Here is a 114,148-nt window from a genome sequence, read left to right as displayed (position 1 = left end):
CGCGCCGCCATCGGCAAGACATGCGCCGATGCTGTGGCGCGGATCAACTACACCGGCGCGGGCACCATCGAGTTCCTTTACGAGAACGGCGAGTTCTATTTCATCGAGATGAACACCCGCCTGCAGGTGGAACATCCGGTGACCGAAGCCATCTTTGACGTCGATCTGGTGCGTGAGCAGATCCGCGTGGCCGCTGGCATGGAGATGTCGTTCCAGCAGGAGGATCTGCAGATCAACGGCCACGCCATCGAGGTGCGCATCAACGCCGAGAAGCTGCCGAACTTCGCGCCCTGCCCCGGGCGCATCACCCAGTATCACGCGCCTGGTGGCCTTGGCGTGCGGATGGATTCGGCGCTCTATGACGGCTATTCCATCCCGCCCTATTACGACAGCCTGATCGGCAAGCTCATTGTACACGGGCGTGACCGGCCCGAAGCGCTGGCGCGCCTGAATCGCGCGTTGGGTGAGCTGATCGTTGATGGGGTGGACACCACGGTACCGCTCTTCCATGCGCTCTTGCAGGAAGAGGACGTGCTGACAGGCGGCTACAACATCCACTGGCTGGAGCATTGGCTGGAGACCAATCTCGGCGGCAGCTGAGCGCATGCGGCTGACCCCGGATGTGCTGATGCAAGGCTACGCCACGGGGATCTTTCCCATGGCCGAACACCGCGACGATCCGGATATCTTCTGGGTCGACCCACAGCGGCGGGGGGTCCTGCCACTGAACGGGTTTCACGCCTCACGCTCCCTGCGCCGGACGATGCGCAAGACCACATTCGACATCAGCATCGATCGCGACTTTGAAGGCGTGGTTGATGGCTGCGCCGACCGCGTCGATACCTGGATCAACGCGGAAATCCGCAGTCTTTACATCACGTTACACCGTAACCACAAAGCCCATTCGCTGGAGGTCTGGGACGGTCCTATGCTGGTTGGCGGCGTCTACGGTGTGGTGCTGGGGGCGGCGTTTTTCGGGGAAAGCATGTTCTCGCGCCGGCCCAACGCCTCAAAAATAGCTCTGGCCTGTCTGGTGGACCGTTTGGCCGATGGCGGCTTCAAGCTCTTTGACACCCAGTTCCTGACCGAGCATCTCGCATCGCTCGGGGGCGTCGAGGTCTCTCGCGCCACGTACCATCAAGCGCTGGACGCCGCACAGCAGCTGCCCGCCAGTTTCACCGCGCCGCCGCTGCGCAGCCCTCAGGAGGTGGTGCAGCGCATGACCCAGAGGTCATAGCGCGCGTGATCCATGGCCGAAAGCGCAGGCGCCGAGGCGACCATCCAGCCCGAGAACACCGTGCCGCCGCGCAGAGCATCCGCGACCTCAAGCGCCGCAAAGGCATCGCCAGAGGGGTTGCCCACGGGAAACCGGCAGGAGGTCAGCGTGATCCGCAGTTGCTCAAAAGCCGCCGTTTGGCCGGACCGCAGTTCAATATCATAGACCTGACCGCTGATCTTATCGAGGCCGCGCAAGATCGCCCCGTCCGCCTCGCTGACCTGCTGCGCGCCAGCGGCGCCCGCCACCAGACCCGACGCCAGCGCCAGCCGCAGCATCATTCGGACGATCCGCTCACGAATTTCAGCAGCAAGGAGACGAGGCTCACAGCGCCCTGCGTGTCCTCGATGGTGTCGCCCGCCTCGAAAAAGAACGGCGAGCCACCCGGCACAATCTCGACGAAGTTGCCACCCAGCAGCCCCTCGGAGGAAATCACGATGGCACTGTCATCGGGGATTTCGATCCCGTTCTGCACGGCGACAACCGTGTCGGCGCGGTAGGTTTCCGGGTTCAGATCAACATTGGCGACCTGACCGACCCGAACACCCGCCAGCCGCACATCCGTGCCTACGCTCACACCCTCAAGACTGCGAAAGCTGGCCTCTAGCGGATATGTGGCCGAACTTGTCGAAAAATCAGACACTTGTGCCGCATAGACCACAAACCCGGCAGCCAGAGCCAAGACGCCTGCGCCCACAAGCACTTCGGTGGTATTTTCCGCCATGGCTTACTCCGGCGTCCAAGCGTCGTAGTCGCTGCGCGGCGCCGGATCACTGCGCCGGATCGAACCTTTCGGCGCATAGGCGAGCGCCGTCCCGGTCAGGTTCTCCTGATGCGGCTTTTCCCAGGCCTTGCGCGGCAGTGGTGCCTCGGTGGGGGCCGCATCCCAGGTGTGGTGCAGCCAGCCGTGCCACTCCGGATCCACGCGGCTGGCTTCGGCCTCGCCATTGTAGATCACCCAGCGGCGCGACTTATCTGCATTCTCGTAAAAGACATTGCCCTGACTGTCCTCGCCCACCTTGACGCCCTTGCGCCAGGTCCAAAGCTGCGTGTTCAGGGTCTGGCCATTCCACCAGGTCACCGCACGCAGGATTGATGTCAGTAGTCCCATGAAGACCTCCGGTCAGACTGTTGCATCACATATGGCGGATCGCGCGGCAAACGTCCAGTTTGATGCGCGGCTTTTCACCGGGCATCGGGCAGGACCGCGGTCACCTCGATCTCGATCCGATCTTCCGGTGTGATCAAACCGCATTCGATCATCGTGGCTGCAGGCGGATTGTCCCCAAAGGCCTCGCGTAGCATGGGCCAGCAGGCCGGAAACTCCTCGCGGTCCGGCAGCATGTAGGTCACCCGCACCACATGAGCAAAATCGGTGCCCGCCTCAGCCAGTGCGGCGCCAATGATCTCCAGGGCCGAGCGGCATTGCTCAATGGCCGTGGTGCCATGGCCGACTGTGCCCGCAACATGCACCCAGCCGTTCGCCACAACGGCCCGGCAGTAGCCCACTTTGGGTTCAAACTCCCCACCTGAGGAGATACGTTGAATGCTCATATTCAGCTCCAATCCCTGTCGTTACACTTTGGCGCTGCGCTTTGATGTCCCCCTTGCGGTTGCCGCCAGCGCCCAGCAAAAAAGGCGGGTTCGATGCCCGCCTTTTTTGCACGTCTCCTATAGGGTCCGCCTAGCTTGCGCTGGCTGGTTCCTTCTCCGCGTCTGCGTGGATCATCAAAGGTGCTGAGTCAGAGTTCACCGCCTCCTCATTCACCACAACCTCGGTCACACTATCCAATCCCGGCAGGTCGAACATCGTATCCAGCAGAATATCTTCGAGGATAGACCGCAGGCCCCGCGCACCGGTTTTGCGTTCAATTGCCCGTTTGGCAATCGCAGAGAGCGCATCATCCGTGAAGGTCAGCTGCGTGTCTTCCAGCTCAAAGAGCCGCTGATACTGCTTCACCAGCGCGTTCTTCGGCTGGGTCAGGATCGTGACCAGCGCATCCTCATCCAGATCCTCCAGCGTTGCCAGAACCGGCAAACGACCGACAAATTCCGGGATCAGACCAAATTTCAGCAGGTCTTCCGGCTCCAGATCGGTGAAGATCTCGCCCACGCCGCGCTCATCCTCATCGCGGACATCCGCGCCAAAGCCCATGGCGGAGCCTTTGCCGCGCTGCGCGATGATCTTGTCGAGGCCCGCGAAGGCTCCACCGCAAATGAACAGGATGTTCGTGGTGTCCACCTGCAGAAATTCCTGCTGCGGATGCTTGCGCCCGCCCTGTGGCGGCACCGAGGCGACCGTGCCCTCCATCAGCTTCAGCAAAGCCTGCTGCACCCCCTCACCCGACACATCGCGGGTGATCGAAGGATTCTCGGACTTGCGGGTGATCTTGTCGACCTCGTCGATATAGACAATGCCGCGCTGCGCGCGCTCCACATTATACTCTGAGGCCTGCAGCAGCTTGAGGATGATGTTTTCCACATCCTCCCCCACATAACCCGCCTCAGTGAGCGTCGTCGCATCCGCCATCGTAAACGGCACATCCAGAATACGCGCCAGAGTCTGCGCCAGCAGCGTCTTGCCGCACCCAGTTGGACCAATCAGCAGAATGTTCGACTTCGCCAATTCAATGTCGCCGCCCTTCTGCGCGTGGTTCAGACGTTTATAGTGATTGTGCACCGCGACCGAGAGCACTCTCTTGGCCATCGCCTGCCCGATCACATAGTCATCGAGGACCTCGCAGATGTCCTTGGGCGTTGGCACCCCATCGGTCGCCTTGAGCCCCGACGCCTTCGTTTCCTCGCGGATGATATCCATGCAGAGCTCGACACACTCGTCACAGATGAACACCGTCGGGCCCGCGATCAGCTTGCGCACCTCATGCTGGCTCTTGCCACAAAAGCTGCAATAGAGGGTGTTTTTGCTGTCGCCCGTCGTATTCGTCGCCATGTCAACCCTTTCAGGTCTTCTCGTGTGATGGGGCGGCCTGTGCTGCGACCCGCTCCCGATACTTGCTATTATGGCAGCTTAGGATAGCGTTGGCAGGTCCACAATCGCTAATTGGTAAACTGCTCGTGCGGTCCGCTGCCCTGTTTAGCTCTCTTCATCTCCCTTGGCACGGTTCTCCACGATCTCATCGATCAGGCCCCAATCCTTGGCATCTTCTGGCGACATGAAATTGTCCCGCTCCAGTGCTTCCTCAACCTTTTTAAGGGTTTGGCCGGTGTGCTTGACGTAGATCTCGTTCAACCGCGTCTTGAGCTTCTGGGTCTCCTGCGCATGGATCATGATGTCCGTGGCCTGACCCTGATAGCCGCCCGAGGGCTGGTGCACCATCACGCGGGAGTTCGGCAGCGAAAACCGCATGCCCGCCTCACCTGCTGTCAAAAGCAGCGATCCCATGGAGGCTGCCTGCCCAATGACCAGCGTGGAAACCTTGGGTTTGATGTACTGCATCGTGTCGTAGATCGAGAGGCCCGAGGTCACCACGCCGCCAGGGCTATTGATGTACATGCTGATTTCCTTCGACGGGTTTTCCGCCTCAAGATGCAGCAGCTGTGCCACGATCAGCGACGACATCCCGTCATGCACCGGACCGGAGAGGAAGATGATCCGCTCCTTCAAAAGGCGCGAGAAAATGTCATAGGCGCGCTCGCCCCGGCTCGTCTGCTCCACCACCATGGGCACAAGCGTATTCATATAGGTGTCGATAGGATCGTTCATGTGGGATTGCCTGTCAGTTGGTGTTCGCGGGACCATACCCGACGAACGGTTACGCAAAGCTTAGTGCTGGCGCCGGGGGGCTGCAAGAGGCGGATTCCATCTGGGCGGGAGGGATTGATCCCGGGTTCTCTCCAGCTAGATGCGCCGGGATGACAGCGCTAAAGACCTTCCCGCCGACCCGCACCGCCGCTTTGGAAAAACTGACGGCCTTCCTGCCCCGCGCCGGGCGCGACTACGCCGCACGGCGCAACTATGATCTTGGCCCAGGCCAGCACCACGGGGTATCGATGCTCTCCCCTTATCTGCGCTGTCGGCTGATCACTGAAGAAGAGGTCTTGCAGGCCGTGCTCGGTCGCCATTCAGTGCAGGCTGCCGAGAAATTCATCCAGGAGGTCTTCTGGCGCACCTACTGGAAAGGCTGGCTCGAGCTGCGGCCCGGCGTCTGGCAACAATACCGGCACGATCTGTTGCGGCACTGGAACGCTGTGCAAACGCAATCCGGGCTCCGTACCCGCTGGGAAGAGGCGTGCCAGGGTCAGACAGGCATCGACTGTTTCGATGCCTGGGCAGAAGAGCTGGTGACGACGGGCTATTTGCACAACCACGCCCGCATGTGGTTTGCCTCCATCTGGATCTTCACACTGGACTTGCCCTGGGAACTTGGCGCGGATTTCTTCCTGCGCCACCTTCTCGATGGCGACCCCGCATCGAACACGCTCAGCTGGCGCTGGGTGGCTGGCATCCAGACGGTCGGCAAAACCTATCTCGCGCGTGCAGACAACATCGCCAAATACACCGAAGGTCGGTTCGGAGCGCCAGGGCGCCTGGCCGGGCATGGCGCAGCCATGCCCGGCCAGGCGCCCCCCGCCCCCCGCATCCTGCCGCAACAAACACGGCCAGCGTCGGACAAGCGCACCGGGCTGCTGTTGCACCCGGAAGACCTCAGCCCCGGCTTTGTGGTAGACGGCATCGACATCGCAGCCACCGGTTTGATGATGGACCCGGGCGCGGCCAGCCCGCTGACCGCCACACCACATGTGGCAGAGTTCCGAAACACGGCTTTGCAAGAGGCCGCCGCCCGCTGGGGGCAGCGATTGGGCGAGGTCACACCAGATCTCACAACCGCATCGCAAATCTGTGACTGGGCCCGGTCAGCAGACCTGGATCAGATTGTGACAGCCTATGCCCCCGTGGGCCCCACTGCGGATCTCCTGACCGACCTCATGGACCGGCCAGACGTGCCACCCCTGCACCAGATACGCCGCAGCTACGACAGCGCCGCCTGGCCCCATGCCACCAAAGGGTTCTTCCCGTTCAAAAAGAAGATCCCGACCTTGCTTTCCCGCCTCAGTTGATTTCGCGCGCAGGTTGCTGTTACTCTTTCGCGGGGCCTCCAAAAACAGCAGTGATCCGTCATAAGGGCGTTACAAGCGCCGGGCAGATCAAGCGAGAACTCACGCGGCACGGATTCGGTGCCGCGCCCCTAATGAACGCCACCGACAGAGGAAGCACATGGACCGTAAAGCGATCATCAACGACCCGGAACACGGCAACAAGGCCGAAGCCTTTGAGGCCTTCGACGACATCCCGACAAACCCGAACCTGAGCCGGACCATTGGCGACGTGATCAACAGCCGCTATGGCCGCCGCGACATGCTGAAAGGCATGTTGGGTGTGACAGCCACCACCGCGCTCTTCGGAACGTCCGCGATGATCGCGCCCAAACAGGCTGCGGCTGCAGCAGGCGCCAGCCGCTATACCTTTGACGAACTGTCGTGGGGCAATGACGAAAAGCACCACATCGCCGAAGGCTACAACGCCGACATCCTGCTGCGCTGGGGCGACCCGATCACCGCTGATGCACCTGAATTCGACGTGATGAACCAGACTGTCGAGGCGCAGCTCAAGCAGTTTGGCTATAACAACGACTATGTGGGCTTCACCGCGCTGAACGACGAGGGCACCCGTGGTCTGCTTTGCGTGAACCACGAGTACACCAACGAGGAAGTCATGTTCCCCGGCCTCGGCCGTCAGGACCGCGACGGCTTCAAAGGCATGACCAAGGAGCTGGTGGACATCGAGATGGCCGCGCATGGTGGCTCTGTCGTGGAAATCGCACAAGGCGCGGACGGCAAATGGGCGCTGGTGCGCGACAGCCAATACAACCGCCGCATCACCCCCTTCGACACCGAAATGGTGCTGGATGGCCCTGCCGCCGGTCACGACCGGATGAAGACCAATGACGATGCGTCCGGGCTCGCCGTGATCGGTACGATCAACAACTGCGCTGGCGGCATGACGCCCTGGGGCACCTACCTGATGGCGGAAGAGAACTTCCACGGCTACTTCTGGACTGACGAGGTCGACGCGGACGGCAAACCCGACATCTCTGGCCAGGCCGAAGCGGCGCAGATGAAGCGCTACGGCGTGCCCGGCGGCTGGTACGCCTGGGGCAAGTACTACGACCGGTTCAACATCGACAAAGAGCCAAATATGCCGAACAAATACGGCTGGATTGTCGAAGTGGACCCGCGCAATCCCGATGCGAAACCGATCAAGCACACCGCTCTGGGCCGCTTCCGCCACGAAGGCGCGGAAACCACCGTGTCGAAGGAGGGCAAGCTGGTCATCTATTCCGGCGACGACAACCGCTTTGACTACCAGTACAAATATGTCTCGGGCGGTAAGATCACCGATGAGACAGCTGTCTTCGGCTCCTCGCTCTTCTCCGACGGCACGCTCTATGTGGCGCGGTTTGAGGAGGATGGCGTGGTCAACTGGCTGCCACTGGTGCATGGGGAAGGCCCGTTGACCGCAGAGAACGGCTTCAACGACCAGGGCGATGTGATGATCGACACGCGTATCGCTGCCGACCTGCTGGGTGCCACACCGATGGACCGCCCGGAAGACGCACAGCCCGGTCCGAACGGCACAGCCTACCTGATGCTGACCAACAACACCCGTCGGACTGCCGAGCAGGTGAACGCGGCGAACCCGCGTCCCGAAAGCTCCTTTGGTCACATCATCGAGATCAAGGAAGACGGCGAAGACCACGCAGCCACCAAAGGCACCTGGTCGATCCTGGTGAAATGTGGTGATCCGACCATCGAAGAGGTCGGCGCCCAGTGGAACCCGGAAACCTCCGAGAACGGCTGGTTCGGCTCGCCCGATAACGCCGCGATGGACGCGGATGGACGCCTCTGGATCTCGACCGATCAGGGCTCCGGCTGGGGCAAGACCGGCAAATCCGACGGTCTCTATGCGCTGGAAACGGACGGCGAGCTGCGCGGGCACTCCAAGCTCTTCTTCCGCTGCCCTGTGGGCGGGGAGCTCTGCGGCCCCTACTTCCACGACAGCGGCGAGACCCTGTTCCTCGCCGTACAACACCCCGGCACGGATGGCACCAAGGACTTCAAGGGCTTCGAGCGCAATTCGACCTTTGAAGACCCAGCGACCCGCTGGCCCGACTTTGACCCCGCCATGCCACCGCGCCCATCTGTGGTGGTGGTCACCAAGCAAGGAGGCGGCAAGATCGCCATCTAGGCGCCCACCAGGCGCCGGGGCCTCGATGGCCCCGGCGCCTGGACTCTGTTTGTTAAAGCTATTTTCAATGCGCAGAAGGGTCCGCAATCCCCCCGCGGACCCTTCTTTTTTGTCGTGGCGCGCGGTGCGACGCACCCCCTGATCGCGCCGGGGATTTGATTGCACAACACACCGTCTGCGCATAGCAAAGGCGCATGGATAGAAAATGCGCATTGATCACAGGTGCGGCCCGCGGGATTGGGCTGGCGACCGCAAAGATACTCAGCGATCGGGGTTGGGCCGTCGCCATGGTTGATAGGGACGCCCCTGCGCTGGCCGACGCGGCCCAGGTTGTGCCCGACGCCCACAGCTTTGCCTGCGATGTCTCTGACCCCGTGGCCGTTGCCCAGCTGCTCCGCGATTTAACAGATCAATTCGGACAGCTCGATGCGCTGGTCAACAATGCGGGCATCGCAGACTTTGGCCCCATCTCAGAGACAGATTTCGACCGTTGGCGCCGCGTGATGGCCACCAATCTCGATGGTGTGTTCCTGATGAGCCAGGCCGCCCTGCCCGCCCTGAAAAAGAGCCGTGGGGCCATCGTCAATATCGCCTCAATCTCAGGGCTGCGCGCCTCCACACTGCGGGTGGCCTATGGCACCTCAAAGGCCGCCGTGATCCACCTCACCAAGCAACAGGCGGCGGAACTGGGCGAGCACGGCATCCGCGCCAACTGCGTCTGCCCCGGCCCGGTGCGTACAAAACTGGCGATGGCGGTGCATACACAGGACATCATCGACGCCTATCACGATGCGATCCCGCTCAACCGCTACGGCACCGAAGATGAAGTCGCCGCCGCCATCGCCTTTCTGTGCAGTGCCGAGGCCTCGTACATCACCGGGCAAATCCTCGCCGCAGACGGCGGGTTCGAGGCGACAGGCGTGGGTCTGCCTGCGTTGCGCAAATAGCCTCCGTCCAGAGCTACTTTGTGGCAGTCGACTGATTTACCGGATGCGCTGCTCCGTCTTGGCGTCAAATACGTAGCCACGCCGCGTCTCGAACGTGATGTCGACCGTGTCACCTTCACTCGCCCGCTCGTCGCCGCGTTCTTCGACGATGATCCGCTCACCTGTCGGCGTGTCGAGGTGCAGGTAGCTCACCCCACCAAGCGCCTCGGACAACTCCGCCTTCAACGCACCCTGCCCCATCTGCACGTCGATATGCTCGGGCCGGATGCCGAAGACGACAGGCGTACCAATAGCGGGCAGCGTGGCATCAACAGCCACAGTGCGGCCCAGCCCGGGAACGTCGATCCCATCCTCGACCACGGTGCCATTGAGAAAATTCATCGCGGGCGAGCCGATGAAACCGGCCACGAACTTGTTGTCCGGGTCGCGGTAAAGCTCCAGCGGCGCGCCCACTTGCTCGATATTGCCAAGACGCAGCACCACGATCTTGTCGGCCAGCGTCATCGCCTCGACCTGATCGTGGGTCACATAGATCATCGTGGCGCCGATTTCCTTGTGCAGCCGGGCGATCTCCACCCGCATCTCGACACGCAGCTCGGCGTCTAGGTTCGACAGGGGTTCGTCAAAGAGGAAGACTTCGGGGCCCCGCACGATGGCGCGGCCAATGGCGACCCGCTGGCGTTGCCCACCGGAAAGCGCCTTGGGCTTACGGTCAAGGTATTGATCCAGCTTGAGAATGTCGGAGGCCTTTTGCACCTTCTCGTCAATCTCACCCTTGGGCACGCCGTTCATCTTGAGCCCGAAGCCCATGTTGTCCTTGACCGACATATGCGGGTAGAGCGCGTAGGTCTGGAACACCATCGCCACCCCGCGCTCGGACGGGTCCATGCGCGTCACGTCGCGGGGGCCAATGGCGATCTTGCCGTCACTGGTTTCCTCCAGCCCCGCGATCATCCGCAAAAGCGTGGACTTGCCGCAGCCCGAGGGGCCCACAAAGACGCAGAACTCGCCGTCCTCGATCTGCAGGTCGATCCCGTGGATCACCTGCACATCGCCGTAGCGTTTGATGGCCTGGTTCAGTGTCACGCCTGTCATGATTTAGGTCCCCGTGTGTTGAAAGTGGGTGTCTGGAAAGCGCCAGGTCTGCGCTTCTTGCGCGATGGCCTCAGCCGTGCGTTGAAGGCGCGGGGCCCAGCGTTCCAGCTGCTCAAGATCGGTGGCCTGCAGCGCGCCGGTGATCGACATCGCGCCCAGCACCCGGCCGGTCGCGGTCAGGATTGGATGCGCAATGCAGATGATGCCGGGCTCGTGCTCTTCGCGGTCGAAGGCGTAGCCGCGGGAGCGAATCGCGGCCAGCTCGGCGCAGAGCGCCTCGGGCGTCGTATAGGTGTGCGCGGTGAAGCGGTGAAAGCTCTGCTGCGCAATCACCCGCTCCAGATGCTCCTCCGGCAGGAAGGCCAGCATCGCCTTGCCAACGCCCGTGCAATAGGCCGGGCCGACCTTGCCTGCGTCCGAGAACATCTCGACCGGCTGGGCGGCGTTGCGCTTGTCCACATAGAGCACTTGCGCATTGTCGAGCTGCGCCAGGTGCACCGTCTGCCCGGTCTCGGCGCTGAGCTTATCGAGGAACGGGCGCGCGAGCGGCGCGAGCGAGCTTTGCGTCCAGGCGGCATGGGCGAGCCGGACGAGCCGCACGCCAAGCGCGTAGGTCTGACGCTCCGGGTCGTACTCCAGCATGCCCTGGTTCGTCAGCGTCTGCAGAAACCGGTAGAGCGTCGCCTTGGGAAAATCGCTCTCAGCCAGCAGCGTCGCAAAGCGCACAGGCTGGCCGTATGCGGCCACCTGATCCAGAACGTCCAATGCTTTGCCAACCGTGCCGTCGCCGGACATAGGCTTCCTCCCGTTGTGCGCGAACCACCTGCGTTTCGGAAAATCACCGACAAACCAGTGGTTTGTAAGGTTTTCCGCCTCCGTGCAGGCTGCGCCGTGCCGTCAGTTTCCCGAAGAACACTGTTGACAGGCTAAGCAGATTGCGCTGTAGTTTTCAATATATAAAACTCGGTTTCAAATAATGGAACTCATTATGGGCGCCGGGGAGGACATACACGCACGTACCTGAGGGAGGACACCATGCGTTTCACCACCAAGACAATGCTCATGGCATTGGCGGGATCCACCATGCTTGCCGGCGCTGCGGCGGCTGAGCTGACTGGGGATCTGACAATTTTCCTCGACACATCGAACCCGGCGCCCCGCGCGACCATGGAAGCGATGATCGCGGATTTTCAGGAGTTGCATCCTGATCTGAACATCGAGACCACCATCATCGACCGCGACGCCTATAAGACGCAGATCCGCAACTTTCTGACGGCGGATGCGCCGGATGTGGCCACGTGGTACGCGGCCAACCGGATGACGCCGTTTGTCGAAGCGGGTCTGTTCGAGGATGTCTCTGACCTGTGGCAGGAGCCCGAGATTGCCGAGGCGCTGGCCTCCACCAAAGGGGCGATGACCATTGACGACAAACAGTGGGGCGTGGCCTACACCTACTACCAGTGGGGCATCTACTACCGCAAAGACATCTACGACGAATTGGGGCTGTCCGAGCCTGTGAACTTCGACGAGATGAAGTCGAACTGTGCGGCGATCATCGAGTCGGGCCGCAAGTGCTACACCATCGGCACCAAGTTCCTCTGGACCGCGGGCGGTTGGTTCGACTACTTAAACATGCGGACGCATGGCTTTGATTTCCATATGGAATTAGCCCAGGGCAAGGTAAAGTGGACCGATGACCGCGTGCGCCAGACCTTCGCCAACTGGCGCGAGCTGATCGACATGGGCGCCTTTGTCGAGAACCACCAGAACTACAGCTGGCAGGAATCGCTGCCCTTCATCGTGAACGGCGAAGCCGCCGCGATCCTGAAAGGCAACTTTGCCGTGGCACCGCTGCGCGAAGCGGGTCTGGATGACAGCAAGCTGGACTTCTACCAGTTCCCGGAAATCACGGCAGGCATCGCGCTGGCGGAAGACGCGCCGACGGATACCTTCCACATCCCGGCCAACGCCAAGAATAAGGACAACGCCCGGGAATTCCTGCGCTATGTGGTCTCGGCCAATGTTCAGACTGAGATCAACAGCGGTGAAAACCTTGGCCAACTGCCGGTGAATGCAAAATCCGCCGTGGATGACGACAAGTTCCTGAACGAGGGCTTTGCGATGCTGTCCGAGAACTCTCCGGGTGGTGTGGCGCAGTTCTTTGACCGGGATTTCCCGGCGGAAATGGCCAATGAAGCCATGCAGGGTCTGCAGGAATTCATGGTCTTCCCGGACAACCTCGACGACATCCTCAACCGCCTCGATAAGGTCCAGGAGCGCGTCTACAACTAGGTGCAACGCCAAGCCGGGGGGCGCGGGGCGGCGCGCGAAGCGCGCCGCCCCGCGCCCCCCGGCCCCCGCCCGAGCGTTTCGCGAGGGCCCATGATACCGCTACAGCGGCACGCTCCGCAGGAGACCAATCATGACCGACGCCCCCGCCGTTCCCAGCACTGCCCTTCCCGCCCGTGGCTGGTACAAGCGTAACGAAATTGCGGTCACGCCCTGGCTGTTCCTCGCCCCGGCGATCCTGTTCTTTGCCTTCTATGTGATCTGGCCGATCTACCAGTCGATTGCGATCTCCTTCTACGACTGGGACGGTCTGGGCGAGGCGCGCTATGTGGGCATGGCGAACTACGTCGAGCTGATGGACGACTCTGCCTTTGAAGTGTCCCTGTGGAATAACCTCAAGTGGCTGCTGCTCTATCTGTTGGCGATCCCGGGCGGGCTCTTCATTGCGCTCTTCCTGAACCAGACCGTCACGGGCATTCGCATTTATAAATCTCTGTTTTTCTTTCCGTTTGTGCTGTCCCAGGTGGTTGTGGGCCTCGTCTTCTCCTGGTTTTACCTGCCGAATGAGGGGCTGTTGAACGGGGTGCTGGGCCTTGTTGGGCTCGGACCGGTCAACGTGCTTGGCGACCCCACGATGGCGACCTATGGCATTATCGCCGCGGGCCTCTGGCCACAGACGGCGTACTGCATGATCCTCTATCTCACCGGTCTGAACGCCGTAGACCCCGAGCAGATCGAAGCCGGGCGCCTGGATGGGGCCAAGGGCTGGCGGATGCTCTGGTACATCATCATTCCGCAGCTGCGCCCTGCCACCTTCATCGCATTTGTGGTGACCATCATCGGCGCGCTGCGGAGCTTTGACCTTATCTCGATCATGACCAACGGCGGGCCGTTCGGGCAGACGCGGGTGCTGAGCTTTTACATGTTCGAGAAGGCGCTCAGCGAATATGGCTTCCGCATGGGCTATGGCGCGGCCATCGCGGTGGTGCTGTTCCTGATCATGCTGGTCTTCATTGCCTATTTCCTGTGGTCCATGTGGTCCGAGGAGAAGGGCCGATGAACGCGTTGCGGCGTCGTGACGCCTCTGGCGGGAGTATTTGTCGAAGAATGAAGGGAGCGCGCGCATGACCCGGCCCGAGTTCGATGACCTCTGCGCGGTGCAGCCCGGCGCTGTGTTGTCTGGCCCTGGGGAGCTGGATGCCTGGAAGATCGGCGGCAAGATGTTTGCCTGCTTTGGGCACACCGATCAGCGTGCGACCAATGATGATCATGTGGTGGTGCGCTGTGCCGATACCGAGATGGCGCGCATGCTGATCGAGAGCGGGGCGGCGGGAAAACCCGCCTATTTCCGCGGCGCCTGGGTGCGGCTGGACCTGCCGACGCTGGACCCGGAAGAGGCCAAGCACCGCGTGGCCGTCTCCTACACAACCATTCGCGGCGGCCTGACCAAGACGGCGCAGGCCGCGCTGCCGCCCCTGCCGGAGGAGTGCTGAGATGTTCCCGACACCGATTGAAAAAACCCCACGCTCCTGGCAGCTGACCTATCAGTCGCTCTTGCCCGTCGCATTGATCATGTGGCTGCTGCCGCTGATCGCCGTCGCTGTCTTCTCGGTCAAACCGGCGGTGGATTTCACCCAAGGGAATTATTGGGGGCTGCCCTCGTCCTTTGAGCTCTTCAACAACTACGGGCAGGTGTTTTTCAACTCCGACATGCCGCGCTACATGCTGAATTCGGTGCTGATCACGGTGCCGACGGTGATCGGCGCGGTGGCGCTGAGCTGTCTGGCGGGCTTTGCCCTAGGCATCTACAAGTTTAAGTCGAACATCTGGGTCTTCTTCATGTTTGTGGCAGGCAACTTCGTGCCCTTCCAAATCCTGATGGTGCCGGTGCGGGACTTGACGCTCGACATGGGGCTTTACAACACCAAGACGGGTCTGGTGCTCTTTCACATCGCCTTCCAGACCGGCTTTTGCACGCTCTTCATGCGCAACTTCATCCGTGCGCTGCCCTATGAGCTGGTCGAGGCGGCGCGGGTCGAGGGCATCGCCGAGTGGAAGATCTTCTGGTACGTGGTCATCCCGTTGATGAAGCCTGCGATTGCGGCCCTTTCGGTGCTGATCTTCACCTTCATCTGGAATGACTATTTCTGGGCGGTGGTGCTGACACAGGGCCCCGAAAGCCAACCGGTCACGGCGGGGATCACCAGCTTCAACGCGCAATTCCGTGCGGCCTATCACCTGATGAGCGCGGGCTCGATTGTGGCCGCCCTGCCCCCGGTGCTGATGTTCTTCCTGATGCAGAAGCACTTCATCGCAGGTCTGACCCTGGGGGCCGTAAAGTGACAACACACTGGCGTCTGGACGATGATCGCCAGACCTTGGTCCTTGCCTCCACAGGCGGACGCTGCCCCCAGGTGATCTATTGGGGGCCGCCGCTGCCTGAGGGGGAGGATCTGGCGCAACTGGCAGCCGCTGTGACGCTCGACGTCACGGGCGGTATGCTGGATGAAAACCCGGATCTATCAATCTGCCCCGAGGCATCGCGCACCTTCCCCGGCCAGCCCGGGTTGATCGTGCGCGACAGCGATGGTGCGCCGCTTTTGCCTGCGTTCAAGCTGCGCGAGGTGGTAGAGGCCGGGCAACACCTGACCGTGACTTGCGAGGATGCCCGGAACCGGCTGACTTATACGGCGGATTTCGTGTTGGACCCGGACACGCATGTGATCGCGCTCTCGGCGCGGATCAATTCCGACCGGCCCCTGCACCTGCACTGGCTAGCGGCGCCTGTGCTCCCCGCGCCGCAGCAGTCGGATGAGGTGATCGACGTGGCGGGGCGTTGGTGTGGCGAGTTCCAGCTCAACCGCACCGCCTGGTCGCCCGGCATCCGCTATCGCGAAAACCGCACAGGGCGCACGGGTCATGAGCATTTCCCGGGGCTGATCGTGCCTTGCCGGGGCGCGACCAATGCGACAGGCGAGGCCTTTGCCTTTCACTACGGATGGTCCGGTGGTCACCGGATGATCGCTGAAGAACTCCCGGATGGTCGCCGGCAAATCCAGTTCGGACATGCCGCCCGGATGGAGACGGCCCCCAGCACCGAGTTCCGCACAGCGCCGCTTTATGCCGTCTATTCGTCCGATGGGTTCAACGGCTGTGCGGTGTCCTTCCAGCGGCACCTGCGGGATCGGATCGTGACCTGGACGAAACCGGGCCGCCCGCGCCCGGTGCATTACAACTGCTGGGAGGCCGTTTACTTCGCCCATGATCTGCCAGTGCTGAAAGACATCGCGACCCGAGCCGCAAGCCTCGGCGCGGAACGCTTTGTGCTGGACGATGGCTGGTTTGGGCAGCGGGACGATGACACCTCCTCGCTCTCGGATTGGGAGGTGGACCCGCGTAAGTATCCGGACGGGCTGGGCCCGCTGATCGACCATGTGCATGGGCAGGGCATGGCCTTTGGCATCTGGTTTGAACCGGAGATGATCAACCCCGACAGCAATATTCACCGCGCCCATCCCGACTGGGCGCTGGGGGCCGAAGACCAGATCCTCGGGCGTCAGCAGAAGGCGTTGAACATGGGGCTCCGCGAGGTACGGGAGTTCCTTTACGAGCGGATTTCGGCGCTGCTGCGCGCGCATCCCATCGACTATATTAAGTGGGATCACAACCGGGTGCTGCCCGCGCCCGATGCAGATCAGACGCGCGGCTCCTACGCACTGATCGACCGGCTGCGCAGCGACTTCCCGGATGTGGAGATCGAAAGCTGTGCCTCGGGCGGCGGACGCATCGACTTTGGCATCTTGAGCCGCACACAGCGGGTCTGGCTTTCGGACAGCAACGACGCGTTGGAGCGGCTGCACATGCAGCACAACGCGGCCCTCTTCCTGCCCGCCGCCGTGACCGGCAGCCATGTGGGCCCGCGCAAATGCCACACCTCGGGGCGCATCCTCGATATTTCCTTCCGCGCCTGGGTGGCGGCCCAGCGGCATCTGGGGTTCGAGATGGACCCGCGCGAGTTGACTGAGCATGAGGCGGAGGTGCTGCGTGACGTGACCAGCTGGTGGAAGGAAAACCGCGACTGGATGTACGGGGCGGATATCCTGCGGCTCGATGCCACCGACACCTCGGTGATCGCCGAGCAGCAGATGACTCGCGACGGCAGTCAATTCGTGATCTTCGCGGGCAAGTCCGGCACCTCGCGCCAGATCGCACCGCGCCCGCTGCGGCTCACACGGCTGGACCCGGACGCACGCTATGAAATCAGCCTGCGAAATCGCGCGGATGCCACCGAGTTGTCGCGCGGCAGCCCGGCGTTGAAAGACGGGCCGCTGACCCTGACCGGGGCCGCGCTGATGCACAATGGGATCGCCCTGCCCTGGAGCTATCCCGAAACCCTTTGGGTGCTGGAGGGCAAACGGCTATGACCCTTTCGCACGCGACTGACGAGGTATCCTCATGACCAAAACAGCCACATTCCACGATCTAGAAGGCGCGTCCGTCTATATCACCGGCGGCGGCTCCGGTATTGGCGCAGACCTGACGGATGGGTTCCTGGCACAAGGCGCGAAGGTCGCTTTCATCGGGCGCTCGGATGCCAGCGCCTTTGTCGACGAGATGGAGGCCAAGCACGGTAGCCGCCCGCTGTTCTTCCAGGGCGACATCACGGACACCGAAGGCCTTCAACGCAGCATCGCTGAAGCCGCCGAGGCGCACGGTCCGATCCATACGCTGGTCTCCAATGCAGCGAATGACAAGCGGCATAACTGGAAGGACGTGACCTCGGAGGAATGGGACTTCCTGATGTCGGTCAACCTCAAGGCCTATTTCTTTGCCGCGCAAGCCGTGGCCCCGATGATGCAGGAGCGCGGCGCAGGCTCCATCATCAACTTCAGCTCGATCAGCTACATGATGGGGAACACGGGCTACCCGGCCTATACGGCGGCGAATGGTGGCATCACCGCCCTGACTCGCAGCCTTGCGCGCGAGTTGGGGCCGGACGGCATCCGCGTGAATGCGCTGGCCCCCGGCTGGGTGCTGACGGAAAAGCAGCTGGACAAATGGGCGACACCCGAGGGCCTGGCCGCGCATCTGGAGCGGCAGTGCCTGAAAACCCACCTCGCGCCGCAGGATATTGTCGACGCGGTGCTGTTTCTGGCCTCGAACACCAGCAAGATGATGACGGGGCAGTGCATGGTCGTCGACGGCGGCGTTGTGACGACAGGGTAAGGGATGGGCGAGCGCGTGACACCGGACTGGATTGCCGTCGATTGGGGCACCACCAACCTGCGCGCCTATGCGATGCAGGGCGCCACGGTGCTCGCGCGGGCACAGTCTGACGATGGCATGGGCAAACTCAGCGCGGACGGGTTTGAACCCGCGCTGCTGGCGCTGATTGGTGCCTGGGTAGAACCAGACCCTGTGCCCGTGATCGCCTGTGGCATGGTCGGCTCGCGCCAGGGCTGGGTCGAGGCGCCCTATCGCACGGTGCCCTGCACGCCGCTGGCCGAGACCCTGACGCGGGCCCCGACCGCCCGCCCCTTGGATGTGCGCGTCGTCTCCGGCCTGTCACAGGCCAACCCCGCGGACGTCATGCGCGGAGAGGAGACCCAGGTTGCGGGGTTCCTCGCGCTTAATCCGGGCTGGGACGGGGTGCTCTGCATGCCCGGCACCCACACCAAGTGGGTGCATCTGAGCGCGGGTGAAGTGGTCAGTTTTCAGACCTTCATGAGCGGTGAGCTTTTTGCCCTGATCAGCACGCAATCGGTGCTGCGCCATTCGCTGGACAGCGAGGGATGGGATGCCGACGCCTTTGCCGACGCCGTCAGCAACGCCATGTCGAGGCCCGAGGCGCTGGCGGCGCGGCTCTTTGGCCTGCGGGCCGGCAACCTGTTGCAGGGCACCCAGACGCCGGTGACCCGCGCCACCCTCTCCGGCCTGCTGATCGGCGCGGAACTTGCGGCTGCGCGCCCCTACTGGCTGGGCCAGAACATCGCCATTCTGGGCCTGGGCGATCAAGCCCGCGCCTATAAGGAGGCGCTGCGCCCGCAAGGCGTCGAGGCGATGCTCGTTGATACCGAAAAAGCCACACTGGCCGGGCTCACGGCCGCCTATCGCAACACAAAGGCTCTGACATGACCCTGCCCATCATCGCCATTCTGCGCGGCATTACCCCCGCCGAAGCTCCCGCCATATGTGAGGCGCTGATCGCCGCAAGGATCACACAGATCGAAGTGCCGCTGAACTCCCCCGACCCGCTGGAGAGCATCGGCGCGCTGGCCCGCAGCTTTGGCGATCAGGCCCTGATCGGCGCGGGCACGGTGCTGGCCGTGGATGACGTCAAGGCGGTGGCTGAGGTTGGCGGCAAGCTGATTGTCTCGCCAAACTGCGATGCAGATGTCATCAAGACAACCAAATCGCTGGGACTGCAGAGCTGGCCGGGGGTCTTCACGCCGTCTGAGGCGTTCACAGCCTTGCAGGCGGGGGCGGATGGGCTGAAGCTCTTCCCTGGCGCCATGGCGGGCACGGTCGGTTTGGCCGCGATGCGCCCGATCCTGCCCAAGGGCACCTTGGTCTACGCCGTGGGCGGCGCGGGGCCGGAGAACTTCGATCAGTGGATCGCCGCCAGTGCGGACGGCTTTGGCATCGGCTCGGCGCTCTACAAACCGGGCGTGAGCGTCGCGGATGTGGAGGAGCGTGCGGCACGCATCGTGGCCGCCTACAAAGAGGCGATCGGATGAGCGCGCAGGTCTTTGACGACCGGCGCTGCATCTTGGGCGAAGGCCCGCTCTGGCACCCGGAGCGGGGGCAGCTCTTTTGGTTCGACATCATGCGCTACAGGCTTCTCAGCCGCGATGCCTCCGACCCGCTGCAGTGGCGCTTTGACGAGCCCGTGTCGGCGGCCGGATGGGTGGACGCTGATACGCTGCTCATCGCCTCGGCCAGCGCGCTGTGGCGGTTCGACCTGACCGACGGCAGCAAGACGCGGCTTTGCGGGCTGGAGCAGGACAATGCCGTGACCCGCTCAAACGACGGGCGCGCGGACCCCTGGGGCGGCTTCTGGATCGGCACCATGGGCCGTATGGCGGAACTTCGTGCTGGCGCGATCTATCGCTTCTATCGGGGCAAATTGCAAAGGCTATTCGGCGACATCACGATCCCCAATGCGATCTGCTTTGCGCCCGACCGCAGCTGCGCCTATTTCACCGATACATCGACACGACAGGTGATGCGCGTGGCCCTCGACAAGGACGGTTGGCCCGAGGGCGCCCCGGTGGTGTTCCTGGACCTCTCCGAGGAAGGATTGAACCCGGATGGCGCGGTGGTGGACAAGGATGGCACAATCTGGATCGCGCAATGGGGCGCTGCGCGCGTCGCAGCCTATGCGCCGGACGGCAGCTTCCTGCGGGCGGTCGACGTGCCCGGGCTGCACACCACCTGCCCCGCCTTTGGCGGTGCGGAGTTCCGCACGCTCTATGTCACCAGCGCCCGGCAGGGCTTGTCCGCCGATGTGGCGCATGATCAAAGCCCGCATGGCCAGACTTTCGCTCTGCACAACATCGCGGAGGGGCTGCCGGAACCAAGGGTGATCTTATGAACCGCGCGCTGGGTGTCTGCTACTACCCCGAACACTGGCCCGAGGAGATGTGGGCGCAGGACGCCGCCGAGATGGTCGCGGCGGGCATCTCCTGGGTGCGGATCGGTGAATTTGCCTGGAGCCGCATTGAGCCGGAACCGGGTCAGTTCGCCTTTGACTGGCTCGACCGCGCCATCGACGTGCTCAGCCGTGCGGGCCTGAAGATCGTGCTCGGCACGCCGACCTGCACGCCCCCGCGCTGGATGCTGGAGCGGTTTCCCGATATGCTGGCGGTGGACGCGCAGGGGCACCCGCGCGGCTTCGGCTCGCGGCGGCACTATTGCTTTAGCCACGCAGGCTACCGGCGTGCCAGTGGTGAGATCGCCGAGGTGCTGGGGGACCGCTATGGGCGTGATGGCCGCGTCCACGCCTGGCAGATCGACAATGAATATGGCTGTCATGATACGATCCTGTCCTACTCGGAGGCGGCCCGCGACGCCTTCCGCAGCTGGTTGGCAGAGCGTTACGGGACCATCGACGCGCTCAACGAAGCCTGGGGGAATGTCTTCTGGTCAATGGAGTATCGCAGTTTCGACGAAATCGACCTGCCGAACCTCACGGTGACGCAACCAAACCCAAGCCACGAGCTGGCGTTTCGCCGGTTCTCTTCCGATCAGGTGGTGGCCTATCACGAGGTACAGGTGGCCGCCCTGCGCGCCCACACCGACGCGCCGCTCATCCACAACTACATGGGTCGGGTGCTCGATTTCGACCACTTCGAAGTCGGCGCTTCCATCGACATCGCCAGCTGGGACAGCTACCCGATCGGCTTCCTATCGGACCGGCTGGACGGCAGCGCCGAGCACAAGGCGCGCTATCTGCAGCAAGGCGACCCGGACATGCAGGCCTTTCACCACGACCTCTACCGCGCGGTGGGCCGCGACGGGCGCTGGTGGGTGATGGAGCAGCAACCCGGCCCGGTGAACTGGGCCCCGCACAACCCCGCGCCCCTGCCCGGCATGGTGCGGCTCTGGAGCTGGGAGGCCTTTGCCCATGGCGCCGAGGTGGTCAGCTATTTCCGCTGGCGGCAGGCGCCTTTCGCGCAGGAGCAGATGCACGCAGGGCTGAAACGCCCCGACAATGCGCCCGCGCCGGGGCTGGCCGAGGCCGCACAGGTGGGCCGCGAGATCGCCGAGATGCCTCAAATCGCGCTGCAGCAAGCCCCTGTCGCGCTAATCTTCGACTACCCCTCGGACTGGGCCTGGGCCACGCTGCCGCAGGGCGAAGATTTCAGCTACTTCCGCCTGATGCTCGACGCCTACCGGGCATTGCGGCGTTGCGGCTTCTCCATCGACATCCTGCCCTCGACGGTGACGGACCTCTCCGCCTACGCGCTGGTGCTGGCCCCCGGTCTCGCCACGGTCCCGGACGCGCTGCAGGAGGCGTTGGCCCAAACGGTGGCACTGGTCGGCCCGCGCAGCAACGCCGTGACGGAGGAGCTGCGCATCCCAATACCCATGGGCCCGGCGCTGCGCGGCCTCGATGTCACGGCAACCCGCGTCGAAAGCCTGCCGCCACATGTGACGCGTGCGGTCATCGGCGGTGGCACGGTGCAGCACTGGGTGGAGGATCTCGACGGCACAGCCGAGACGCTGTTGCAGGCCGAGACGGGCCAGGCGGTTCTGAAAGGCAACAGGCGGCTGCAGTATCTTGGCGCCTGGCCCGATGCAGACCTGTGGGAACGGATCATACACGGGCTGGCGAAAGAGGCGGGTCTGACCGTGCTGACACTGCCGGAGGGGTTGCGCCTGCGCGACACGGCAACCCACAGGTTTGCATTCAACTACGGCCCGGATCTGGTTGAATTCCAAGGAAAAACTATCCGATCAGCAGATGTCTCCTGGTGGGGGATCTGAGGCAACCGTTCGTGATTTGATCCGAACGGGTGTACTGGGTCCGCCCGGCGGGCACAGCCGGGCAGCGCCTGCCCCCCTCGATGGGGGAAAGGCGCTTCCCTGTCCGATCTTCCCAGCGCCTAAGAAAAACACCTAGAGCTAGGTATGCGTCTTGGCGTAGGCCAGACACCCCAGCAGCGCCGCCTCATCCTGGGTGATCACCGAAACCGCAACCGGGGGCAGGGTTGATTTGACCGTCGGCGGCGCGCTGACCACCTCTTCGAACAAAGCCCGCGCCGATGTGGTCAGCAGACCCCGCACAACGGATCCGGCCAGGAAAATTCCGCCTGACGGCATGTAGAGCAGCCTCAGATCCTGAATGAAGGCCCCGAGCATCCGCGCATAGGTCTCGACCGACGCGGTGGCCTGCACATCTCCCTGATTGGCTGCATCAATCACAGCGCGTGCGTCCATCTTCTCCCCACCGGTCGCAGCAGCATGAAGCTCAGCCAACCCAGGCCCCCGCACTGCATCCTCCGCACAGCGGACCCAAGGCGCGGTGGGGCCGACATAGGCGTGCAGGTGCTCTGCAACACGGGTCGGCAGGCTGCCCAACCCTGCCTCGGCGCGCAGACACACTGTCTGGCCCGCCACCCGCAACACCGGACTGACGTTGAACCCGGTACCCGCGCCGATCACCAGCCGCTGGTCATCCTCGGCCATGGGCGCGTCGACAACCACCTCCGTGCCGTCCGGTCCGAGGCTGTCGAGCGCATAGCCCAAAGCGCTGAGATCATTGAGCAATCCGACACGCTGCACCCCATGCCGCGTGGCCAGCGTACCGGCATCGAAGCTCCAGCCCCGGTTGGTCAGCCGCGCGGTCTGCGCCGTGACCGGCCCGGCCACCGCTATGGCCAGCGCCTCCAGCTTATGCACCTGAGCATGCTGCAGATAGGCCGCCAGCACATCGTCAAAGCTGCCGTAGTCGTCGTTCTGATAGCGCCGCGTCAGCCCGGGCTGGATCTGCCCATCGCGCGCGCAGGCAAAGCGGACGTTTGTGCCTCCCACATCGGCAAGGATCAGGGCCATGAATTCGTGTCCTCAGACAAAGCGGCTGACGTAATTCTCCAGGATCTCCTGCTGACCGGAGCGTGGTTGCGGGTCGATGCCGCCGCCTGCGACCTGCGCTTCGATCTGATCCAACGACGCGGAGGTCAGCCAGCTCCGGCTCTGCTCCGCCTCCCATCCCGCATAGCGTGCGGCACGGGCCGCTTCAAGACCACCGTCTTCGAGCATGGCGGCTGCGGCCTTGAGACCTCGCGCGCAGATGTCCATCGCGCCCACATGCGCGGCAATCAGGTCCTTCGGGTCAAGGCTCTGGCGGCGCAGCTTGGCGTCGAAGTTGGTACCGCCGGTGGTGAACCCGCCTGCTTTCAGCACCTCGTAGTAGGCCAGCGCCACCTCGGGCACATTGTTCGGGAACTGGTCGGTGTCCCAGCCGGATTGGTAGTCGTTGCGGTTCATATCGATGGAGCCGAAGATGCCAAGCGCCGCCGCCGTGGCCAGCTCATGCTCAAAGCTGTGCCCCGCCAGGATTGCATGGCCCTGCTCGATGTTCATCTGAACCTCATCTTCGAGGCCAAACTCCTTGAGAAAGCCATAAACCGTCGCGACATCGTAGTCGTACTGATGCTTGGTGGGCTCCTGCGGCTTGGGCTCGATCAGGATCGCGCCGTCAAAGCCGATCTTGTGCTTGTAGTCGACGACCATCTGCAGGAAGCGCCCCGCCTGCGCGCGTTCCCGTTTCAGGTCGGTGTTGAGCAGCGTCTCATAGCCCTCTCGCCCGCCCCAGAGCACGTAATTTTCGCCACCGAGCTTGTGCGTGGCGTCCAAGCAGTTCTTTACCGTGGCGGCGGACCAAGCAAAGACCTCCGGGTCCGGGTTTGTCGCCGCGCCCGCCATGAAACGGCGGTGCGAGAAGAGGTTGGCGGTGCCCCAAAGCAGCTTCGTGCCGCCCGCCTTCATCTTGTCGCCGATGTAGTCGATGATTTCTTCGAAATTACGCTTGCTCTCGGCAAATGTCGCGCCTTCGGGGCGGATGTCGGCGTCATGCCAGCAGAAATACGGCTGCCCAAGGATTTCGAACATCTCAAAGGCCACATCGGCCTTCAGCCGCGCCAGATCCATCGTGTCGCCAAACCACGGCCGCTCAAAGGTCTGCCCGCCGAAGGGGTCACCGCCCGGCCAGGCAAAGCTGTGCCACCAGGCCACGGCAAAGCGAAGATGATCTTCCATGCGCTTGCCTGCAACCATCTCGTCGGGGTTGTAGTGGCGAAAGGCCAGTTGATCGGCTGGCACGTCGGGGCTGTAGGTGACGGGCGAGATGCCAGCGAAGAAGTCGGTCATAGGGCCTCCTTGAGGGCCGCATAAGCGGCGCGGTATTTCTGATGTTTTTCGCGGAATGCGGATGTGAGTGTGGTCACGGGGTCAATGGTGCGGGCGGTGGCGGGCGGCGTGGCGATCTCGGCCCCGGCGCCGGTAGCAGCCATCAGGCCCAGCCTCGCGGCCCCGAAGGCGCCACCGAAGTCACCCGCTTCCGGCAGGTCGATCGGCATGTCGAGAAGCGTGGCGAGGGCTTGGAGCCAGTAGTCGGATTTGCTGCCGCCACCGACAGCCACCAATGTGTCGATCTGGGTGCCGGTGCTGCGCAGCGCATCGAGGCTGTCGCGGAAGGCAAAGCTGACACCTTCCAGCACGGCGCGGGTGCCGGCGGTGCGGTCGGTGGCGTGGCCAAGACCCAGAAAGGCGCCACGCGCTGTGGCATCATTGTGCGGTGTCCGCTCGCCACCCAAGTAGGGCAGGAACAGCGTCTCGCCCGGCGCTTGCAGGGGGCCAAGATCACCCGTGAGGTTGGCGGCGTCTGACTGCACAAGGCCCGCGTACCAGTTCAACGCGTCGGTGCAAGCGAGGATCACGCCCATCTGGTGCCAGGTCTCGGGCAACGCGTGGCAGAAAGTGTGCACGGCGGTGGGCGCGTCGGGCTGGTAGGCCGCACTTGCGGCGAAGAGCACGCCGGAGGTGCCAAGCGAGAGGAACGCCTGCCCCGGTTTCACGACGCCCATGCCGACGGCAGAGGCAGCGTTGTCGCCCGCCCCGCCCGCCACCACAACGCCTTTCGGCAGGCCCCAACGGTCGGCCAGCGTATCGCGCAGCTGGCCCGAGACGGCAGAACCTTCGACAAGGCGTGGCATATGATCACGACTGAGACCAGAGGCGTCCAACAAGTCATCAGACCAGTCGCGCGCGCCCGTATCCAGCCAGCTGGTGCCTGCGGCATCGGACATTTCCGACACGGCCTCTCCCGTCAGCCAGAGGCGCAGGTAGTCCTTGGGCAGCAGTATCTTGGCCGTCTTGTCCCAAATCTCGGGCTCGTTCACGCGGACCCAATCGACCTTGGGCGCGGTGAAGCCCGGAAAGACGATGTTGCCGGTAATCTCACGCCACTGCGGGTCGGCATCAAAGGCGGCGGCCTCCACATGGCTGCGCGTATCGTTCCACAGCATGCAGGGGCGCAGCACGTCGCCCGCGGCGTCGAGCAGAGTGGCGCCATGCATCTGCCCGCTCAGGCCAATGCCACGCACGGCATCCAAGCTATGCCGCTCCGCCAGCGCCGTCATCGCATCCTCGGTCGCCGCCAGCCAATCCGCCGGGTTCTGCTCCGACCAGCCGCTGTGAGGCCGCTGCACGGTCAGCGGGGCCGTCGCCTCCGCCACAAGGCGCTGATCCGCGTCAATCAGAACCGCCTTCAGGCCAGAGGTGCCAAGGTCGAGACCCAGATACATCGTTTAGGCCGCCTGATCCGGTTTTTTGCCCATGATGATCATGCTGAGGATGTCGTCTTCGGTCACGTCTTCCACGCGCTCCGTGCCGATGAGCCGCCCGTTTTTCATCACCGAGACGCGGTCGCACAGCTCCAGCATTTCGCGGGTGTCGTGGCTGATCAGGAAGATGCCGAGACCCTGCTTCTTCAGCTCCTGAATAAGGTCCGCGACCATCTGAGTCTCATGCACGCCCAGAGCCGCCGTGGGTTCATCCATGATCAGGATCTTGGCGTTGAAATAGACCGCACGGGCGATGGCCACCGACTGGCGCTGACCACCAGAAAGCGCACTCACCGGCTCCTTGAGCTTGCGGAAGTTGGGGTTGAGCCGCGCCATGATCTTGCGCGTCTCCGCCTCCATCCGGTCGTCATCGACAAAACCCGCCCAGTTGGTCAGCTCGCGCCCCAGAAAGAGGTTCGACGCCGCATCCAGATTGTCGGCCAGCGCGAGTGTCTGATAGATCGTCTCGATGTTGTAGCGCCGCGCGTCGCGCGGGCTAGAGATATTGGCCTTCTGCCCTTCCACGTAGATCTCGCCGCTGTCCGCCTTGTAAGCCCCCGAGAGGATCTTGATCAGGGTCGATTTGCCCGCGCCGTTGTGGCCCAGAAGCCCGACAACCTCACCGGGGTTCACATGGATCGACACACCATCAACCGCGCGGATGCCCCCGAAGGAAATCGAGATGTCGCGCATTTCACATAAAGGTGTCATCAGCGGCCTCCAGTCTTTTTGCGGTAGATCGTATCGATCAGGACGGCGGCGACCAGCACGGTGCCTACCACGATGTTTTGCAAGGGCGCGTCCACGCCCACCATGGCCATGCCCGATTGCAGCGACTGCATGATCAGCGCGCCGAGGATGGCACCGTAGATGGTGCCGATACCGCCCGCGAGGGCTGTGCCACCAATCACCGCGGCGGCGATCACGCGCAGCTCGTCCAACGTGCCGATGTCGTTGGAGTGGTTGGTCAGCCGCGCCGATGCCACCACAGCCGACAGCGCACAGAGCGCGCCCATGATGGCAAAGACCTTCACGGTCAGCATGCGCGTGTTGATACCCGACAGCTCTGCGGCATCGGGGTTGCCGCCGGTGGCAAAGATATAGCGCCCAAGCCGGGTGCGTTGCGCCACCAGCGTCATCACAACCGCAACGCCGATCAGCAACAGCACGGAAATGGGCAACCCGTAAGAGGCGCTGAAGCCTTCGGGCATGATTTCACCGCGCACCTCGAACATCCGCTCCAACCGGCGCGAAGGGATCTCATAGGCGTTCAGGATGCCGATAAAGCCCAGAATACCTGCGGCAATGATGGCGCCGAGAGTGACCTCGGCCCAGACGGGCTTGACGGGGAAGTCATGCGCCAGCTTGGCACGGCGCGCGGACCACATGGCGTAGATCGCCCAAGCCACAGCGGCGAGACCGAAGACCCAGCTCCAGGTCGCGCCCAAAGTCCCGTTGATACCACCAAACTTGGTGAAGGTCGGGTCCAGCGGGCCAATGGTCTGCCCACTGGTCTGATACCAGGCGACGTTGCGCCAGACAAGCAACCCGCCGAGGGTCACGATGAAGGCCGGGATCGTCAGATACCCAACAAGCCAACCTTGGAAGGCGCCGATCAGCGTGCCCAGCAGCAGCCCGGCAGCGATGGTGATCCAGGGAATCATCGGGTGGCCCAAGCCCAGACCGAAGAGATCCGGCAGATAGCGCGCCTGCAGCATGGCCATGAAGGCCGAACAGGTCGCCAGCAGCGCACCGACAGCCAGATCGATATGGCGGGTGACAATCACAAAGACCATGCCCGTGGCCATGATCGCCACACTGACGGTCTGGATCGTCAGGTTAAAGATGTTGCGCGGGGTCAGGAAACGCCCGTCTGTCATCACGTTGAAGACGATGCAGATCACCAGAAAGGCCCCGATCATACCCAGCAGGCGGGTGTCGAGTTCCAGTGCCTGGAAGGCCGTGCGTTTCTTGGTCTGCGGGGCGGACACGTCGGTCATTGGAACTGCTCCTGCACAAAGACAAGGAAAAGGGTGCGCCAGGACGCAGCCGTCAGAGTGTCCCCCCGGATGATCTCGGGGGGCAGTTTTCATTTAGTAAGGCTTAGTTGCAGGGGGCCGGGCCGCCGGACACACCCTGGCAAAGCGCGTGTTTCTCGATCCAGCCTGCATCAACCACGGTCGAGAGGTTGTCCGCTGTGATCGGAACCGGTGTCAGGAAGCGCGCGGTCATGGTGGTGCCACCGGGCGATGTCCATTCCTGCGCGTCGGCCACGTCTGCCATGGCCGTGCCGCCTGCGAGAGCCACCGCGATTTCAGCGGCTGCTTTGCCAAGGTCCCGCGCGTCTTTCCAGACAGAGACGGTCTGCGTGCCCAGAGCCACGCGGTTCAGCGCCGCATGGTCACCATCCTGACCGGACACCGGGATGCCTTCCATGCCTTGCGCGGACAGAGCTGCAACCACACCACCGGCAGTGCCGTCGTTGGAGGCCACAACAGCATCGACTTTGTTGTCATTCGCGGTCAGGATCTGCTCCATGTTGCGCTGTGCATTCGCGGGCAACCAGCCATCGGTGTAGGCTTCAGCCACGATGTTGATCTTGCCCGCGTCAATCGCCTCTTGCAGCACTTCCTGCTGGCCGCCGCGCAGGAAATCTGCGTTGGGGTCAGTTGGCGAGCCCTTGATCATGACGTAGTTGCCTTCGGGCAGCGCCTCAAACACCGCACGCGCCTGCATCCGGCCCACTTCGACATTGTCGAAGGTCAGATAGAACGCACGCGGGTCCTCGATCAGACGGTCATAGCCCACAACCGGGATGCCTTCGTCTGCGGCCGCCTGCACGGCCGGGCCGATAGCAGCGCTGTCCTGTGCGAGGATGATCAACGCGTCGACGCCCTGCGCAATCAGGCTCTCAACATCCGACAGCTGCTTGCTCGAAGAGCTTTGCGCGTCGGAGGAGACATAGGCGGCCCCGGCTGCATCCAGTGCTGCCTTGATGGCCGCTTCGTCAGTTTTCCAACGCTCTTCCTGGAAGTTGGACCAGCTGACACCGATGGTCATGCTGTGCCCGTCCGCGAAGGCCGCAGGCGCCATGGAGACCGCAGTCAATGCGGTCGACATCGCGGCAGCCAGGAATGTTCTTTTCTTCATGATATCCTCCCAAAGGACAGTTCTGTTGACTGTTCATGCCCCGTAACTGATGTGGCATGCGCAAAAAGATTGACTGTTTTAATTCAGCTGTCAAAATAAATTTGTGGATCAAGAGCTAAAATTTCAGGCAATCCCTGGTTTCTCTGCGATTTACGGATGCCAAATTGGAAAATTGGCTGATTTATTTTTGAGGTCTGAATAAATGAATGTGGAGATTTCTCAACCAGACCTTGCAGAGACACCCGTCGGCTGTGGCCCGATTCGCCCTGAGGCTGAGACGCTGAGCGATTCGCTGCGCTACCGCGTGTTCGAGTCCGTTCGCTCCGCCGGGCAGATCTCGCGCAGTGATCTGGCCAAATGTCTGAGGGTCAGCCCGGCGTCGATCACAACGCTGGTGGGGGAGTTGCTCGACCTGGGCCTTCTGCGCGAAAGCAGTGACACCACGCGCAGCAGCGCGCGCGGGCGTCCGCCCGTGGCGCTGTCGGTCCAACCGGACGCCGGCTATTTCGTCGGCATCAAGCTGGCGCGCGCCCAACACACCGCCCTGCTGGTCGATGCTGCGGGCCGCCCGCTTGCGCAGGCGAGCCTCGCGTGTCAGCCCCGCCGTCGATCCATCGCTCAGGTGCTTGAGGAAACGGGTCAAGTGCTGGATGCGTTGCTTGCGCAGGCAGAGCTTGCCCGCTCCGATGTGGCCTGCATCGGCCTCGGCATGCCTGGCATGATCGATCATGCCAGCGGGCAGATGGTCTGGTCTCCCATGCTCACCGACGCCGACATGCCGTTGCGTACCTTGGCCGAAGACACCTTTGGCGTGCCGGTTGCCGTCGACAATGACGCCAATCTTGTGACTCTGGCCGAGCTGTGGTTTGGCAAGGGCCGTGCGATGGCGGATTTCGCGGTGGTGACCATCGAACAGGGTGTTGGCATGGGGCTGGTGATCAACCATCGGCTTTACCGAGGCGCCGGATCGCTGGGCATGGAGATCGGCCACACCAAGGTGCAGATGGATGGCGCGCTCTGCCAATGCGGGCAGCGCGGCTGTCTGGAGGCCTACATTGCCGACTATGCGCTGGTGCGTGAGGCCTCCACCGCGCTGGACCCCACCAACACCGACGCCGCAGCCCCCGATGTGATGCTGCAACAGCTCTATGAACAGGCCAAGGCCGGCAACGAGGCCGCCCGGGTGATCTTTCGCCGGGCCGGTCGGTTTCTGGCGCTTGGGCTTGCCAATGTGGTGAACCTCTTTGACCCTCCGCTGATCATCCTCGCGGGGGAGCGGATGCAATACGACTATCTCTATGCCGATGAGGTGCTGCGCGAGATGCATGAGATGACGTTGAACCGCATGACCACACCGCAGAAGGTCGAGACCCACGCCTGGGGCGATCTGATGTGGGCGCATGGCGCGGCGGCGCTGGCGCTGTCAGAGATTGCGGATGCCATGGCGGAGGGGCGGCGATGAGGCTGTTCGCGCTGTGTCTGATGGCGCAGGCCGCGCAGGCGGAGGTGCTGTTTGAAGACCTCTCGGCCAATCTGCCCGCGCACAGCTACACCGGCGGATGGGAACATTTTGTGGGTGGTGGTGTCGCGGTCTTCGACTGCAATGGCGATGCGCTGCCCGACCTGCTGGCCGCTGGCGGAGACAGCCCCGCAGCGTTGATGGTCAATCAAGGCGGGATGCGGTTTGAAGCAGCCCCCCTGCCCGAATTCACGGGTGTCACCGGGGCCTATCCGCTGGATGTGGATGGCGACGGGCATCTCGACGTGATGCTGCTGCGGGTTGGTGCAAACCAGATCCTGCGGGGTGACGGGGCCTGCGGCTTCATGCCCGCCAGTGCCGCCCTTGGATTTGATGGCGGCGACGCCTGGTCTACCGCGTTCTCGGCCACATGGACTGAGGACGGCCCGGTGCTGGCCATCGGCAATTATGTGGACCGCGCTGACCCTGACGGCCCCTTCGAGGCCTGCGACGACAATCGCCTGCATCGCTGGGATGGTGTTCGGTTCGTCGTTGAAACGCTGTCGCCGGGGTACTGCGCGCTCTCAATCCTCTTTGCCCGCGATGCGACGGGAGAAACCCGTCTGCGCCTGTCGAATGACCGGCACTACTACGTCCGTGCGGGCAGTGAGCAGATGTATGACCTGACCGAAGGGCGTTTTCTCGGCCCGGAGGACGGGTGGGAAACTGTGCAGCTTTGGGGCATGGGCATCGCCAGCCGGGACATCACCGGTGACGGACGGTCGGAGGTCATGCTCACCTCCATGGGCGACCAGCTGCTGCAGATCGCCGGGGCAGATGGGCTCTACACCCGCGCGCCCTTCAGCCTCGGAACCGCAGCACAGCGCCCGCATGTGGGGGATGATGGCCGCCCCTCAACCGGCTGGCACGCGGAGTTCGGCGATGTGAACAATGACACACGGCCCGATCTGTTCATCGCCAAGGGCAATGTGGATCAGATGCCGGGGCTGGCGATGGAAGACCCCAACACGCTGCTGGTCCAACAGCCGGACGGCATATTCGTCGAAAGCTCTGTTGCGGCGGGTGTGGCCACGGTCGAGCGGTCGCGCGGCGCTGCGCTAGCGGATTTCGACGGAGACGGCCAGCTCGATCTGGTGGTGATGAACCGCCGTGCACCGATGGAGCTCTATCGAAACGTGACGCCTGCGACGCGCCACTGGCTTGCCGTGGAGCTGCGTCAGGATGGAAAGAACACGCGCGCTGTCGGCGCGCTGGTCGAGGTTACGGCGGATGGCGTGACACAGGTGCAGGAAGTGACGGTTGGCGGTGGTCATGCGGGCGGGCAAGCCGGGCCACTGCACTTCGGGCTTGGAGACGCGGATTTTGCGACGGCGCGTGTCACATGGCCAGATGGATCCGTAACGATCCACGCCGGTTTGGCGGGTGATCAGCGCATTCTTTTGCGTCCAAAGCACTGAGGGCATCGCCCGACCAGGAGGGCGTTACAAGAACAAAGATGTCGCAATTGCTGACCCAGAATCCGTGCATTCGGCACCTTGCAACGTGGCACAATCACCCTCCGGCTGGAGGTCAGGCGATGCCCGGTCTGTCGACCGGGCGGGGCATCAGCAGCTCGCCCCGCGAGAGACCTAACGATCCACATCGAGACCGCTTGGAACCACCTCCGGGATGCCCAACCGGCCTGCAATTGCCTCCGGATCTTCTAGCGCTTCAAGAAACGCAACCAAGGCCATGATATCCGCGGCGCTTAATGCGCGCGGCACAGTTCCAATCGACGCGCGGAGGGCCGCCTGTTCTGCCGGGTCCTGAAAATGCCGCCAGTCATCAAGGCCCGGCAGCTCCGGCAACACCACCTGCGCCGGGTCAAACCGGTCAAGCGCAGCCTTCGGGTCCGAATGATCCGCGATGAAAGCCGCCAGATCCGCGTGGCTGCCGGTGTGCCCATAGGGTCCCGTCTTTGTGACATTGCGCATGGATGGCGTGCGGAAGGCATAGGCATCCGCCTCGCGACCGGTCACCCGCATCCGGCCCAAGTCGCGCGCGTGGCTCTCGAACCGCGCCGCCTTGCCCGGCCCGAACTGCGGCACGCCCATGGCGTGGAACCCGTGGTCCGTCTGGAATGCACCGGCGTGGCAGGAGCTACACCCCGCCTCTCCATAGAAGAGCTGGCGCCCGAACTCCGCCTCTGCCGGAAGCACCTTCTGCCCACGCAAATAGGCATCAAAGAGGCTGCTGTCAGAGCGCCATTCGAAGGCCACAAATGCCGCAATGGCATCCGAGATATCCGTGAAGGTCAGTTCCTCGCTGCCCGGAAACGCGGCCTTGATCAGCGGCGCATAGCCCGGCGTCTCCGCCACCCGGCGGCTCAGCAGATCCCACGCGCCCCCCTTGCCGGTGATGCGCCCTTGGCGAACGGCCTGGCTGACATCGTTTTCACTGTAGTGCCCGGCCATCTCATCCGCGCTCAGCACCGGGAACATGGTCTGGGCCGAGAGCAGATTGGCGAACCCTTGGGTCATCTCGGCGCCCATGGGCGTGCGCAGCCCACCGGGCTTGCTTGGGTCCACCTCGATCCGACCATCATGAAACATGACGGTGAACTCATGCGCGCCGAGATTGAACAGTGCCGGGGCGTTGCGCGGGATGCGCTGTTCAGGTGTGTTCTCGGCAGTGGCACGCCGTTCCAGACCAAGGCCAACGCCCCCTTCTCCCAGTGACAGCGCCACACCATCCGCAGTGGCAAACTTCGGGTGATGGCAGGTGGCACAGGAGATGTTGCGATTGCCCGAGAGGATCGGGTCATAGAAGAGCAGGTGACCAAGACGGATCTGATCGGGGTCCAGCTCCAGATAGTCCGCATCGGTTACGGGCGCGGGCATGTCGCCCGCAGCAACGGCCCCGGCCCCTATCATCGTCGTCGCGATCAATATCCTGAGAAGCACCCGCATGTCCTCCCTGCTCCCCTGACAGGAATGCCAGCCGTGCACGTCGACCGCAAGCGTGCTCAACCCCTGCGCGATGGGGAAAAGTTGCGCCCCTTTGACAAAGGCAGCAGATCAGCTGCATCCCATCAATGGGCCGCGTCGGGCAATGTCGCCCCAACGTCAGGCATTTTGACCCGGGCCGGACCTTTGCGTCGGCTCAGCGTACATGGCGACGTGAGACCTTGCTGCGCCAGAATCAATATCAGCTAAGGATCGTCACCGCGCAGCATCTTCAGCATAGTCCTCCGCTGCCGATAATGTCCCGTAGCTCCGTATCTCACGTAGATCGCTGAGGGCAGCAGCCAGGAACGACATCAGAAAGGCGACCATGACGACCCCCAACCCCGCTTGCGGCCCGTAGGTGTCTGCGACCAGCCCCCCTAACAGCGCGCCAAGAGGACGGATGCCATAGATCGCAGTCTGAATGACGGCGTTCACCCGTCCAAGCCGGTCGGCCGGGGTGACAAGCTGACGCACGGAATTCTGCGTCACAAGCCACATGGACGGGCCAAACCCAAGCAGAAACATGCACGCATAAAAAACGAGAGGAGTACTATGCGCCGGGATCAGAACCAACCCCAAGGAGGCCAGAGCGCTGCTTCCCGGTCCAAAGAGCAAAAGAAGATTTGGCGCAAGACGATCTGATAAATGGCGCATGACGGTCGTGCCACAGATTGCCGCCAGCCCAAACGCAGACAGTCCAACGCCGAAGACGCCCGGATCCATCAAATAGACCTGATGGATCACGGGCACGAGGACGACCAGCAAAGCCGCGAAGGCCAGGTTCCAGCAGATCGCACAGATCGAAATCGGAAGAAGGAGCCGATGGCCCAGAACGAAGGCACCCCCTTCAATGATCCGCTTCAAGACGCCGGTTCTTGCCGCAGGCTGCATGTCCACCGTTGGCAGCGCGATGGCAAACGCCAGCGCCATGACTGAAGCAGCGGCCGAGCCGAGGAAGATCACGACAGGCGCGACAGAGGTGAAGGAGAGGCCGATCAAAAGGGGGACGATGAAAGAGGCAGTCGCACGGGGCACTTCTATCGCTGCATTGGCGCGCGCAAGACCATCGCGTGCTGCGATTTTTGGCACGATAGACAGGGCAGCCAGACCAAACAGCACCACTCCGAACCCCGCCAGCGTCATAGCTGCACCAAAGAAAACAAGGCTTTCGCGCAGTATGGCAATGACCGCCATTGCGGAGCCCACAAGCGTGGTCAGGCACGCAACGATCGTCAAGGTGCGTTGCTGGGTGCTGTCCACCAGAATGCCAAAGGGGATAGACCCGACCAGATGTGCCATGGACTGACATGCGACCAGAAGTCCAATGGCTGCTGCTGAGGCGTCCAAGACAAGGGCGGCAATCAGCGGAACCGATACCAGCGCAACCTGGTCGGACACATGGACGCCGTAAGCCGCCCCCGTCAGGCGAGAGAGTGTCTGCATCTTGGACCCTTTTGATCAGGCACGGCTGACCGAGGCGGCAAAACAACCCGGCTTGGCGTTGTGCAGATGCGCGTAGGCGACAGTCGCGTTCTCAAAGGCGCTGGTGAGTGCATCCGCAAGGCCGTCGCCCTCAAGAACATCCGCGTCGATCATCATGTGGTCGGCGTCGAACAGACGCAACGAGATGACGCGGCTGCGCAAGACCTGTGGAACCTCGCCCTTTGCCAATTTCGCCTGTGCCGCCCCCTCGCGGACAAAAATCGCATGGGAGGCACGATAAGGGCTGTCTTTGGGTTGATGTTCGTAATTCAAGAGTATGACCGTTTCCCCCACCTCTGCATCGGCCATGCTGACGCGACAGGGTGTGCCCGGCTTGGATGTCACGACCTGCCGGCAGGCCTGTCGCTCGGCCAGTTCCTCATCTGACAGGGCAAAGAGCTGGGCAAAGTCTTCAGCGGGAAGGGAGTGGATCTGAAAGCTCATATCATGGGTCCTTTTCGTTTCAGAACCTGAATACGAAATTGTCCCCAAAGCACGCGACCCGTTTCATGCGAGATCCAGTTCTGTCGCGCGACAACAGCTGTGCGCGCGACATGCAGCAAGACGCAATCTGGTCTCCTAGTCAGCCGTCCCGGTTGCGAGGGTTTGGGTCAGCGTTCTGACATAGAGGCAAACCTTGGCTGGCGTTGAACAGCGATGGTATCAGGTTTTCACATCCGGTTCGGTGCGCCCGATGTGCTGCTGCATCTGGGTTATCTCAACCACCGCATCGCGCACGGCTTTGAGCGCCACATCCGGTGACACCCCTTGATCTGCCTCCGGATCGGCATATTGCTCCAGATAAACCCGCAACGTCGCGCCTTCGGTGCCGGTGCCTGACAGGCGCAGCACCGCGCGCCCTCCACCCGCGAGCCAGATCCGCAGACCCTGATTGTGGCTGACCGAGCCATCCACCGGGTCCTGGTAGGAGAACTCATCAGCTGCCGTGATCTCTACGCCCGCGACGCTCTGCCCCGGCAGGCTGTCAAGCTTGTCCCGCACACCTTGCATCAGAGCATCCGCCGCTTCGGTCGGTACAGCCTCGTAGTCGTGACGCGAGTAGTAATTGCGCCCATAGGTGGCCCAGTGGTCCGTCAGGATCTCGGCCACCGACTGGCCACGCTCCGTCAGAATGTTCAGCCACAACAGCACCGCCCAAAGCCCGTCTTTCTCGCGCACATGGTCGGAGCCGGTGCCCGCACTTTCCTCACCACAGAGCGTGACCTTGCCCGCATCGAGAAGATTGCCGAAGAACTTCCAACCCGTCGGCGTCTCGAACGACCCCAGGCCCAGCTTCTCCGCCACCTTGTCAGCGGCCCCGCTGGTGGGCATCGAGCGCGCCACACCCGCCAGGCCACCCGCATAACCCGGCGCCAGCTGCGCGTTGGCCGCCAGCACCGCAAGGCTGTCCGAGGGCGTCACATAGGTGCCCCGCCCGACGATCATGTTGCGGTCACCGTCCCCGTCCGAAGCCGCACCGAAATCAGGAGCGGCGTCCGACATCATCTCGTCCATCAGGGTCTTGGCCCAGACCGGGTTCGGGTCCGGATGGCCGCCGCCAAAATCCTCGGAGGGCACGGCGTTGATCACGGTGCCCGTGGGTGCGCCCAAGGCCCCTTCGAGGATCGCCTTGGCGTAAGGCCCCGTGACCGCATGCATGGCGTCAAACCGCATGGTGAACCCGCCCGCAAAAAGCGCGCGCAGCTTGTCGAAGTCAAAAAGCGTCTGCATCAGCGCCTGATAGTCCTCGACGGGGTCGATGATCTCCACCTGCATGCCGCCGATCTGGCCCGTGCCACAGGTCGAGAGGTCGATGTCTGGCGCGTCCAGCGTGGTGTATTCGGTGATGTTCTGGGTGTGCTCGAACATCGCCTGCGTGATGTGTTCGGGTGCCGGGCCGCCGTTGCTGACGTTGTATTTCACCCCGAAATCCGCGTCGATCCCGCCGGGGTTGTGGCTGGCGGAGAGCACAAAACCACCGTCCGTCTTGCGCTGGCGGATGAGGTTCGACACCGCGGGCGTGGAGAGCAGCCCGCCCTGCCCCACAATCGCCTTGGCCGCGCCATTGGCCGCCGCCATCTTGAGCATCGTCTGAATCGCTTCGCGGTTAAAATAGCGCCCATCGCCCCCGATCACGAAACTCTTGCCCGCCGCTCCGCCGATGGCATGGAAGGTCGCCTGAACAAAACATTCCAGATAGCCCGGCTGCATGAACACGCGGGTCTTCTTGCGCAGGCCTGATGTGCCGGGCTTCTGCCCCTCAAACGGGCCTTTCGAAATCGTCTGGAGTGTCATGGGGCAATCCTTTCAAATTGGGTCTTCAAATGTACCACGGCCAGCCTCAGCCATGAGTCGAGCGGTTTTTGTGAGGCCTTCGTGACCTGACAGCGCCTCAATGGCAACAGGAGACCGGCGGCGCCAGTTGGGGTGTTCCTCCACCGTACCCGGCAGGTTCTGCGCCTCGATGACACCCAGAACATCGTCAAGCTGCACAGCAGCCAGCGCCGCCGAGGCGCCCGCCAGCTGGCGGTGGATCTGATCGCAGGGGGTGTCTGTTGCCGCGGGGGTGCCAGGCTGGCCCAGCAAATCCGCCCGCTCGGATTTGCGCCGCCGCTGTGCGCGTTTGCGCGCCGCCTCATCAATCCAGCCCAGCCTATGCCACCAGTCAATGTCCCGGCCTGCGCAAAACCCCGCAATGGTCGGCGTGTCATGTGTGCCAAAACAGGCCAGCGATTGCGGGCGCAGATCCTGCGTGCGCCGAAACCGGCCCGCCTCGGTCTTCTCGTATTGCATCACGGTGTAGCCGTAGAGCCCCTTATCCGCCATGGTCTCGCGGAAGCCGTCGGGCACCAGGCCCAGATCCTCCCCAACGATCACGGTCTGCGCCCGGTGGGCCTCAATAGCGATCAGCGCCATCAATGCCTCAAACGGCTGGCGGATGTAGCCGCCGGGGCTGCCATCATCGGGAATCCAATAGCTGCGGTTAAGCCCCAAGGCGTGATCGATCCGGAACAGCCCGCAGTGGCGCATCGACTGGCGCAGGATCGTGCGAAAGGGCGCATAGTCCTGCCCGGCCAATCCCCGTGGCGCATAGGCGGCCAGTTGCCAGTTCTGCCCGGCGGGGCTGAGGTGATCGGGGGGTGCCCCAAGCGAGACATCGCGCGCCAGCGCCTCCCCCGCGCACCAGGCCTCAGCCCCGTCGCGCCGCGCGCCCACGGCGAGATCCAGATAAAGCCCCAGCCCCATACCGCTGTCCATGGCACGCCTATGCGCGTCGCCAAGCTGGATATCGGCCTGCCATTGCATCCACAGATGAAAGCCTGCCTCTTCCGGCAAGGCGGTTGCTCGTTGTAGCTCAGGGTGGCGCAGCGCCTCGGGCCACAGGCGCCGGTTGGTCCCGTGCTGTGTGCTCAGACATTCGAAGCGCGCAAAATCCTCAAGCAATCTGCCGCCCGCATGAACGAACTCCGCAAAAGCGGCGCGATCCGCAGCGGTCGCCGTTTGCTCGAAGGTCGCATAGGCCCCGCGCAACGCCTGCCGGTGCTGAGGCCCGTGCGCGGCATAGTCGATCAGCTCTCCCCCTGCTGGTGTGGCAGTGGCACCCGACGCGGCACCTGGCAGGCGACCGATGGCCAGATGCGCTGGGTTAAGACAGCCGCGATGCGATGGGGAATAGGGGCTGATCACCTCCGCCGCCGCCCACCCCAACGCATGCACCGGATTGAGCCCCAGAAACCCCGCCCCAAGCGGCCCCAGCGTTTCCGCCAGCTGCGCAAGATCCTCGAAGTCACCGAGTCCTTGATTGCGCTGCGACCGCAGACCGTAGAGTGCCGCGACCACGCCCCAGCTTTTCTGCTGATTGGTGACCTCCGGCAACAGCGGCGCGCGCGGCGGGGCTGCGATGACCCGGCAAACGGAAGAGCGGCCAGACCCCCGCGCGCAAAGCTTATGCAAGCCCATGGGCAGCGATGGCAGGGTGACCGTTTCGGTCGCCCCACCCGAGAGGTGAACGCTGTCCGCCCCCTCCAACACCAGTTGCCAGTCGACCGCCGCCGCGCAGGGCACCGAGACCGCCTGCCCAGAGGTCACGATGATCTCTTCGGGGATCAGCCGGGCGGCTTGCTCAGCCCGCAGTCTGGCGAGGCTCTCCGCGACCTCGGCGGCGGACTGCGCCGCAAAGCCACCGGCCCGCAGCAACGCGCGCTGGGTGTCGGGGCTGGTGGGGCGCATCACCCCCTCCAGATCGCGGAATTGATCAAAAATCCCGCAAGCGGCTGCGAGCTCCGCAAGATCCGCATCGGCGCTCATGCGCTGGCAGCCTTGTCTCGCAGCACCAACGCTGTGACGGAGGGCCCGCTGACCGTCAGCCTGCCCTCGGGGACTGCCAGAGGCTCTGTCACACCTCGGGCGCTGTCCAGCACAACGACCCAGCCCTGACCATCACGTGCAGGGGGCAATGTCGCCTCAGCGGTATCTTCGGAGCGATTGAAAATCGCAAAGATCACATCGTCGCTTTGCAGATGCGGTGCCATCTCGGCAGATCCGCGCAGGGTGACGCAAAAGCTCGACAGCCCGGGGTCGCGCCAGTTCAGCGGGTGGCCCTCGAAATCGGACCATGCCACATCGGGCAGCCCATCGCTCGGGCGCAGGGCCGCATGCAAAAACCGGCTTTGCCGCAGCACCGGGTGCTGGCGGCGCAAATCGGCAAGATGGGCAACAAATTCCACCATCTCCGCATCACCTGTCGCCCAGTCGAGCCAGGTGAGCTCATTGTCCTGACAGTAGGCGTTGTTGTTGCCCTGCTGCGAATGCCCCAGTTCGTCGCCTGCCAGCAACATCGGCGTGCCCTGCGACAGGAACAGTGTGGCCAGCATATTGCGCTGGCGCTGCCGGCGCCGCGCGGTGATTTCGGGATCGTCGGAGGGGCCTTCCACACCGCAGTTGTCGGAGTAGTTGGCGTGATGCCCATCCTGATTGTCTTCGCCGTTGGCCGCATTGTGCCGCGTGCTGTAGCGCGTGATGTCAGCCAGCGTGAACCCGTCATGGGCCGCGATGAAGTTCAGCGAGGACCAGGCCCGGCGCCCGCCCCGGTCGAACTCGCCCGCAGAGCCAAGAAGCCGCGCGCCCAGTTCCTGCGCGCTGTGCGCATCGCCGCGCCAGAAGCGCCGCACGCTGTCGCGGTAGGCGTCGTTCCATTCCGCGAACTTGGGCGGGAATTGCCCCAGCCGGTAGCCGCCCGGCCCAATATCCCACGGCTCGGCGATGAGTTTCACACCGGCCAGCACCGGATCCTGCCGGATTGCATCGAGAAACCCGCCATGCGGATCAAACCCGTGATCCTCGCGGGCAACAGCCGTAGCGAGATCAAAGCGGAACCCGTCGACCCCCATGCACTCCACCCAAAAGCGCAGCGAATCCATCACCATGCGCAGCACATGCGGGTGCGAGACATTTACGGTGTTGCCGGTGCCGGTGTCGTTCACATAGTAGCGTGGCTGACCACTGATCAGCCGGTAGTATGACGCGTTGTCGAGCCCCCGGAAGGACAGCGTCGGCCCGCGCTGGTCGCCCTCGGCGGTGTGGTTGTAGACCACATCGAGCAGCACCTCGATGCCTGCGTCGTGAAAGCGCTGCACCATCTGGCGGAACCCGGCAATGCCCGCCGGGCCAAGGTAGCGCGGCTCGGGCGCAAAGAAGCCGATGGTGTTATAGCCCCAGTAGTTGGTCAGCCCCTTGTCGAGCAGAAACCCGTCATTCAGGAAGGCGTGCACGGGCAGCAATTCGACAGCCGTCACGCCGATCTTGTGCAGATGCTCCAGCACCGCATCCGATGCCAACCCGTCATAGGTGCCGCGCACCCCCTCCGCCACGCCGGGATGCAGCTGTGTCAGGCCTTTGACATGCGCCTCGTAAATCAGCGTCTCGTCCCAGGGCTTGGGTGCCCTGCGGTCAAACAGCGGGAACGCGGCTGGGTCCGAGACAACCGACTTGGGCACAAAGGGCGCTGAGTCCCGGCCGTCAAAGGACAGATCGCCCGCGCTCGATGTCTGGTCATACCCCAAAAGCGCGGGGGTGTTGCGCCAGGCCCCGCGCAGCTCTCGTGTGTAGGGGTCCAGCAAAAGCTTGTGCGGGTTGAAGCGGTGCCCGCGCTCGGGCGCATAAGCGCCATGAGCGCGGTAGCCATAAAGCGTGCCCGCAGGCAGACCCGCCACATAGCCGTGCCAGATGTCGCCGGTGCGCTCCGGCAGGCTCAGCCGCGCGGTCTCGCGGTTGCCATCGGCGGAGAACAGGCACAGCTCCATCCGGCTCGCATTGGCGGAAAAGACGGCGAAATTGACCCCCTCACCGTCATGGTGCGCACCCATCCGAAACGGGGTGCCGGATGTGATTGCATAAGCCACTGTGGCTAACTCCGCTCGCGGTCCGCTGACAGAACACCGGCGTAGATGTCCTTGTAGGCCGCTGCCGATGTGTCCCAGCCCACCGGGTGACGCATGGCCCGTCGCATCATGCCGGCCCAGTCCGCAGGCTGAGCATAGAGATCGCAGGTCCGATGGATGGCCTGTTCGAGTGCTGCCGCCGTGACCGGCGCGAATTGCACGCCGGTGCCACATTTGGCGGCGCGCGCGGCCTCATTGGCGTCGATCACCGTGTCAGCCAGCCCGCCGGTACGCGCGACAACCGGCACCGTGCCATAGCGCAACCCGTAAAGCTGTGTGAGACCACAGGGTTCAAACCGCGAGGGAACCAGAATCGCATCGCTGCCGCCCTGCATCAGATGCGAGAGCGGCTCATCATAGCCGATGATCACGCCAACGGACCCGGGGTACGCGTGCGCCGCACCCACGAACCCCGCCTCCAGCGTCTTGTCGCCACTGCCCAGCACAGCCAGCGTGGCACCGCGCGCAACCAGCGTGGGCAGCACCTCCAACAGCAGATCGAGCCCCTTTTGCGTCGTCAGACGGCTGATCACGCAAAAGAGCGGGCCGCTCGCCTCCTCCGACAGGCCAAAGCGTTTGAGAACGGCTGCGCGGCTTTGAGCTTTTGGCTTCAGACGTTTCACCGAGTAAGGCGCGGGCAGCGCTGAGTCCTGCTCCGGATCCCAGGCGTCGACATCGATGCCGTTCAGGATGCCGGTCACATCCGACTGGCGCGCGCGCAGCAGACCCTCCAGCCCCATGCCAAACTCCGGCTGCAAGAGCTCGCGCGCATAGGTTGGGCTGACCGTGGTGATCTTGTCGGCAAAGGCGAGACCGGCTTTGAGAAACCCGATGCGGCCGAAATACTCCATGCCTTCCGATGTGTAGAGCGCCGAGGACAGGCCCAGCGACGTCATCAGCGCGGCGTCAAAGAGGCCCTGAAAGGCGATGTTGTGGATCGTCATCACGCAAGGCGGCGTGGGCTGGTCCGCCTGATGCAGATAGGCGGGCACCAGCCCCGCCTGCCAATCATGCGCGTGCACTACATCCGGCTGCCAGCCGTCCAGCGCGCCCATGGCAACCTCTGCCGCCACCAGCGACAGGGCCGCATAGCGCTGCGCATTGTCGGGCCAGTCTTGACCGTCCGCGCCCAGATAGATGTTGCCGGGCCGGTCATAGAGATGTGGTGCGTCGAGCAACAGAAGATCGAGCCCATCCGCTTCGCAGGCCAGAAGACGCGCGCTGCCGCCCTGCAAATTGTCCGCGCGCCAGACCTCGGTGCCCTGCGCTGCCTGTTCTGCAAGCGCGGGATAGGCGGGCAGCAGGACCCGGGTCGAGACCTCAAGCGGGGCCAGCGCCTTGGGCAGCGCTCCCACCACATCGGCCAGCCCGCCCGTCTTGACGAAGGGCGCGCATTCCGAGGCAACACAAAGCACATTCACATTAGAGATCCAGCTTGTCGATCATCGGTTGCGTAATCAGGCAGGTGCCACTTGCGGTGCGGCGAAAGCGCCGGGCGTCCTCCTCCGGGTCTTCGCCCACAACGAGGCCTTGCGGGATCACGACGCCCCTGTCAATGACAACATTGCTGAGCCGCGCATTGCGGTTAATCTCCACGTAAGGCAGCGCAACGACGCCCTGCAATTCAGAGAAAGACCGCGTCCGCACACCGGTAAACAGCAGGCACTGATCGAGGCTGGAGCCGGAAATGATACAGCCCCCCGACACCATGGAGGAGACAGCATGGCCCCGGCGCCCCTCCTCATTGTGGATGAACTTCGCGGGCGCGGTCAGCTCGGAGTAGGTCCAGATCGGCCATTCGTTGTCGTAAAGATCCAGCTCGGGCGTGAAATCGGTGAGGTCGATATTGGCCTGCCAGAACGCATCGACCGTGCCCACATCACGCCAATAGGCTTTCTTTTCCATACTGGAGCGTACGCAGGAGCGACTGAAGGGATGCGCCACCGCCTTGCCCTCACGCACAATCCTGGGGATCACATCGCCGCCGAAATCATGGCCATAGTCCGGATCAGCGGCACACTCCGCCAAGAGCTTGAACATGTATTCCGTCTCGAAGACATAGATCCCCATGCTGGCCAGCGCGTGATCCGGGTGGCCGGGCATGGCGGGCGGATCGGCCGGTTTTTCCACGAAATCGAGGATCTTGTCCTCGGTGTCGACCTTCATCACCCCGAACCCCGTGGCCTCCATGCGCGGCACCTCGATGCAGCCCACGGTCACATCCGCGCCGCTCTCCACATGGTGGCGGATCATCTGCGCATAGTCCTGCTTGTAGATGTGATCCCCCGCAAGGATCACGATGTATTTGGGCCCGTAGCCTTCGATGATGTCCTTGTTCTGGGCCACCGCATCCGCCGTGCCCTTATACCAGTTCTCATTGTCCAGTTGCTGGGATGCGGGCAGAATATCGAGGCTTTCGTTGCGCTCGGCGCGGAAAAAGCTCCAGCCCCGCTGCAGATGCCGGATCAGCGAATGCGCCTTGTACTGGGTGGCCACACCAATGCGCCGGATGCCGGAGTTGACCGCGTTGGAGAGGGGGAAGTCGATGATCCGGCTTTTCCCGCCGAAATACATCGCCGGTTTGGCGCGCCTGTCCGTTAGCTCGTAGAGCCTGCTGCCGCGCCCCCCTGCCAGCACAAAGGCCATCGTTTGCTGCGCCAGTCGCTGCGTTTCTCTGTCCATGTCTGTCCTCCCCATGTTGTTTTGCTCTCCCACCCGGAGCGTCAGCCGCGCTCCAGTTCAAAGAAGAGTGTCGTCAAAGGCGGCAAGGTGATCTGGATCGACTGCGCCCTCCCCGACGCAGCCACGTCCTCACTGTGCGTGCCACCAAAGTTGCCGCGACCATCGCCGCCGTAGAACTCCGAGTTGGTGTTCAAACGCTCGACCCAGCGGCCCTGTTCCGGCACGCCAATGCGGCGATCCGTCCGCGCCACCGGGGTGAAGTTGCACACCACCAGCATGGGCGCTGCACCCTCGGTGCCATGGCGGATCCAGGCGAAAACAGACTCCTCGCCATTGTTTTCCTCAATCCACTCAAAGCCCTCGGGCGTGGCATCCTGCTGGTACAACGCCGGATTCGCGCAGTAGAGCGTATTGAGATCGCGGATCAGGCGTTGCATCCCTTTGTGCGGCGCGATGTCGAGCAGGTGCCAATCGAGGCTGCTGTCGTGGTTCCATTCGACCCCTTGCGCGAATTCCGAGCCCATGAAGAGCAGCTTCTTACCCGGGTGCCCCCACATGAACCCGTAATAGGCGCGCAGATTGGCAAATTTCTCCGCCCCCTGCCCTGGCATCTTGTCCAGCATCGAGCCTTTTCCGTGCACCACCTCATCATGGCTCAGCGGCAGGATGAAGTTCTCCGAGAAGGCATAGTGCAGCCCAAAGGTCATCTTGGAGTGGTGGTATTTGCGGTGGATCGGATCTTCGCTCATGTAGCTGAGCGTGTCGTTCATCCAGCCCATGTTCCATTTGAAGCCAAAGCCCAGCCCGCCTGCATCCGTCGGCGCGCTAACGCCTGGAAAGGCGGTGCTTTCCTCGGCCACGGTCATGATCCCCTCGACCTCGCCGTAGGTGGTCGCGTTCATGGTTTGCAGGAAGGCGATGGCCTCAAGGTTCTCGCGCCCGCCGTCCTTGTTGGGGATCCACTCGCCCTCTTTGCGGCTGTAATCGCGGTAGAGCATGGAGGCCACCGCATCGACACGCAGCCCGTCCACATGATGTTCCTGCAGCCAGTAAAGCGCGTTGGCAATCAGGTAGTTGGAAACCTCGGCGCGCCCGTAGTTGAACACCATCGTGTTCCAGTCGGGGTGAAAGCCTTCCTTCGGGTCGGCGTGTTCATAGAGCGCGGTGCCGTCGAACTTCGCCAGCCCATGCGGGTCTTCCGGGAAGTGGCCCGGCACCCAGTCGAGGATCACGCCCAGACCCGCGTTATGCGCAGCCTCGATGAAGGCACGGAACTCGGCGGGTGTGCCATGCCGGATCGTCGGCGCATAGAGACCCACCGGCTGATACCCCCATGAGCCATCGAAGGGGAATTCGGAGATCGGCATCAGCTCGATATGTGTGAAGCCCATGTCTGAGGCGTAGCCCACCAGCTGCTCGGCATGTTCAAGATAACTCAGCGGGCGATTGCCCTCCTCAAGCACACGCCGCCAGGAGCCCAGATGCACTTCGTAGATCGAGATCGGCTGGTCAAAGCGCTGCCGGGCCGCACGCTTTGTCATCCATTTGGCATCGCCCCAGTCATGATCGCCGATATCGCGCACAACTGACCCAGTGCGCGGCGGATGCTCCGACCCAAAGCCAACCGGGTCCGCCTTTTGCGGCAGAAGATGGCCGCCTGCATCCAGCACTTCGAATTTGTAGACCTCGCCATCGCCGATAACGGGGATAAAGGTCTCCCACACGCCGGTCTGGCCCCTGCGGCGCAACAGGTGTCGACGCCCATCCCAGGTGTTGAAATCCCCCACCACCGACACGCGCGCGGCATTCGGCGCCCAGACTGCGTAATGCGTGCCCGGCGTACCTTCATGTGTCATCACATGCGCGCCCAGCACATGCCACAGCTGCCGATGCGTGCCCTCGCCGATCAGGTATTCGTCCCATTCACCCATCACGGGGCCAAAGCGATAGGGATCATCCGCCACCCAGTGATGGCCATCGCGGGTGATGCTCAGATGATAGGCAAAGCGGGACTTTCGTCGAGAGGCGGTGCCTTCAAACAGCCCATCTGCGCCCGCGACGGGCTTCAGTGCCACAATCCGACGCTTGGTTTTGGGATCAACCGCCTCGATGCGATCGGCGCCGGGCACAAAGGCGCGCAGCACCCATTTTCCTGCCACCTCATGCAATCCAAGCACTGAGAACGGATCCGGGTGTCGGCCCGCAACAATGGCCTGGACGTCCTCTGCTTCACATCCCAAAATGGCTCCTTTCTAGAGCGTGTCCTGCCCGCTTGGAACCACCCTAGCTGCAAAGTCGCACTCGCGCCAACAGCGCAAGGCAATGACGTGGTCTTGGCGCGACATGCCCTAGGCCACATCCTTCTGCGATCTGCGCGGGCCAATAAGGCTGGGTGCATTCCAGATGTCGCGGGCATAACCGGCAATCGTCCGGTCCGACGAGAACCAGCCGACCCGGGCGGTATTGAGTGCGGCCATCCGGGTCCAGGCCGACTGGTCGGCAAAAGCCGTGTCGACCTCGCGCTGGGTCTCGAAATAGCTGTCGAAATCGCAGGTCACGAGGAAATAATCGTGATCGACCAGACCCTGAACCAGCCCGGCATAGCGTGCTTTCTCCGAGGGCGAGAAGACGCCGCTCTCGATCTGTTTCAGGACGCGGGCCAGACGCGGGCTCGCCTCGACCGCGCGGCGCGCATAGCTCGGCTCGGCCCGGCGGGCGACCACCTCAGCCGCTGTCAGACCGAAGAGAAAGAAGTTCTCGGCCCCCACGCAATCGCGAATCTCCACATTCGCCCCATCCAGGGTGCCGATCGTGGGTGCACCGTTCAGCGCGAATTTCATATTGCCGGTGCCCGAGGCTTCCTTGCCAGCCGTGGAGATTTGCTCAGACAGATCCGCCGCCGGGATCAAGATTTCCGCCATGGAGACATTGTAATTCTCTGGGTAGACGATCTGCAGCAGATCTTTCGTGACCGGGTCGGCATTGATCAGCGCGGCCGCGTCATTGATCAGGTGAATGATCTCCTTGGCCACCACATAGCCGGGCGCCGCCTTGCCGCCAAAGATCTTGACCCGCGGCGTCCAGTTGCCGTTTGGGGTGTCGCGGATGTCATTCCAGAGCGCGATGGTTTCAAGCAGGTTCATCAGCTGGCGCTTGTATTCGTGGATGCGTTTGATCTGCACGTCGAACATCGCCGCAGGGTCGAGCACCACGCCATCGCGCGCCTTGAGCCAGTTGGCCAGCCGCGCCTTGTTTGTGTCCTTTGCTGCCTGGAACCGCTCGAGGAACGCCGCGTCACTCGCATGGGTGCTGAGCCCCTCAAGCTGCTGCAGGTCATCCGGCCAGGCGGTGCCAATTGTCTCGTTGATCAGATCGCGCAGGGCCGGGTTGCAGGAATACAGCCAGCGGCGCGGCGTGATCCCGTTGGTCTGATTGATGATCCGGCCCGGGTAGTCGCGGTTGAGATCGGCAAAGACCGTCTCTTTCACCAGATCGGAATGCAGGGCCGACACGCCATTCACGCGATGCGCCATGACAAAGGCCAGCTCGCCCATCTTGACCTCACCGTGTTCAATGATGCGCACGTGGCTTCCGGTCTCGGCCAGATGTGCGGCCTCGATCAGCGCGATGATCCGGTGGTGGCGCGGTAGCACCCGGATGAACAGATCCTCCGGCCATCGCTCCAGCGCTTCGGGCAGTAGCGTGTGGTTGGTGTAGGCCAGACAGGCTCGCGCGGTGCTGATCGCCAGCGCCACTTCCATGCCGTGCGCGTCGATCAGCAGCCGCACCAACTCCGGCCCGGCAATAGCGGGATGTGTGTCGTTGAGCTGGATCGCCACGTGATCCGCCAGCGCCGCCAGATCGCCGCCTTCGCTCAAGAAACGGCGCAACAGGTCCTGGATTGAGGCGGAGGTGAAGAAATACTCCTGCTTTAGGCGCAGCTCCTTGCCGTCTTCGGTGGTGTCGTCAGGGTAGAGCACACGGCTGATCGTGCGCGCCAAGGCTTCGGGCGCGCTGGCCCCCATGTAGTCGCCACGGTTAAAGCTGCTGAGGTCAAAAGCCATCGTGGGCTGCGCCGCCCAGAGCCGCAGGGTGTTCGCCCACCGCCCCTGCCAGCCAACCACCGGGGTGTCATAGGCCGAGGCCATGACCGTCTCACCGGGCTCCCAGACCTGCGCGCCGTCGACCTCACGCAGCACACCACCAAAGTGAATCGGATAGCTCACCTCCGGGCGCTCGAACTCCCAGGCGTGGCGTTGCGCCAGCCAGGTCTCGGCCGTCTCCATCTGCGCGCCGTCCTTGAAATGCTGTTCAAAAAGCCCGTGTTCATAGCGGATGCCGTAGCCGTAAGCCGGAATACCCAAGGTGGAGAGCGAATCCATAAAGCACGCCGCCAGACGCCCCAGCCCGCCATTGCCCAGAGCCGCATCCGGCTCATCCGCGACCACCTTCGCGTAGTCTTGGCCAAGGCTCTCCAGCGCCTCTTGTGCCACCGCGTCCAGCCCCAGGTTCACAGCCACATCTTCAATGAGCCGCCCGATCAGGAACTCCATCGACAGATAGTAAACCCGCTTGCCCCGCGCCTCGTAGGTCTTGCGCGTGCTCTCGAACCACGGGTCAACCACCCGGTCGCGCAGCGCCAGCGACAGCGCCATGCGCCAGTCGTAAAGGGCGGCGTGGCTGGCATCCTTGCCAAGCGACTGTTTCAGGTGGCGCAGAATATCGGCACTGAACGCCTGCGGGGTCACGGGGGGGCTACTCATATCAGACATCGGGTCGGTTCCAAACTGGGCCTCGGACAGGCATAGGGGGCTGAAACATTCAATTTCTTTGTGATATCGGCTTTGGGTTGCAAAAAACAGCTGCGATTTTCAAAGCTCTCGGGCCCAGGGCGGGTTGGCGCCAGCGCGCGAGACCGTCACAGCGGCGACCTGAGCGCCCTTTGCGAGCGCGCCGGTCAGCGCCTCTTCACCGATCTCGGGCAGGCGCGCCTTGGACAACACTCCCGCCTCAAAGAGCGATGCCAGAACGCCCGCGTTGAAGGTGTCCCCTGCGCCGACGGTATCGACGATTTCGACCCGCTTGGCTGGCACATCGACACGGGCACCGGAAGCGAGGACGGCAGTGGCGCCCTCTGCCCCGCGCGTGACCAGCACAGCGCTTGGCCCCGCTGTGCAGAGCTGCCGGGCCTTCTGCTCCAGCGATTCATCGCCCGGAAAGATCCAATCCAGATCCTCGTCGGAGACTTTCAGCAGATCCGCCACGGCGATCATACGGTCGAGCCGCGCGCGGTAGCGGCCTTCGTCCCGGATAAACGACGCGCGGATGTTCGGATCAAGCACGATCAGCCGCGTCGGCGCCTCACGCAAGGCCAGGGCGGCGTAGAAGTCGGCGCAAGGTTCGCTGATCAGGCTGATCCCGCCGAAGTAAAGCGCCTCAACCGTGTCGGGCAAATCGGGCAACTGCTCTGGCGTCAGGCTGCGCCCGGCGGTGTTTTCGTCGTAGAACGTATAGCGTGCGTGGCCCTGGTTCAGCTCCACAAAGGCCAGGGTTGTGGGCAGATGCGAGCGGATCACATGGGCATCATCCACACCGCTGTCTTTCAAGGCCGCAGCCAGCTGGGTGCCAAAGAGATCGTCAGACAGCCCGGTGACAAACCCCGTGGGGCAGCCCAGCCGCCCAAGGGCGATGGCCGTGTTGAAGACAGCGCCGCCTGCATGCGGGACAAACCCAGATACGCCGGTGGCCGTGGCCTCCGGGATCATGTCGATCAGAGCTTCACCACAACAGAATATCATGCTCCGGCTCCCCTGGCCTGCGGCGTGGATGCCTAGCCGCGCAGGGCGGCTGCATCCTTCGCCAGTGCTTGGATGCCGGCCCAGTCGCCGGAGACAACCAGGTCAGAGGGTGCAACCCAGCTGCCGCCCGCGCAGATGACATTGGGCAATGATAGATAGTCCATCGCGTTCTCCGGGCTGACGCCACCGGTCGGGCAAAAGCTGATCTGTGGCAGCGGCGCGCCAATGGCCTTGAGCGCGGGCGCGCCACCGGAAGCTTCCGCCGGGAAGAACTTGAGCACGTCATAGCCGCGTTCCAGCAAGCGCATGGCCTCGGAGGCCGTGGCGGCCCCCGCCAGCAAAGGCAGGTCTTCGGCCTCACAGGCAGCGATCAGCGCATCCGTCGCGCCCGGCGAGACGCCAAAGGTCGCGCCCGCCGCTTTGGCGTTCTTGACATCCTGAGGCGTGACCAAGGTGCCTGCACCGACCACACCGCCGGGCACCTGCGCCATCTCGGCAATGACATCGAGCGCGGCAGGCGTGCGTAAGGTGACTTCCAGCGCGGGCAATCCACCGGCCACCAGAGCCTCGGCCAAGGGGCGGGCATGGGCTGTGTCTTTCACAACCAGCACCGGAACGATGGGCGCCAGCGAACAAATCTCTCTCGCGCGCGCGCTGGCCTCTTGCGGTGTCATGGGAAGGTCCTTTCTTAAAAGAGCACGCTGGCGCCGGTGTCCGCCGCGCCAACCGACCGGCGGAACTGGGCAAAGAGTTCGCGACCGAGGCCAAATTCATTGGCGCCGAGATTCACGCGAACGGCCTCTCTGTCAAGCACTCCGGGCGTTTTGATGTCAAGCGTGCCGGTTGTTGCATCGACGCGCAACACGTCCCCGTCCTGCAATTTGGAAATGGCGCCGCCATCCAGCGCTTCGGGGCTGACGTGGATCGCCGCAGGCACCGAGCCGGAGGCGCCCGACATGCGCCCATCGGTCACCAGCGCCACATTGATCCCCCGCGCCTGCAGGTTCTTCAGAAGCGGCGTCAGGCTGTGCAACTCCGGCATGCCATTGGCCTTGGGGCCCTGGAAGCGCACCACGACCACCGTGTCCTCGGTAATCTCCTGCGCGCGACAGGCCGCTTTGACCTCTTCCTGATCGTGGAACACGCGCACCGGCGCCTCCACGATCTGATGTTCGGGTTTCACGGCGGAGACCTTCATGACCGCATTGCCAAGGCTGCCGCTCATGCGTTTCAGCCCGCCCGTAGGTTGGAATGGGTCCGCAGAAGGGCGCAGGATTTTTTCGTTCAGACTGTGCGCCGTGCCCTCTTCCCAGACCAGCGTGCCGTCCTTGAGCTTGGGCTCCTGTGTATAGGCCTCCAGACTGCCGCCCGCGACGGTCTTGGTGTCGGGGTGCAGGAGGCCCGCACCCAGCAACTCGCGGATCATGTAGCCCAAGCCGCCTGCGGCGTGGAAGTGGTTCACATCCGCCAGACCGTTCGGATAGACGCGCGCCAAAAGCGGAGTCACTTCGGAGAGATCCGAAAAGTCCTGCCAGTCAAGGAGGATGCCGCCCGCCCGCGCCATGGCCACGAGGTGAATGAGCAGGTTGGTCGAGCCACCGGTCGCGTTCAGCCCAATGATGCCATTCACGAAGGCCTTTTCGTCGAGCACATCGCAGACCGGCAGGTAATTGTCGCCCAGATCGGAATGCGCCAGCGCCCGCTGGGCGCCTGCCTTGGTCAGCGCGTCGCGGATCCCGGTGTTCGGCGTGACAAAGCTCGTGCCCGGCAGATGCATGCCCATGAATTCCATGAGCATCTGGTTGGTGTTCGCAGTGCCATAGAAGGTGCAGGTGCCGGGGCCGTGGTACGCGCCCATCTCCGCTGCCATCAGCTCCTCACGGCCCACTTCACCTGCAGCGAACTTTTGGCGGACCTGCGATTTTTCCTCATTGGAGAGGCCGGACGTCATCGGCCCCGCAGGTAGGAACACCGTTGGGATGTGCCCAAAGGTCTGGGCCGCAATGATCAGCCCCGGCACGATCTTGTCGCAGACACCAAGATACACTGCGGCATCAAAGGTGTTGTGCGTCATGGCGATGCCCGTGGCCATGGCGATGAGGTCGCGGGAAAAGAGGCTCAGCTCCATGCCCGGCTCGCCTTGGGTGACGCCGTCGCACATGGCCGGCACGCCGCCCGCGACCTGCGCCGTCGCGCCCACTTCGCGCGCGGCCTCGCGGATCAGCTCGGGGTAGCGCTCAAACGGCTGATGCGCCGAGAGCATGTCGTTGTAGGTCGTCACAATCGCCAGATTGGGCGCCTGTTCGGTCGCCAGCGCGCCCTGATCCGATCCAGCACCCGCATAGGCATGGGCCTGCCCGCTGCAACTGAGGTGCCCGCGCGCGGGGCCTTTAACCCGCGCCGCTTGCATCCGTGCGAGGTACTCGCCGCGCGGCCCCTCGCTGCGGGCAATGATCCGGTCGGTGACGCGGGCAATGGTGTCGTTCAATGTCATCTGCGGTTCCTCTCGGTCCCTTGAGGACGCGGACGGCAGCTCAGATCTTGGACAGCTCCGCCAGCCTGCGCCCGGTGTCGATCATACGGTTCGCAAAGCCCCATTCGTTGTCATACCAGCTGACCACACGCACCAGACCATCTGCGGTCACACTGGTCTGCGGCGCGGCAAAGCACGAGGAATGCGGGTTGTGGTTGTAGTCGATGGAAACGGTCGGGTCGGTCTCATAGGCCAAGACACCCTTGAGCTCGCCTTCGGCGGCAACCTTCATGGCCGCATTGATTTCGTCTTTGGTGGCTGGCTTCTCGGTGGTGCAGGTCAGATCGACCAGCGAGACATTCGGGGTCGGCACCCGCACAGCGGAGCCTTCGAGCTTGCCTTCCAGATGTGGCAGAACCAGAGAAATGGCCTTGGCCGCCCCCGTCGACGTCGGCACCATCGAGAGCGCCGCCGCCCGCCCACGGTAGAGATCCTTATGCGGCGCGTCATGCGACGGCTGATCACCCGTGTAAGCGTGAATCGTGGTCATATAGCCGGTCTTGATCCCGAAGGCCTTGTCGAGCACGTAGGCCACCGGCGCGAGGCAGTTCGTCGTGCAGGAGGCGTTGGAAATGACGATGTCATCCTTGGTCATGTCTTTGTGGTTCACACCGTAGACCACCGTGCGGTCGGCCCCGGCCCCCGGCGCCGAAATCAGCACGCGCTTTGATCCGTTCTCCAGATGCTGCGCCGCTTTCTCTCGCGCGGTAAAGAGCCCGGTGCATTCCATTGCCACATCTACGCCGTCCCAAGGCAGTTCCCCTGGGTTGCGGATCGCCGTCACAACGATGCTCTTACCATTGACGACCAACGCATCGCCGGACACGGACACATCACCGTCAAACCGGCCATGCACACTGTCGTATTTCAGAAGATGCGCCAGAGTCTCGGGTGTCGACAGATCGTTGATCGCTGTGACCTCGACATCGGTCACCTTGTTTTCCACCAGCGCGCGCAGCACGCCGCGACCAATGCGACCAAATCCATTGATTGCAACCGTATGAGACATCTTCTTCCTCCAGAACGTCTTCTGTCTTGCGGCGATGAGACTCGACCCGCATTTGTTAGCGCTAACGATCACACTTCGCCCAGAATATCAATGGGCGATTGCGCCAATCTCCTGCGAGTCTACCATAAACAGGTCATTTTGCAGACCTATGACGTCGCCTCTGCAAAGACGATGTCGGCGGATAGAGTTGTCTCGATAACAAGCCACGCGTTGCGCAGATCGTTATCTTCAGCGCGGGCCACGGCGGCGTCCTGAGCCAGACCTTCAGTGAGCCAGCGGTCAATGAGCCGCGCGCGCAGCGTCTCCATGGGCACATCCAGGCAAATGCTCAGGTCCCACATGGGCCGCAAGTCGCGCCAGCCGGGCGAATCAAGTAGGAGATAGTTGCCTTCAACAATGACGATGTCGCTTGCGTCATCCAGACACCCGGCGCCCGCAATGGCGATGTCGCGTGAACGGTCAAAGCGCGGGTAGTAGACGGGAGTCTCACCCCCAAGCGCGGCCACAAGCCGCCGAAAACCACCTGCATCGAAGGTCTCCGGCGCGCCTTTCCGGTCCAGCAGGCCGAGACGCATCAGCTGCGTGTTGTCTAGGTGAAAGCCATCCATCGGCACCACCTCTGCCGCAGCGCCGCGCTGGGTCAAAGCCTCGGCCAAGCGCTCCGCCAGGGTCGATTTGCCACTGCCCGGAGCGCCCGCCACGGCGACAACGGCGCGCCGCGCTTGACGCGGCGCCTCCTGCACGGCGGCCACCAGCGTCTCGAACCTTTCAACTGTCCGGCTCATGCGGCCACGTCTTGGGCAGGTGGCTCTTTGGCGCCGGTCATGAAGGCGACCGCATCGGACATCGTATAGTCCTTGGGGTCGATCACGCAGAGCCGTTTGCCCAGACGGTGCACATGGATGCGGTCCGCCACCTCGAAGACATGCGGCATGTTGTGGCTGATCAGAATGATCGGGATGCCGCGTGACTTCACATCCAGGATCAGCTCCAGCACCCGGCGCGATTCCTTCACGCCAAGCGCCGCCGTCGGCTCATCAAGGATGATCACCTTTGAGCCAAAGGCCGCCGCCCGCGCCACGGCCACCCCCTGCCGCTGCCCGCCCGAGAGCGTCTCCACCGCCTGGTTGATGTTCTGAATGGTCATCAAACCAAGCTCCGAGAGCTTGTCGCGCGCGATCCGCTCCATCTCCGCCCGGTCGAGCTGGCGGAGCCATTTGCCCCGGAACCCCGGTTTACGGATCTCGCGACCCATGAACATATTGTCCGCAATAGACAGGGCGGGCGACATCGCGAGGGTCTGATATACCGTCTCGATGCCCTCGTGCCGCGCGTCGATTGGCGAGGTGAAGTGGACCTTCCGACCTTCGAGGAAAACTTCGCCCTCATCCGGGATCACCGCGCCAGACACGGCCTTGATCAGCGAGGATTTGCCCGCGCCATTGTCACCAATCACCGCGAGGATCTCGCCCGGCATCAGGTCAAAGTCGCAATGATCCAGCGCCGTGACCTTGCCATAGCGCTTCACGAGGTTGCGCGCCTTGAGAATAGGTTCCATCAGACCGACACCTTTCTGATCCATTGATCCACACCCACGGCGGCGATGATGAGCACGCCGATGAGCAGGTAGGTCCATTGCGCATCCGCGCCCATCAGGCGCAGCCCCAGGGTGAACACCCCGACGATCAGCGCGCCAAAGAGCGTGCCCATGATCGACCCACGCCCACCAAAGAGCGAGATGCCCCCGATCACCACCGCCGTGATGCTTTCGATATTGGCCAACTGCCCCGAGGTCGGCGACACGGACCCGATCCGCCCGATGAGCGCCCACCCGGCAAAGGCGCAGATCAGCCCCGCCAACGCATAGACTGAGATGAGCGTGCGTTTCACATTCACGCCGGACAGCTCCGCCGCCTCCGGGTCATCGCCCACCGCATAGACATGCCGCCCCCAGGCGGTGTGTTTGAGCGCATAGGCCAGCACAAAGACCAGCGCCAGCATGAAGACGACACCAAAGGTCAGCCGCGCGCCGCCCAGCTGGATCGTGTTTCCGAAGACCTGCAGCAGCGGCGCGTTGGCTTCAATGTCCTGACTTCGGATGGTCTCATTGGCCGAATAGAGAAAATTGGTCGCCAGCACGATCTGCCACATGCCCAGCGTCACAATGAAGGGCGGCAGCTTGACGCGTGCCACCAACCAGCCATTCAGGAACCCGATCAGCGTGCCGCAGAGAAGCCCGCAGGCCACCGAGACCTCGACGGGAATGCCATAGCGGAAGGTGAATTGCCCCATCACCACCGAGGACATGACCATGATGGCACCGACGCTCAGATCAATGCCCGCCGTGAGGATCACCAGACTCTGCGCCGCGGCAACGATGCCAACAATCTGTACTTGCTGCAAAATCAGCGTCAAAGCGAAGGGGGAAAAGAATTTGGTGCCGAGCAAAAGACCGAAGATCGCAATGGAGGCGATCAGTACGATCAGCGGCACCAGTGAGGGGTTCACATGCAGCATGTGTTGCACCGTCCCGATCACCCCGCGATGGGGATCGTCGAACTCAGCGACAGCCTCGGGTGGCTTTGAGACGTCGGTCTCATAGCCTTGAGAATTTCCAGCGGTCTCAGACACAGATCCCCCCTCTGTCCGCAGATCAAATGCGCATGGTGTGATGCTAAGCTTGCCAGACCGGGCGCTAAAAGTCCCGGCCGGATGTGGCGCGCGACGGGCCGCGCGCCACCTGTCTCAAGGTCGGCTCAGCCCCAGCAGAGATCCTTGCCTTCGGAGACGGAGATCGACTCGACCCCATCCGCAGGGGCATCCGTCACCAGCGCCACACCGGTGTCAAAGAAATCCTTGCCCGGTGTCGGCTCGGGCTTCACGCCTTCATCAGCCCAAGTCTTGATGGCCTCAACCCCAAGTGCGGCCATCAGCAGCGGGTACTGCTGCGACGTTGCGCCAATCACGCCGTCCGCCACGTTCTGCACACCCGGGCACCCCCCATCGACCGAAACGATCAGCACCTCTTTCTCACGGCCAATCGCCTTCAGCGCCTCATAGGCTCCGGCGGCGGCAGGCTCGTTGATGGTATGCACCACGTTGATGGTCGGGTCCTTGGCGAGCAGGTTCTCCATCGCCCGGCGGCCGCCCTCTTCATTGCCGTCGGTCACGTCACTGCCGACGATCCGCGCATCCGTCTCATCGCCGATCACTTTCGGGTCCGCCAGATCAATGCCAAAGCCGTCTAGGAACCCCTGATTGCGCAGCACATCCACCGTAGGCTGGCTCACGTTCAGATCCAGCGTTGCGATCTTGGCGCTGTCTGCCGCATCCCCCAACTGGGCCCGTGCCCACTCCCCGATCAGTATACCGGCCTTGTAGTTGTCGGTCGCAAAGGTCGCGTCAGCGGCATCAATCGGCTCCAGCGGCGTGTCGAGCGCAATCACCAGCAACCCCGCATCGCGTGCCTGCGTCACCGCAGAGACAATCGAAGACGTATCCGACGCGGTGATCAAAATGCCCTTGGCGCCATCCAGAATGCAGGTCTCGATGGCCTGCACCTGTGTCTCGTGATCGCCGTCGACTTTGCCTGCGAAGGCTTTGAGCGTCATGCCGAGCTCCGCCGCCTTGGCCTCAGCACCCTCTTTCATCTTAACGAAAAACGGGTTGGTGTCGGTTTTGGTGATCAGGCAGGCCGTGATGTCGTCAGCAGCCGCCACCCCGCTTGTTGCGCCCAAAGCGCTGAAACCCAGTATCGTGCTGGCAAGAAGTTTCTTCATCTTTTCCTCCCAAGGAAACGTTGACTGTCTTGGTCGAGAGGCGCAGCGCCCCTCCTGCCTGCGGAATCTCCCCCTGCAGGTCTCGCTCACGACACATCATTTCAAATCGCCTGTCAATAAATAAATAAACTTGATTTATTAATGAGGACACATCAGAATGCTCATGAAAACAAGGGACATGAGCGGCCTGATGGATGGCGACAAGGTCAAGGGTCTTAGCATCGGCGTGAACCAGCGCGGCGTGCGCAATCATAATGAGCGCCTGCTGCTGTCCATGGTCCTGCGCCATGGGGCCCTGCCGGGAAGTGACCTTGCGCGCATGGCCGGATTGTCTCCTCAAACGGTCTCGGTGATCCTGCGCAAGCTGGAAAATGACGGGTTGCTGGCGCGCGGCGAGCCGCAGCGCGGCAGGGTCGGCAAACCCTCCATCCCGATGGATCTGTCGCCGGAGGGGGTGTTTGCCTTTGGTCTCAAGATCGGGCGGCGCAGTGCCGAGCTGTTGCTGCTGAACTTCAAGGGCCGCGTGATCCGGCAGCTGCATCTGTCTTACGCCTACCCTTCGCCCGAGGTGGTCTTCGGCTTTCTCGAAAACGGGATCGACACGTTGATGCAGGAGCTGTCGACCGCGCAGCAGGAGCGGCTTTGCGGCATCGGCGTCGCCTCCCCCTTCGAGCTGTGGAAATGGCATGACCTCTCCGGTCCGGCAGCGGAGGATTTCAGCTCGTGGCAAGACATCCATTTCGCGGATGAAGTGGCGAAGTTCAGCGCGCTGCCGCTCTTTGTCTGCAACGACGCCACCGCCGCCTGTCGGGCAGAGCATCTTTATGGGCTCGGCAAGGAGTACCGCGACTACGCCTATGTCTACATCGGGTCGTTCATTGGCGGCGGCGTCGTGCTGAACCACACGGTGTTTGAGGGCAATCAGGGCAATGCCGGTGCGCTGGGGTCGCTGCGCAGCACTGGCCCGTTGGGGGAAAGCCGCCAGTTGATTGATGTCGCCTCCCTGCACCTGCTTGAGGCGCGGTTGGTCGAGGTTGGGCTCGACCCGAAACAGCTCTGGCGGCAGCCGCAGGATTGGAGCGCGCTGTCACGCTACGTCGATCCGTGGATCGGCGAGACAGCACAGGAGTTGGCCAAGGCGGCGCTGTCGATTTGTTCCGTGATCGACTTTGAAGCCATCCTGATCGATGGCGCCTTCCCCGCCGCCGTGCGGGTCGAATTGGTAGACCGCGTGCGCCGCTACCTAGTCACCCAAGACACACGCGGGCTGCTCACACCCCGCATCGAGGCGGGCGAAATCGGCTTCAACGCCCGCGCTATCGGCGCCGCCAGCGGGCCGATCTTTTCGCAGTTTTTTCTGAACACAAATGCGGGGCTGTCCTCGGTCTGAGCCTCAGATCGCCTGTGTCATGATCTCGACCAGCGCGTCGGACGACAGCACGCAAGGGTTGGCCTTCATAGAGGACGCGCCTGCGGCCTCTTCGGCAATGGCGAGGAGGTCAGTCTCCGGCGTCAGCCACTGCGTCAGACGCGGCACCTGCCATTCGTCCAGCAGAGCGGGCAGTTGATGTGCAACAGCGTCCGGCGCAATGCCAAACCCGCCGCCCAACCACGCGGCGACCTCGTGAAAGCGGGTGAGATCCGCGCCGTCCCGGTCAAGGGCTGCCGCATTGGCCACCAACACCGGGCCCAACAGCCGCCCGCAGATCAGCCCATGCGGCGCGCCGGTGCGCCCGCCCAGAACACCTGCCAGCCCATGCACGGCCCCAAGCCCGGCATTGGCCAGCGCCAGCCCGCCCACGAGGCTGACAAAGGCCATATCGTCGCGTGCCCCCGCATCTTCGCCTTTGGCCAGCCGCGCCAAGGCCCGCGCGCCCTTCGGGATCGCCGCGCGGCAGAGCGCATCAGTCAGCGGGTTCGCCCGGCAGGAGAGATATGGCTCAATCACCTGCGTCAACGCGTCGAGGCCCGAGGCCAGCGTCTGCGCGCGCGGCGCGTGATCGGTCAGTGCCGGGTCGACAATCGCGAGATCGGGTAGCATCCGGTCATCGCGCAGGCTGACCTTGCGACGTGCCTCGGGCACCGCGATGACGGCGTTCTTGGTCACCTCCGCGCCGGTCCCGGACGTGCTGGGCACTGCGATGAAAGGCAACGGCTTGGACTTCAGTGGCTGCGCCTGTCCGACACCTTCCAGATGATCCATCACGTCCGTATCGCCGGGCAGCAGCGCCGCCGTAGCCTTACCCAGATCGATGACCGACCCGCCGCCGATGGCAACGACGACCTCACCCCCCATGGTGCGCCCGGCGTTCACTGCTGCGCGCACCATGGCGACGGTTGGCTCTCCCGTGCAGAGCACAGCCTCAACCTTCGCGCCCTCTGCCGTCAGCTCCTTGATTACCTGATCGACCCAAGGCCCCGAGCGGCCCCGCACCAGCAGCACCTTGCGGCCCATCCTCAGGGTCTCGGCACAGAGATGCGCCGCCTGACCTCGCCCGAAGAGAATGCGCCCGGCGGTCAGGAAACTGAAATCAGGCAGGCTCAAAAGCGCAGCGTCGCGTCAACCGCGCGCTTCCACGCGGCGTATTTGACGTCCCGATCAGCCGTTTCCATCTGCGGCGTGAACTGCCGCTCCAGCGCCCAGCTTTGTGAAAAGCCTTCGCGGTCTGGGTAGAGACCCGCGCGTTGCCCAGCCAACCATGCAGCCCCCAGAGCCGTGGTTTCCAGCACCTCGGGCCGGTCCACCGGCGCCCCGATGATGTCAGACAGGAACTGCATCGCCCAGTCGGAGGCGGACATGCCGCCATCGACCCGCAGCGTAGCCCCTGCCCCCTCTCCTTGCCAATCGGCCTGCATGGCCTCCAGCAGATCGCGGGTCTGATAGCCCACGCTCTCCAGCGCGGCCTTGGCGTATTCCTCCGGCCCGGACCCACGTGTGAGCCCAAAGACCGCGCCGCGACACTCTGCATTCCAGTATGGCGCGCCGAGGCCCACAAAGGCGGGCACCAGCACCACATTCTGATTTGGGTCGGCCTTTTCGGCCAGCGGCTGCGTCTCCGCTGCCTCGCGGATGATCTTGAGCCCGTCGCGCAGCCATTGCACTACGGCGCCCGCCACAAAAATCGAGCCTTCAAGCGCATAGGTGGGCTTGCCATCGAATTGATAGGCGATGGTGGTCAGCAGCCGGTTCTGCGACGTCACAGCCGTCTCGCCCGTATTCAGCAGCGCGAAACATCCAGTGCCGTATGTGGATTTCAGCATGCCCGGCTCAAAACAAGCCTGCCCGATGGTCGCTGCCTGCTGGTCCCCCGCGACGCCAAGGATGGGCACTTCGCGCCCAAAGAGGTCAGCCCGCGTCATGCCGAAATCGGCCGCGCAATCCTTGACCTCGGGCAGCATCTCCATGGGGATATCGAACAGGTCACAGATCGACCGGCTCCAGCGCCCGTTGTGAATATCGTAGAGCATCGTGCGCGCGGCGTTCGTCGCGTCGGTGACATGCGAGGCCCCACCCGTCAGCTTCCAGATCAGATAGCTGTCGACCGTGCCGAACAGCAACTCGCCCGCCCGGGCGCGGTCCCGAGCGCCATCGACGTGATCGAGAATCCACTTGAGTTTCGTACTTGAGAAATAAGGGTCAGCCAACAGCCCCGTCTTCTCGGTGATCATCTTGTGATGACCCGCCTCACGCAATTCGCGGCAATAGTCCGCCGTGCGTCGGTCCTGCCAGACGATTGCGTTGTGAATGGGTTTGCCGGTGGCTTTCTCCCAGAGTACAACGGTTTCGCGCTGGTTGGTGATGCCGATGGCGGCGATGTCATCCGGGCCAAGACCCGCCTTCTCAATCGCCGCGCGGCAGGTGCCTGCCGTCGTCGACCACAGATCGCCCGGGTCATGCTCCACCCAGCCACTGTTGGGGAAATGCTGCTGGAATTCCTCTTGCGCGCTGGCGACGATCTTCATGCCCCCATCAAACACGATGGCGCGGGAGGATGTGGTCCCCTGATCAATGGCAAGAATATGGGTCATGGCTTTGCTTTCTTCGTCCGTCATCCTCGGGCTCGACCCGAGGATCTTTGTGGCCGGAGGTCCTCGGGTCGAGCCCGAGGATGACGGCGGGATTTGAAGCAGGCCGGGGCGCTGCCGCCCCGGCCAAAAGTCAAAGGCTTACTGCCAGGACTTGATCAGCTCGTCATAGCTGACGGTCTTGGGCTCTTCGTCCTCGTTCTCCAGTTTCGGGAACGGGGCGCCAGGTTGCGCGAACCAATGCTCTGCGCCCAGCTCCTCGTTCATCACCGGGCCAAGATCACCCTGCACACCGGCACGTTCCAGACGCTCAAGCACACGCTCCTGATCTGCACAAAGCGCATCCAGTGCTTCCTGAGGTGTCTTTGCACCGGACATCGCATCGCCGATGTTCTGCCACCACAGCTGCGCCAGCTTCGGATAGTCCGGCACGTTGGTGCCTGTGGGCGACCACGCGACCCGCGCGGGCGAGCGGTAGAACTCGACTAGGCCGCCCAGCTTGTCCGCACGATCAGTGAAGTGATCGCTGTCGATGGTGCTCTCACGGATGAAGGTTAGACCGACGTCAGACTTTTTCAGGTCCACCGTCTTGGAGACCACGAACTGCGCGTAGAGCCAGGCTGCCTTGGCGCGATCCACCGGCGTGCTTTCCATCAGCGTCCAGGAACCAGCGTCCTGATAACCGATCTTCTGGCCTTCTTTCCAGTAGACACCATGCGGGCTGGGCGCCATGCGCCACTTGGGCGTGCCGTCCTCGTTCATCACCGGCAGGTCAGGCTCAACTGTGGCGGCGGTGAAGGCGGTGTACCAGAACATCTGCTGTGCGACATTGCCTTGCGCCGGGATCGGACCCGCCTCTGAGAAGGTCATGCCAGCAGCCGCGGGCGGCGAGTACTTCTGCAGCCATTCGATGGCCTTGGTCACCGCATAGACAGCCGCCGGTGAATTGGTCGCGCCACCGCGCGCCACGCAGGAGCCTGTGGGCTGCGAGTTCTCGTTCACACGAATGCCCCACTCATCGACCGGCAGACCGTTTGGCTCACCCACGTCGCCCATGCCAGCCATGGACATCCACGCGTCAGTGTAGCGCCAACCCAGCGACGGGTCTTTCTTGCCGTAGTCCATGTTGCCAAAGACTTCGCCTTCGACACCCATGTGGCTCAGGTCGCGGCCCGTGAAGAACTCCGCGATGTCCTCATAAGCAGACCAGTTGACCGGAACACCCAGCTCATAGCCATAGGCCTCTTGGAAGTCAGCCTTGTTCTTCTCGTCGTTGAACCAGTCGTAGCGGAACCAGTAGAGGTTCGCGAACTGCTGGCTGGGCAACTGGTAGAGCTTGCCATCGGGGCCGGTGGTGAAGCTGGTGCCGATGAAATCCTCCACATCAAGCGTCGGCAGAGTCACATCGGCACCCTCACCCGCCATCCAGTCGGTCAGGTTGCGCACCTGCTGATAGCGCCAGTGCGTGCCGATCAGGTCGGAGTCGTTGATGTAGGCGTCATAGATATTCTCGCCCGACTGCATCTGCGTTTGCAGCTTCTCGACCACGTCGCCTTCGCCGATCAGGTCATGCGTGACTTGAATGCCGGTGATCGCAGTGAAGGCCGGGGCCAGCACCTGAGATTCGTACTCATGCGTGGTGATCGTCTCGGAGACCACCTTGATCTCCATGCCCTGGAACGGCTGGGCCGCATCGACGAAGAACTGCATCTCCGCTTCCTGCTCTTCCCGGCTCAGCACCGAGAGGCCGCCGATCTCATTGTCGAGAAACTGCATGGCGGCGTCCATATCCGCCCAGGCCGGCACCGTCAGAAGCGAGGTGATCAACGCTCCCACGGCTGTGGTTGATTTCAAAGAAAAGTTCATGTGTGTCCTCCCAAGACGTTATTGAACTGTTTTTGAGGATCGCCCGGCGCGCGGACGACCCGGTCTTCCTGAAGCTACACCCAGCGGAACACCGCTGCGGCATAGACAAGGCACGCGAGCAGCGCATAGGGCTGCGGTGCGACCTCCAGACCCAGCCAGATCAGATTGATGAAGGCTGAGCCCAACAGCGTGATGAACAGACGATCACCCCGCGTTGTTTCGATACGGAGAATACCCACGCGGGGGGTCTCCGGGTATTTGATGGCGAGGATCGTGAAGATGATCAACAGCGATGCGATCACGCCAAAGAAGATTGCGGTGGGTAGGGTCCATGCCATCCAGGCCATTACGGTTTCGCCTCCTGTGCTTGAGTGGTTTCGCACAGTGCGAATACACCTTTGATCCAATAGTTATCATCGTTGAAGAAGCTCCCGGCATTTGCCCGTTGAAGAACCCCCGATCCTAACACGCCTAACTCATCATTGTGCTGGCTATTTACACCGACGACTACAGAGCCTGCAGGTACCGTATGCTCGGGGCAATTGGTTTTTCCGGGAACACTATGTTCACGTGTCAAAAGGAAAACGCCCTCTTCAGGTGAAAAATTTGCGGGCTCATTGTGCAAAATGTGGAAGATGCTGCCACAAAAAATTAGAATTACGACTAAAAAACAGAGCGCTGGAAAATTTAGTTCTCCATCTTTCGGTGGAGGGAACCACGCTCCGCCTTCTGATTTAATGGGTGCGCCTCGCACAAAAGCCTGCAAGTACACAACAACGGCCGATAGAGCTAACCCTATACCCAGCAGTTCAATTGGCATCTCAAAAATTGACATTTTACACCCTCCCCAGGGCGAAGCCCTTGGCGATGTAGTTGCGCACGAAGTAGATCACCAAGGCGCCCGGAACGATGGTCAACACACCGGCGGCGGCCAGCACACCCCAGTCGATGCCCGCCGCGCCTTGAGTCCGGGTCATGATCGCGGCGATGGGTTTGGCGTCCACAGTTGTCAGCGTCCGGCTCAGCAGCAGTTCCACCCAGGAGAACATGAAGCAGAAGAAGGCTGCCACGCCGATGCCAGAGGAGATCAACGGCATGAAAATCTTCACGAAGAACTTGCCGAAGGAATAGCCGTCCAGATAGGCCGTCTCGTCAATCTCCTTGGGCACACCGCGCATGAAGCCTTCCAAGATCCAGACCGCGAGGGGCACGTTGAAAAGGCAATGCGCCAGTGCGACGGCGATATGCGTGTCGAAAAGACCTACCGAGGAGTAAAGCTGGAAGAATGGCAGCGCAAAAACCGCAGGCGGCGCCATCCGGTTGGTCAGCAGCCAGAAGAACAGGTGCTTGTCGCCCATGAAGCTATAGCGGCTGAACGCATAGGCCGCAGGCAGCGCCACCGCGAGGCTGATCGCCGTGTTCATCACCACATAGATCAGCGAGTTGATATAGCCGATGTACCAGCTCTCATCCGTGAAGATCTTGACGTAGTTCTGGAACGTCAGGTTTTGCGGCCAGAGCGAAAATGAACTCACAATCTCGGTGTTCGTCTTCAGGCTCATGTTCAGCAGCCAGTAGATCGGCAGCATCAGGAACAGCAGGTAAAGCCCCATGACAATGGCCGAGCGGTTCACGCGCGGGGCGCGGCGGCGGGCCACGCTGGCCTCACCTTGGCTCAAAGCTGCGGGGGCTTGCACAGTGGTCTCGGACATCACACGCCGTCCCTTTTGTCGAGGTTGGTCATGACTGTGTAGAACACCCAGGAGATCAGCAGGATCACAAGGAAGTACATGATCGAGAAGGCCGCCGCCGGTCCGAGGTCAAACTGCCCCAGCGCCATCTTCACAAGGTCAATCGACAGGAAGGTGGTCGCAGATCCCGGTCCGCCGCCGGTCACAACAAATGGCTCGGTGTAGATCATGAAACTGTCCATGAAGCGCAGCAGGATCGCGATCATCAGCACGCCCGCCATCTTCGGCAACTCGATATAGCGGAACACAGCCCAGCGGCTCGCCTGATCGATCTTGGCCGCCTGATAATAGGCGTTGGGGATCGACTGCAGCCCAGCATAGGCCAGGAGCGCCACCAGCGAGGTCCAGTGCCAGACGTCCATGACGATCACGGTGACCCAAGCGGCAAAAACGTCCTGCGTGTAGTTATAATCGATGCCGAGTTTGTTCAGCGTGTAGCCCAGAAGGCCAATGTCCACGCGGCCAAAGATCTGCCAGATGGTGCCCACCACATTCCACGGAATCAGCAGCGGCAGCGACATCACCACAAGGCAGAAAGACGCCCAGAAGCCGCTCTTCGGCATGTTCAGCGCGATGTAGATTCCCAGCGGAATCTCAATCGCCAGAATGATGCCCGAGAAGGTCAGCTGCCGCCAGAGCGCGCCCCACATGCGGTCGTCCTGCAGCATCTCGCGGAACCAGAGGAGTTTGTCATCAAGTGGGAAGAACTGACCTCCAAAGGTGTCCTGCACAGAATAGTTCACCACCGTCATCAGCGGGATCACCGCCGAGAAGGCCACCAGTACCAGCACCGGCAGAACGAGGAACCACGCCTTTTGATTGACTGTCTTGTTCATCAGGCGGCCTCCCCCTCTGCTGCCACGCGCCAGTCGTCTGCGTAGACGTTGATGCCCTTGGGATCGAAGGTGATGCCGTTGGTGTCGGTCGAGACCGCGTCATCTTCACCAGCAATGGCGCTGACCTCGCGGCCGGCCACATCCAGCCGCACGATCTTGTGCCGCCCCACGTCCTCAACCCGGCGCACGCTGGCGGGCACACCGGTGCCATCCGATGTCAGGCGGATGAACTCGGGCCGCACGCCGACCTGTAGCTTGCCGCCTTTGGGTGTGTAGCCCGCACCAAGTGCGACCTCGGTGCCTGCGATCTGAGCCGTGGCCCCGTCAATCTGCGCGTCAAAGACGTTCATGCCCGGCGAGCCGATGAAGTAGCCCACAAAGGTATGCGCGGGGCGCTCGAAGAGCTCCTGCGGCGTGCCGATCTGCACCACGCGCCCGTCATACATCACCACAACCTTGTCGGCGAAGGTCAGCGCTTCGGTCTGGTCGTGGGTCACATAGATCATCGTGTGACCAAACTCGTGGTGCAGCGATTTGAGTTGCGTGCGCAGCTCCCACTTCATATGCGGGTCGATCACCGTGAGCGGCTCGTCAAAGAGCAGCGCGTTTACGTCCTCGCGCACCATACCGCGCCCGAGAGAAATCTTCTGCTTGGCATCCGCCGTGAGCCCGCGCGCCTTGCGGTCGAGCTCCGCCTCCATGCCGATCATCTTTCCGATCTGCTGCACGCGGCTGGCGATGTAACTCGCATCCGCCCCGCGATTGCGCAGCGGGAAGGCCAGATTGTCGCGCACGGTCATCGTGTCGTAGACCACCGGGAACTGGAACACCTGCGCGATGTTGCGCTCCGCCGTGGGGGCATGCGTGACGTCCTGATCGTCGAAGAGAATGCGCCCCTGGCTGGGATGCAGCAGCCCCGAAATGATGTTGAGCAGCGTGGATTTGCCGCAACCCGACGCGCCCAAAAGCGCATAGGCCTCGCCATCCACCCAGTCGTGGTTCAACTCTTTCAAAGCAAAATCATCTTCGGATTTCGGCGTGGGAAAGTAGGAATGTGCCAGATTGTCAAGCGTGATCTTGGCCATTATGCCGCCTCTGCGTAGGGGGCCGCGGCGACCAGTGCGCCGTCCTGACCAAAGAGATACACATGCGCCGGGTCGAGAAAGACCTCCAACTCCTGCCCCGGCGTCAAGCTCTGGATGCCGTGCACAAGGCCGACCCAGCGCTCGCCGTGATGATCGAGGTGCACAAAGGTCTCGGACCCGGTGATTTCGGTCACCGTCAACTGCGTCTTGAAGGACATCACACCTGCCACATGCGGGCTGAGTTCGAGATGGTTGGGCCGGAAACCGGCGGTATAGGTGCCATCAGGCAGTGCTTCGGCCCCGGGCATCGTCGGCATCGACTGGCCATCGCCAAAAGACAGCATCCCGGCCTCTTTGCGTATCTGGAGAAAGTTCATAGGCGGATCAGAGAAAACACGCGCAGTCGTGGCATTCACCGGCTTGCGATAGACCGATGGCGTCGGCCCGAACTGCGTCACCTTGCCTTCCCAGAGCGCCGCCGTGTTGCCGCCCAAGAGCAGCGCCTCTTCCGGCTCGGTTGTGGCATAGACAAAGATCGCACCGGATTCCTCGAAGATGCGCGGGATCTCGGCCCGCAGCTCTTCACGCAACTTGTAGTCCAGATTGGCCAGCGGCTCATCCAGCAGCACCAGACCCGCGTTCTTGACCAAAGCGCGGGCCAGAGCACAGCGCTGCTGCTGCCCACCGGACAGCTCCAGCGGCTTGCGGTCGAGCATGGGCGTCAGCTTCATCAGCTCAGCCGTCTCGCGCACCCGCGCATCAATCTCGGCGCGCGACTGTCCAAGTAGGCGCATGGGCGAGGCAATGTTGTCATAGACGGTCATCGACGGGTAGTTGATGAACTGCTGGTAGACCATGGCGACCTTGCGGTCTTGCACCCGCATGCCGGTGACGTCTTCGCCGTTCCAGATCACGCGGCCCGTCGCAGGCACATCCAGCCCCGCCATCAGCCGCATTAGCGAGGTCTTACCCGAGAGCGTCGGCCCCAGCAGTACGTTCATCGTGCCCTTCTGCAACTCGATGTCCGTTGGGTAGATGTGCGTCATCCCACCCACGGTCTTGGAAACCCCCTCCAGGATCAAACTCATGCCCGTCCCCCTTTTATTCTGCAGCCTTGGCCAGCTGGTCCACCGGTGTGGACCGCAGGAACCCCTCCAGCGCCGCGACCTCGTCTTTGTTCATCCGCAGACCCAGCTTGTTCCGCCGCCAGATGATATCTTCAGCCGTACACGCGTATTCATTCCGGCAAAGCCAGAGCACTTCGCGTTCGGTCAGTGTGGCCCCGAACGACTGGCCCAGAGCGGCCTCGTCCTTGGCATCGCCCAGCACCTCCCAGGCCTCGGTGCCATAGGCGCGCACAAGACGCCGCGCCCAGAAAGGAGACAGGAACGTAAACTCCTGCGCCAATCGCGTGACCAGGGCTTCAAACCCGTCAACGGCGAAATCGCCCCCCGGCAAGGCCACACCCGCTGTCCAATGGCCGGAGGTGCCCGGAAAGAAGGGCACAATCTTCTCCATCGAATCTTCGGCGAGCTTGCGATAGGTGGTGATCTTGCCGCCAAAGACATTCAGGATCGGCGCGCCACCGGCATCATCCACCTTGAGCGTGTAGTCTCGCGTGGCCGCAGTCGCGCTGCTGGCCCCATCGTCATAGAGCGGGCGCACCCCGGAATAGCTCCACACCACATCGTCCGCGGTGATGTCCTCCTTAAGATATTGGTTGATGAAGGCGATCAGATAGTCGCGCTCGTCATCGGTGCATTCGGGCTTGGCCTCCGGCTCGCCGTGCTCGGCATCCGTGGTGCCGATCAGCGTGAAATCCGTCTCATAAGGAATGGCAAAAATGATGCGCCCGTCGGTGCCCTGGAAGAAATAGCACTTGTCGTGATCGTAGAGCTTGCGCGTTACGATATGGCTGCCGCGCACCAGCCGCACGCCTTCGGTGGAATTGATCCGCACCTTCTGCTGGATGATGTCACCGACCCAGGGTCCGCCTGCGTTCACCAGCATCTTGGCACGCAAGGTGGACGTCTCGCCCGTAGCGCCATCCTCCAGCGTGACCTCCCAGAGGTCATCCACGCGCGCCGCACTGACCACCTTGGTACGCACCATGATATCGGCTCCGCGCGCTTCGGCGTCCCGGGCGTTCAGGATTACCAGACGGGAATCTTCGATCCAGCAGTCGGAGTATTCGAAAGCCTTTTCAAAGCGATCCTCGATGGGCGCGCCTTCGGGCCGCCCTTTCAAACGCAGGGTCTGCGTGCCGGGCAGGATCTTACGCCCGCCGAGATTGTCATAGAGGAACAAGCCAAAGCGAATAAGCCAGGCAGGGCGCCGCCCCTTCATCCAAGGCATGACCGTGTTCAGGATGCGCGACGTCGGTGTCGAGCCCTCAAACCGCATATCCTTGTGATAGGGCAGAACGAACCGCATCGGCCAGCTGATATGCGGCATCGCGGTCAGCAGCACCTCCCGCTCGGCCAGGGCGTGGCGCACAAGGTTTATCTCGAAATACTCCAGATACCGCAACCCGCCGTGGAAGAGCTTGGTCGATGCCGACGACGTCGCCGAGGCCAGATCGTTCATCTCCGCCAGGGCCACGCTCAGGCCACGTCCCGCCGCGTCCCGCGCGATCCCACAGCCGTTGATGCCACCACCAACGATAAAGAGATCATATGTCTTGGATTGGTTTTCCAGCGACGACACAAGACCCCCCTTCTTGCTCAGCGTGCGTTGCGGGAAGGCGTAACGCACCTAGTTCAACGGATCAAGCGGATTTTTTCGTTTATGTTCGCTTTTGGGAAAACGAAGATTGAGCGAACATCTGTCTGGATGATGGAACCTGTCCCGCATGCTCCAACAGCTCTTCGGAACAGGTCTCTCATCCATGAACACATCCCGGTGAACAATTCCAGAAAGTCAGAGGAAAACTATAGAATTACATCTATTTTTCAGCTACTCAGCAGGAGAGGAGGAGCCACATGTCGCAGACATTTCGCCAGCCGGACATTCTGAAAATCGCGCAACGCGAGGGCAAAGTGACGGTCGAAGGGCTGGCAGAACACTTCGGTGTCACCCTGCAGACAATCCGGCGGGACCTGACCGAACTGGCCGAAGCGAACAAACTCGAACGTGTGCACGGCGGCGCGATTCTTCCCTCAGGTACCACGAATATTCAGTATGAAGAACGGCGGACGCTGAACCAATCCTCCAAACTGGCGATGGCGCGCGCCTGTGCCGCGCAGATCCCCGAGGGCTGTTCGGTGTTCCTCAACATCGGCACCAGCACAGAAGCGGTGGCGCAGGAACTGCTCGACCACCGCGATCTGATGGTGGTGACCAACAACATGAATATCGCGAATATCCTGATCGACAATTCCGACTGTCAGGTGATCGTGACGGGTGGGGCATTGCGCCGCTCTGACGGCGGGCTTGTGGGTACGCTGACCATCGACACGATCCGTCAATTCAAGTTCGATTACGCGGTGATCGGCTGCTCGGCCATGGATGAGGACGGCGATATTCTGGACTTCGACATTCAGGAAGTGGGGGTCAGCCAGACCATCATCGCGCAATCGCGCAACAGCCTGCTGGTGGCGGATCATTCGAAATTCAGCCGGACGGCCCCTGCGCGGATCGCCTCAATGCGCGCGGTGTCAACGGTCGTGACCGACAAGCGCCTGCCCGGAAACCTGCCGCAGCTCTGCGCGGATTGGGGCACCAAGGTGATTGTGGCGGGTTAGCCCATCACGGCGCGGGAAGCTCCATTGCCCGCATCTTGCGCAAAAGATCAATGAAGCCGGCGACCTGATGGCGAGCCGTGGCAGCCCCCTTCTCAGCCGTGGCCAGATGCGCCTCACCCACCGTGCCTGCCGGGTTCAGATCACTGGCAATCCAGCCGTAGGATACTGGCCCGATAGGCGAAATCGCACTGGTCTCAGCAGTGGAGCGGAAATCCTGCGCCGCGGACATATCCAGCGTCTCAGGCCGGAAATACAGCATCAGCGAGGTCTCCAGATCACCGCCATGGATACCAAAGGTCTTCTCCTGATCTGAATAGAGCCCCTTCGGCGTGCCGAAAGACCCCCACTGGCATTTCACCGCCAACATATCCGCCTGCACCCGCAGCTCCCGCGACAGGATCGACACCAGATCAAGGTTGCCACCGTGTGAGTTCACAATCGCGATCTTCCGTATGCCCGCCCGCGCCACGCTTAGGCCAATCTCGGTCCAGGCGGCCAGTGCGGTAGCCGCGCTCAACGTCAGGGTGCCTGCCGCCCAGAGATGTTCGTTGGATTTCCCCACCGCCTGCAGCGGCAGCAGCCGTAGGTCCAGATCATCGGGCGCCTGTCGCCGCAGCTCCGCCAGCATGCCCTGCCCGATCAGCGTATCGGTGCCCACCGGCAAATGCGGCCCGTGCTGCTCAATCGCCGCCGTGGGCAGGATCGCAATGGTCTGCATTGGGTCGATCTCGGCAAAGTCCGGCGCGCGCAGATCAGCCCAATCCGTCAGGCCGCTCATGAGGCCTCTTTCGGGGCATAGGTCGCATCGAGTCGCGAGCGCAGATAGTCGGCGGCACGTACCGGCGGATACTTCGGCTCCCCCGTGCCCGGCAGGGCTGCAACCACCGCATCCGGATGCGCCTCGACAAAAAACGCAACCGAGCGGCGCTGCCGCTTGGGTGGCAGAACGCGGTGCGGGGTGGAGACATAAATGTCATTGGTCCAGCGCATCAGGCAATCGCCGATATTGACCACATAGGCATCGGGCACATGAGGCACATCGACCCAATCGCCGCCGCGCGGCTTCACCTGCAAACCGCCCTCTCCGTCCGTCATCAACAGCGTGATGGCTCCGTAGTCCGTATGCGCACCTGCACCGATCTCATTCTCCGCGCCGGTCCCAGGCGGGTAATGCAAGAGGCGCAGGGCCGCCATCGGATCGGCAAAGGCCGGCGTGAAATGCTCCGCCTCCAGCCCCAGATCCGCGGCAAAGGCACGGTGGATGTCGACCCCCAACGCGAGGGCCGCGTCATAATAGGCCAGCATCACCTCGCGAAACCCGTCGATCTGCGGCCAGACATTCACCCCGCGAAACGCATCCCCGCGCTTGACGCGGGGATCTTCTGGCGCGAGATCAAACCCGATGTTGAAGCTTTCCTTCCGGTCCACCTGCGCCGAGCTGTCATCGAGCGACTCGTCCCCTTCCGCCGCCCAGCCGCGATAATGCGGCGTGTTCAGGATCGACAGCGCCTGTTTCTCAGCGAGGGGCTGCGAAAAGAACGCCTCGGCCATGTCAAACACCTTGGCCCGCAGGTCTGACGAAACCGTATGGTTCTGCAACAGGAAGAATCCCGGCCCGCGCACCGCCTGCCCTAAATCAGACAAAAACTCAGCCCGGTCGCTCTCAAACCGGGACCAATCGAGAACCGGGATCATGCCCGCACCGCGCTGTGTTTCAGCGGGACCGCCCCGATGAACTTGTCCATCTTGCCCGCCACGTTTCGCAGATGCGCCTTGCGGCTAGCGTCGGTCGAGCTGTCCATCAGGTAGTGTGCGGCAAAGGCCGTCTTGCACCGTCGTGCGCAGATCGCCCGCACCCCGCGCAGGATCGTGCGTTTGCCCGGCGCGCCAATCATCTGCGTCAGCCCCCAGCTGGCTCCACAGGTGGTGAAGAGCCCCAGCCGGGTGATATGGGTGAGGCCGGGGCGAATGTTGTCGTTCTCGCCATCCGGCATCAGAAACGCCACATCGGGCAGCAGCACCCGGTCGAGCCACCCTTTCAGCATGGCAGGCAACCCGTACCACCAGGTCGGGTAGACAAAGATAAGCGTGTCACACCAGAGCACATCCTCCACATCCTGAGCCACAGGCGCGCGGTTGGCGGGTGTGTCCTCGTAGATGTCCAGCTCCGTGCTGCTCAGAGCGGGCGAGAAATTGCGGCGATAGAGATCGATTACACGCGTCTCTGCGCCCGCAAACCGCAGCCGCTCCAGCACGGTTTCGCGGACAGACGCGGTGAAACTCGTCTCCTTCGGATGGCAATAAACAATGAGCGCACGCATTCAAAACATCTCCATTTCCTGATCCACCCGCGACAGAAAGCTTGCCCTTTGTGCATCTGTCGCGCGGTTCATATCATAAAGCGCAAGGTACCGCATTTTCTGCGGGCGACATACGTGCCAGACGGCACGTGTGACCACCTTGCGCGGCGGGTCCCCGGCCAGAAAGGCCCGCGTTCGGGTGCCACCATAGGTCGTGACCGCCGCAAGCTTGCGGATGTGCTGCAGGTTTGGGCGGACCTTGCCGTCTTCAAGATTGAAGGACACGCCCGGCAGAAAGACCCGGTCGAAAAACCCCTTCAGCACGGCCGGAAACCCGAAATTCCACACCGGGAAAACCAGAACCAGCGCCTCGGCCCGCTGCAGCCGGGCGACATAGGAGGCAACGGGGTCGGTGTTTGAGGCCTCTTCATGATAACCGCGCCGCTCCTCGGCCGTGAGGATAGGCGAGAACCCTTCGGCGTTGAGGTCGCAATCGTCCACCTCCCAGCCCCGCTTTTGCAACCGCTCGACCACCTGCCCGTGCAACGCGGCGGAGAAACTTTCCGCGCAAGGGTGGGCAAAGAGGACAAGCGCGCGGGTCATCGATATTCGGCGGCGCGCAGCTTGGGATAGGCGTACATCCGGTCGTAGGCCCAATCAGGATCATCCCAGGCGATCATCTTGCCGGGGTTCAGCAACCCTTTGGGGTCCGCCTCACGCTTGAAGGCCAGCTGCCGGTCATCAACCGTCTGCCGCCCGCCCTCTTCAAGCGTGTAGCGGTGCGGGTTGAAGATCATCGCACCAGCCTCTTCATGCAGGCGAATGATTTCGTCCAGCCGCTCCTCGCTCGTGAACTTCACCAGGCTGAGACCCGCGAACATCACCTTGCCGTTTTCCTTTAGCACTTCAAGGTGTTGCAGCACCTCCGGGCTGAGCGCGTCGCGCATTTGCTCAATCAGCTCCAGATGCTGCGGGAAGCCGTAGCGCACCTGCAGATAGGTGATGGAGGGGTCCACTTTCAGCGCACGCAGCGTCGTGTGGTTCCAGCCGTATTCAAAGACCATGCCAGGCCCGCGCGGCCAGTCGTGATCGTCGCTGCGGTAGATCAGACGAGCATGTGGCCGCCTCCCAAGGAAGGTCAGGAACCCGTCCATGCTGTGCGGCGCCACCATCAGGCCGATGAGGTTGGTGCCCTCCTCCACATGCGGGGCGACCCGTTGGAAGTAGTCCTTGGCAATGGGCGCTTCAAAGACCGTGGCGAGCTTGATCAGGATGCCGTCTTCATTGGCCAGCTCTTCGGCAAAGCGGGCAGCGTCCATGAAGTCATCGGTTGCCACGAACAGATCCACCCAGTCGTAGGCGGGCGCGAGCGGCATTTCGATTTCGGTGATGATCCCATTCGTGCCATAGGCGTGGCTGACGCGCGCGAGCTCCTCGCCCTGAAACTCCAGCACGCGCGGCTCTTCCTCCATGGTCACCACGCGCAGGCGGATGATATTGCCCAGATCGCGCAAAGACCCCCAGGTGCAGGAGCCGACCCCGCCAGAGCCACCGGCGATGAAGCCGCCAATGGTCGCCGTGGCCCAGGTGGAGGAGAACATTCGGATCTCCTGCACCGAGTGTTCCTTGCAGGCCGCATCCAGATCTTTCAGCAGGCACCCCGGCTCGACCACAACACGGCCGGGTTGAATGTCCTTCACCGCCGCCATGTGCCGCAGATGCATGACGCAGCCGCCCGCCAATGGCATCGCCTGACCATAGTTGCCCGTGCCCGCTCCGCGCGTGGTGACCGGCACATCATAGGCATAGCAGACCTTCAGAACCTCAATCACCTCCGCCTCGCTGCGCGGGCTCACCACGAAATCCGCGCAAACCTCATCGAGCCGCGCTTTCAGCACCGGCGAGTACCAGAAGAAATCGCGGCTCTTGGCCTTCAGGCCCGCGCCGCTTTCTTCCAGATCCAGATGCGACAGAGCGGCTTTGGCAGCGGCGAGATTGGCGGTCATGAGGTCCTCATCAGATGGTCGAGTTCGGCATAGTCCGGCAGCATGCGGTCGATTTGTTTCCCATCGCGGAGCACGCTGCGGTCCGCCTGCGGGCGAGCAAAAAGCTCCGTCCAGCTGCGCGCGCGGCAGATCACCAGGTCCGCCGGTACGCCAGGCGCAAGACTTGGACTGTCAAAACCGCAGGCATGGGCGGGGTTCGCGGTGAAGGCCTGCACCCAGTCGGTATCGGAATGGTCCAGATGGCCGATCCGCGTGGCCTCGCGCATCACCTCGATCATGTCGAGATCGCCGTAAGCATAGAACGGGTCGCGGGTGTTGTCGGAGGCAAAGCTGACGTTCACGCCGCGCGCCTTTAGCTCATGCACCAGTGTGAGGCCCCGCATGCGCGGCGTGCCCTCTTGCCGGTCCTGCAGGTAGAGGTTGCACATGGGCAGCGAGACCACATGCAGACCGGCCTTGGCCACCAGATCCATCGTACTGGCGGCGCGGTCTGGCTCTTGCGCCGAAAGCGAGCAGAGGTGGCCCACGGTCACAGGGGCGTCGAACCCCGTCTCCAGCACCGCCTCCGCAATGACGCGCAGGGTCTCGGAGGCCGGATCGAGCGTTTCATCCACGTGGAAATCCGCGTGCAGCCCGCGCTCTGCCGCCAGCGCCAGAAAATACCGCACACGGGCGGCAATGTCCGGCACCGGATAGCTCACCATGCCCAAGACGCCCCCGGCTCCCGCCACCAGATCAGCGGTATGGGCAAAGCCGCTGCCCTCCTCAACCCGGTCGCAGCCCACAAGACAGGCGGCCTGCAGCGCAATGCGCCCTTGCCATTTGGCCCGCATCTCTTCGAACACGGGCCAAGAGATATCGTCCTGCGGCGGAATACTGTCGAGATGTGTGCGGATCGCGCGGGTGCCATGGGCGTAGGCGCAGCGCAGGGCAAAATCCATGCGTGTGGCCACATCCTCCGCGCTCCAATTTGCCAGCCGGTCTTCGCCCACCGTGCGCAGCGCCCCGTCAAAGCTGCCGTCCGGGTTGGCCGCGCGGGGCCAGATGTGCCCCTTGTCGAGATGTGTATGCATGTCGACAAAGGCCGGGAAGATCATCGCGCCTTTCATATCGACCGCCTGCCCCGGCGCCTCAGTGATCCGGCCTGCATTGATGGAGAGATCGCGCTGAACTAGATCGCCCTCCACACCGATCAGGCAGGCCGGTACAGTCACATTTTTCAGCGTGATATGGCCATTGGGCAGCGTGCGAAAATCCATCAGTGGTCCCGCTTCAATGCGCTCTCATGCCATTTGCGCAGAAGCATATGGCTGAGGAAACTGAGGCCCGCGAAGATGATCACCCCGGTGCCCGCGATGAGGATAAGCGCCGCGAACATGCGCGGGATGTTGAGCCGATACCCCGCCTCCAGAATGCGGAAGGCCAGCCCGGATTTCAGCCCGCCCGTGCCCGCCACATATTCCGCCACCACAGCCCCGATCAGCGACAGCCCCCCGGCGATGCGCAGCCCGCCGAGGAAGTAGGGCAAGGCCGACGGTAGCTGTAGAAACCGCAGCGTCTGCCAGCGCGAGGCGCCGTAGATGCGGAAGAGATCGCGCAGGTTGTGATCGGCGGAGTTCAGCCCCAGCGTTGTGTTGCTGAGCACCGGGAAAAACGCCACCAGCCAGGCGCAGAGCAAAAGCCCCGCAATCCGGCTGTCCACATAAATGAAAATCAGGGGTGCGATAGCCACAATCGGCGTGACCTGCAGGATCACGGCGTAGGGGTAAAAACTCATCTCCACCAGCCGCGACTGGGTGAAGAGCACCGCAAGCCCAACCCCGCCGATCACCGCCACAGCCAGCGCCATAAGCGTGATCTGCACCGTGACCAGCAGGGCCTCAAAGAGCATCGCCCAATCCTTGATCAGTGTCTCAAAGACCAGCCCTGGCCCCGGCAGGATGTAGTGCGGGATCTCGTTCCACACGACGATGCGGTCCCAAATGACCAGCATCAGCACCAGCACGACGGCGGGCAGCAGCCATTTGCCGAACGTCTCGACGCGTTTGCGACGCTGCCGCGCGATCTCGTCGGCATCCGGCTCCATGGTGGTCTCGGTCGAGTCTGCGATGCTCATGCGACCTCTCCCATCGCTTCGTGCAGCGCATCCGTCGCTTGCCGCGTGTAGGCTGCGTATTCGGCAGAGGTGCGGAAGCTCTCCGGCCGAGGATAGGCCGCATCCACCTGCAACTCGGTGATGACGCGCCCGGGCCTTGCAGCCATGACGACAATGCGGTCCGACAGGAACACGGATTCGAACACCGAATGGGTCACGAAGATCACGGTGCAGCCGATGGCTTCTTTCAGCGTCAGCAGGTCGTTGTTCAGCTTGAAGCGCGTGATCTCATCCAGCGCCGCAAAAGGTTCATCCATCAGGATCAGCCGGGGCCGCGTGACCATGGCACGGGCGATGGAGACGCGCATCTTCATGCCGCCCGACAGCTCTCGCGGATAACTGTTCTGGAATTTCTCCAGCCCGACCAATTTCAGCGCTTCAAGCACGTCATCTCGCACCGAGGCGTAGGATTTGCCGCGCAGCCGGAAGGGCAGCCAGACGTTTTGCGCCACCGTGGCCCAGGGCATCAGCGTCGGTTCCTGGAAGACGACACCCAGATCACCCGTTTCCTGTGGCCCGGCCCAGGTGATGCGCCCTTCGCTGGGGTGCATGAGGTCCGAAATCAGCCGCAGTGCCGTCGATTTGCCGCAACCCGACGGCCCCAGAAGCGAGATGAAATCGCCCTCGCGCACCTGCAATGACATGCCGCGCAGCGCCACCACATCGCCGTTGAAGGTCTTGCCGACCCTGTCCAGTCTCAAAAGTTCGGGCCGCGTGGCGTGCGGCCGCTCCGGTGCAGTCATGGGTCCCCCGACACAATTGCCCCGGCGCACCATAGCACCGGGGCGCAGCCCTGCGTCTCAGGGTTTGATGTCTTTGCCAACTGACTTGTTGGTGAAGTCGAGCGTATAGGCGGATTGCCAATCCAACCCCTCGTCCAGCACACCGGAGGCGACCATCTTTTCATAGAAGTCGCCAATCACCGCGTCACTCATCGACCCGATGCCGGTTTCCAGCGCCTCACCGCTGTCAACGATGCCCTCGTCGATCATCATCTGCTTGGCAAAGTCGATCTTGTCCTGCGTCATGTCCGGATTGGCCGCCTTGATCAGCTCATCCGCCGCAGCACTATCGCCGTAGAGGTAATTGTACCAGCCGGTCAGCGAGGCATCGACAAAACACTCCACCTTCTCCGGCTCATTGGCGATGGTGTCGGCCATGGTCTCAATGGTGGTGGCGTAAGAGGAATAGCCCGCATCCGCGATCAAGAAGACATTCGGCTTGATCCCGGATTCCTTCTCAACCGCATAAGGCTCCGAGCTCAGATACCCCTGCATGCCTTTCTGAGTATCGGCGATGAAAGGCGCGGGGTTGAACGTGTAGGGCTCGCGCTGCTCGACGGTAAAACCATGCTCGGCAATCATCCACTGATAGTAAGATGTGAAGCCGTTGTCGCCGATCAGCAGGGTGAGGTCTTTCAGATCCTCCCAGCTTTCCGCCTCACCCGGGTGGGCGAGGATCACCTGCGGGTGTTTCTGGAAGATCGCGGCGACGGAGACAACCGGGATGCCCTCTTTCACCGCGTTGAAGGCCTGCAGCATGTCGCCGCCCATGTGAAAGTCGATGCGGCCCGCCAGCATCAGCGCGCGGTTGTTCACCTGCGGCCCGCCGGAGATGATCTCGACGTCTAGCCCACAGGCTGCATAGGTGCCATCCGCGACCGACTGGTAGAAGCCGCCGTGTTCCGCCTGCGCCAGCCAGTTGGTTCCAAAGACGACGGGCGTCAGATGGCCATCGGCGAAACTTGCCGTCGCGCTGAACGCCGCGCCGCACGCCAATGCGGATATACGTGAAAGGAACATGGTGACCTCCGAGTTGTTTTTTGAGAGTGTCCGGAGCGCGCTGACCCAGTGGAAGCCGCGCGCACATGAATTCACCCTTGCGCATCATGTTCGACTAAAAATCCGGCAAATTCCACACATCTGTTCAAAAATTACGCGATCCCGGTTTTCGACGCCGGGCGCGCGATGGGCCCTCTAGAGCGTGACCCGCACCGCCGTCCCGGTCTGTTCCGCCTGTGCGGCTGCAACGGAGGCGACCGCAAGATCTTGCAGGCCAACCCCTGTCCCGTCGAAGACAGTGATCTCAGCATCGGAGCGACGGCCCGGGTGATCGCCATTGATGACCGCGCCGATGGGCGTGATCTCCGCCTCCGCCAGCAGCCCGGCTTGCACGGCGTGCTGCGCCTCTCCGATGGTGATCGATTGGGCGATTTCATCGGTAAAGACAGTCGCGCCTGCGAGGAGCGCCGGGTCAACCTCCTGCTTGCCCTTGGTGTCGGTGCCCATGCAGGCGATGTGGGTGCCGGGTTTGATCCAGTCTTTCATCAGCAGCGGCTCAAAGGCTGAGGTGATGGTGATGATCACATCCGCTTCGGCGCCGAGTTCTTCGGGGCTGACCGCTTCAAAGGCCAGACCCAGCGCCTCCGCTTCTGCGGCAAGCCTCGGCAGCATCTCGGGATGCGGGTTCCAGGCCACGACTTTTTCAAACGCTCGCCGCTCTGCCGCAGCGCGCAGTTGAAAAGTCGACTGATGCCCGGCTCCGACCATACCCAGCACTTTCGACTCCTCACGCGCCAGATGCGCGATGGACACCGAAGAAGACGCTGCCGTACGGATCGCTGTCAGGTAGTTGCCGCCCACAAGCGCGCGCAAGAGGCCCGTGTCAGGATCAAACAGGAAAATCGTCGACTGGTGGTTCGTCAGCCCCTTCTCCGCATTGCCTGGCCAGTAGCCGCCTGACTTTAACCCCAGCGCCTTGCCCGCCCGGTCAAAGCCCGATTTGAACCCATAAAGCGCGTCGGCATAGCCGATGGCCTCGCGGATGACCGGGAAGTTGTAGGCGTCGTCCGAGGCCATGGCGCCAAAGACAGCCTCGACCGCGTCGAAGGCCGCCTTGCGGCTCACCACCTCTGCGCAGAGGTCTTCGCCGACGATCAACACGCCATCACTCATCGAATTTTCCAGTCTTTCTGTTGCCTGAATGCTCACAACGGCACCTCAAAAGGCTTTGCCACGGGCCGAGACCGGCCACAGCGTTTCCACCTTGCCGTTCCGCACCCCCACGTACCAATCATGCACGTTGCAGGTGGGGTCGCAGTGACCGGGCACCAGCTTGAGCTTGTCGTTCACCTTCAACACACCGTCCGGGTCGGCCACGACGCCGTGCTCGTCCGAGCATTTGACGTATTCCACATCCGTGCGCCCAAAGATGACCGGCAGCCCGCTGTCGACCGATTGCGCCTTGAGCCCGGCGTCCACTATCGCCTTGTCCGCCTTGGCGTGGCTCATGACCGAGGTCAGGATGAAGAGCGCGTTCTCCCACTCTCCCTGATCGATGCGTTGGCCGCTCTCATCGAGGATGCGGCCATAGTCGGCGTCCATGAACGCGTAAGAGCCACATTGCAGCTCATTGTAAACGCCCGAGTTGCCCTCGAAGTAGTAAGAGCCGGTGCCGCCGCCACCGACGATGTCACAGTCCAACCCCTGCGCTTTCAGCGCATCAACCGCGTCTTTGACCATGGCTACGGCCAAATCGATCTTGGCTTTGCGGTCGGCATAGCTGTCCATGTGCTGCATCGCGCCCTGATAGGCCTGCAGACCGGCGAACTTCAGACCCTCAGCCGCATCAATGGCCTTCGCAATCGCAACCACGTCAGGCGTCGTCGTCACCCCGCAGCGACCGGCACCACAGTCAATCTCGACCAGACATTCGATTTCCGTACCATGGCGTACGGCAGCCTCCGACAGGTCCGCCACATTCTCGATGTCATCCACGCAGCAGATCGCACGCGCGCCCTGTTTGGGCAGCCTGGCCAGCCGGTCGATCTTCTCAGGCTGTCGCACCTGGTTGGAGACCAGCACGTCCTTGATGCCGCCACGGGCAAAGACTTCGGCCTCTGACACCTTCTGGCAACAGACACCGCAAGCGCCCCCCAATCGTTCCTGCAACAGCGCCACATCGACCGATTTGTGCATCTTGCCGTGCACGCGGTGCCGCATGCCGTGGGCTTTGGCCCAGTCGCCCATCTTCTTGATGTTGCGCTCCAGCGCGTCGAGGTCGAGCACCAGACAGGGGGTCTGGATCTGCGCCTCGTCCATGCCAATCGCGGCGGGAATATCGTAGCCAACCTCATAGTCGTCGAATTTCACATGCGTGTTCATATCCGCTCTCCTCAGCTTTTCATCCAGGGAAGTTTGTCCAAATCCACATTGCCGCCGGTGATGATGACGCCCACGCGTTTGCCGCGAAACACCTCCGGGTTGCGCAGGATCGTGGCCATCGGCACGGCGCAGCTTGGCTCCATCACGATTTTCATCCGCTCCCAGGTGAGCTTCATCGCGTCGATGATCTCCTGCTCGCTGGCCGTCAGCACATCCGTCACGAAGCGGGAGACAAAGTGCCAGGTGTTCTCCTTCAGCGGCACCTTGAGGCCATCGGCGATGGTGACCGGCGCGTCCTCGGCAATGATATGCCCCGCCCGGAAGGAGCGCGCGGCATCATCGGCTTGGTCCGGCTCAGCGGCATAAATTTCAACCTCCGGCGCCAGATGCGACAGGGTCAGGCAGGTGCCCGAGATCATGCCCCCACCGCCAATCGGCGCGATCATCGCGTCCAGCCCGTCCACCTGCTCCAGCAATTCCATGGAGCAGGTGGCCTGCCCGGCGATCACGCGCGGATCGTTATAGGGATGCACGAAGTCCGCGCTAGTGTCGGCCTGCACCTCAGCAAAAACGGCCTCGCGACTGGTGGTCGACGGCTCACATTCGGTGATGATCCCGCCGTATCCGCGCACTGCGGCCTTTTTGGCCTCCGGCGCGGTCCGGGGCATCACCACATGGCAGGGAATGCCGCGCCGCCCGGCGGCATAGCTGAGCGACAGGGCATGGTTGCCCGAGGAATGCGTGGCCACGCCGCGCGCGGCCATCTCATCGCTGAGGCCAAACACCGCATTCGACGCACCACGGACCTTGAACGCACCGGCCTTCTGGAAGTTCTCGCATTTGAAGAACAGCTCCGCCCCTGTCAGCGCATTGAAATAGGCGGAGGTCAGAACGGGTGTTCTGTGAATATGCGGCGCAATCCGCGCCTGTGCGGCTTTCACATGGTCCAACGTCAGGTCTGGTCCGGTCACTCTGTCCAACACCCCCCGCGCCTCCTCAAGCCGCTGAGCGCACGGCCGCACCGGCTGTCATGCGATAGTAGTCCTGCGCAGCGGCCACACCGCTGCCGAGGGTCACCGGATAGTTGAGATCGGCCATCGCCATCTCAAGCGTGGCCAGACCAGACAGCAGCATGACGTCCGTGAGGCTGCCCAGATGGCCGATGCGGAACACCCTGCAGTTCATCTGCCCCAGACCAATCCCGAAGGACACACCATAGGCGTTGAACGCATGATCGGTCAGCACATTGCTGTCAAAACCCTGCGGCACATAGACCGCGCTCACCGTGTCGGAATACAACCCCGGACTTTGCGCCACCAGTTGCAGCCCCCAGGCCTGCACCGCACGGCGCACGCCCTCTGCTAGCCGGGCGTGGCGGGCATAGACGTTATCCAATCCTTCCTCAAAGAGCATGTCCAGGCTTTCGCGAAGGCCATAGATCAGCTGCAAAGGCGGCGTGTAGGGAAACCCACCCGACGCATTGGCCGCCGTCATATCGCGGAAATCAAAGAAACTGCGCGGCAGGGTTGCCTGGTCCATCGCTGCGAGCGCCTTGGGGCTGACGCCGAGAATAGCCATGCCGGTCGCCAGCATGAAGCCTTTTTGTGAGCCCGAGACCGCAATATCGACGCCCCAATTGTCCATGTGGAAGGGAATGGACGCAAGTGAACTGACGCAATCGACAAACAGCATTGCCGGATGGTCAGCCGCGTCCATAGCCGCTCGCACACCTGCGATGTCCGAGGTCACGCCCGTCGCGGTCTCATTGTGCGTCACCAGCACCGCCTTGATCTCATGCCCGCTGTCGGCGGCGAGCGCGGCGCGGAAATCATCGACCGGCGCGCCCGCGCCCCAGGCGCAGTCGATCACCTGCACATCAAGCCCGTGCCGCTCGCACAGCTCAATCCAACGGTGGCTGAACATGCCATAGCGGGCCACCAGAACAGTGTCGCCTGCGCTCAGCGTGTTGCAGACCGCCGCCTCCCAGCCCCCCGTCCCGCTGGCGGGGAATGTGATGACGGTGCCGTCGGTCGTGCCGAAAATCGCTTTCAGGTCCCGCAGAACGGGTGCAAAGGTCTTCACGAAATCCGGCGCGCGATGGTCGCGGGTCTGCACCTGCATCGCACGCATCAAGCGATCTGGAATATTGGTCGGGCCTGGAATGAAAACCGGATTTTGATCTGACATGCTGTGCCTCCTCTTGGCCTGAGGATAACAGCCAGGTCCGCAGATGCAATTTTTTCGAAAAAGTTTTTCATTTTGTAAAACCGAGTTTAGCATATTGTTTTTAATCATATTTATGTTTTCATTTTCCCAATCCAAATCTACTTGAAAAAGATTTTCATTCAGACGTAAACTTCAGAAGATCACTCAGCGGATATGACACATGAGCACCAAAGGCAGGCAACGCGGACGCCCGAAGTCGCAGTTTCGCGACAGCTCAGCGGGGACTTTGCAATCGCTCGACCGGGCGCTTGGTCTGCTCAAGGCCGTCGCTGAGGTGGAGCGGAGCACCCTGACCGATCTGTCGCTGTCGGTCGGTGTGCCGACGGCCACGACACACCGCATTCTCACGACGCTGCAGAAACATGGGTTCGTGACATTCAACGAAGAGAGGCAGGATTGGGCCATCGGCCTTGAAGCCTACAGGGTCGGGGTCTGCTTCATGAACAACACCGGCCTTGGCGAGGTGAGCCGGCCCATCATGCGGCGTTTGATGGAGACCACGGGCGAGACGGCGAACCTCGCCGTGGCGGATGGCACGGAGGTTGTCTTTGTGGCTCAGGTGGAAACCACCAATCCCATCCGCGCCTTCTTTGCGCGCGGGACGCGCACGTCGATGCATGCTTCCGGCACTGGCAAAGCCATTCTGTCCGCCCTGCCCGACGCCCGCGTGCGCGGGTTGCTGCAGGCCACCGGCCTGACCAGATTCACCGATCAGACCCATGTGACGCCCGGCGCCCTGTTTGCTGATCTGTCCGAGACCCGCAGGCGCGGCTGGTCCTTTGACCGGGAGGAACGGTATGGCGGCATGTCCTGCATTGGGGCAGCCATCTATGATGAATATGGCGACCCCTATGCAGGCGTGTCCATTTCCGGGCCGAGCACCCGGTTTGATGGCCCGCGTCTGCCAGAACTTGCGGCCCCTGTTGCAGATGCGGCCCGAGAGATTACACTGTTGATAGGAGGACGGTTCCCGGATCACCGAGACCCGGACCAGATCACAGCCTAAGACAGTCATGACGCCGCGAGGCGAGACACGAAGGAGGACAAGACAGACGCAGCACGGATCACGGAAAATTCACTTTCTGGTTGAACTAATAAGTTGTTTTCCCTGACTAAATCCTTGCCAGATGGGCTGAGCAGACTAACTTCATAACAGCGCGTAGCGGGATAACCGCGCCGACGACCCGTGTGTGGAGGCACGGGTGTCGGAGCCAAACAAGAGGCACCGCCAGGATCGCCTTGCGATCCAAACCTTGACCGAGCGCAACGCTCACCACCAACCCGGACATGAAGGGCCGGACCCAGGGAGGAACTATGACAGATACTTTGAACCGCAGAAAATTCCTGCGCGGATCAGCTGTGGCTGGTGCCGCAGCCCTTGCAACGCCTGCCATCGCAGATGGGCACGGTACGACATTGAAAATGCAGGCCGCCTGGGGTGGCGGTATCTTTCTTGAAAACGCGCAATCCTTCGCCGCACGGGTGAATGAGATGTCCGGCGGCTCGCTGACGATCGAGGTGCTCTCGGTCGACGCGGTTGTGAAAACCAGCCAGATGCAGGACGCGGTGCACCGCGGCGTTCTGGATGCGGCGCACTATGTTTCCGCCTATTGGTATGGCAAATCCAAGGCCGCCTCGCTCTTTGGGACAGGCCCCTGCTTTGGCTGGTCCAGCCAAGAAATGCTGGGATGGATCCACGCAGGTGGCGGACAAGAGCTCTTTGATGAGTTGATGGAGAACCTGCGCCTGAACGTCGTCTCTTTCTTCAACTCGCCGATGCCCGCGCAGCCGTTGGGTTGGTTCCAGGAAGAAATCACCGATGCGAGCCAAATGAACGGCCTGAAGTACCGCACAGTCGGTCTGGCCGCAGATGTGCTTCTGGAAATGGGCATGTCGGTGGTGCAGCTTCCGGGTGGTGAAATCCAACCAGCCATGAAGTCGGGCCTGATTGACGCAGCCGAGTTCAACAATCCCACATCCGACCGCGACTTTGGCATGCAGGACGTCTCCAAGCACTACCACCTGGCATCCTATCACCAGAGCCAGGAATGCTTTGAGGTGACCTTCAACAAGGACAAGTTCAACGCGCTGGCGGATGAGCACAAGGCGATCATTCGCAATGCATCGATGGCGGAGAATTCCGGCTTCTACTGGGGCAATACCAAGCGCTATTCCGACGACCTGATCAAACTGCAGGAGTCTGATGGCGTGACCGTCTACCGCACGCCGGATTCGGTGATGGCCGCCCAGCTCGAAGCCTGGGACACCGTGGCGAACCGCATCGCCGAGGATGACCCCTTCTTCGCCAAGGTCATGGAGTCCCAAAAGGCCTACGCGAAGAACGTGATGAACTACCTCAACCTGAACCAGCCTGACTACAAGCTGGCCTACAACCACTACTTCGGGTGAGTTGAGTGCACCTGCATCGGGCGCCCAAGTGGCGCCCGGTCTTTGAGCGGTGGACATACCGCCCGCCTCGTCACAGGGAAGAGACCAGATGAAATTCGTTCACGCCATCGAGGGGCTGAGCCTTTGGGTCGGGCGCGCCTTTGGCTGGTGCATCCTGATCCTGACGCTCTCAGTGTCCTATGAAGTCTTCGTACGCTACGTATTGAACGCGCCCACCGTCTGGGCCTTCGACATGATGATCCAGATGTATGGCGCGCTGTTTCTGATGTGCGGTGCCTACGCGCTGGCGCAGGATACCCATGTGCGCGCCGATGTGATCTATCGCCTGCTACCCATCCGGGTGCAGGCGGGGCTCGATTTCCTGCTCTATTTCCTCTTCTTCTTCCCAGGCGTCACGGCACTGGCCTGGTACGGCTATGAAATCGCTTCCGACAGCTGGCGCTGGAAAGAGGTCAGCTTCAACAGCCCGGCGAGCATTCAGGTCTATTTCTTCAAGTCGCTGATCCCGGTCGCGGGTGTGCTGCTGATGATCCAGGGGCTGGCCGAACTGGTGCGCTGCGGCATGGCCTTTCGCACCGGTCAGTGGCCCGAGCGTCTGGCCGACGTCAAGGAAACCGAAGATCTGCTCTCAGAGGCCGATCTGGCCGAGATCCGCGCCATTCACCCCGGCAAGCAATAGCCGCGCTGACGCTTCACGAAAGTTGACAAGATGACCAATCCCGAAGTCGCCCTTTTGATGCTCGGCCTGTTTATCGTGCTGGTTTTGCTGGGCTTTCCGATCGCCTTCACGCTCTTGGCCATGGGTGTGGCCTTTGGCTACTACGCCTATCACCAGGGCGGCCCGGTGGAGAGTTTCAGCGATATCTTCAACAACAACATATTCTATCTGCTGAACCAGAACACCTATTCGGTGATGGAAAATCCGACGCTGGTCGCCATCCCCCTCTTCCTCTTCATGGGCTATGTGGTCGAACGCGCGAACATTGTCGACAAGCTGTTCTTTTCGCTCTACCAGGCCGCGCGCAATCTGCCCGGATCGCTCGCAATCGCCGCCCTGCTCACCTGCGCGGTCTTCTCCACCGCCTCCGGCATCGTTGGCGCCGTGGTCACCCTGATGGGTCTGCTCGCATTCCCGGCCATGGCCAACGCGAACTACAACAAGAGCTTTGCCTCCGGCGTGATCTGCGCAGGCGGCACGCTGGGCATCCTGATCCCCCCGTCGATCATGCTGATCGTCTATTCGGCAATTGCAGATCTCTCTCCGCTCAGGCTTTACGCAGCGGCGGTCTTTCCGGGGCTGCTGCTCGCCGGGCTCTACATCGTCTATGTGATCGTGCGGGTCTACTTTCAGCCACATCTTGCCCCCCGTCCGCAGATGGATGACGTGCCCCCGCAGCGTGAGATCTACTGGAACCTGCTGGTCAGCTTCGTGCCGCTCACGGTGCTGATCGCACTGGTGCTCGGCTCTATCCTCGGCGGGTTGGCCACCCCTGCCGAAGCCGCCGCTATGGGCGCGCTTGGCGGCATGATATTGGCCGTCCTTTACCGCTCCATGACCTGGACCAAGCTCAAGGAAAGCGTCTTCCTCACCGCGAAGGCCACTGCGATGGTCTGCTGGCTCTTCGTGGGCTCGTGGACATTTGCCAGTGTCTTCTCCTACCTCGGCGGGCATGACATCATCGCCGATTGGGTCAGCGGCATGAGCCTGGAACCCTGGCAGTTCCTGGTGCTGGCACAGATCATCATCTTCCTCTTGGGCTGGCCGCTGGAATGGTCGGAAATCCTGATCATCTTCGTGCCGATCTTCCTGCCGCTGCTGGAGGTCTTCGGCGTGAACCCCTATTTCTTCGCCATGCTGGTGGCGTTGAACCTGCAGACCTCCTTCCTCACCCCGCCCATGGCCATGTCGGCTTACTACTTAAAAGGGGTGCTCAAGAAGCAGATCGAACTGATGGAGATCTTCCGGGGCATCATGCCATATCTGGGCATCGTAATCCTGACCATGGTCTTGATGTATCAATTCCCCGGCATAGCACTCTGGTTCCCTGACTATCTCTTTGGGCCCTATATTCCATGAAGATCAAACCCTATGAGCTGACCGCCACGGAGGCCGCCGCGCATATGGCCGCGGGGCGGCTGTCTTCCGCGCAGCTAGTGCAATCCTGCCTGGACCGGATTGCAGAGACAGATGGCACCATCAAAGCCTGGGCGCATCTGGACACCGAGGCGGCGATGGCGCAGGCCGTGGCCTGCGACACCCATCGGCAAGCGGGGCTGGCAACAGGGCCGCTGCATGGCATCCCAGTAGGTCTCAAAGACATCATCGACACACGCGATATGCCAACCCAGCGCGGCACGCCGATCTTTGCGGGGCGCCAACCCGAAGAAGACGCGCGGGTCGTGGAGATGCTGCGCGAGGCGGGCGCGGTCATTATGGGCAAGACGGTCACGACCGAACTGGCCTTCATGCACCCGAGTGAGACACGCAACCCGATGAACCCGGAGCATTCACCCGGTGGGTCGTCCAGCGGGTCGGCGGCGGCAGTGGCGGCAGGCCATGTGCCGCTGGCCGTGGGCACCCAGACCAACGGGTCGGTGATCCGCCCCGCCTCCTTCTGCGGCACCTTCGGGCTCAAGCCCACGCGCGGAACAATCCCGCGTACAGGCGTGCTGCAAACGTCCAAATCGCTCGACCAGCTCGGTACCTTCGCCCGCACACTGGAAGACGCCGCACTGCTCGCCGATGCCATAGCAGGCTATGATCAGCGCGACTGCGAGAGCTTTGCCCACCCCCGCCCCAATATGGCCGCAGGCACCCGCGCCACGCCGCCGGTTGAGCCCGATCTGGTCTGGTTCGACCTGCCCTTCAACGACCGGCTCAGCGAAGCGGCACGAGAAGGCTTTGACGGCGTGATGGAGGTGCTTGGCCCGCGCGTGTCCCGGATGGACCCGGCAGAGCAGCTGTCGGATCTGGTGACGGTCCAGGCGCGCATCCACGAATACGAAATCGTGCAGCACCAGGGCCATGTGTTTGACGCGCATTGGGATCAGATCAGCGAGACGCTGAAACCGATCCTCACCCGGGCGCGGAACATCAGCCAGACGGAATACGAAGACGCGGTGGCGGTGAAAGCCTCGGCCCAGAGCTTCTTTGACGACTTCTTCACGGAATACGACGCCATCCTCGCACCTGCCGCTGCCGGGGAAGCGCCACGTTTTGGCGATAGCACGGGCGATCCGATCTTCTGCACACTTTGGACACTGGCGGGGCTGCCTGCGGTCACCCTTCCCCTGCTGGTGGGCGAAACCGCCCTGCCCATCGGGGTGCAATTGATCGGCCCCGCGCATAAAGACGACCGGCTGCTGCGCACCGCAGCCTGGGTTCAACGACACATCGCGGCCGCGGCCGCCTGACGGAAAGGACAGGTTATGTCATATCTGGTCAAACTGGTCATGGGGCTGATTGGCACCGCCCTGCTGGTCACCTTTGTAGGGGGGCTGTCACACAGTATCTCCACCGGGTTCGCGGGCTTCTGGGGCGGCTTCCCCTTCATGGTGATCGCCATTCTGGTCTGTGGCATGGCGATCTATGATTATTGGGATGAGTGCGTGCGGAAGAAGTGACGCAAGCCGTTCGCATCGCAGCTCCCTGCCCCGTCTAAAGCCGGGCAGCGCCCGACCATCAGCCAGGGAGGGCGCTTCTCGCCCACCCTAGGCTCGCGCGCCGCCCTCTAACGTCAGGTTTGTCCCTCCGAGGTTTCGGCGAAAAGCCCACCATACTCCAGACGCAGCACGTTCTTTTGCACCTTGCCCATGGTGTTGCGCGGCAGCTCGGGCAACATGATCAGTTTGCGCGGATGTTTGAACCGCGCAAGCTCCGCGCCCACTGCCACCTCAATCGCCGACAGATCAGGCGCCTGCCCGTTCTCCGCAACCAGAAACCCCACCACCGTCTCACCAAAATCCGGGTGCGGCACGCCGACAACAGCACTTTCCAGCACACCGGGCTGCTCATCCAGCACGCTCTCGATCTCCTTGGGGTAGATGTTGTAGCCGCCCGAAATGATCAGATCCTTGTTGCGCCCGACAATCTGCACATAGCCCTGATCGTCGATCAGCCCTAGATCGCCGGTGATGAAGAACCCGTCGGCGCGCAGCTCCTCCCGGGTCTTTTCCGGCATCTGCCAGTAGCCTTTGAACACATTTGGGCCGCGTACTTCGATCTGGCCGATCTCGCCATCGGCCAGCGCCTTGCCCGTTGCCGGATCAGTCACCTTCAGCTCAACCCCCGGTAGCGGCAAGCCCACCGTGCCTGCTCGGCGCACGCCATCATAGGGGTTGGAGGTATTCATATTCGTCTCGGTCATGCCGTAGCGTTCGAGAATACGGTGGTCCGTGCGCTCTTCGAACTGCACATGCGTGTCCGCCAGTAAAGGCGCGCTGCCCGACACGAAAAGCCGCATGTGACGTACAAGCTCTTTGGTGAAGTGCGCATCGCCCAGCAGGCGGGTATAGAACGTCGGCACCCCCATCATCGTGGTCGCATGCGGCAGCTGTGCAATCACAGCATCAAGGTCAAACTTCGGCAGAAAGATCATAGACCCGCCCGAGAGCAGAATCGTATTTGTGGCAACAAACAGCCCATGGGTGTGGAAGATCGGCAGCGCGTGCAGCAGCACGTCCCGCTCGGTAAAGCGCCAGTAGTCGACCAGTGTTTCGGCGTTCGACAGTAGGTTGGTCTGGGTCAGCATCGCGCCCTTCGAACGCCCCGTGGTGCCGGAGGTGTAGAGGAAAGCCGCCAGATCATCCGCGCTACGCGCCACAGTCTCGAAACTGTCGGGTTGCGTAGCGGCAAGGTCAGACAGAGTCCCACCGCCATGTGCGTCCAAGGTTTGCAACTGCGCACCCGACGCTGATGCGATCGGGCGCAGGCGCTCTGCGGCGTCAGGATCGCACACAACCAGCCGCGCACCACTGTTTTCAATGAAATACGCCAGTTCCGCCGCCGTGTAGCCGGTGTTGAGCGGCAAAAAGACCACCCCCGCCTGCACCGCCGCCGCATAAACCGCAAGGGCCTGCGGGGATTTCTCAACCTGGAGCGCCAGCCGGTCGCCGGGCGTCAGGCCCAGCTGCGAAAAGGCATTGGCATATCGCGCGGCCATGGCGAGGTAGTCAGCATGAGTGAGCGTGCTGCCGTCCGGCAGATGCAGAAACGGCGTAGTCTGCCCGGCGTGGCGGCCAAAAAGCTGATCAAAGAGAGGGTTCGCCATCGCGCTGTCCTTGGTCTTGTCCGGTCGTGATCATCTCCGCAAGGCTGCGCACATCCGGAGAGGCCGCGATCTGGTAGCCACCGGCATAGCCTTCGTGGTTTTGCGCGATCTGGGCGCGGTCGTAAAGATAGTTCACCATAACCCCGCCGGATTGTGCCAACCCGTTGGGGGAGACATCCGCACCCGCGTGCAGATCGTGCACCAGCGCACCATTGCCGAGGTGGAACCGCGCCACCGGATCACGCGGGCTGCTATTGGTGCGCTTGGCCTGCAGAAGATAATGGGCCGCGCATTGGCGTTGGTGTTCGGGATCATCGCCCATGGTCAGCCCCGCCTCCTGCACCCAGCGCATCAGGCCGGGAATGGGTGAAAGCGTCACGAAGATCTCCAAACCCGGCAAATCGCGGGAGAGATCGGCCACCACCTGCTTGATCAGCGAGTTGCCGAAGGAGATGCCCGCGAGCCCTGCTTGACAGTTCGAAATGGAATAGAACACGGCTGTATCCGCATCCTCTGCCGCCAGCGCCTCGCGGCTGTCCGACAGCAGATCCTGCACCGAGCCGGGGATGCCGCGCGTCAGGGCCACTTCGACGAAAATCAACGGTTCATGCGGCATCGCCGGGTGGAAATAGGCGAAGCAGCGCCGGTCGGTCGGCTGAACCCGGCGGCGCAAGTCGTCCCAACTGTCGATGGTGTGCACTGCCTCATAGGCGATGATCTTCTCTAGCACCTCCGCCGGGCTTTCCCAGTTGATCGGCAGCAGCACCAGAAAGCCCCGGTTGAACCAGGAGGACAGCAGATGCTGCAAGTCCTGATCCACTGGGCCGAGCTCCGGGTGCGCGGGCAAGGTTTCCAGCAGGTCGCGGCGCATCTGGACCAGTTGCGCGGTCGCGCCCGGCACCTGGTTGAGACGCCGCGCAAGCTCCTGCCGTTTCGGCTCCGCCGCGGCGGCGAAGGCGCGGTAAGTCTGGCTCGACGGGTCCGCCTCGAAGGCTGCCAGAGCCTCCCGCACGGCGTCGGGCACCAGGCCCATGTCCTCTGCGAGCAGGGCAAAGAACTCCAGCCGCTCGCCTTCATTCATGCGCGTGTAGCGATCAAGGATGTGCCGCGCGGTGGCCGCCCCTGACACTTCACCCGAGCGGCCCAGCAGATCGGCGCAAAGCTCCGGCAGGCTGCGCTGTTCCAGATCCGGCTCTAACGCACTGCGATAACGCCGCTCGAAAACAGTGGAGAGGAGATCACCGAAAAAGCTCAAAACGACGGGCCCATCACAGCATCGGGCAGCCAGGTGGCAAGGCCCGGAAAGAGGCAGAGCAGGATGATCGCGATCACCATACAGGCGACGAAGGGTAGCGAGCCTTTGAGAATGGTTTTCAGCGAGATGTCGGGCGCGATGCCGTTGATCACATAGAGGTTTAAGCCGACGGGCGGCGAGATCAGGCCAATCTCCATATTGATCGTCAGCACCACGGCAAACCAGATCGGGTCAAACCCGGCGGTGGTGATGATCGGCAGCAGGATGGGCGCCGCCATCAGGATCACCGCGACGGGCGGCAGAAAGAACCCCGCGATCAACAGGAAGACATTCACCGTGCCCATCAGCACCCAGCGGTTCACGTCCAGCGTGCCAATCCATTCCGCGATGGATTGCGTGATGAACAGACTGGAGAGCATGTAGGAAAAGACACCGGCAGCAGCGATGATGAAGAGGATCATCACGCTTTCCTTGGTGCTGTCGCGCAGCACATGCCAGAGCGCCTTGGGGCTCCACAGCTTGTAGATCAACATGGCGATGATCAGGCAGAGCAGCGCGCCCACGGCAGCGGTCTCGGACGGTGTGGCGATGCCACCGTACATCGCATAGAGCACGCCGATGATGATACCGATGAAGGGCAAGACGCGCGGCAGGATTTCCAGCCGTTGCCGCCATGTGTAGCTGCCCGCAGTCAGCAGCCTAGCGCTGCCGGTCTTCCAGGTGGAGTAAAGCGACCAGGCCATGAAGAGGCCAACGAGCATCAGCCCTGGGATCACGCCCGCGAGAAACAAGCGGCCAATCGAGGTCTCGGTCGCGATGCCATAGACGATCATTGTCACGGACGGCGGGATCAGGATGCCCAGCGTGCCGCCGGCGGCTATGGAGCCTGCGGCCACACCATCGGGGTAGCCGCGCTTGCGCATCTCGGGGATGCCCATCTTGCCAATGGCGGCACAGGTCGCAGGACTGGAGCCGGACATGGCGGCAAAGAGCGCGCAGGCCCCGAGGTTGGAGATCACGAGGCCGCCGGGCACCCGGGTGAGCCAGCGTTCCAGCGCCTCATAGAGGTCGGCGCCCGCCCGCGTCGACGCAATCGAGGCGCCCATGATGATGAACATCGGGATCGAGAGCAGCGCGAAATTGTCGAGCTTGCCGAAGAGGATTTCCGGCATCAGCTCCAGGCTGCGCATGCCGTCGAATATCATCAGGAACCCGGCGGAGACAATCAGCAGACCGACGGCGACAGAGACGCCGGAGAACAGAACAATGACCGTCGAAACAGCAACCAGCGCGCCAAGAACCAGCGGATCCATCAGTCGTCTCCCAGCCCGAAAGGTGTTTCCGTGCGGGTGAGCACGCCGACGAGATCGGCGATCAGTTGCAGAAGCAGCAACCCAAAACCCACCGGCAGCGCCAGATACGGGATCCACAGCCGGACCCCCCAGACCGTGTCGGATTTCCATCCGCGCTCCCAGGCGAAATGCCAGTACTCATAGCCGTACCAGAGCATCACGCCGATGATCGCAATGGACAGCGACAGGGTGAGAATGGCCAGCCCCCGCCGTGCGGCCATCGGCAATGCCAGCGGGATCAGATCCACATTCACATGCCCACGCAGCCGCTGCACGTAAGGCAGGCCCACGAGCGTCGCGCCGATGACCAGATAGATCACCATCTCGGTTTGCCAGACAGTCGAGCCGTTCAGCACAAAGCGCACAAAGATCATCTGGCAGGTAATCGCCACGGCGAGCACGATCATGCCCGCCGAACACCACCCGGCGACGGTTGAAAGGGCTGCAACAAGGCGCAGGAACGGATGATTGCCGACCTCATCAGGTGCGGCAGGGGTCTGGCCAGCCATGTGGATGTCTCATTAAGGAAGTGGGTCGGGCGGCGCGCCAGCACCGCCCGGCGAGGATCAGTCGACCGACAGCGCCATGTCGAGCAGCTTCTGTCCGTCCGGGACCTCTTCGACAAAGGCCTTGAACGAGGTCTCTTGCGCAACCGCCTGCCAAGCGGCGAAGTCTTCCGCTGTCATCTGCGCGATCTCCACGCCTGCGTCTTGGAATACCTTCACTGAGGCCGCATCCTGCTTCTTAGCCTCTTCGAGGTAGAATGCCTCGGCCTTCTCGGAGGCCTCCAGTAACGCCGTTTGCTGCGCTTCGTTCAGGCCTTCGAAGGTGGATTTGTTCATCAGCACCGGCTGGTACATGAACCACAGCGCTACGTCGGAGGCCGGGGTATAGCAGCTGACCTGCTCATAAATCCGGTAAGAGACAAAGGAAGACGAAGAGGTATTCGCTGCCGTCAGCACGCCCGTCTGCATCGCGTTGTAGATCTCGGACGACGCCATCGACGCAATCGAGGCCCCTGCCCCGGCCAGCATTTGCTCAAACGCCTTGCCTGCGGCGCGGGTCTGCTGGCCCACCACATCCTCGGGCTTGGTGATGCATTTGTCCTTGCCGACGAAACCACCCGCCAGATAGCCGTGCACAAGCACCATGACGTCATCATCGGCCATCTTGGCCTCCAACGCTTGCATGAACGGGCTTTCGCTGAGGCGCGCAGCATGGTCGTGGTTTTTCACCAGCCCCGGCATTAGGGTGAGGTTGTAAGCCGGTTGCTGACCGCCCGCATAGCTCAGCGGCAGCACGGTCATGTCAAGTTGCCCGCGGCTCAGCGGCTTATACTGCTCACGCGGTTTGAACAGCGATTTCGAGCCGAAAATCTTGATCTCCAGATCGACATCAGCGGCGGCAACCTCGTCGGCAATGATCTGCGCCACCTGATGGCGCACGTCCTTGTTGGACCACTGATGCGACAGGCGCAGCTCGGTCGCGTGACTTGCGGCAGCGCCCATGGACAAAGCAGCGGCAAGCGCTGCGGACAGCAATGTTGGTTTCATGTTTTCCTCCCAGATGGCCAAATTTTCTCCCGGCCGATGCCTCAGAATTGAGCGTCACGCATTCAAAGTCAACTTTTTTGTATACAATAATGTGATTGTCGCACACGCCGCTTTGCGGTTACGGTGGCGCTATGGAGATACGTCACGCAGATCGGATCGCGGATGCGCTGGAGGAGCTGGTCTTCACCGGCCAGTTCAATGATGGCGACCGGCTGGATGAGATCCGGCTGGCGAAGCAGTTCGGTGTGTCTCGCACGCCCATTCGCGAGGCGTTGCAGCGGCTTGTGGCCTCAGGCATCGCCGAGCAGATCCCCCGGCGCGGTGTCTTTGTGCGCCAGCCCGGGCCAGTCGAGCTGATGGAGATGTTTGAAACCATGGCCGAGATCGAGGCGGTCTGCGGCAGGCTCGCCGCGCGGCGGATCAGTGATGAAGCGCTGCGCGAGTTGGAAGAGGCCAACGCGCTTTGCCGCGAGGCCGTGACCGCCCATGACACCGATGCCTACTACCGTGAAAACGAGCGGTTTCACCACACGATCTATGCGCAGTCGGGCAATAGCTATCTGGCGGGGCAAGCGCTGCGTCTGCACCGGCGACTAAAACCTTTCCGGCGGTTGCAATTGCGGCTGCGCGGGCGACTGGCCCAGTCCATGGCCGAGCACGAAGAGATCGTTGATGCCCTGAAAGCCGGTGACGACCAGCGCGCCGCCTCAGCGCTGCGCGATCACGTGGGCATTCAGGGCGAGAAGTTCCGCCATCTGATCACGGAGCTACGCACGGCGGCGCAATAGCCGGTCAGTCGAGGCGGACGGCCTCGCCACTGCCCTGCTCTGCCGCAGAGAACCCAGCTTCTTTCAACGCGAAGTTAGCTCCAACAGCGATCACGGCCATAGCGGCAAAGGCCAGCATGATCTCTTTCATGACGTGCCCGCCTTGGATTGTTGCTCTTCGACCTCAGCAGTCCAGATGCTGTGGTGCTCCCGCGCCCACTGCAGCTCAACCTCGCCATCCCCCATAGCCGCGTAAGCGCCCTCCATGCCGACCGAGCCGATATAGATATGTGCTATGATGATCGCCATCAGCAAAAAGCTGACAATCGCGTGCCAAAGCTGCGCATATTGCATCTCTTCATGCGGGGCGAGCGCGGTATTCAACTCCCCCAGCCCCACGGCTTGCGGCAGCCCCAGCGCGTTCAGCTTCTCGAAGGTGGGGGCGAACATCGGCAGCTCAAAGGGGAAGAGCAGCGACAGGCCCGAGGCGGAAATCGACGCGCCCAGCACAATAACGGACCAGAAGATCAGCTTTTGCCCAGCGTTGAATTTCTTGGCAGGCGGGTGTCCCCCGCCGAAGATGCCGCCGCCTTTCAGGATCCAGTTGATGTCCGTCCTGTCGGGCAGATTGTGCACGACCCAGAAGACAAAGACCAACACGAGCGCCAGCATAAAGGCCCAGGAGACGTTGTTGTGCACCCATTTTGAAGCCACGGCGATGGTCGCAAATGCCTCGTGCCCAAAGGCCGGGATCAGCAGTTTGCGACCCGCCAGCGTGATCAGCCCCGTGATCCCCAGCAGAATGAAGGACCCCGCCAGCAGCCAATGGGCAAACCGCTCCGCCGCTTTGAAACGCTGTATGGTCCGGCCCGTCTTCTCTCCATCAATGCGGATACGACCTCGGATCAGGTAGAACAGCACCAGCAAACCAATCATGCCGCCCAACAGCCAGCTGCCGTAGGTCAAGAGCGGCCCCTCGCGGAACAGCAACCAACGCATGCCGCCGTCCTGGATCAGCACATCCGCTGCCGGGCCCCGCGCCTGCGTCGTGATGGCGGCGGTGTTGTAGCGGTAGGCGCGCCAGAGGTCCGGATCAGACGCCCCGCCCAGTGTCCCCAACTGCTCGGTTGTCGCCGCAGCAGCCTCGGGATTGCCCGTCAGGCCACTGCGAAAGCTGTCGTCGATCTTGAGACCTTCCTGTCGCTTGAGAATATCCTCAAGCGTTTGCGCACCCCCTGTGGCACTGCGATCGACCGGCGTGGCCTCCTGCGCGTGAAGAGGAGCCGACAAGATCAGGGTGACAACCAGCAAACACAGAACTCGAAGCATGGGTTTCTCCCATTCAGTCAAGACAGTCGGGGCGACCCAACAGGGCCACCCCATCAGAGTTCACAACCTTAAGGCGAAGGTCAACCGCCTTTCTGGTCGTAGGCTGTCCCCCACCCCCAGGCGCCGGAGCCAAAGCCCCGCGCCACAACGCGCTCGCGGTAGATGCTGGAGACAACATCGCCGTCGCCCGCCAGTAGGGCCTTGGTGGCACACATCTCGGCGCAGATCGGCAGCTTGCCTTCCGCGATCCGGTTGCGACCATATTTGGCGAACTCGGCAGTGGAGTTGTTCTCTTCTGGGCCACCGGCGCAGAAGGTACATTTGTCCATCTTGCCACGGGACCCGAAGTTGCCCGCCTGCGGGAACTGCGGCGCACCGAAGGGGCAGGCATAGAAGCAGTAGCCACAGCCGATGCAGAGGTCCTTGGAGTGCAGGACAACGCCTTCTTCGTTCTGGTAGAAGCAATCCACCGGACAAACCGCCATGCAGGGCGCGTCCGAACAATGCATGCAGGCGACGGAGATAGACCTCTCCCCCGGCTTGCCGTCATTGATCGTCACGACCTTGCGGCGGTTGATGCCCCACGGCACTTCGTGCTCGTTCTTACAGGCGGTGACGCAGGCGTTGCATTCGATGCAGCGTTCGGCGTCGACGAGAAATTTTGCTCTAGCGGCCATTGTTCATGTCCTCCCTTACGCTGCCCAGATCTTGCAGAGCGTTGATTTCGTCTCCTGCATCTGGGTCACACTGTCATAGCCATAGGTCTGCGCGGTGTTCGTCGCCTCACCCAGCACATAGGGGTCAGCGCCCTCGGGGTATTTGTCCCTCAGATCGCGCCCCTCCATATGCCCCCCGAAGTGGAAGGGCATGAAGGCCACACCGGCCTCGACCCGCTCGGTGACCATGGCCATGACCTTGACCTTGCCGCCCTCGGGGCCTTCGACCCAGACCTGTTCGCCGTCACGCAAGCCAAGGTTGTTGGCGTCACGCGGGTTCACCTCGACAAACATGTCCTGCTGCAGTTCCGCCAGCCAGGGGTTGGAACGGGATTCGTCGCCCCCACCCTCGTATTCGACCAGACGCCCGGAGGTCAGGATGATCGGATACTCAGCCGAGAAGTCCTTGTCCTGGATCGACTTATACATGGTCGGCAGGCGCCAGAACTTCTTGTCCTCGTAGGTTGGATAGTCGGCCACGAGGTCGCGCCGATTGGTGTAGAGCGGTTCGCGGTGCACCGGCACCGGATCGGGGAAGGTCCAGACCACAGCACGGGCCTTGGCGTTGCCGAAGGGCGCACAGCCGTGCTTTATCGCCACCCGCTGGATGCCGCCCGAGAGGTCGGTCTTCCAGTTGGTCTTAGGGCCAGCCACGGCGTCGATGGACGCGCGTTCCTCTGCCGTCAGATCCCCATCCCAACCGAGATCCATGAGCATCTGCATGGTGAACTCAGGGTATCCGTCCTGAATCTCCGCCCCGGGGTTCGAGACGCCCTCGGCCAGCAGATTGTCACCATCCCGCTCAACGCCAAAGCGCGCGCGGAAGGCAAGCCCGCCTTCGGCCACCGGCAGAGACATGTCATAGAGATTCGCCGTACCCGGATGGTTCATCTCCGCTGTACCCCAGCTTGGCCATGGCAGACCGTAGAAATCCCCATCCGCCGGGCCACCCACAGCCCGCAGGGTCGTGCGGTCAAAGGTGTGCTGGTTCGCCATGTGCATCTTGAGCCGCTCCGGCGACTGGCCGGTATAGCCAATGGTCCACATGCCCTTGTTGAACTCGCGGGTGATGTCTTCGACCACCGGCTCTTCGCCATCCATCTCGATGTTGCGGAAGAGCTTGTCGTGGAAACCCAGTTTCTTCGCAAACATGGAGATGATCGTGTGGTCGGGCAGTGATTCAAAGAGCGGGTCGACCACCTTGTCGCGCCATTGCAACGAGCGGTTGGACGCGGTGCAGGAGCCGCGCGTCTCGAACTGCGTGCAGGCGGGCAGCAGATATACACCATCCGTCCGGTCCTGCATGACGGCAGAGACGGTCGGATAGGGATCGACCACCACCATCATGTCCAGCTTCTCCATCGCCGTCTTCATCTCTTTCTGACGGGTCTGCGAGTTGGGCGCGTGGCCCCAGAGCATCATGATACGGGTGTTGTCAGGCTGGTCGATGTTGTCCTTTTCTTCCAGAACCCCGTCGATCCAGCGCGACACAGGAATGCCGGTCTCGTTCATCATCAGCCGGTCGGCACCATCCTTGCCCGCACCTTCCATGACCGAGAAGCGGGATTTGAGCCAATCAAGATCCTCTTCCCAAACCCGCGCCCAATGCGCCCAAGATCCGGGGGCGAGGCCATAGTAGCCGGGCAGCGTGTTCGCCAGAACGCCAAGGTCCGTGGCACCCTGCACGTTGTCGTGGCCGCGGAAGATGTTGGTGCCGCCACCTGCAGTGCCCATGTTGCCAAGCGCAAGCTGCAGCACACAATACGCACGCGTATTGTTATTGCCATTGGTGTGCTGCGTGCCGCCCATGCACCAGATCACAGTGCCGGGGCGGTTGTTCACCAGCGTGCGCGCCACACGGCGCAACTGGCTGCCCGGCGCGCCGGTCACGCGTTCGACTTCTTCGGGCGTCCACTTGGCCACCTCTTCCTTGATCTGATCCATCCCCCAGACACGGGTGCGGATGAACTCTTTGTCCTCCCACCCGTTCTCGAAGATGTGGTAGAGAATGCCCCAGACCAGCGCCACATCCGTCCCCGGACGGAAGCGCACGTATTCATCCGCATGCGCCGCCGTGCGCGTAAAGCGCGGATCGCAAACAATCAGTGGCGCGTTGTTCTGCTCCTTGGCTTTCAGCATGTGCAGCAACGAAACGGGGTGCGCCTCTGCCGGGTTGCCGCCGATGAGGAACATGGCCTTGGAATTGTGCATGTCGTTGTAGCTGTTGGTCATGGCGCCGTAGCCCCATGTGTTCGCCACACCCGCCACAGTGGTGGAGTGGCAAATCCGCGCCTGGTGGTCGACGTTGTTGGTGCCCCAATAGGCCGCGAACTTACGGAACAGATAGGCCTGTTCGTTGTTGTGCTTGGCCGAGCCCAGCAGATAGATCGAATCCGGCCCGCTTTCCTCGCGCACCTTCATCATACCGTCGCCAATCTCTTCGATGGCCTGCTCCCAGGAGATGCGCTTCCACTCTCCACCCTCTTTCTTCATCGGGTACTTGAGGCGGCGCTCGCCATGCGCGTGCTCACGCACCGCCGCCCCCTTGGCGCAATGCGCCCCGAGGTTGAAGGGGCTGTCCCAGCCTGGCTCCTGCCCGGTCCAGACCCCGTTGGACACCTCGGCAACTACGGTGCAGCCAACCGAGCAGTGGGTGCAGACCGATTTAATCGTCTCCACAGCCCCTGCGGCGGCTGTCTGCGCCGAGGCTTGCGTGACCGTACCGCCGGTCGCCGAGATCGCAGCCAAGCCGCCGATGGCCAAGCCGGACCCGCGCAAGAACGCGCGACGATCCACCGATTTTGTTGCCACGTCCGACAGGATGCTCGACCGTCCTGCGCGTTGCGTGACCGAATTGGTCTTTTTCCTTAGCATGTTTCCCTCCCTTGCTGCCCCGTGAAGGTGGCTGGGTGTTAGCGAATGGTTTCAAGACCCGCGAGGCGGGCCCCGCCAGATCAGAAGCGCGCGCTGTCGAAGTAGGCGCGGGTGTGGGCCGTGTCCTGCATCTTGTCGGACGCGGGATCGACCTCGGCGGCCTCCGCCTGCTGCCCACCTGCGGCCACAGCAACCGCCGCTGCCGGGGCCGCTGTACCCGCCAGCTTCAGAAAGCTCCGGCGACTTGTCTGGTCTTGCGCATCTTTGCTCATCAGTTTTCCTCCATTTCGTCTCTCTCCGGGCGGCGTCCCGCCCCTCCTGGCAGATCAGCCTGCCGTCATTCTGAATGCTTCTTTCTCGATCTCCATGAAGGCGCGCCCGACGGCGCCCACCCCTGCGTAGAAAACCGAGGTCTTTGCGCCTTCAAGGTCCGTGTAGAAATGCACAGCCCAAGGGGCGATATGGTTGTTGAAGAACATGCGCTGCTGCTCCAGCCCCGCAGGCCCGCCAAAGCGACCCACGATCATGCCGCCCATCATCTCCATCAGCGCGGCCATGCTGTCTTCAGGCTCGAACGCGTTCTCGGCGCGCGTGATCTGCTGCGCCGCCATATCCTTGCGCAGCTTTGCCAGCGGCTTTTCGTTCAGAAAGCCGGTCAGGTAGTAGCTGGCGTAGGGCAGCAATTCGCCCCGACCCAGGCCAATGAACAGCGCGTTGAACTCACGTTCAACTGCCTTCGGCGAGGTCGATTTCGCAACCCGGGCCAGACCATTGATCGCCCGCCCAAGCTGACCCTCATCGCCCTGCAGGCCCGCCGTCTGGTCAAGCAGCATCTGATCCGCCGGCCGCGCCAGCAAAAGGCCAAGATAGTTGTAGAGATCCGCGCGCAAACGGTCTTCGTCCGTTACAGCTGGTGTCTGAGCCACTGCCGTCATGCGCCTGCCTCCTCGAAGCGGAACTGCATCCGACGGGGCGCAGGTGCGATGGTATCGGGTGCCTCCGCCTCGGCCACCTCAACAGGGGCAGTCTCCACCACCTCTTCCGGGGTCTCTTCGACCGTGGGCGTCTCAGCTTCAGGCGCCTCCGCGATGTCACTTTGATCTGATGCAGCCAGTTCCTCCTGCCGCGCCATTTCCTTGATATGAGACAACATGCCCTTGCCCACCTGATAGGCTGTCTTCACAGGCCCACCGGCCAGCATGGCCGCGCGATAATCATCGTCGTATTCGTTCAGCCCATCCACACAGGCGAGCACCGGGTTGCTGCGCCAGAGCGTGCGCAGCGCGCGGTTGCGCAGATGGGTCGGGACCTCCTTGGCCATGAAGGCGGCAAAGTCGTCGCCTGCCCGCATCGCCTCCGGATCCGGCAATCCCATGTCGCGCAGGATGGTGTCGTCATCTTTCTCGGCAAGCTCTGCCTGTGCGGCGGCCAGGCGTACCTCTTCCTCGCGGCGGGCCTCACTGTCGGCTTCGGCCTGCACTGCGGCGCGGCGGCGACCCCAGAATGTGGTGGTGTCTGTCATTCCGCCTCCTCCCGCACCCACGCCGTGGGCGCGCGATAGACATCCGTGGTCTGCGCGATGCGTGCGTCGCCGATCCCGGTTTGCACCTGATCCGTATTCTGCCGGTCGCGCCGCCGCTTCACAAAAGGCTCTTCTTCATGGTGACGGTCAACAAAGCCCGCAACCCAGCGCAGCACTGACGGGGGCATGGGCACCCGTTCGACAAGCTCCTCGCCGCTGTCGGAATAGTCCTGCGCCTCGTAAGGCGAGGCCGTGACAGTCAGAACCTCAATCGGCATATCGCCATCGCCCGTGTCCTGCACGTCGCGCAGTATCACATAGACAGATGGCACCTCCGCTTGAAGCTCGTGCGCGTAAGCTTCCGTATCGGACACATAGAGCCACAAATCATGGGTGGAGGCGTGATACTCGGCCGTATCCGCATCTTCGCGCAAAAGCTTCCAGGAGGCATCACCAGCACCGGGCAGCACCGCGGTCGCGCGCCAGATCGACGTCGCCCAGGCGGTCACGCCTGCCGACCTGCGCATCACGACTCCGAGCCTCGCAGACTCCGACTCTGGATAGACGACTCCCAAAACTACTCCTTAGGTGCGCACTGTTTGTGACAGCAGCTTAGCAAAACATCCTCATTATCCTAGAAAAATCTGCACGCATCTGTACACAATTGGTCGTAGACGCGCCGCCATCTTTGGGTTGCATCCCGGCAAGGGTCTGAATTTATAAGGCTTTGACGATCCTGCATTTTCAGTGACGGGCCTATTAGTCCGGACGGCCCGGTATTGACGTCTGCGGGTTGGTTTGCGGATGTCGATTCCGGTTTACCCCATCCGCATTTCCTGCCTTTCTATCCACCGGCACCGACTTAGGTGTTGAGGAGGACGGCCCACCGCCATCAGGGGGAGAGATGACAAAAAAACTGCTGCTGTGCGACTGCCTGGGCAGCCAGCCCATCGACGGTGATGCGATCTCGGCCACAACGGGGCTGACCTGCGCCAAGATCATGACCCATGCCTGCGGCGCCGAGGTGGCGCAGACCGCCGAGCGTCTGGCCGAGGGCGACGTCATGGTCGCCTGCCAGCAGGAAGCCGCCCTGTTTCGCGATCTTGCGGAGGAAATTAACGCGGCCCAGCCCCGGTTCGTGGACCTGCGCGACCGCGCGGGCTGGAGTGATGAAAGCGCGGAGGCTGCACCCAAGATGGCGGCCCTTGCGGCGGAGGCGTTGCTTGATGCTCCGCCGGAACGGACCATCGACATCATGTCCTCCGGTGCCTGCCTGATCATCGGCAAAGGTGAGGTTGCCCTGCAAGCAGCGCAGGATCTTGCGGGTATCCTGGCGGTGACGGTCCTGCTGCCCGCCCCGGATGAGGTGACGCCCGGCGGCGGGTTCGACGTTGTCGCCGGTGCGCTCGCCCGTGTGACCGGCAGCCTGGGCCAGTTCGACCTGCGAATCGATGGCTTTCAACATATCATCGCGGGCGGGCGCGGCGCCGCCCGTTGGACCGAGCCCAAGAACGGTGCGCTCAGCCAATGTGATGTGATCCTCGATCTGAGCGGCGGCAGACCCCTCTTCCCCGCGCCGGAGAAACGCGATGGTTATCTGCGGGCTGATCCGGGCAGCCAGAGCGCAGTGGCCAACGCAGTGCTGCAGGCCTCGCAGATGATCGGAACGTTCGAAAAACCGCTTTATGTCCGGCTGGAGGAGCCGCTCTGCGCGCATTCGCGTGCCGAACAGGCCGCCTGTTCCAAATGCCTCGACGCCTGCCCGACGGGCGCGATCACCTCGGCGGGCGAACATGTGGCCATAGATCCGCTGATCTGCGCGGGCTGCGGCGCCTGTGCCGCGCTCTGCCCCTCAGCGGCGATCACCTACGACGCGCCCCCTGTGGCCAGCCTCTTTGCGCGCATGAATACGCTGGCCAACACCTTCCGCAAGGCGGGCGGCACTGACCCGCGCCTGCTCGTGCACGACGATCATGGAGCGGAGATGATCTCGCTCGCCGCCCGCTACGGGCGCGGGCTGCCAAGCGATGTGATCCCGCTGTCGGTCTCGGCCCTGGCAGGCGTCGGCCATGCCGAAATGCTCGCCGCGCTGGCGAGCGGCTTTGCCCGGGTCTCCGTGCTTCTGGCGCCGCGCAGCGACCGGGATGTGCTGCGGCAAGAGGCCGATCTGGCCAATGCCATTGCGGGCCAGCCAAGCGTTGATCTGCTGGATTTGTCGGACCCTGACGCGCTGAGTGACGCGCTTTATGATCAGACCCCCGCCACCAGCCTGACGGAACCGATCCTGCCGCTGGGCACCCGGCGTCAGGTGACCCGGCTCGCCGCGAAAGCCCTGCAACCAGACGCAGAGGTTCTCCCACTGCCCGAGGCCGCGCCCTACGGCGCGGTGCTGCTGGATCAGGAGGCCTGCACGCTGTGCCTGTCTTGTGTCTCGCTCTGCCCCGCGGGTGCGCTCGGCGACAATCCGGACAAACCGCAACTTCGCTTTCAGGAAGACGCCTGCCTGCAATGCGGCCTCTGTGCCACGATCTGCCCGGAAACGGCTATCACGCTGGAACCGCAACTGAACCTCTCCGATACCGCCCTCGCCCAGCGGGTGTTGCACGAAGAAGAACCCTTTGCTTGTGTCGAGTGTGGCAGCCTCTTCGGCTCCAAATCAACCGTCGAGCGGATCATGGAGAAGCTCGCGGGCAAGCATTCCATGTTCTCGAATCCGCAAGCCGCGCGCATGATCCAGATGTGCGACAACTGCCGCATCCAGGCGCAGTATCACTCCGAGAACAACCCGTTTGCGGGGGGCGAGCGCCCGCCCGTCCGCACATCAGCGGACTATCTGAGCAAGCGCAAGGATCACTGAAGGTGCAGCGGCGCGCCCAGATCCGCCGGGGGGATCCCGGAGACATAGGCGAGGATCGCCTCCAGATCCGCCTGCGTCATCTCCAAGGGGACGATGGGCGGCGGCAGGGTTGGATCGAAGGGGTCGGTGACATCGGCGATCTGCGTAAAGCTCGGGTGCGGATTGCGCAGATGGAAGGTGGCAAAGCGGTCATCCCAATCGCCCAGAGCCCGCAACACGGCGAAAGACGGCGTGGCGCCCATGCCATCCATGCGGTTGGTCTCATTGACCACATGACACCGCCCGCAGAGCGCCAGCGACAGCCGCTCACCCGCAATGCGATCACCGTCATACTCCAAGGCCACAGGCGCAACGGCGCGCGCCTTCACCGCCACAAACACGCTGCCATCCGGGGCTTTGAAGCTCTCGATTGTCTTGCGCCCAATTTCAGAGCGCAGCCACTCGGCAAACCGCTGTGCGCGCGGGTCATCCTGATGAACAAGACCCCAGCTTTGCCCCAGACCGCCGAAGACAACTGGTGCGTCGGTGGTCAGACGCATCTCAGCCGCCTCCGCCTCACCGACCCGGGTGATGCGGACGCCAGTTTTCAAGGCAAACCGCGGCACAAGATACCCGGCAAACCCCGCGCTCTCCAGAACCTCGGGCACGGCAAGGCGCAGCGCCTCTTCCGCCCGGACCGGCAGCGCCAGCCAGATCGCAAGCACGACTGTCAGCACGTGACGCATCTATATAGCCTCCCCCTTCGGCAAGTAGGGCAACCTAGGGCGGCCCGATCAGACCAGTCAAGTTTCTCTCAGACATCAACATCCAAAGGAGCCGGATCATGAGTGACGATTTCAACATGTCCATGCGCAAATTCCTCAAACAGGTCGGCGTGACCTCGCAACAGGCCATCGAAGACGCGATGCGCCAGGCGGGCGACACCGGCGGCAAGAGCTTCACCGCCAAGGTTGTGCTGACTGTCGACGGGCTTGAGCTTGAGCATGAGGTCACCGGCCAGATCACGGGCCGCGACGAGGACGCCGCCTAAATGACACTGTCCAGAGACAGCGTGCTGGCCGCGCTGAAAACCGTGAGCGATCCGGTCTCCGGCTCCGATCTTGTATCCGCCGGTCTGATCAAGGCTTTGACGGTCAGCGACACAGGCGATGTGCGCTTCGTGATCGAGGTCTCGCCCTCGCAGGCCGGACAATACGCCGACGTACAGTCCAGCGCAGAGGCTGTGGTCAAGACGCTGGCGGATGTGGGCACGGTGTCGGTGATGATGACAGCGCACAGCACGCCCGCCGCGCCGCCGGACCTCAAGCCGCAACGCGCAGCCCCCTCCGGGCCGCAGAAAGTCCCCGGAATCGACCGCATTCTGGCCATTGCATCAGGTAAGGGCGGCGTGGGCAAATCCACCATCTCCTCCAATCTCGCCTGCGCCCTGGCGGCGGAGGGGCGGCGTGTGGGTCTACTGGACGCGGATGTCTACGGGCCGTCGCAGCCGCGTATGCTGGGGGTCTCCGGCCGGCCCGCCTCACCGGATGGCAAGACCATCCTGCCGATGCGCAATTTTGGCGTCACGATGATGTCCATCGGGCTGATGACCAACGACGACCAGGCAACCGTCTGGCGCGGTCCGATGTTGATGGGGGCGCTGCAACAGATGATGAATCAGGTGCAATGGGGCGCATTGGACGTCCTGATCGTCGACCTGCCGCCGGGCACCGGCGACGTTCAGATGACCCTCACGCAAAAGTTTCAGGTCGACGGTGCCGTGGTGGTCTCCACCCCGCAGGATGTGGCGCTGCTGGATGCACGCAAGGGCATCGACATGTTCAACCAGCTGGGCACGCCGATCCTTGGCATGATCGAGAATATGTCAACACACATCTGCTCCAACTGCGGGCATGAGGAGCATGTGTTCGGCCATGGCGGCGTGGCGAAGGAGGCCGAGAAGCTGGCTGTGCCACTGCTGGCGGAAATCCCGCTGCATCTGGACATCCGCATGGCAGCAGACGGCGGTGCGCCGATCGTCGTCTCCAAACCCGACAGCGCGCAGGCACAGGCGTTCCGCAGCGTGGCCCGGGCGCTGGTGGCTGACGGCAAGGCATGAGGGCGGCCGAGCTCCCTCCCCTCTTCTCCGCGCTGGCAACTGCTGGGGCCGACCCATTCGCGGCGGCCTGTGGCGAGGCGCAAAAGGGCTGCGACGCGGGGCTTGTGACCTATGACATCACGCCCGAGCATTTGCGCGCGGCGGTAGTTTTTGCCCCGGAAGTGCCGCTGGAACAGGCGGTGATCATGCTGCCGCTTTGCGGGGTTGGGTTCCAGAACGCCTTTGGCGCCATCGCACCGCCTGAAGTCTCCTTGCAACTGCAATGGGCCGGTGAGTTGCGTCTGAACGGGGCCCGCTGCGGCGTGCTTGAAGTCGCAGCCGCCCAGCAGGACCCCGGCACCGTACCCGACTGGATGGTCGTGGGCCTGACCCTGTCGCTCTGGTCCGGCGAAGAAGAGACGGGGGCGACGCCCGATATCACGGCGCTCTCGGCGGAGGGCTGCGGTGAGGTGGAGCCGGTTGACCTACTGGAAGCCTGGATGCGGCACACACTGGTGTGGATCAACCGCTGGGACGAGGACGGGGTGAAACCGCTGCATACCGAATGGACCGGTCTTGCCCATGGTATCGGTGATCCGATCTCTGTGGACGGCGCCACGGGCACCTTCCGGGGTATCGACGAGGACTTCGGTTTGCTCTTGCAGCAGAGTGGTGGAGCGCAGATCATACCGCTAACCCGGCTACTCAAGGACACCGCATGAAACTTGCCCGCGCCATCCATTTCGACGACAGCGACACCCGTGTCTTCCACAGCCCCGCGCGTACGGGCGAGTGGTGCATCTCGGGCGGGTTCGAGTTCTCCAACTGGTCGGAAGGCGATCTGGTCGGCAAGGCCAAACAGGCCTTCACCAATGGCTGGATGGGGCTGGAGACCTTCGGGCGCGCAAGCTTTGTGGCTGTAACGCAGATCGAGGAAAACGAGCGCGCAGCGCTGGCTCAAGGGTTGGCGCAGCATTTCGTCGACATCTACGGCGCACCTTCACTTGAGGCTGCCCATGGTGTTGCCGAAGAGGAGATCGCCCAGATGGTGGCACTCTGCGAGGATCAAGACTTCAACACGCTGCTCACCGTCACCCGAGAGCTGACCGACGCGGGTGTGAAGGAAAGTTACCGCGTGATCGAACCGCAAGAGGCCGGACTCGAACAGTTCGCCGTGCACGGCTCATTGGATGGGGAACCGCACCAGCATTGAGCTGAGGCGCAGGTGGCCACATTGGGTCCAGACGACCACTTCCGGTTGCGCGTTGCGGGGAAAGACATAAGGCATGGTCTGGCAGAGCGCCAAGTGTCAAGCGAAAGAGAACCGGGAGACTTGTACTTGTCAAAGTTGGTTGTTTTTTTGTGTCACACATGCTGTCGGCGGCTCCTGCATCTACTGCGCAGAAAAACACTGGCTTGACCTCAGCTGAATGTAACTTCGTGCAAGAATACAATGAGCACTACGACGACCACGCCCCTCGTATCCTGGTCGGGCATATGGCACACATCCGAGCTTTGCGAGGACGACAAAAGTATCCTTACGACTTCTGCTGAACGTGAGGTTGCGATTATCGGCGCAAGTCGATCCGTCGTGCAGATGTCGAGAGCAACTTTAAGGATATCCTGCAAGCATTACAACCCGGCCAAAACCTCTCCGAAATTTTGAGGGCGCTGCTCAAACAGGCTTGGGACTGACCTGCCGCTTTAAGAAAGCTGCCAATTTTCGGTCGCTGGATTTATCCAAGGCCTTCTGGATGGCGCGGAATTCAGGCAGACCACCCTTGCCTGCGACAGGGCCTCGCGTAGAGCAGCCCTTGATCAGTTCATCGAACAAACTGCGAAAGACGCTGGATAAGATCATAGGTAGCAACAACTCAGCTGTCATCACGGCCTTTGCAAAGCGCATCAAAGAGCTAGAAGCGCAGAAGGCGATTCTGGCAAACCCCTGGAATCTATGCCAAAATGGGTCATTCTCCATGAAGAGACTGGTGGTGAAACTGGCTTTTGGTGGGTCACTCGCATACGATCAGAAAAGCGGTTTTCGAACTGCGCAGCCGCCTGTAATATTTGAGCTTTTGGAGAGCTTTACATCAAAATGTGAACTGGCGCCCCCGGAAGGACAAACATCGAACTCGATTTCGTATCAGTTTAATGATTCTTCCGACCCCGCAAATCCCTCTTTTGACGACATTTTTGAAGAGCTTGAACGCTGGCATGATGTGCTTGAGCCGCATGCTGACGAGTTGCGAGGGCCGCGACCATGAGTGGGGTGCGTTCTGAATTCAACGGATCGGCTGGTGCTGTCGGCAATGACGACGGTACTCGTAAGAGACGCCGTGCACCGTTGTCGTTGCGACTATCTGCGGAGGAACGGGCGCAGCTAGAGCATCAGGCCGGTGGCATGGCGCTTGGGTCGTACATCAAGTCCGTGGTTTTCGCCGATGGAGTTCCCATACATCGGAGGCGGCGGAAACCACCTGTTGCGGAGCAACAGCTTCTCGCCGAAGTCCTAGCGCGTTTGGGAGAAACACGCACGGCCAGCAATCTCAACCAGATCGCAAAGCATCTCAATCAAGGCACGCTGGTCGTTGATGATGAACTGGCAGCCGATCTGCACCGCGCTGTCGCGGAAGTCGCGTGGATGCGGGCCACACTGATCAAAGCTCTGCGCGGGGATGGGTTATGATCATCGTCGCCTCCCAACGGTCGGGCGCAAAAGCACTGGCGGATCATCTTATGAATGACCGTGACAATGATCATGTCACCCTGCCGCAGATTGATGGCTTTATGGCCGATGATCTTCACGGGGCATTGGATGAAGCTTATGCCATCTCCACCGCCACGCAGTGTAAGCAATTCATGTTCTCAGTCAGTCTCAATCCCCCCGAAGAGGCCTTTGTCGAAGAGCAAGAGTTTCATGACGCCGCTGATCGAGTGGCGGATGCGATGGGCCTGTCCAACCAACCGCGCGCCATTGTCATTCACGAGAAGAACGGGCGGCGGCATGCACATGTTGTGTGGTCCCGCATTGACGCCGAGACCATGACGGCAATCAACCTTCCGCACTTCAAGCTGAAACTCAGAGACCTATCCCGCGAGATGTTCCTGGATCATGGCTGGGACTTGCCCCAAGGCCTGAAGACCTATGGCCAGAAAAACCCGTTGAACTTCACCCTGGCCGAATGGCAGCAAGCGCAGCGGATTGGTATTGATCCCAGAGAGATGAAACAGCTCTTTCAAGACGCCTGGGCGCAATCGGATGATCTGAAATCCCTCAAGCATGCTTTGTCAGACAAAGGCCTGTATTTGGCCCAGGGGCATCGGCGCGGTGTTGTTGCCCTCGATATCAATGGCAATATCTACGCTCTGGCGCGTTGGACGGGCATCAAAACCAAAGAGATCAAAGCCCGTCTTGGCACCACACCCGACTTACAGCCCGCCGCCGATGTCGGTGCATGGCTGCAATCGCGCAAAACGGATCAGGTCAAAAACTACATCTCGCAAGTCAAAGACCAGCATCGCAAAGACATGCTGCCCTTTGTCAATGAACGTGCCCAGATGGTGATGGCGCAACGGAAAGAACGCGATGATCTCAAAGCTAAGCAGCACCAACGCTGGGTCGAAGAAACCAGAGCCCGACAGGATCGGTTGAACAAAGGTCTACGCGGTATCTTTGACCGTCTGACCGGCACGCACAGCGCCGCCATCAAACGCAATGAACGCGAAGCACTTACCTGCCTCCACCGCGATCAGGAACAGCGCGACCGTCTGATCCTGACGCAAATGACAGAGCGCAAAGAGATTCAAACCCGCGCCAGTACCATCCGGGATAGGCACAAGATCGAACGGCAGCACCTCGCCAAAACCATCGCAACCTACCTCAAACGACCCAAAGCCGAATATCTCTGGCCTCGGTCAAACAGCCAGATAGCGCAATCGCCCGCCTGGATTGAGCTTTGATCGGTGAGGTTAGTACCTTTCCGGTGAAAGCAGTTCGCCCAGGTAATAGGTCCGTTGGTTTCACATTAGGTGGGTGGTGTCGCTGGTCGTTCGCCAAGTGCCCAAACGGAAATGCAGTGAAGTGGCGCATTTGGCGGCCCGCATGTCTCTAGGCGTCGCCGCAAGGTGCGCGCGGCCTCTAGAGTGTCGATGAGGCCGTAGACCGTCCGTTGAACATCGCGCACATCAAATTCCAGACTAGGCCCGTCATGGGCGAAGAGTGCGGATTCGAGAACGCCATCTGTGATGTCGTATCCCATCAGCACCGCCTCCATCTCCAAGGTCTCTGAACTGACACCGTTTTGCGCAAGACCGGCCAAGGCGAGGTCTTGTTGCAGGTGCACAGATGGATCCTGGTCAAGGCCGAGAGCGACGACGTTGCTCACGACCGGAAGTGGACGCATGTGGCCAACCATATCGCGCACATCGTCCCAGACATTGAAAGCGTCCCAATAGGGTGCTTCGCCAGGTCCAATTGTGACGCGATCTGCCGAAGCCTGTTCCGGATATACGAAAACGCTTGGCCATACATGTTGATCGGCGGATGCGCCAAATGGTTCGTCCGGCCAGATAGAGTAGTCAGGGGGCCATGCCGCTCTTATTTGCGCGGCTTTGGGCAGATCGATACGTAGGTCGATGGCGATAGGACGATCTGGGATATGCGAGAGACTAGGCATGGGTTATGGGAAGAAGAGATCAGTAGGGGCGTCACCGCCCTGCGGGATGCAGATAACATCGTTAGGACTTTTGGGTCTATTCCATCTACAAATGCAGGTGCGCGGGTCTTGGTTTTGTACCAGGATGTGCACGTGGTCTCCCGGACAAGGATGGTGGGGTTTAGATGGCGGTACCCGATCTAGACGCTTAAACATCCGCGTGCCAGCGGGCGGGTGACACGGTGGGCAGTTGTTATTGCATGTCTCGCATGCTCGGGTGTCGGTCGTGGGTGGAGCCTCGTCGTCGTCACGCGACATTTCGTTGATGGCATAACCTGTTGCAGCAGCGGTACCAGCAACGCCTAAGGTGACGGCTGTCCATTTCGCGGCGGCTCCAATTGCGGCCCAAGCGGGTGGTGTAAAGAGAAGAGCGACTGCCGGCACTATGCTGCCCCGCTTTGGATTTGCATGGCTGCTTCACGGCGAATGGCTGAAATGACGATCTCATATTCTCCGCGTGCATGATCCATGGCCGCTTTGATCGGATCAGCTTCGAGGAAGGCACCATCGCTTCGTGCACTGGCAATCATGATAAAATCAACATTTTCAGGCCGCTCAATACTGTGTTGAATGATCCAATTGACGATATCGTTCTCAAGTTCCGCGCTTCGCTTCTGCGACAATCCCTCTCGAGTTGCACGATGTTGCCATAGCGCTTGTAACGACCCAACACGCGCCGCCTCTATCTGAGCATTGGAAAACCGGAGCATGATCAGCAGCTAACAGCCGCCCCTTTGCAAAGCAACGTAAGAGCAAGGGCTTGTAGGGTGATGAACCAATTTAGGCGGGTCTTTGCCCAAGCCGCCAAAGCCAGCCATCTGCGATTTCCACCCGTAATCACCCTCTGAACACCCGCGCGGGTTGTGGGTGGGATGGGCGATGACACGAGCACGTTGAACTCAATCAGAGGAGATGTGCTTGTGAGACGTGATGTGATGAATGGGCGGGATGGGTCCCGCTGGATGTGGGGTGCCGGGATTGGTGCGGTTGCAGTGGTCGTGATGACAGCGGGCAGTGCAGCGGCGCAGGGGTTGTTCGACTTCAACCCATATCACTACGACTCCAACGGCCAGTATCAGGCCTGGATGTCCGCCTCGCGCGTGACGCTGATGGTTGGCGCAACCGGCGTTGGCTTTGCTATTGGTTGGCTGTTTTCCCCAGCGGGGAAAGAACTGCGGGCTGTGTTGATGGCTCTTGCCTTGATCGGCTTTGCCTATCCCCGGGAGAGGCAGTTCCAAGCCACGTGTGAGTTCGGCTATCTGATCGGGTCGCGGCCGAATTGCGCCCAGACTCATGCCCGTGCCACTCCTCGCATGAAATCCGGATGAGACCAGACTATGCGTTGGGCCAACAAACGAGCCTGGGTTTCACTCCAATAGCGGCGCTGCGACAGCCGCCCGATGAGCACACGCTCGACTTCGTCGAAGAGCATGATTTCCGTTGCCGCAGCTTCGTCTGCGGCGCTTAGAAGGCCTTCCCAGTCGCTTGGCGTTGTGACATCGGAATCGCGGCCTACTCTCCGCAACTCCAAGCCACACCAAGGTGAAGCACTTGAATGATCGAGAGATCGAATACTGATTTCAGTGCCCAGTCGCTTGAACCACGTGACCTGCTCCCCTGAAATGTCCTCGAATTTTGGTTAGCCTGTTCTCCAACTGAGGAGACAGACGATGAAGAGAAGCCGTTTCAGCGAAGAACAGATCATTGGCATTCTGAAAGAGCACCAGGCTGG

Annotated in this window: 107 protein-coding genes (1 of these 107 cut by a window edge); 35 read left to right on the top strand and 72 right to left on the bottom strand. The window is 62.2% G+C overall.

Annotated elements, in window-relative coordinates; translation table 11 throughout:
* Both accC and aat read left to right on the top strand, forming a co-directional pair.
* Positions 1-600, top strand: the final stretch of a protein-coding gene (gene accC / locus So717_RS08085; RefSeq protein WP_159975875.1) for an acetyl-CoA carboxylase biotin carboxylase subunit. It extends 753 nt beyond the left edge of the window; only the last 600 of its 1,353 coding nucleotides appear in the window; the start codon falls outside the window, past its left edge; it ends in the stop codon at positions 598-600.
* Between the two features lie 4 nt (positions 601-604).
* Entirely contained in the window at positions 605-1,237 is a 633-nt protein-coding gene (gene aat, locus So717_RS08080) for a leucyl/phenylalanyl-tRNA--protein transferase (protein ID WP_159975873.1), read from the top strand.
* On the opposite strand, the gene So717_RS08075 is transcribed toward aat, so the two are convergent.
* The 6 genes from So717_RS08075 to So717_RS08050 all read right to left on the bottom strand — a co-directional run bounded on the left by So717_RS08075 (position 1,201) and on the right by So717_RS08050 (position 5,000).
* Positions 1,201-1,557 carry a DUF2155 domain-containing protein gene (locus tag So717_RS08075; RefSeq protein WP_159975871.1) on the bottom strand — a complete coding sequence of 119 codons (357 nt, stop codon included), beginning with the start codon at positions 1,555-1,557 and terminating at the stop codon, positions 1,201-1,203. The genes aat and So717_RS08075 overlap by 37 nt on opposite strands.
* Entirely contained in the window at positions 1,554-2,000 is a 447-nt protein-coding gene (gene mlaD, locus So717_RS08070) for an outer membrane lipid asymmetry maintenance protein MlaD (protein WP_159975869.1), read from the bottom strand. Before mlaD ends, So717_RS08075 begins: the two co-directional genes overlap by 4 nt.
* Positions 2,001-2,003: 3 nt before the next feature.
* Positions 2,004-2,387: an NADH:ubiquinone oxidoreductase subunit NDUFA12 gene (locus So717_RS08065; protein WP_159975867.1), complete on the bottom strand. Its 384-nt coding sequence runs from the start codon at positions 2,385-2,387 to the stop codon at positions 2,004-2,006.
* 74 nt (positions 2,388-2,461) lie between these two features.
* A complete protein-coding gene (locus So717_RS08060) occupies positions 2,462-2,830 on the bottom strand; it encodes a RidA family protein (RefSeq protein WP_159975865.1) in 369 nt (122 codons plus the stop codon).
* Positions 2,831-2,960: 130 nt separating this feature from the next.
* A complete protein-coding gene (gene clpX, locus So717_RS08055) occupies positions 2,961-4,226 on the bottom strand; it encodes an ATP-dependent Clp protease ATP-binding subunit ClpX (RefSeq protein WP_159975863.1) in 1,266 nt (421 codons plus the stop codon).
* Positions 4,227-4,370: 144 nt separating this feature from the next.
* Entirely contained in the window at positions 4,371-5,000 is a 630-nt protein-coding gene (locus So717_RS08050) for an ATP-dependent Clp protease proteolytic subunit (protein WP_159975861.1), read from the bottom strand.
* A gap of 149 nt (positions 5,001-5,149) precedes the next feature.
* On the opposite strand from So717_RS08050, the gene So717_RS08045 reads away from it, so the two are divergent.
* The 3 genes from So717_RS08045 to So717_RS08035 all read left to right on the top strand — a co-directional run bounded on the left by So717_RS08045 (position 5,150) and on the right by So717_RS08035 (position 9,490).
* Entirely contained in the window at positions 5,150-6,355 is a 1,206-nt protein-coding gene (locus So717_RS08045; protein ID WP_159975859.1) for an FAD-binding domain-containing protein, read from the top strand.
* A 157-nt stretch (positions 6,356-6,512) separates the two neighbouring features.
* Positions 6,513-8,543 (top strand): PhoX family protein, encoded by a 2,031-nt coding sequence (locus tag So717_RS08040; RefSeq protein WP_159975857.1) that lies wholly within the window; start codon positions 6,513-6,515, stop codon positions 8,541-8,543.
* 194 nt (positions 8,544-8,737) lie between these two features.
* Entirely contained in the window at positions 8,738-9,490 is a 753-nt protein-coding gene (locus tag So717_RS08035) for an SDR family NAD(P)-dependent oxidoreductase (protein ID WP_159975855.1), read from the top strand.
* Positions 9,491-9,526: 36 nt separating this feature from the next.
* Here So717_RS08035 and So717_RS08030 read toward each other — a convergent pair whose 3' ends face one another.
* Positions 9,527-10,585 (bottom strand): ABC transporter ATP-binding protein, encoded by a 1,059-nt coding sequence (locus So717_RS08030; RefSeq protein WP_159975853.1) that lies wholly within the window; start codon positions 10,583-10,585, stop codon positions 9,527-9,529.
* Between the two features lie 3 nt (positions 10,586-10,588).
* On the bottom strand, positions 10,589-11,380 hold the full coding sequence (locus tag So717_RS08025; RefSeq protein WP_159975851.1) for an IclR family transcriptional regulator: 792 nt from the start codon (positions 11,378-11,380) through the stop codon (positions 10,589-10,591).
* A 240-nt stretch (positions 11,381-11,620) separates the two neighbouring features.
* Here So717_RS08025 and So717_RS08020 point away from each other — a divergent pair, with 240 nt between their 5' ends.
* From So717_RS08020 to So717_RS07975, 10 genes are all read left to right on the top strand, one after another.
* Positions 11,621-12,877 (top strand): ABC transporter substrate-binding protein, encoded by a 1,257-nt coding sequence (locus So717_RS08020; protein ID WP_159975849.1) that lies wholly within the window; start codon positions 11,621-11,623, stop codon positions 12,875-12,877.
* 130 nt (positions 12,878-13,007) lie between these two features.
* The gene (locus So717_RS08015; protein ID WP_159975847.1) at positions 13,008-13,934 is read left to right on the top strand and encodes a carbohydrate ABC transporter permease; all 927 of its coding nucleotides are present in this window, start codon (positions 13,008-13,010) and stop codon (positions 13,932-13,934) included.
* A 64-nt stretch (positions 13,935-13,998) separates the two neighbouring features.
* Complete coding sequence (locus So717_RS08010) at positions 13,999-14,367, top strand: MmcQ/YjbR family DNA-binding protein (protein ID WP_159975845.1); 369 nt, start codon at positions 13,999-14,001, stop codon at positions 14,365-14,367.
* A 1-nt stretch (position 14,368) separates the two neighbouring features.
* Complete coding sequence (locus So717_RS08005) at positions 14,369-15,217, top strand: carbohydrate ABC transporter permease (RefSeq protein ID WP_159975843.1); 849 nt, start codon at positions 14,369-14,371, stop codon at positions 15,215-15,217.
* Positions 15,214-17,298: an alpha-galactosidase gene (locus So717_RS08000; protein ID WP_159975841.1), complete on the top strand. Its 2,085-nt coding sequence runs from the start codon at positions 15,214-15,216 to the stop codon at positions 17,296-17,298. Before So717_RS08005 ends, So717_RS08000 begins: the two co-directional genes overlap by 4 nt.
* Positions 17,299-17,329: 31 nt before the next feature.
* On the top strand, positions 17,330-18,100 hold the full coding sequence (locus tag So717_RS07995) for an SDR family NAD(P)-dependent oxidoreductase (protein ID WP_159975839.1): 771 nt from the start codon (positions 17,330-17,332) through the stop codon (positions 18,098-18,100).
* A gap of 3 nt (positions 18,101-18,103) precedes the next feature.
* The gene (locus So717_RS07990) at positions 18,104-19,009 is read left to right on the top strand and encodes a 2-dehydro-3-deoxygalactonokinase (protein ID WP_159975837.1); all 906 of its coding nucleotides are present in this window, start codon (positions 18,104-18,106) and stop codon (positions 19,007-19,009) included.
* Positions 19,006-19,611 (top strand): 2-dehydro-3-deoxy-6-phosphogalactonate aldolase, encoded by a 606-nt coding sequence (locus So717_RS07985; RefSeq protein WP_159975835.1) that lies wholly within the window; start codon positions 19,006-19,008, stop codon positions 19,609-19,611. Before So717_RS07990 ends, So717_RS07985 begins: the two co-directional genes overlap by 4 nt.
* Positions 19,608-20,468 (top strand): SMP-30/gluconolactonase/LRE family protein, encoded by an 861-nt coding sequence (locus So717_RS07980; protein WP_159975833.1) that lies wholly within the window; start codon positions 19,608-19,610, stop codon positions 20,466-20,468. Before So717_RS07985 ends, So717_RS07980 begins: the two co-directional genes overlap by 4 nt.
* Positions 20,465-22,363 carry a beta-galactosidase gene (locus tag So717_RS07975; RefSeq protein ID WP_159975831.1) on the top strand — a complete coding sequence of 633 codons (1,899 nt, stop codon included), beginning with the start codon at positions 20,465-20,467 and terminating at the stop codon, positions 22,361-22,363. Before So717_RS07980 ends, So717_RS07975 begins: the two co-directional genes overlap by 4 nt.
* A gap of 138 nt (positions 22,364-22,501) precedes the next feature.
* Here So717_RS07975 and So717_RS07970 read toward each other — a convergent pair whose 3' ends face one another.
* The 6 genes from So717_RS07970 to xylF all read right to left on the bottom strand — a co-directional run bounded on the left by So717_RS07970 (position 22,502) and on the right by xylF (position 29,316).
* The gene (locus So717_RS07970) at positions 22,502-23,431 is read right to left on the bottom strand and encodes a glucokinase (protein WP_159975829.1); all 930 of its coding nucleotides are present in this window, start codon (positions 23,429-23,431) and stop codon (positions 22,502-22,504) included.
* Between the two features lie 12 nt (positions 23,432-23,443).
* Positions 23,444-24,748, bottom strand: coding sequence for a xylose isomerase (gene xylA, locus So717_RS07965; RefSeq protein WP_159975827.1), 1,305 nt, complete (start codon positions 24,746-24,748; stop codon positions 23,444-23,446).
* A complete protein-coding gene (xylB, locus tag So717_RS07960) occupies positions 24,745-26,184 on the bottom strand; it encodes a xylulokinase (protein WP_159975825.1) in 1,440 nt (479 codons plus the stop codon). Before xylB ends, xylA begins: the two co-directional genes overlap by 4 nt.
* 3 nt (positions 26,185-26,187) lie before the next feature.
* Positions 26,188-26,934, bottom strand: coding sequence for an ATP-binding cassette domain-containing protein (locus So717_RS07955; protein WP_159975823.1), 747 nt, complete (start codon positions 26,932-26,934; stop codon positions 26,188-26,190).
* Positions 26,934-28,223 carry a sugar ABC transporter permease gene (locus tag So717_RS07950; protein ID WP_159975821.1) on the bottom strand — a complete coding sequence of 430 codons (1,290 nt, stop codon included), beginning with the start codon at positions 28,221-28,223 and terminating at the stop codon, positions 26,934-26,936. Before So717_RS07950 ends, So717_RS07955 begins: the two co-directional genes overlap by 1 nt.
* A 103-nt stretch (positions 28,224-28,326) precedes the next feature.
* Positions 28,327-29,316, bottom strand: a complete 990-nt coding sequence (gene xylF / locus So717_RS07945; RefSeq protein ID WP_438810652.1) for a D-xylose ABC transporter substrate-binding protein — start codon at positions 29,314-29,316, stop codon at positions 28,327-28,329.
* Positions 29,317-29,575: 259 nt separating this feature from the next.
* On the opposite strand from xylF, the gene So717_RS07940 reads away from it, so the two are divergent.
* Together So717_RS07940 and So717_RS07935 are read left to right on the top strand one after the other, a co-directional pair.
* The gene (locus So717_RS07940; RefSeq protein ID WP_159975817.1) at positions 29,576-30,835 is read left to right on the top strand and encodes an ROK family transcriptional regulator; all 1,260 of its coding nucleotides are present in this window, start codon (positions 29,576-29,578) and stop codon (positions 30,833-30,835) included.
* Complete coding sequence (locus So717_RS07935) at positions 30,832-32,310, top strand: CRTAC1 family protein (protein WP_159975815.1); 1,479 nt, start codon at positions 30,832-30,834, stop codon at positions 32,308-32,310. Before So717_RS07940 ends, So717_RS07935 begins: the two co-directional genes overlap by 4 nt.
* A 171-nt stretch (positions 32,311-32,481) precedes the next feature.
* Here the strand turns inward: So717_RS07935 and So717_RS07930 are convergent, their stop codons facing one another.
* The 18 genes from So717_RS07930 to So717_RS07845 form a co-directional block, all read right to left on the bottom strand.
* On the bottom strand, positions 32,482-33,801 hold the full coding sequence (locus So717_RS07930; RefSeq protein ID WP_159975813.1) for a cytochrome-c peroxidase: 1,320 nt from the start codon (positions 33,799-33,801) through the stop codon (positions 32,482-32,484).
* A gap of 252 nt (positions 33,802-34,053) precedes the next feature.
* A complete protein-coding gene (locus So717_RS07925) occupies positions 34,054-35,283 on the bottom strand; it encodes an MFS transporter (protein ID WP_159975811.1) in 1,230 nt (409 codons plus the stop codon).
* Positions 35,284-35,298: 15 nt separating this feature from the next.
* Positions 35,299-35,766: a DUF1203 domain-containing protein gene (locus tag So717_RS07920; protein ID WP_159975809.1), complete on the bottom strand. Its 468-nt coding sequence runs from the start codon at positions 35,764-35,766 to the stop codon at positions 35,299-35,301.
* A 219-nt stretch (positions 35,767-35,985) separates the two neighbouring features.
* Entirely contained in the window at positions 35,986-37,617 is a 1,632-nt protein-coding gene (locus So717_RS07915; RefSeq protein WP_159975807.1) for an alpha-D-glucose phosphate-specific phosphoglucomutase, read from the bottom strand.
* A 12-nt stretch (positions 37,618-37,629) separates the two neighbouring features.
* A complete protein-coding gene (malQ, locus tag So717_RS07910; protein ID WP_159975805.1) occupies positions 37,630-39,630 on the bottom strand; it encodes a 4-alpha-glucanotransferase in 2,001 nt (666 codons plus the stop codon).
* Positions 39,627-41,723, bottom strand: a complete 2,097-nt coding sequence (glgX, locus tag So717_RS07905) for a glycogen debranching protein GlgX (RefSeq protein WP_275113665.1) — start codon at positions 41,721-41,723, stop codon at positions 39,627-39,629. The genes malQ and glgX overlap by 4 nt, the downstream gene beginning before the upstream one ends.
* A 5-nt stretch (positions 41,724-41,728) precedes the next feature.
* Positions 41,729-43,183, bottom strand: coding sequence for a glycogen synthase GlgA (gene glgA, locus So717_RS07900; protein ID WP_159975803.1), 1,455 nt, complete (start codon positions 43,181-43,183; stop codon positions 41,729-41,731).
* A gap of 1 nt (position 43,184) precedes the next feature.
* The gene (gene glgC, locus So717_RS07895; protein WP_159975801.1) at positions 43,185-44,444 is read right to left on the bottom strand and encodes a glucose-1-phosphate adenylyltransferase; all 1,260 of its coding nucleotides are present in this window, start codon (positions 44,442-44,444) and stop codon (positions 43,185-43,187) included.
* Positions 44,445-44,485: 41 nt separating this feature from the next.
* Entirely contained in the window at positions 44,486-46,684 is a 2,199-nt protein-coding gene (glgB, locus tag So717_RS07890; protein WP_159975798.1) for a 1,4-alpha-glucan branching protein GlgB, read from the bottom strand.
* A gap of 108 nt (positions 46,685-46,792) precedes the next feature.
* Positions 46,793-49,216: a glycogen/starch/alpha-glucan phosphorylase gene (locus tag So717_RS07885; protein WP_159975796.1), complete on the bottom strand. Its 2,424-nt coding sequence runs from the start codon at positions 49,214-49,216 to the stop codon at positions 46,793-46,795.
* Positions 49,217-49,315: 99 nt separating this feature from the next.
* A complete protein-coding gene (locus So717_RS07880) occupies positions 49,316-50,242 on the bottom strand; it encodes a carbohydrate kinase family protein (RefSeq protein WP_159975794.1) in 927 nt (308 codons plus the stop codon).
* A 32-nt stretch (positions 50,243-50,274) separates the two neighbouring features.
* Positions 50,275-50,916, bottom strand: a complete 642-nt coding sequence (gene eda, locus So717_RS07875; protein ID WP_159975792.1) for a bifunctional 4-hydroxy-2-oxoglutarate aldolase/2-dehydro-3-deoxy-phosphogluconate aldolase — start codon at positions 50,914-50,916, stop codon at positions 50,275-50,277.
* A 14-nt stretch (positions 50,917-50,930) separates the two neighbouring features.
* Positions 50,931-52,736, bottom strand: coding sequence for a phosphogluconate dehydratase (gene edd, locus So717_RS07870; protein ID WP_159975790.1), 1,806 nt, complete (start codon positions 52,734-52,736; stop codon positions 50,931-50,933).
* 40 nt (positions 52,737-52,776) lie between these two features.
* Positions 52,777-53,784, bottom strand: a complete 1,008-nt coding sequence (gene gap, locus So717_RS07865; protein ID WP_159975788.1) for a type I glyceraldehyde-3-phosphate dehydrogenase — start codon at positions 53,782-53,784, stop codon at positions 52,777-52,779.
* 146 nt (positions 53,785-53,930) lie between these two features.
* Positions 53,931-54,569, bottom strand: coding sequence for a nucleoside/nucleotide kinase family protein (locus So717_RS07860; RefSeq protein ID WP_159975786.1), 639 nt, complete (start codon positions 54,567-54,569; stop codon positions 53,931-53,933).
* The gene (locus So717_RS07855; RefSeq protein WP_159975784.1) at positions 54,566-55,342 is read right to left on the bottom strand and encodes an ATP-binding cassette domain-containing protein; all 777 of its coding nucleotides are present in this window, start codon (positions 55,340-55,342) and stop codon (positions 54,566-54,568) included. The genes So717_RS07860 and So717_RS07855 overlap by 4 nt, the downstream gene beginning before the upstream one ends.
* Positions 55,342-56,415, bottom strand: a complete 1,074-nt coding sequence (locus So717_RS07850; RefSeq protein ID WP_238840747.1) for an ABC transporter permease — start codon at positions 56,413-56,415, stop codon at positions 55,342-55,344. The genes So717_RS07855 and So717_RS07850 overlap by 1 nt, the downstream gene beginning before the upstream one ends.
* Before the next feature lie 125 nt (positions 56,416-56,540).
* Entirely contained in the window at positions 56,541-57,563 is a 1,023-nt protein-coding gene (locus tag So717_RS07845) for a sugar ABC transporter substrate-binding protein (RefSeq protein ID WP_159975782.1), read from the bottom strand.
* Between the two features lie 190 nt (positions 57,564-57,753).
* Between So717_RS07845 and So717_RS07840 the strand changes: the two genes are divergently transcribed.
* Positions 57,754-58,953 carry an ROK family transcriptional regulator gene (locus tag So717_RS07840; RefSeq protein ID WP_159977082.1) on the top strand — a complete coding sequence of 400 codons (1,200 nt, stop codon included), beginning with the start codon at positions 57,754-57,756 and terminating at the stop codon, positions 58,951-58,953.
* Between the two features lie 3 nt (positions 58,954-58,956).
* On the opposite strand, the gene So717_RS07835 is transcribed toward So717_RS07840, so the two are convergent.
* The 10 genes from So717_RS07835 to glpD all read right to left on the bottom strand — a co-directional run bounded on the left by So717_RS07835 (position 58,957) and on the right by glpD (position 69,824).
* Positions 58,957-60,102 (bottom strand): iron-containing alcohol dehydrogenase, encoded by a 1,146-nt coding sequence (locus So717_RS07835; protein ID WP_438810651.1) that lies wholly within the window; start codon positions 60,100-60,102, stop codon positions 58,957-58,959.
* Between the two features lie 2 nt (positions 60,103-60,104).
* Positions 60,105-61,592, bottom strand: a complete 1,488-nt coding sequence (gene glpK, locus So717_RS07830) for a glycerol kinase GlpK (protein ID WP_159975778.1) — start codon at positions 61,590-61,592, stop codon at positions 60,105-60,107.
* 138 nt (positions 61,593-61,730) lie between these two features.
* Positions 61,731-63,455, bottom strand: a complete 1,725-nt coding sequence (locus tag So717_RS07825) for an ABC transporter substrate-binding protein (protein ID WP_159975776.1) — start codon at positions 63,453-63,455, stop codon at positions 61,731-61,733.
* A gap of 74 nt (positions 63,456-63,529) precedes the next feature.
* Positions 63,530-63,802 (bottom strand): DUF2160 domain-containing protein, encoded by a 273-nt coding sequence (locus So717_RS07820; RefSeq protein ID WP_159975774.1) that lies wholly within the window; start codon positions 63,800-63,802, stop codon positions 63,530-63,532.
* A complete protein-coding gene (locus So717_RS07815; protein WP_159975772.1) occupies positions 63,802-64,290 on the bottom strand; it encodes a hypothetical protein in 489 nt (162 codons plus the stop codon). Before So717_RS07815 ends, So717_RS07820 begins: the two co-directional genes overlap by 1 nt.
* A gap of 1 nt (position 64,291) precedes the next feature.
* Entirely contained in the window at positions 64,292-65,167 is an 876-nt protein-coding gene (locus So717_RS07810; protein WP_159975770.1) for a carbohydrate ABC transporter permease, read from the bottom strand.
* Complete coding sequence (locus tag So717_RS07805) at positions 65,167-66,042, bottom strand: carbohydrate ABC transporter permease (protein WP_159975768.1); 876 nt, start codon at positions 66,040-66,042, stop codon at positions 65,167-65,169. Before So717_RS07805 ends, So717_RS07810 begins: the two co-directional genes overlap by 1 nt.
* Positions 66,042-67,127 carry an ABC transporter ATP-binding protein gene (locus So717_RS07800; RefSeq protein WP_159975766.1) on the bottom strand — a complete coding sequence of 362 codons (1,086 nt, stop codon included), beginning with the start codon at positions 67,125-67,127 and terminating at the stop codon, positions 66,042-66,044. Before So717_RS07800 ends, So717_RS07805 begins: the two co-directional genes overlap by 1 nt.
* Entirely contained in the window at positions 67,127-68,215 is a 1,089-nt protein-coding gene (locus tag So717_RS07795; RefSeq protein WP_159975764.1) for an ABC transporter ATP-binding protein, read from the bottom strand. Before So717_RS07795 ends, So717_RS07800 begins: the two co-directional genes overlap by 1 nt.
* A 13-nt stretch (positions 68,216-68,228) precedes the next feature.
* The gene (gene glpD, locus So717_RS07790; RefSeq protein WP_159977080.1) at positions 68,229-69,824 is read right to left on the bottom strand and encodes a glycerol-3-phosphate dehydrogenase; all 1,596 of its coding nucleotides are present in this window, start codon (positions 69,822-69,824) and stop codon (positions 68,229-68,231) included.
* 284 nt (positions 69,825-70,108) lie between these two features.
* On the opposite strand from glpD, the gene So717_RS07785 reads away from it, so the two are divergent.
* On the top strand, positions 70,109-70,870 hold the full coding sequence (locus tag So717_RS07785) for a DeoR/GlpR family DNA-binding transcription regulator (protein WP_159975762.1): 762 nt from the start codon (positions 70,109-70,111) through the stop codon (positions 70,868-70,870).
* Between the two features lie 4 nt (positions 70,871-70,874).
* Here So717_RS07785 and So717_RS07780 read toward each other — a convergent pair whose 3' ends face one another.
* The 13 genes from So717_RS07780 to bhcA all read right to left on the bottom strand — a co-directional run bounded on the left by So717_RS07780 (position 70,875) and on the right by bhcA (position 83,681).
* Positions 70,875-71,648 carry a creatininase family protein gene (locus tag So717_RS07780; protein ID WP_159975760.1) on the bottom strand — a complete coding sequence of 258 codons (774 nt, stop codon included), beginning with the start codon at positions 71,646-71,648 and terminating at the stop codon, positions 70,875-70,877.
* A complete protein-coding gene (locus tag So717_RS07775; protein ID WP_159975758.1) occupies positions 71,645-72,565 on the bottom strand; it encodes an isopenicillin N synthase family dioxygenase in 921 nt (306 codons plus the stop codon). Before So717_RS07775 ends, So717_RS07780 begins: the two co-directional genes overlap by 4 nt.
* A complete protein-coding gene (locus So717_RS07770; protein WP_159975756.1) occupies positions 72,562-73,191 on the bottom strand; it encodes an NAD(P)H-dependent oxidoreductase in 630 nt (209 codons plus the stop codon). Before So717_RS07770 ends, So717_RS07775 begins: the two co-directional genes overlap by 4 nt.
* Positions 73,192-73,773 (bottom strand): NAD(P)H-dependent oxidoreductase, encoded by a 582-nt coding sequence (locus So717_RS07765; protein ID WP_159975754.1) that lies wholly within the window; start codon positions 73,771-73,773, stop codon positions 73,192-73,194. It abuts the gene before it with no gap.
* Positions 73,770-75,176 (bottom strand): FAD-binding oxidoreductase, encoded by a 1,407-nt coding sequence (locus So717_RS07760; protein ID WP_159975752.1) that lies wholly within the window; start codon positions 75,174-75,176, stop codon positions 73,770-73,772. The genes So717_RS07765 and So717_RS07760 overlap by 4 nt, the downstream gene beginning before the upstream one ends.
* Positions 75,173-76,435, bottom strand: a complete 1,263-nt coding sequence (locus So717_RS07755; RefSeq protein ID WP_159975750.1) for a cytosine deaminase — start codon at positions 76,433-76,435, stop codon at positions 75,173-75,175. The genes So717_RS07760 and So717_RS07755 overlap by 4 nt, the downstream gene beginning before the upstream one ends.
* Positions 76,435-77,292 (bottom strand): ABC transporter permease, encoded by an 858-nt coding sequence (locus tag So717_RS07750; protein ID WP_159975748.1) that lies wholly within the window; start codon positions 77,290-77,292, stop codon positions 76,435-76,437. The genes So717_RS07755 and So717_RS07750 overlap by 1 nt, the downstream gene beginning before the upstream one ends.
* Positions 77,289-78,074, bottom strand: a complete 786-nt coding sequence (locus So717_RS07745; protein ID WP_159975746.1) for an ABC transporter ATP-binding protein — start codon at positions 78,072-78,074, stop codon at positions 77,289-77,291. Before So717_RS07745 ends, So717_RS07750 begins: the two co-directional genes overlap by 4 nt.
* Before the next feature lie 57 nt (positions 78,075-78,131).
* Entirely contained in the window at positions 78,132-79,133 is a 1,002-nt protein-coding gene (locus So717_RS07740; RefSeq protein ID WP_159975744.1) for an ABC transporter substrate-binding protein, read from the bottom strand.
* A 174-nt stretch (positions 79,134-79,307) separates the two neighbouring features.
* Positions 79,308-80,285, bottom strand: a complete 978-nt coding sequence (bhcD, locus tag So717_RS07735) for an iminosuccinate reductase BhcD (protein WP_159975742.1) — start codon at positions 80,283-80,285, stop codon at positions 79,308-79,310.
* Positions 80,286-80,330: 45 nt separating this feature from the next.
* Positions 80,331-81,494 carry a 3-hydroxy-D-aspartate aldolase BhcC gene (gene bhcC / locus So717_RS07730; RefSeq protein WP_159975740.1) on the bottom strand — a complete coding sequence of 388 codons (1,164 nt, stop codon included), beginning with the start codon at positions 81,492-81,494 and terminating at the stop codon, positions 80,331-80,333.
* A gap of 11 nt (positions 81,495-81,505) precedes the next feature.
* Positions 81,506-82,477, bottom strand: coding sequence for a beta-hydroxyaspartate dehydratase BhcB (bhcB, locus tag So717_RS07725; protein ID WP_159975738.1), 972 nt, complete (start codon positions 82,475-82,477; stop codon positions 81,506-81,508).
* A gap of 13 nt (positions 82,478-82,490) precedes the next feature.
* A complete protein-coding gene (gene bhcA / locus So717_RS07720) occupies positions 82,491-83,681 on the bottom strand; it encodes an L-aspartate--glyoxylate aminotransferase BhcA (protein ID WP_159975736.1) in 1,191 nt (396 codons plus the stop codon).
* Between the two features lie 199 nt (positions 83,682-83,880).
* Between bhcA and So717_RS07715 the strand changes: the two genes are divergently transcribed.
* The 6 genes from So717_RS07715 to So717_RS07690 all read left to right on the top strand — a co-directional run bounded on the left by So717_RS07715 (position 83,881) and on the right by So717_RS07690 (position 89,753).
* The gene (locus So717_RS07715) at positions 83,881-84,726 is read left to right on the top strand and encodes an IclR family transcriptional regulator (RefSeq protein WP_159975734.1); all 846 of its coding nucleotides are present in this window, start codon (positions 83,881-83,883) and stop codon (positions 84,724-84,726) included.
* 308 nt (positions 84,727-85,034) lie between these two features.
* Positions 85,035-86,129 carry a TRAP transporter substrate-binding protein gene (locus So717_RS07710; protein ID WP_159975732.1) on the top strand — a complete coding sequence of 365 codons (1,095 nt, stop codon included), beginning with the start codon at positions 85,035-85,037 and terminating at the stop codon, positions 86,127-86,129.
* Between the two features lie 88 nt (positions 86,130-86,217).
* Entirely contained in the window at positions 86,218-86,808 is a 591-nt protein-coding gene (locus So717_RS07705; RefSeq protein WP_159975730.1) for a TRAP transporter small permease subunit, read from the top strand.
* Between the two features lie 30 nt (positions 86,809-86,838).
* Positions 86,839-88,206 (top strand): TRAP transporter large permease, encoded by a 1,368-nt coding sequence (locus So717_RS07700; RefSeq protein WP_159975728.1) that lies wholly within the window; start codon positions 86,839-86,841, stop codon positions 88,204-88,206.
* Complete coding sequence (locus tag So717_RS07695) at positions 88,203-89,543, top strand: amidase (protein ID WP_159975726.1); 1,341 nt, start codon at positions 88,203-88,205, stop codon at positions 89,541-89,543. Before So717_RS07700 ends, So717_RS07695 begins: the two co-directional genes overlap by 4 nt.
* 15 nt (positions 89,544-89,558) lie before the next feature.
* Positions 89,559-89,753, top strand: coding sequence for a hypothetical protein (locus So717_RS07690; RefSeq protein WP_159975724.1), 195 nt, complete (start codon positions 89,559-89,561; stop codon positions 89,751-89,753).
* 113 nt (positions 89,754-89,866) lie between these two features.
* Here So717_RS07690 and So717_RS07685 read toward each other — a convergent pair whose 3' ends face one another.
* The 5 genes from So717_RS07685 to dctP are packed head-to-tail and all read right to left on the bottom strand — an operon-like array spanning position 89,867 to position 95,559.
* Complete coding sequence (locus tag So717_RS07685; RefSeq protein WP_159975722.1) at positions 89,867-91,399, bottom strand: malonate--CoA ligase; 1,533 nt, start codon at positions 91,397-91,399, stop codon at positions 89,867-89,869.
* Positions 91,380-92,654: a malonyl-CoA decarboxylase gene (locus tag So717_RS07680; protein ID WP_159975720.1), complete on the bottom strand. Its 1,275-nt coding sequence runs from the start codon at positions 92,652-92,654 to the stop codon at positions 91,380-91,382. Before So717_RS07680 ends, So717_RS07685 begins: the two co-directional genes overlap by 20 nt.
* Positions 92,651-93,967 (bottom strand): TRAP transporter large permease, encoded by a 1,317-nt coding sequence (locus tag So717_RS07675; RefSeq protein WP_159975718.1) that lies wholly within the window; start codon positions 93,965-93,967, stop codon positions 92,651-92,653. Before So717_RS07675 ends, So717_RS07680 begins: the two co-directional genes overlap by 4 nt.
* Entirely contained in the window at positions 93,967-94,515 is a 549-nt protein-coding gene (locus tag So717_RS07670; RefSeq protein ID WP_159975716.1) for a TRAP transporter small permease, read from the bottom strand. The genes So717_RS07675 and So717_RS07670 overlap by 1 nt, the downstream gene beginning before the upstream one ends.
* A gap of 57 nt (positions 94,516-94,572) precedes the next feature.
* Entirely contained in the window at positions 94,573-95,559 is a 987-nt protein-coding gene (dctP, locus tag So717_RS07665) for a TRAP transporter substrate-binding protein DctP (protein ID WP_159975714.1), read from the bottom strand.
* Positions 95,560-95,690: 131 nt separating this feature from the next.
* On the opposite strand from dctP, the gene So717_RS07660 reads away from it, so the two are divergent.
* The gene (locus tag So717_RS07660) at positions 95,691-96,347 is read left to right on the top strand and encodes a GntR family transcriptional regulator (protein ID WP_159975712.1); all 657 of its coding nucleotides are present in this window, start codon (positions 95,691-95,693) and stop codon (positions 96,345-96,347) included.
* A gap of 4 nt (positions 96,348-96,351) precedes the next feature.
* Here So717_RS07660 and So717_RS22500 read toward each other — a convergent pair whose 3' ends face one another.
* The 8 genes from So717_RS22500 to So717_RS07625 all read right to left on the bottom strand — a co-directional run bounded on the left by So717_RS22500 (position 96,352) and on the right by So717_RS07625 (position 103,294).
* Complete coding sequence (locus So717_RS22500; protein WP_275113664.1) at positions 96,352-96,477, bottom strand: hypothetical protein; 126 nt, start codon at positions 96,475-96,477, stop codon at positions 96,352-96,354.
* Complete coding sequence (locus tag So717_RS07655; RefSeq protein ID WP_159975710.1) at positions 96,474-97,655, bottom strand: formate dehydrogenase subunit gamma; 1,182 nt, start codon at positions 97,653-97,655, stop codon at positions 96,474-96,476. Before So717_RS07655 ends, So717_RS22500 begins: the two co-directional genes overlap by 4 nt.
* 80 nt (positions 97,656-97,735) lie before the next feature.
* Positions 97,736-98,332, bottom strand: a complete 597-nt coding sequence (gene fdh3B / locus So717_RS07650) for a formate dehydrogenase FDH3 subunit beta (protein WP_159975708.1) — start codon at positions 98,330-98,332, stop codon at positions 97,736-97,738.
* Between the two features lie 15 nt (positions 98,333-98,347).
* Positions 98,348-101,245, bottom strand: a complete 2,898-nt coding sequence (locus So717_RS07645) for a formate dehydrogenase subunit alpha (protein ID WP_159975706.1) — start codon at positions 101,243-101,245, stop codon at positions 98,348-98,350.
* 80 nt (positions 101,246-101,325) lie between these two features.
* Positions 101,326-101,517 (bottom strand): twin-arginine translocation signal domain-containing protein, encoded by a 192-nt coding sequence (locus So717_RS07640; protein ID WP_159975704.1) that lies wholly within the window; start codon positions 101,515-101,517, stop codon positions 101,326-101,328.
* Positions 101,518-101,571: 54 nt separating this feature from the next.
* Positions 101,572-102,180, bottom strand: a complete 609-nt coding sequence (locus So717_RS07635; protein ID WP_159975702.1) for a TorD/DmsD family molecular chaperone — start codon at positions 102,178-102,180, stop codon at positions 101,572-101,574.
* On the bottom strand, positions 102,177-102,767 hold the full coding sequence (locus tag So717_RS07630; protein WP_159975700.1) for a DUF3306 domain-containing protein: 591 nt from the start codon (positions 102,765-102,767) through the stop codon (positions 102,177-102,179). The genes So717_RS07635 and So717_RS07630 overlap by 4 nt, the downstream gene beginning before the upstream one ends.
* Positions 102,764-103,294 carry a DUF3305 domain-containing protein gene (locus So717_RS07625; protein WP_159975698.1) on the bottom strand — a complete coding sequence of 177 codons (531 nt, stop codon included), beginning with the start codon at positions 103,292-103,294 and terminating at the stop codon, positions 102,764-102,766. The genes So717_RS07630 and So717_RS07625 overlap by 4 nt, the downstream gene beginning before the upstream one ends.
* 377 nt (positions 103,295-103,671) lie before the next feature.
* On the opposite strand from So717_RS07625, the gene So717_RS07620 reads away from it, so the two are divergent.
* The gene (locus So717_RS07620; RefSeq protein ID WP_159975696.1) at positions 103,672-105,624 is read left to right on the top strand and encodes a 4Fe-4S binding protein; all 1,953 of its coding nucleotides are present in this window, start codon (positions 103,672-103,674) and stop codon (positions 105,622-105,624) included.
* Here the strand turns inward: So717_RS07620 and So717_RS07615 are convergent.
* Positions 105,618-106,349: a cytochrome c gene (locus So717_RS07615; protein ID WP_159975694.1), complete on the bottom strand. Its 732-nt coding sequence runs from the start codon at positions 106,347-106,349 to the stop codon at positions 105,618-105,620. The genes So717_RS07620 and So717_RS07615 overlap by 7 nt on opposite strands.
* Positions 106,350-106,447: 98 nt before the next feature.
* Between So717_RS07615 and So717_RS07610 the strand changes: the two genes are divergently transcribed.
* Genes So717_RS07610 through So717_RS07595 form a run of 4 tightly spaced genes read left to right on the top strand, consistent with a single transcriptional unit; the run spans position 106,448 to position 108,914 of the window.
* Positions 106,448-106,654 carry a DUF6494 family protein gene (locus So717_RS07610; protein ID WP_159975692.1) on the top strand — a complete coding sequence of 69 codons (207 nt, stop codon included), beginning with the start codon at positions 106,448-106,450 and terminating at the stop codon, positions 106,652-106,654.
* Entirely contained in the window at positions 106,655-107,722 is a 1,068-nt protein-coding gene (locus So717_RS07605; protein WP_159975690.1) for an Mrp/NBP35 family ATP-binding protein, read from the top strand.
* Positions 107,719-108,423: a biotin/lipoate--protein ligase family protein gene (locus tag So717_RS07600; protein WP_159975688.1), complete on the top strand. Its 705-nt coding sequence runs from the start codon at positions 107,719-107,721 to the stop codon at positions 108,421-108,423. The genes So717_RS07605 and So717_RS07600 overlap by 4 nt, the downstream gene beginning before the upstream one ends.
* Positions 108,420-108,914, top strand: coding sequence for a DUF6505 family protein (locus So717_RS07595; protein ID WP_159975686.1), 495 nt, complete (start codon positions 108,420-108,422; stop codon positions 108,912-108,914). The genes So717_RS07600 and So717_RS07595 overlap by 4 nt, the downstream gene beginning before the upstream one ends.
* 462 nt (positions 108,915-109,376) lie before the next feature.
* Here So717_RS07595 and So717_RS07590 read toward each other — a convergent pair whose 3' ends face one another.
* On the bottom strand, positions 109,377-109,607 hold the full coding sequence (locus So717_RS07590) for a hypothetical protein (RefSeq protein ID WP_159975684.1): 231 nt from the start codon (positions 109,605-109,607) through the stop codon (positions 109,377-109,379).
* Between the two features lie 70 nt (positions 109,608-109,677).
* Here So717_RS07590 and So717_RS07585 point away from each other — a divergent pair, with 70 nt between their 5' ends.
* Genes So717_RS07585 through So717_RS07575 form a run of 3 tightly spaced genes read left to right on the top strand, consistent with a single transcriptional unit; the run spans position 109,678 to position 111,661 of the window.
* Positions 109,678-109,965, top strand: a complete 288-nt coding sequence (locus So717_RS07585; protein WP_159975682.1) for a hypothetical protein — start codon at positions 109,678-109,680, stop codon at positions 109,963-109,965.
* A complete protein-coding gene (locus tag So717_RS07580; protein WP_238840744.1) occupies positions 109,962-110,387 on the top strand; it encodes a hypothetical protein in 426 nt (141 codons plus the stop codon). The genes So717_RS07585 and So717_RS07580 overlap by 4 nt, the downstream gene beginning before the upstream one ends.
* Positions 110,384-111,661, top strand: a complete 1,278-nt coding sequence (locus So717_RS07575) for a relaxase/mobilization nuclease domain-containing protein (RefSeq protein WP_238840741.1) — start codon at positions 110,384-110,386, stop codon at positions 111,659-111,661. The genes So717_RS07580 and So717_RS07575 overlap by 4 nt, the downstream gene beginning before the upstream one ends.
* Before the next feature lie 65 nt (positions 111,662-111,726).
* On the opposite strand, the gene So717_RS07570 is transcribed toward So717_RS07575, so the two are convergent.
* Together So717_RS07570 and So717_RS07565 are read right to left on the bottom strand one after the other, a co-directional pair.
* Positions 111,727-112,104 carry a hypothetical protein gene (locus So717_RS07570; protein ID WP_238840739.1) on the bottom strand — a complete coding sequence of 126 codons (378 nt, stop codon included), beginning with the start codon at positions 112,102-112,104 and terminating at the stop codon, positions 111,727-111,729.
* 695 nt (positions 112,105-112,799) lie between these two features.
* Complete coding sequence (locus So717_RS07565) at positions 112,800-113,126, bottom strand: hypothetical protein (protein WP_159975678.1); 327 nt, start codon at positions 113,124-113,126, stop codon at positions 112,800-112,802.
* Positions 113,127-113,336: 210 nt separating this feature from the next.
* Between So717_RS07565 and So717_RS07560 the strand changes: the two genes are divergently transcribed.
* Positions 113,337-113,744, top strand: a complete 408-nt coding sequence (locus tag So717_RS07560; RefSeq protein ID WP_159975676.1) for a hypothetical protein — start codon at positions 113,337-113,339, stop codon at positions 113,742-113,744.
* The last annotated feature ends 404 nt before the right edge of the window (positions 113,745-114,148 follow it).

This window comes from Roseobacter cerasinus, from assembly GCF_009811755.1.
Lineage (GTDB): Bacteria > Pseudomonadota > Alphaproteobacteria > Rhodobacterales > Rhodobacteraceae > Roseobacter > Roseobacter cerasinus.
Note: the sequence above shows the minus strand (reverse complement) of the source record. Positions and strands in the feature narration are given on the sequence as shown.

What these genes read in the sequence shown, in the direction of transcription:
- So717_RS07565 (WP_159975678.1), bottom strand. Translation starts at nt 113,126, where the DNA reads ATGCTCCGGTTTTCCAATGCTCAGATAGAGGCGGCGCGTGTTGGGTCG.
- fdh3B (WP_159975708.1), bottom strand. Translation starts at nt 98,332, where the DNA reads ATGGCCGCTAGAGCAAAATTTCTCGTCGACGCCGAACGCTGCATCGAA.
- So717_RS07775 (WP_159975758.1), bottom strand. Translation starts at nt 72,565, where the DNA reads ATGATCCCGGTTCTCGATTGGTCCCGGTTTGAGAGCGACCGGGCTGAG.
- So717_RS07765 (WP_159975754.1), bottom strand. Translation starts at nt 73,773, where the DNA reads ATGACCCGCGCGCTTGTCCTCTTTGCCCACCCTTGCGCGGAAAGTTTC.
- So717_RS07700 (WP_159975728.1), top strand. Translation starts at nt 86,839, where the DNA reads ATGACCAATCCCGAAGTCGCCCTTTTGATGCTCGGCCTGTTTATCGTG.
- So717_RS07690 (WP_159975724.1), top strand. Translation starts at nt 89,559, where the DNA reads ATGTCATATCTGGTCAAACTGGTCATGGGGCTGATTGGCACCGCCCTG.
- So717_RS08010 (WP_159975845.1), top strand. Translation starts at nt 13,999, where the DNA reads ATGACCCGGCCCGAGTTCGATGACCTCTGCGCGGTGCAGCCCGGCGCT.
- So717_RS07575 (WP_238840741.1), top strand. Translation starts at nt 110,384, where the DNA reads ATGATCATCGTCGCCTCCCAACGGTCGGGCGCAAAAGCACTGGCGGAT.
- aat (WP_159975873.1), top strand. Translation starts at nt 605, where the DNA reads ATGCGGCTGACCCCGGATGTGCTGATGCAAGGCTACGCCACGGGGATC.
- So717_RS07860 (WP_159975786.1), bottom strand. Translation starts at nt 54,569, where the DNA reads ATGAGCCGGACAGTTGAAAGGTTCGAGACGCTGGTGGCCGCCGTGCAG.
- So717_RS07985 (WP_159975835.1), top strand. Translation starts at nt 19,006, where the DNA reads ATGACCCTGCCCATCATCGCCATTCTGCGCGGCATTACCCCCGCCGAA.
- So717_RS08065 (WP_159975867.1), bottom strand. Translation starts at nt 2,387, where the DNA reads ATGGGACTACTGACATCAATCCTGCGTGCGGTGACCTGGTGGAATGGC.
- So717_RS08030 (WP_159975853.1), bottom strand. Translation starts at nt 10,585, where the DNA reads ATGACAGGCGTGACACTGAACCAGGCCATCAAACGCTACGGCGATGTG.
- So717_RS07580 (WP_238840744.1), top strand. Translation starts at nt 109,962, where the DNA reads ATGAGTGGGGTGCGTTCTGAATTCAACGGATCGGCTGGTGCTGTCGGC.
- gap (WP_159975788.1), bottom strand. Translation starts at nt 53,784, where the DNA reads ATGTCTCATACGGTTGCAATCAATGGATTTGGTCGCATTGGTCGCGGC.
- bhcC (WP_159975740.1), bottom strand. Translation starts at nt 81,494, where the DNA reads ATGAACACGCATGTGAAATTCGACGACTATGAGGTTGGCTACGATATT.
- So717_RS08005 (WP_159975843.1), top strand. Translation starts at nt 14,369, where the DNA reads ATGTTCCCGACACCGATTGAAAAAACCCCACGCTCCTGGCAGCTGACC.
- So717_RS08020 (WP_159975849.1), top strand. Translation starts at nt 11,621, where the DNA reads ATGCGTTTCACCACCAAGACAATGCTCATGGCATTGGCGGGATCCACC.
- xylF (WP_438810652.1), bottom strand. Translation starts at nt 29,316, where the DNA reads ATGGCGCCTGCGGCCTTCGCGGACGGGCACAGCATGACCATCGGTGTC.
- edd (WP_159975790.1), bottom strand. Translation starts at nt 52,736, where the DNA reads ATGACATTGAACGACACCATTGCCCGCGTCACCGACCGGATCATTGCC.
- So717_RS07855 (WP_159975784.1), bottom strand. Translation starts at nt 55,342, where the DNA reads ATGGAACCTATTCTCAAGGCGCGCAACCTCGTGAAGCGCTATGGCAAG.
- So717_RS07655 (WP_159975710.1), bottom strand. Translation starts at nt 97,655, where the DNA reads ATGCTTCGAGTTCTGTGTTTGCTGGTTGTCACCCTGATCTTGTCGGCT.
- So717_RS08045 (WP_159975859.1), top strand. Translation starts at nt 5,150, where the DNA reads ATGACAGCGCTAAAGACCTTCCCGCCGACCCGCACCGCCGCTTTGGAA.
- eda (WP_159975792.1), bottom strand. Translation starts at nt 50,916, where the DNA reads ATGACACCGCAAGAGGCCAGCGCGCGCGCGAGAGAGATTTGTTCGCTG.
- So717_RS07695 (WP_159975726.1), top strand. Translation starts at nt 88,203, where the DNA reads ATGAAGATCAAACCCTATGAGCTGACCGCCACGGAGGCCGCCGCGCAT.
- So717_RS07750 (WP_159975748.1), bottom strand. Translation starts at nt 77,292, where the DNA reads ATGAGCATCGCAGACTCGACCGAGACCACCATGGAGCCGGATGCCGAC.
- So717_RS08075 (WP_159975871.1), bottom strand. Translation starts at nt 1,557, where the DNA reads ATGATGCTGCGGCTGGCGCTGGCGTCGGGTCTGGTGGCGGGCGCCGCT.
- So717_RS08015 (WP_159975847.1), top strand. Translation starts at nt 13,008, where the DNA reads ATGACCGACGCCCCCGCCGTTCCCAGCACTGCCCTTCCCGCCCGTGGC.
- So717_RS07670 (WP_159975716.1), bottom strand. Translation starts at nt 94,515, where the DNA reads ATGGCTGGCCAGACCCCTGCCGCACCTGATGAGGTCGGCAATCATCCG.
- So717_RS07815 (WP_159975772.1), bottom strand. Translation starts at nt 64,290, where the DNA reads ATGTCAATTTTTGAGATGCCAATTGAACTGCTGGGTATAGGGTTAGCT.
- So717_RS07805 (WP_159975768.1), bottom strand. Translation starts at nt 66,042, where the DNA reads ATGAACAAGACAGTCAATCAAAAGGCGTGGTTCCTCGTTCTGCCGGTG.
- So717_RS07605 (WP_159975690.1), top strand. Translation starts at nt 106,655, where the DNA reads ATGACACTGTCCAGAGACAGCGTGCTGGCCGCGCTGAAAACCGTGAGC.
- So717_RS07925 (WP_159975811.1), bottom strand. Translation starts at nt 35,283, where the DNA reads ATGCAGACACTCTCTCGCCTGACGGGGGCGGCTTACGGCGTCCATGTG.
- So717_RS07745 (WP_159975746.1), bottom strand. Translation starts at nt 78,074, where the DNA reads ATGACTGCACCGGAGCGGCCGCACGCCACGCGGCCCGAACTTTTGAGA.
- So717_RS07755 (WP_159975750.1), bottom strand. Translation starts at nt 76,435, where the DNA reads ATGGATTTTCGCACGCTGCCCAATGGCCATATCACGCTGAAAAATGTG.
- So717_RS07915 (WP_159975807.1), bottom strand. Translation starts at nt 37,617, where the DNA reads ATGACACTCCAGACGATTTCGAAAGGCCCGTTTGAGGGGCAGAAGCCC.
- malQ (WP_159975805.1), bottom strand. Translation starts at nt 39,630, where the DNA reads ATGAGCGCCGATGCGGATCTTGCGGAGCTCGCAGCCGCTTGCGGGATT.
- xylA (WP_159975827.1), bottom strand. Translation starts at nt 24,748, where the DNA reads ATGACCGACTTCTTCGCTGGCATCTCGCCCGTCACCTACAGCCCCGAC.
- So717_RS07940 (WP_159975817.1), top strand. Translation starts at nt 29,576, where the DNA reads ATGAATGTGGAGATTTCTCAACCAGACCTTGCAGAGACACCCGTCGGC.
- So717_RS07795 (WP_159975764.1), bottom strand. Translation starts at nt 68,215, where the DNA reads ATGAGTTTGATCCTGGAGGGGGTTTCCAAGACCGTGGGTGGGATGACG.
- glpK (WP_159975778.1), bottom strand. Translation starts at nt 61,592, where the DNA reads ATGACCCATATTCTTGCCATTGATCAGGGGACCACATCCTCCCGCGCC.
- dctP (WP_159975714.1), bottom strand. Translation starts at nt 95,559, where the DNA reads ATGAAACCAACATTGCTGTCCGCAGCGCTTGCCGCTGCTTTGTCCATG.
- So717_RS07990 (WP_159975837.1), top strand. Translation starts at nt 18,104, where the DNA reads ATGGGCGAGCGCGTGACACCGGACTGGATTGCCGTCGATTGGGGCACC.
- So717_RS07800 (WP_159975766.1), bottom strand. Translation starts at nt 67,127, where the DNA reads ATGGCCAAGATCACGCTTGACAATCTGGCACATTCCTACTTTCCCACG.
- So717_RS07600 (WP_159975688.1), top strand. Translation starts at nt 107,719, where the DNA reads ATGAGGGCGGCCGAGCTCCCTCCCCTCTTCTCCGCGCTGGCAACTGCT.
- So717_RS07630 (WP_159975700.1), bottom strand. Translation starts at nt 102,767, where the DNA reads ATGACAGACACCACCACATTCTGGGGTCGCCGCCGCGCCGCAGTGCAG.
- So717_RS07710 (WP_159975732.1), top strand. Translation starts at nt 85,035, where the DNA reads ATGACAGATACTTTGAACCGCAGAAAATTCCTGCGCGGATCAGCTGTG.
- So717_RS07845 (WP_159975782.1), bottom strand. Translation starts at nt 57,563, where the DNA reads ATGAAGAAACTTCTTGCCAGCACGATACTGGGTTTCAGCGCTTTGGGC.
- So717_RS07880 (WP_159975794.1), bottom strand. Translation starts at nt 50,242, where the DNA reads ATGATATTCTGTTGTGGTGAAGCTCTGATCGACATGATCCCGGAGGCC.
- glgC (WP_159975801.1), bottom strand. Translation starts at nt 44,444, where the DNA reads ATGGACAGAGAAACGCAGCGACTGGCGCAGCAAACGATGGCCTTTGTG.
- So717_RS07685 (WP_159975722.1), bottom strand. Translation starts at nt 91,399, where the DNA reads ATGGCGAACCCTCTCTTTGATCAGCTTTTTGGCCGCCACGCCGGGCAG.
- So717_RS07970 (WP_159975829.1), bottom strand. Translation starts at nt 23,431, where the DNA reads ATGGCCCTGATCCTTGCCGATGTGGGAGGCACAAACGTCCGCTTTGCC.
- bhcD (WP_159975742.1), bottom strand. Translation starts at nt 80,285, where the DNA reads ATGAGTGATGGCGTGTTGATCGTCGGCGAAGACCTCTGCGCAGAGGTG.
- So717_RS07590 (WP_159975684.1), bottom strand. Translation starts at nt 109,607, where the DNA reads ATGCGCTTTGCAAAGGCCGTGATGACAGCTGAGTTGTTGCTACCTATG.
- So717_RS07675 (WP_159975718.1), bottom strand. Translation starts at nt 93,967, where the DNA reads ATGGATCCGCTGGTTCTTGGCGCGCTGGTTGCTGTTTCGACGGTCATT.
- So717_RS07620 (WP_159975696.1), top strand. Translation starts at nt 103,672, where the DNA reads ATGACAAAAAAACTGCTGCTGTGCGACTGCCTGGGCAGCCAGCCCATC.
- So717_RS07770 (WP_159975756.1), bottom strand. Translation starts at nt 73,191, where the DNA reads ATGCGTGCGCTCATTGTTTATTGCCATCCGAAGGAGACGAGTTTCACC.
- So717_RS07645 (WP_159975706.1), bottom strand. Translation starts at nt 101,245, where the DNA reads ATGCTAAGGAAAAAGACCAATTCGGTCACGCAACGCGCAGGACGGTCG.
- bhcA (WP_159975736.1), bottom strand. Translation starts at nt 83,681, where the DNA reads ATGTCAGATCAAAATCCGGTTTTCATTCCAGGCCCGACCAATATTCCA.
- clpX (WP_159975863.1), bottom strand. Translation starts at nt 4,226, where the DNA reads ATGGCGACGAATACGACGGGCGACAGCAAAAACACCCTCTATTGCAGC.
- xylB (WP_159975825.1), bottom strand. Translation starts at nt 26,184, where the DNA reads ATGTATCTGGGTCTCGACCTTGGCACCTCTGGCCTGAAGGCGGTTCTG.
- So717_RS07980 (WP_159975833.1), top strand. Translation starts at nt 19,608, where the DNA reads ATGAGCGCGCAGGTCTTTGACGACCGGCGCTGCATCTTGGGCGAAGGC.
- So717_RS07640 (WP_159975704.1), bottom strand. Translation starts at nt 101,517, where the DNA reads ATGAGCAAAGATGCGCAAGACCAGACAAGTCGCCGGAGCTTTCTGAAG.
- So717_RS22500 (WP_275113664.1), bottom strand. Translation starts at nt 96,477, where the DNA reads ATGAAAGAGATCATGCTGGCCTTTGCCGCTATGGCCGTGATCGCTGTT.
- So717_RS07840 (WP_159977082.1), top strand. Translation starts at nt 57,754, where the DNA reads ATGGATGGCGACAAGGTCAAGGGTCTTAGCATCGGCGTGAACCAGCGC.
- So717_RS07930 (WP_159975813.1), bottom strand. Translation starts at nt 33,801, where the DNA reads ATGCGGGTGCTTCTCAGGATATTGATCGCGACGACGATGATAGGGGCC.
- So717_RS08035 (WP_159975855.1), top strand. Translation starts at nt 8,738, where the DNA reads ATGGATAGAAAATGCGCATTGATCACAGGTGCGGCCCGCGGGATTGGG.
- So717_RS08050 (WP_159975861.1), bottom strand. Translation starts at nt 5,000, where the DNA reads ATGAACGATCCTATCGACACCTATATGAATACGCTTGTGCCCATGGTG.
- So717_RS07625 (WP_159975698.1), bottom strand. Translation starts at nt 103,294, where the DNA reads ATGCGCAGGTCGGCAGGCGTGACCGCCTGGGCGACGTCGATCTGGCGC.
- So717_RS07810 (WP_159975770.1), bottom strand. Translation starts at nt 65,167, where the DNA reads ATGTCCGAGACCACTGTGCAAGCCCCCGCAGCTTTGAGCCAAGGTGAG.
- So717_RS07635 (WP_159975702.1), bottom strand. Translation starts at nt 102,180, where the DNA reads ATGACGGCAGTGGCTCAGACACCAGCTGTAACGGACGAAGACCGTTTG.
- So717_RS07660 (WP_159975712.1), top strand. Translation starts at nt 95,691, where the DNA reads ATGGAGATACGTCACGCAGATCGGATCGCGGATGCGCTGGAGGAGCTG.
- So717_RS07585 (WP_159975682.1), top strand. Translation starts at nt 109,678, where the DNA reads ATGAAGAGACTGGTGGTGAAACTGGCTTTTGGTGGGTCACTCGCATAC.
- So717_RS07820 (WP_159975774.1), bottom strand. Translation starts at nt 63,802, where the DNA reads ATGGCCTGGATGGCATGGACCCTACCCACCGCAATCTTCTTTGGCGTG.
- So717_RS07615 (WP_159975694.1), bottom strand. Translation starts at nt 106,349, where the DNA reads ATGCGTCACGTGCTGACAGTCGTGCTTGCGATCTGGCTGGCGCTGCCG.
- So717_RS07825 (WP_159975776.1), bottom strand. Translation starts at nt 63,455, where the DNA reads ATGAACTTTTCTTTGAAATCAACCACAGCCGTGGGAGCGTTGATCACC.
- So717_RS07610 (WP_159975692.1), top strand. Translation starts at nt 106,448, where the DNA reads ATGAGTGACGATTTCAACATGTCCATGCGCAAATTCCTCAAACAGGTC.
- So717_RS07705 (WP_159975730.1), top strand. Translation starts at nt 86,218, where the DNA reads ATGAAATTCGTTCACGCCATCGAGGGGCTGAGCCTTTGGGTCGGGCGC.
- So717_RS07935 (WP_159975815.1), top strand. Translation starts at nt 30,832, where the DNA reads ATGAGGCTGTTCGCGCTGTGTCTGATGGCGCAGGCCGCGCAGGCGGAG.
- So717_RS07885 (WP_159975796.1), bottom strand. Translation starts at nt 49,216, where the DNA reads ATGTCTGATATGAGTAGCCCCCCCGTGACCCCGCAGGCGTTCAGTGCC.
- So717_RS07975 (WP_159975831.1), top strand. Translation starts at nt 20,465, where the DNA reads ATGAACCGCGCGCTGGGTGTCTGCTACTACCCCGAACACTGGCCCGAG.
- So717_RS07780 (WP_159975760.1), bottom strand. Translation starts at nt 71,648, where the DNA reads ATGAGCGGCCTGACGGATTGGGCTGATCTGCGCGCGCCGGACTTTGCC.
- mlaD (WP_159975869.1), bottom strand. Translation starts at nt 2,000, where the DNA reads ATGGCGGAAAATACCACCGAAGTGCTTGTGGGCGCAGGCGTCTTGGCT.
- So717_RS07920 (WP_159975809.1), bottom strand. Translation starts at nt 35,766, where the DNA reads ATGAGCTTTCAGATCCACTCCCTTCCCGCTGAAGACTTTGCCCAGCTC.
- So717_RS07785 (WP_159975762.1), top strand. Translation starts at nt 70,109, where the DNA reads ATGTCGCAGACATTTCGCCAGCCGGACATTCTGAAAATCGCGCAACGC.
- So717_RS07715 (WP_159975734.1), top strand. Translation starts at nt 83,881, where the DNA reads ATGAGCACCAAAGGCAGGCAACGCGGACGCCCGAAGTCGCAGTTTCGC.
- So717_RS08060 (WP_159975865.1), bottom strand. Translation starts at nt 2,830, where the DNA reads ATGAGCATTCAACGTATCTCCTCAGGTGGGGAGTTTGAACCCAAAGTG.
- So717_RS07570 (WP_238840739.1), bottom strand. Translation starts at nt 112,104, where the DNA reads ATGCGTCCACTTCCGGTCGTGAGCAACGTCGTCGCTCTCGGCCTTGAC.
- So717_RS07955 (WP_159975823.1), bottom strand. Translation starts at nt 26,934, where the DNA reads ATGACACCTTTATGTGAAATGCGCGACATCTCGATTTCCTTCGGGGGC.
- So717_RS07740 (WP_159975744.1), bottom strand. Translation starts at nt 79,133, where the DNA reads ATGTTCCTTTCACGTATATCCGCATTGGCGTGCGGCGCGGCGTTCAGC.
- So717_RS07950 (WP_159975821.1), bottom strand. Translation starts at nt 28,223, where the DNA reads ATGACCGACGTGTCCGCCCCGCAGACCAAGAAACGCACGGCCTTCCAG.
- So717_RS07595 (WP_159975686.1), top strand. Translation starts at nt 108,420, where the DNA reads ATGAAACTTGCCCGCGCCATCCATTTCGACGACAGCGACACCCGTGTC.
- So717_RS07760 (WP_159975752.1), bottom strand. Translation starts at nt 75,176, where the DNA reads ATGACCGCCAATCTCGCCGCTGCCAAAGCCGCTCTGTCGCATCTGGAT.
- So717_RS07995 (WP_159975839.1), top strand. Translation starts at nt 17,330, where the DNA reads ATGACCAAAACAGCCACATTCCACGATCTAGAAGGCGCGTCCGTCTAT.
- So717_RS08025 (WP_159975851.1), bottom strand. Translation starts at nt 11,380, where the DNA reads ATGTCCGGCGACGGCACGGTTGGCAAAGCATTGGACGTTCTGGATCAG.
- So717_RS08040 (WP_159975857.1), top strand. Translation starts at nt 6,513, where the DNA reads ATGGACCGTAAAGCGATCATCAACGACCCGGAACACGGCAACAAGGCC.